General features: G+C 58.8%; 105 protein-coding genes, 1 tRNA gene and 1 pseudogene (1 of these 107 only partly in view). 41 read left to right on the top strand and 66 right to left on the bottom strand.

Annotated elements, in window-relative coordinates; all coding sequences use genetic code 11:
• The 3 genes from NH344_RS03440 to NH344_RS03430 form a co-directional block, all read left to right on the top strand.
• Window positions 1–493 (top strand): transposase (locus NH344_RS03440; protein ID WP_253027543.1); only part of this gene is annotated, 493 nt, incomplete at its 5' end.
• 492 nt (window positions 494–985) lie between these two features.
• Window positions 986–2,155, top strand: a complete 1,170-nt coding sequence (locus NH344_RS03435; protein WP_044630605.1) for an amidohydrolase — start codon at window positions 986–988, stop codon at window positions 2,153–2,155.
• 68 nt (window positions 2,156–2,223) lie between these two features.
• Entirely contained in the window at window positions 2,224–3,729 is a 1,506-nt protein-coding gene (locus NH344_RS03430; RefSeq protein ID WP_044630604.1) for an AbgT family transporter, read from the top strand.
• Between the two features lie 2 nt (window positions 3,730–3,731).
• On the opposite strand, the gene NH344_RS03425 is transcribed toward NH344_RS03430, so the two are convergent.
• From NH344_RS03425 to NH344_RS03410, 4 genes are all read right to left on the bottom strand, one after another.
• Window positions 3,732–4,628, bottom strand: a complete 897-nt coding sequence (locus NH344_RS03425) for a LysR family transcriptional regulator (RefSeq protein ID WP_044630603.1) — start codon at window positions 4,626–4,628, stop codon at window positions 3,732–3,734.
• 223 nt (window positions 4,629–4,851) lie between these two features.
• The gene (locus NH344_RS03420) at window positions 4,852–6,357 is read right to left on the bottom strand and encodes a tripartite tricarboxylate transporter permease (protein WP_044630602.1); all 1,506 of its coding nucleotides are present in this window, start codon (window positions 6,355–6,357) and stop codon (window positions 4,852–4,854) included.
• Between the two features lie 12 nt (window positions 6,358–6,369).
• Window positions 6,370–6,819 carry a tripartite tricarboxylate transporter TctB family protein gene (locus tag NH344_RS03415; RefSeq protein ID WP_044630601.1) on the bottom strand — a complete coding sequence of 150 codons (450 nt, stop codon included), beginning with the start codon at window positions 6,817–6,819 and terminating at the stop codon, window positions 6,370–6,372.
• On the bottom strand, window positions 6,816–7,808 hold the full coding sequence (locus NH344_RS03410; protein ID WP_044630600.1) for a tripartite tricarboxylate transporter substrate binding protein: 993 nt from the start codon (window positions 7,806–7,808) through the stop codon (window positions 6,816–6,818). Before NH344_RS03410 ends, NH344_RS03415 begins: the two co-directional genes overlap by 4 nt.
• 139 nt (window positions 7,809–7,947) lie before the next feature.
• Between NH344_RS03410 and NH344_RS03405 the strand changes: the two genes are divergently transcribed.
• The 3 genes from NH344_RS03405 to NH344_RS03395 are packed head-to-tail and all read left to right on the top strand — an operon-like array spanning window position 7,948 to window position 11,065.
• Entirely contained in the window at window positions 7,948–8,616 is a 669-nt protein-coding gene (locus NH344_RS03405; protein ID WP_044630599.1) for a response regulator, read from the top strand.
• Window positions 8,613–10,022 (top strand): sensor histidine kinase, encoded by a 1,410-nt coding sequence (locus NH344_RS03400; protein WP_044630598.1) that lies wholly within the window; start codon window positions 8,613–8,615, stop codon window positions 10,020–10,022. The genes NH344_RS03405 and NH344_RS03400 overlap by 4 nt, the downstream gene beginning before the upstream one ends.
• Complete coding sequence (locus NH344_RS03395; protein WP_044630597.1) at window positions 10,022–11,065, top strand: ABC transporter substrate-binding protein; 1,044 nt, start codon at window positions 10,022–10,024, stop codon at window positions 11,063–11,065. Before NH344_RS03400 ends, NH344_RS03395 begins: the two co-directional genes overlap by 1 nt.
• Window positions 11,066–11,193: 128 nt before the next feature.
• Here the strand turns inward: NH344_RS03395 and NH344_RS03390 are convergent, their stop codons facing one another.
• Window positions 11,194–11,634, bottom strand: coding sequence for a universal stress protein (locus NH344_RS03390; RefSeq protein ID WP_044630596.1), 441 nt, complete (start codon window positions 11,632–11,634; stop codon window positions 11,194–11,196).
• A 174-nt stretch (window positions 11,635–11,808) separates the two neighbouring features.
• Between NH344_RS03390 and NH344_RS03385 the strand changes: the two genes are divergently transcribed.
• Entirely contained in the window at window positions 11,809–12,711 is a 903-nt protein-coding gene (locus NH344_RS03385) for a LysR family transcriptional regulator (protein WP_044630595.1), read from the top strand.
• A gap of 20 nt (window positions 12,712–12,731) precedes the next feature.
• On the opposite strand, the gene NH344_RS03380 is transcribed toward NH344_RS03385, so the two are convergent.
• The 13 genes from NH344_RS03380 to salA all read right to left on the bottom strand — a co-directional run bounded on the left by NH344_RS03380 (window position 12,732) and on the right by salA (window position 25,704).
• Entirely contained in the window at window positions 12,732–13,538 is an 807-nt protein-coding gene (locus tag NH344_RS03380; RefSeq protein WP_253027542.1) for a universal stress protein, read from the bottom strand.
• A 34-nt stretch (window positions 13,539–13,572) separates the two neighbouring features.
• Window positions 13,573–14,760: a benzoate/H(+) symporter BenE family transporter gene (locus tag NH344_RS03375; RefSeq protein WP_253027541.1), complete on the bottom strand. Its 1,188-nt coding sequence runs from the start codon at window positions 14,758–14,760 to the stop codon at window positions 13,573–13,575.
• Window positions 14,761–14,838: 78 nt separating this feature from the next.
• Window positions 14,839–15,570, bottom strand: a complete 732-nt coding sequence (locus NH344_RS03370) for an ABC transporter ATP-binding protein (RefSeq protein WP_253027540.1) — start codon at window positions 15,568–15,570, stop codon at window positions 14,839–14,841.
• Window positions 15,567–16,334 (bottom strand): ABC transporter ATP-binding protein, encoded by a 768-nt coding sequence (locus tag NH344_RS03365; protein ID WP_044630591.1) that lies wholly within the window; start codon window positions 16,332–16,334, stop codon window positions 15,567–15,569. The genes NH344_RS03370 and NH344_RS03365 overlap by 4 nt, the downstream gene beginning before the upstream one ends.
• Window positions 16,335–16,336: 2 nt before the next feature.
• A complete protein-coding gene (locus NH344_RS03360) occupies window positions 16,337–17,392 on the bottom strand; it encodes a branched-chain amino acid ABC transporter permease (RefSeq protein WP_253027539.1) in 1,056 nt (351 codons plus the stop codon).
• Between the two features lie 12 nt (window positions 17,393–17,404).
• Window positions 17,405–18,265: a branched-chain amino acid ABC transporter permease gene (locus NH344_RS03355; protein WP_253027538.1), complete on the bottom strand. Its 861-nt coding sequence runs from the start codon at window positions 18,263–18,265 to the stop codon at window positions 17,405–17,407.
• A 64-nt stretch (window positions 18,266–18,329) separates the two neighbouring features.
• Window positions 18,330–19,502 carry an ABC transporter substrate-binding protein gene (locus NH344_RS03350; RefSeq protein WP_253027537.1) on the bottom strand — a complete coding sequence of 391 codons (1,173 nt, stop codon included), beginning with the start codon at window positions 19,500–19,502 and terminating at the stop codon, window positions 18,330–18,332.
• A gap of 101 nt (window positions 19,503–19,603) precedes the next feature.
• Window positions 19,604–20,092 carry a benzoate 1,2-dioxygenase small subunit gene (gene benB, locus NH344_RS03345; protein WP_253027536.1) on the bottom strand — a complete coding sequence of 163 codons (489 nt, stop codon included), beginning with the start codon at window positions 20,090–20,092 and terminating at the stop codon, window positions 19,604–19,606.
• 33 nt (window positions 20,093–20,125) lie between these two features.
• Entirely contained in the window at window positions 20,126–21,493 is a 1,368-nt protein-coding gene (locus NH344_RS03340; RefSeq protein WP_253027535.1) for a Rieske 2Fe-2S domain-containing protein, read from the bottom strand.
• Between the two features lie 80 nt (window positions 21,494–21,573).
• Window positions 21,574–22,548: a catechol 1,2-dioxygenase gene (catA, locus tag NH344_RS03335; protein ID WP_253027534.1), complete on the bottom strand. Its 975-nt coding sequence runs from the start codon at window positions 22,546–22,548 to the stop codon at window positions 21,574–21,576.
• Between the two features lie 63 nt (window positions 22,549–22,611).
• On the bottom strand, window positions 22,612–22,902 hold the full coding sequence (gene catC, locus NH344_RS03330; protein ID WP_044630238.1) for a muconolactone Delta-isomerase: 291 nt from the start codon (window positions 22,900–22,902) through the stop codon (window positions 22,612–22,614).
• 48 nt (window positions 22,903–22,950) lie between these two features.
• Complete coding sequence (locus tag NH344_RS03325) at window positions 22,951–24,066, bottom strand: muconate/chloromuconate family cycloisomerase (protein WP_253027533.1); 1,116 nt, start codon at window positions 24,064–24,066, stop codon at window positions 22,951–22,953.
• A 339-nt stretch (window positions 24,067–24,405) separates the two neighbouring features.
• Complete coding sequence (gene salA / locus NH344_RS03320) at window positions 24,406–25,704, bottom strand: salicylate 1-monooxygenase (protein WP_253027532.1); 1,299 nt, start codon at window positions 25,702–25,704, stop codon at window positions 24,406–24,408.
• 203 nt (window positions 25,705–25,907) lie between these two features.
• On the opposite strand from salA, the gene NH344_RS03315 reads away from it, so the two are divergent.
• Window positions 25,908–26,813, top strand: a complete 906-nt coding sequence (locus NH344_RS03315; RefSeq protein ID WP_253027531.1) for a LysR family transcriptional regulator — start codon at window positions 25,908–25,910, stop codon at window positions 26,811–26,813.
• Between the two features lie 19 nt (window positions 26,814–26,832).
• On the opposite strand, the gene NH344_RS03310 is transcribed toward NH344_RS03315, so the two are convergent.
• The 3 genes from NH344_RS03310 to NH344_RS03300 form a co-directional block, all read right to left on the bottom strand.
• Window positions 26,833–27,240, bottom strand: a complete 408-nt coding sequence (locus NH344_RS03310) for a nuclear transport factor 2 family protein (protein WP_044630234.1) — start codon at window positions 27,238–27,240, stop codon at window positions 26,833–26,835.
• A 38-nt stretch (window positions 27,241–27,278) separates the two neighbouring features.
• Window positions 27,279–28,100 (bottom strand): 3-keto-5-aminohexanoate cleavage protein, encoded by an 822-nt coding sequence (locus NH344_RS03305; RefSeq protein WP_044630242.1) that lies wholly within the window; start codon window positions 28,098–28,100, stop codon window positions 27,279–27,281.
• 111 nt (window positions 28,101–28,211) lie between these two features.
• A complete protein-coding gene (locus NH344_RS03300) occupies window positions 28,212–29,741 on the bottom strand; it encodes a DASS family sodium-coupled anion symporter (RefSeq protein WP_240312654.1) in 1,530 nt (509 codons plus the stop codon).
• Between the two features lie 660 nt (window positions 29,742–30,401).
• Between NH344_RS03300 and NH344_RS03295 the strand changes: the two genes are divergently transcribed.
• Complete coding sequence (locus tag NH344_RS03295; protein WP_044630232.1) at window positions 30,402–30,674, top strand: antitoxin; 273 nt, start codon at window positions 30,402–30,404, stop codon at window positions 30,672–30,674.
• A 158-nt stretch (window positions 30,675–30,832) separates the two neighbouring features.
• Here the strand turns inward: NH344_RS03295 and NH344_RS03290 are convergent.
• Window positions 30,833–30,909: transfer RNA gene (locus NH344_RS03290), tRNA-Arg, on the bottom strand.
• A 154-nt stretch (window positions 30,910–31,063) separates the two neighbouring features.
• Here NH344_RS03290 and NH344_RS03285 point away from each other — a divergent pair.
• From NH344_RS03285 to NH344_RS03275, 3 genes are read left to right on the top strand one after another with little or no spacing between them, the layout of a single operon-like run.
• Window positions 31,064–32,062, top strand: coding sequence for a TRAP transporter substrate-binding protein (locus NH344_RS03285; RefSeq protein WP_044630231.1), 999 nt, complete (start codon window positions 31,064–31,066; stop codon window positions 32,060–32,062).
• Window positions 32,062–32,583 (top strand): TRAP transporter small permease, encoded by a 522-nt coding sequence (locus NH344_RS03280; protein ID WP_044630230.1) that lies wholly within the window; start codon window positions 32,062–32,064, stop codon window positions 32,581–32,583. Before NH344_RS03285 ends, NH344_RS03280 begins: the two co-directional genes overlap by 1 nt.
• Window positions 32,580–33,839: a TRAP transporter large permease gene (locus NH344_RS03275; protein WP_044630229.1), complete on the top strand. Its 1,260-nt coding sequence runs from the start codon at window positions 32,580–32,582 to the stop codon at window positions 33,837–33,839. Before NH344_RS03280 ends, NH344_RS03275 begins: the two co-directional genes overlap by 4 nt.
• Before the next feature lie 35 nt (window positions 33,840–33,874).
• On the opposite strand, the gene NH344_RS03270 is transcribed toward NH344_RS03275, so the two are convergent.
• The 6 genes from NH344_RS03270 to NH344_RS03245 all read right to left on the bottom strand — a co-directional run bounded on the left by NH344_RS03270 (window position 33,875) and on the right by NH344_RS03245 (window position 39,896).
• Window positions 33,875–34,822 (bottom strand): D-2-hydroxyacid dehydrogenase family protein, encoded by a 948-nt coding sequence (locus NH344_RS03270; RefSeq protein WP_044630228.1) that lies wholly within the window; start codon window positions 34,820–34,822, stop codon window positions 33,875–33,877.
• A complete protein-coding gene (locus tag NH344_RS03265; RefSeq protein WP_044630227.1) occupies window positions 34,822–36,777 on the bottom strand; it encodes a TRAP transporter fused permease subunit in 1,956 nt (651 codons plus the stop codon). Before NH344_RS03265 ends, NH344_RS03270 begins: the two co-directional genes overlap by 1 nt.
• A 99-nt stretch (window positions 36,778–36,876) precedes the next feature.
• Entirely contained in the window at window positions 36,877–37,854 is a 978-nt protein-coding gene (locus NH344_RS03260; RefSeq protein ID WP_044630226.1) for a TAXI family TRAP transporter solute-binding subunit, read from the bottom strand.
• Between the two features lie 202 nt (window positions 37,855–38,056).
• Window positions 38,057–38,251, bottom strand: a complete 195-nt coding sequence (locus tag NH344_RS03255) for a hypothetical protein (RefSeq protein ID WP_044630225.1) — start codon at window positions 38,249–38,251, stop codon at window positions 38,057–38,059.
• The gene (locus NH344_RS03250) at window positions 38,251–38,988 is read right to left on the bottom strand and encodes a haloacid dehalogenase type II (RefSeq protein ID WP_044630224.1); all 738 of its coding nucleotides are present in this window, start codon (window positions 38,986–38,988) and stop codon (window positions 38,251–38,253) included. The genes NH344_RS03255 and NH344_RS03250 overlap by 1 nt, the downstream gene beginning before the upstream one ends.
• Entirely contained in the window at window positions 38,985–39,896 is a 912-nt protein-coding gene (locus tag NH344_RS03245; RefSeq protein ID WP_044630223.1) for a LysR family transcriptional regulator, read from the bottom strand. The genes NH344_RS03250 and NH344_RS03245 overlap by 4 nt, the downstream gene beginning before the upstream one ends.
• A 193-nt stretch (window positions 39,897–40,089) precedes the next feature.
• Here NH344_RS03245 and NH344_RS03240 point away from each other — a divergent pair, with 193 nt between their 5' ends.
• From NH344_RS03240 to NH344_RS03230, 3 genes are read left to right on the top strand one after another with little or no spacing between them, the layout of a single operon-like run.
• Window positions 40,090–41,286, top strand: a complete 1,197-nt coding sequence (locus tag NH344_RS03240) for a CoA transferase (protein ID WP_253027530.1) — start codon at window positions 40,090–40,092, stop codon at window positions 41,284–41,286.
• A gap of 12 nt (window positions 41,287–41,298) precedes the next feature.
• Window positions 41,299–42,207 carry a hydroxymethylglutaryl-CoA lyase gene (locus NH344_RS03235; protein ID WP_044630221.1) on the top strand — a complete coding sequence of 303 codons (909 nt, stop codon included), beginning with the start codon at window positions 41,299–41,301 and terminating at the stop codon, window positions 42,205–42,207.
• A gap of 59 nt (window positions 42,208–42,266) precedes the next feature.
• Entirely contained in the window at window positions 42,267–44,231 is a 1,965-nt protein-coding gene (locus NH344_RS03230; RefSeq protein WP_044630220.1) for an aconitate hydratase, read from the top strand.
• On the opposite strand, the gene NH344_RS03225 is transcribed toward NH344_RS03230, so the two are convergent.
• The 8 genes from NH344_RS03225 to NH344_RS03190 all read right to left on the bottom strand — a co-directional run bounded on the left by NH344_RS03225 (window position 44,228) and on the right by NH344_RS03190 (window position 51,964).
• The gene (locus NH344_RS03225) at window positions 44,228–46,012 is read right to left on the bottom strand and encodes a methyl-accepting chemotaxis protein (RefSeq protein WP_228168802.1); all 1,785 of its coding nucleotides are present in this window, start codon (window positions 46,010–46,012) and stop codon (window positions 44,228–44,230) included. The two genes, NH344_RS03230 and NH344_RS03225, sit on opposite strands and share 4 nt — an antisense overlap.
• Before the next feature lie 316 nt (window positions 46,013–46,328).
• A complete protein-coding gene (ureG, locus tag NH344_RS03220; RefSeq protein WP_044630219.1) occupies window positions 46,329–46,964 on the bottom strand; it encodes an urease accessory protein UreG in 636 nt (211 codons plus the stop codon).
• 26 nt (window positions 46,965–46,990) lie between these two features.
• Window positions 46,991–47,704 carry an urease accessory protein UreF gene (locus NH344_RS03215; protein WP_230834453.1) on the bottom strand — a complete coding sequence of 238 codons (714 nt, stop codon included), beginning with the start codon at window positions 47,702–47,704 and terminating at the stop codon, window positions 46,991–46,993.
• Window positions 47,694–48,221: an urease accessory protein UreE gene (gene ureE, locus NH344_RS03210; RefSeq protein ID WP_062375545.1), complete on the bottom strand. Its 528-nt coding sequence runs from the start codon at window positions 48,219–48,221 to the stop codon at window positions 47,694–47,696. The genes NH344_RS03215 and ureE overlap by 11 nt, the downstream gene beginning before the upstream one ends.
• Before the next feature lie 291 nt (window positions 48,222–48,512).
• Window positions 48,513–50,228: an urease subunit alpha gene (gene ureC, locus NH344_RS03205; protein ID WP_253027529.1), complete on the bottom strand. Its 1,716-nt coding sequence runs from the start codon at window positions 50,226–50,228 to the stop codon at window positions 48,513–48,515.
• A gap of 153 nt (window positions 50,229–50,381) precedes the next feature.
• Window positions 50,382–50,705 carry an urease subunit beta gene (locus NH344_RS03200; RefSeq protein ID WP_074211306.1) on the bottom strand — a complete coding sequence of 108 codons (324 nt, stop codon included), beginning with the start codon at window positions 50,703–50,705 and terminating at the stop codon, window positions 50,382–50,384.
• Window positions 50,706–50,743: 38 nt separating this feature from the next.
• Window positions 50,744–51,046 carry an urease subunit gamma gene (gene ureA / locus NH344_RS03195; RefSeq protein ID WP_239296813.1) on the bottom strand — a complete coding sequence of 101 codons (303 nt, stop codon included), beginning with the start codon at window positions 51,044–51,046 and terminating at the stop codon, window positions 50,744–50,746.
• A gap of 33 nt (window positions 51,047–51,079) precedes the next feature.
• Entirely contained in the window at window positions 51,080–51,964 is an 885-nt protein-coding gene (locus NH344_RS03190; RefSeq protein ID WP_253027528.1) for an urease accessory protein UreD, read from the bottom strand.
• A 144-nt stretch (window positions 51,965–52,108) separates the two neighbouring features.
• On the opposite strand from NH344_RS03190, the gene NH344_RS03185 reads away from it, so the two are divergent.
• Both NH344_RS03185 and NH344_RS03180 read left to right on the top strand, forming a co-directional pair.
• Window positions 52,109–52,378 (top strand): PepSY domain-containing protein, encoded by a 270-nt coding sequence (locus tag NH344_RS03185; protein ID WP_253027527.1) that lies wholly within the window; start codon window positions 52,109–52,111, stop codon window positions 52,376–52,378.
• A complete protein-coding gene (locus NH344_RS03180; RefSeq protein WP_253027526.1) occupies window positions 52,375–52,557 on the top strand; it encodes a PepSY domain-containing protein in 183 nt (60 codons plus the stop codon). Before NH344_RS03185 ends, NH344_RS03180 begins: the two co-directional genes overlap by 4 nt.
• A 17-nt stretch (window positions 52,558–52,574) precedes the next feature.
• On the opposite strand, the gene NH344_RS03175 is transcribed toward NH344_RS03180, so the two are convergent.
• The 12 genes from NH344_RS03175 to NH344_RS03120 form a co-directional block, all read right to left on the bottom strand.
• Window positions 52,575–53,120: a copper chaperone PCu(A)C gene (locus tag NH344_RS03175; protein ID WP_253027525.1), complete on the bottom strand. Its 546-nt coding sequence runs from the start codon at window positions 53,118–53,120 to the stop codon at window positions 52,575–52,577.
• Window positions 53,121–53,168: 48 nt separating this feature from the next.
• Complete coding sequence (locus NH344_RS03170) at window positions 53,169–54,542, bottom strand: diguanylate cyclase (RefSeq protein ID WP_253027524.1); 1,374 nt, start codon at window positions 54,540–54,542, stop codon at window positions 53,169–53,171.
• 174 nt (window positions 54,543–54,716) lie between these two features.
• Window positions 54,717–55,424 (bottom strand): urea ABC transporter ATP-binding subunit UrtE, encoded by a 708-nt coding sequence (urtE, locus tag NH344_RS03165; RefSeq protein WP_074211302.1) that lies wholly within the window; start codon window positions 55,422–55,424, stop codon window positions 54,717–54,719.
• On the bottom strand, window positions 55,424–56,260 hold the full coding sequence (gene urtD, locus NH344_RS03160) for an urea ABC transporter ATP-binding protein UrtD (RefSeq protein WP_253027523.1): 837 nt from the start codon (window positions 56,258–56,260) through the stop codon (window positions 55,424–55,426). The genes urtE and urtD overlap by 1 nt, the downstream gene beginning before the upstream one ends.
• Window positions 56,257–57,399, bottom strand: coding sequence for an urea ABC transporter permease subunit UrtC (urtC, locus tag NH344_RS03155; protein ID WP_228219184.1), 1,143 nt, complete (start codon window positions 57,397–57,399; stop codon window positions 56,257–56,259). The genes urtD and urtC overlap by 4 nt, the downstream gene beginning before the upstream one ends.
• Before the next feature lie 6 nt (window positions 57,400–57,405).
• Window positions 57,406–59,016, bottom strand: a complete 1,611-nt coding sequence (gene urtB, locus NH344_RS03150; protein ID WP_044630207.1) for an urea ABC transporter permease subunit UrtB — start codon at window positions 59,014–59,016, stop codon at window positions 57,406–57,408.
• A gap of 83 nt (window positions 59,017–59,099) precedes the next feature.
• Window positions 59,100–60,452 carry an urea ABC transporter substrate-binding protein gene (gene urtA, locus NH344_RS03145; protein WP_253027522.1) on the bottom strand — a complete coding sequence of 451 codons (1,353 nt, stop codon included), beginning with the start codon at window positions 60,450–60,452 and terminating at the stop codon, window positions 59,100–59,102.
• Between the two features lie 377 nt (window positions 60,453–60,829).
• Window positions 60,830–62,329, bottom strand: coding sequence for a tripartite tricarboxylate transporter permease (locus NH344_RS03140; protein ID WP_253027521.1), 1,500 nt, complete (start codon window positions 62,327–62,329; stop codon window positions 60,830–60,832).
• 49 nt (window positions 62,330–62,378) lie between these two features.
• Window positions 62,379–62,861, bottom strand: coding sequence for a tripartite tricarboxylate transporter TctB family protein (locus NH344_RS03135; RefSeq protein ID WP_058579795.1), 483 nt, complete (start codon window positions 62,859–62,861; stop codon window positions 62,379–62,381).
• A gap of 107 nt (window positions 62,862–62,968) precedes the next feature.
• Entirely contained in the window at window positions 62,969–63,964 is a 996-nt protein-coding gene (locus tag NH344_RS03130) for a tripartite tricarboxylate transporter substrate binding protein (protein WP_058579794.1), read from the bottom strand.
• A gap of 244 nt (window positions 63,965–64,208) precedes the next feature.
• Window positions 64,209–64,940 (bottom strand): response regulator, encoded by a 732-nt coding sequence (locus tag NH344_RS03125; protein ID WP_253027520.1) that lies wholly within the window; start codon window positions 64,938–64,940, stop codon window positions 64,209–64,211.
• Between the two features lie 45 nt (window positions 64,941–64,985).
• Window positions 64,986–66,677, bottom strand: a complete 1,692-nt coding sequence (locus NH344_RS03120; RefSeq protein WP_062359192.1) for a sensor histidine kinase — start codon at window positions 66,675–66,677, stop codon at window positions 64,986–64,988.
• Window positions 66,678–66,814: 137 nt separating this feature from the next.
• On the opposite strand from NH344_RS03120, the gene NH344_RS03115 reads away from it, so the two are divergent.
• Window positions 66,815–67,552, top strand: coding sequence for a DUF481 domain-containing protein (locus NH344_RS03115; protein WP_244891625.1), 738 nt, complete (start codon window positions 66,815–66,817; stop codon window positions 67,550–67,552).
• Window positions 67,553–67,578: 26 nt separating this feature from the next.
• On the opposite strand, the gene NH344_RS03110 is transcribed toward NH344_RS03115, so the two are convergent.
• The 4 genes from NH344_RS03110 to NH344_RS03095 all read right to left on the bottom strand — a co-directional run bounded on the left by NH344_RS03110 (window position 67,579) and on the right by NH344_RS03095 (window position 71,047).
• Window positions 67,579–68,325 carry an outer membrane protein OmpK gene (locus NH344_RS03110; protein WP_044629921.1) on the bottom strand — a complete coding sequence of 249 codons (747 nt, stop codon included), beginning with the start codon at window positions 68,323–68,325 and terminating at the stop codon, window positions 67,579–67,581.
• 85 nt (window positions 68,326–68,410) lie between these two features.
• The gene (locus NH344_RS03105; RefSeq protein ID WP_230834396.1) at window positions 68,411–69,172 is read right to left on the bottom strand and encodes an ABC transporter permease; all 762 of its coding nucleotides are present in this window, start codon (window positions 69,170–69,172) and stop codon (window positions 68,411–68,413) included.
• A gap of 40 nt (window positions 69,173–69,212) precedes the next feature.
• Window positions 69,213–69,995 (bottom strand): ABC transporter ATP-binding protein, encoded by a 783-nt coding sequence (locus NH344_RS03100; protein WP_062375517.1) that lies wholly within the window; start codon window positions 69,993–69,995, stop codon window positions 69,213–69,215.
• Window positions 69,995–71,047 carry an ABC transporter substrate-binding protein gene (locus NH344_RS03095; RefSeq protein WP_232059470.1) on the bottom strand — a complete coding sequence of 351 codons (1,053 nt, stop codon included), beginning with the start codon at window positions 71,045–71,047 and terminating at the stop codon, window positions 69,995–69,997. Before NH344_RS03095 ends, NH344_RS03100 begins: the two co-directional genes overlap by 1 nt.
• Before the next feature lie 373 nt (window positions 71,048–71,420).
• Between NH344_RS03095 and NH344_RS03090 the strand changes: the two genes are divergently transcribed.
• Window positions 71,421–72,974 (top strand): BCCT family transporter, encoded by a 1,554-nt coding sequence (locus tag NH344_RS03090; RefSeq protein ID WP_213262658.1) that lies wholly within the window; start codon window positions 71,421–71,423, stop codon window positions 72,972–72,974.
• 20 nt (window positions 72,975–72,994) lie between these two features.
• Here NH344_RS03090 and NH344_RS03085 read toward each other — a convergent pair whose 3' ends face one another.
• Complete coding sequence (locus tag NH344_RS03085; protein WP_044629916.1) at window positions 72,995–73,816, bottom strand: flagellin; 822 nt, start codon at window positions 73,814–73,816, stop codon at window positions 72,995–72,997.
• Window positions 73,817–73,928: 112 nt separating this feature from the next.
• Window positions 73,929–74,369: a 2-amino-4-hydroxy-6-hydroxymethyldihydropteridine diphosphokinase gene (folK, locus tag NH344_RS03080; RefSeq protein WP_052509952.1), complete on the bottom strand. Its 441-nt coding sequence runs from the start codon at window positions 74,367–74,369 to the stop codon at window positions 73,929–73,931.
• A gap of 232 nt (window positions 74,370–74,601) precedes the next feature.
• Between folK and NH344_RS03075 the strand changes: the two genes are divergently transcribed.
• Window positions 74,602–75,360 (top strand): SDR family oxidoreductase, encoded by a 759-nt coding sequence (locus tag NH344_RS03075; RefSeq protein ID WP_044629914.1) that lies wholly within the window; start codon window positions 74,602–74,604, stop codon window positions 75,358–75,360.
• Window positions 75,361–75,415: 55 nt separating this feature from the next.
• Here the strand turns inward: NH344_RS03075 and ybiO are convergent, their stop codons facing one another.
• The 4 genes from ybiO to NH344_RS03055 all read right to left on the bottom strand — a co-directional run bounded on the left by ybiO (window position 75,416) and on the right by NH344_RS03055 (window position 80,402).
• Complete coding sequence (ybiO, locus tag NH344_RS03070) at window positions 75,416–77,779, bottom strand: mechanosensitive channel protein (RefSeq protein ID WP_058579826.1); 2,364 nt, start codon at window positions 77,777–77,779, stop codon at window positions 75,416–75,418.
• A gap of 210 nt (window positions 77,780–77,989) precedes the next feature.
• Window positions 77,990–78,421: a YqaA family protein gene (locus NH344_RS03065; protein ID WP_058579789.1), complete on the bottom strand. Its 432-nt coding sequence runs from the start codon at window positions 78,419–78,421 to the stop codon at window positions 77,990–77,992.
• 19 nt (window positions 78,422–78,440) lie between these two features.
• A complete protein-coding gene (locus NH344_RS03060; RefSeq protein WP_058579788.1) occupies window positions 78,441–79,265 on the bottom strand; it encodes an IclR family transcriptional regulator C-terminal domain-containing protein in 825 nt (274 codons plus the stop codon).
• Between the two features lie 177 nt (window positions 79,266–79,442).
• Window positions 79,443–80,402: a rhodanese-related sulfurtransferase gene (locus NH344_RS03055; RefSeq protein WP_058579787.1), complete on the bottom strand. Its 960-nt coding sequence runs from the start codon at window positions 80,400–80,402 to the stop codon at window positions 79,443–79,445.
• A gap of 225 nt (window positions 80,403–80,627) precedes the next feature.
• On the opposite strand from NH344_RS03055, the gene NH344_RS03050 reads away from it, so the two are divergent.
• Window positions 80,628–81,317 (top strand): pirin family protein, encoded by a 690-nt coding sequence (locus tag NH344_RS03050; protein ID WP_172416662.1) that lies wholly within the window; start codon window positions 80,628–80,630, stop codon window positions 81,315–81,317.
• 53 nt (window positions 81,318–81,370) lie between these two features.
• Here the strand turns inward: NH344_RS03050 and serA are convergent, their stop codons facing one another.
• A complete protein-coding gene (gene serA / locus NH344_RS03045) occupies window positions 81,371–82,615 on the bottom strand; it encodes a phosphoglycerate dehydrogenase (RefSeq protein WP_253027519.1) in 1,245 nt (414 codons plus the stop codon).
• 277 nt (window positions 82,616–82,892) lie between these two features.
• Here serA and NH344_RS03040 point away from each other — a divergent pair, with 277 nt between their 5' ends.
• Genes NH344_RS03040 through NH344_RS03020 form a run of 5 tightly spaced genes read left to right on the top strand, consistent with a single transcriptional unit; the run spans window position 82,893 to window position 87,476 of the window.
• On the top strand, window positions 82,893–83,168 hold the full coding sequence (locus NH344_RS03040) for an exodeoxyribonuclease VII small subunit (protein WP_044629907.1): 276 nt from the start codon (window positions 82,893–82,895) through the stop codon (window positions 83,166–83,168).
• Window positions 83,162–84,055 (top strand): (2E,6E)-farnesyl diphosphate synthase, encoded by an 894-nt coding sequence (ispA, locus tag NH344_RS03035; RefSeq protein WP_253027518.1) that lies wholly within the window; start codon window positions 83,162–83,164, stop codon window positions 84,053–84,055. Before NH344_RS03040 ends, ispA begins: the two co-directional genes overlap by 7 nt.
• A 3-nt stretch (window positions 84,056–84,058) precedes the next feature.
• Entirely contained in the window at window positions 84,059–85,999 is a 1,941-nt protein-coding gene (dxs, locus tag NH344_RS03030; protein WP_230834399.1) for a 1-deoxy-D-xylulose-5-phosphate synthase, read from the top strand.
• Window positions 86,000–86,027: 28 nt separating this feature from the next.
• Window positions 86,028–86,795: a co-chaperone DjlA gene (djlA, locus tag NH344_RS03025; protein WP_058579784.1), complete on the top strand. Its 768-nt coding sequence runs from the start codon at window positions 86,028–86,030 to the stop codon at window positions 86,793–86,795.
• Between the two features lie 57 nt (window positions 86,796–86,852).
• Window positions 86,853–87,476 carry a glutathione S-transferase family protein gene (locus tag NH344_RS03020; protein ID WP_044629903.1) on the top strand — a complete coding sequence of 208 codons (624 nt, stop codon included), beginning with the start codon at window positions 86,853–86,855 and terminating at the stop codon, window positions 87,474–87,476.
• 3 nt (window positions 87,477–87,479) lie between these two features.
• Here the strand turns inward: NH344_RS03020 and ribA are convergent, their stop codons facing one another.
• Window positions 87,480–88,115, bottom strand: coding sequence for a GTP cyclohydrolase II (gene ribA, locus NH344_RS03015; RefSeq protein ID WP_062359207.1), 636 nt, complete (start codon window positions 88,113–88,115; stop codon window positions 87,480–87,482).
• A gap of 221 nt (window positions 88,116–88,336) precedes the next feature.
• Here ribA and hemE point away from each other — a divergent pair, with 221 nt between their 5' ends.
• The 7 genes from hemE (at window position 88,337) to NH344_RS02980 (ending at window position 95,890) form a co-directional block, all read left to right on the top strand.
• A complete protein-coding gene (gene hemE / locus NH344_RS03010) occupies window positions 88,337–89,452 on the top strand; it encodes a uroporphyrinogen decarboxylase (RefSeq protein ID WP_044629901.1) in 1,116 nt (371 codons plus the stop codon).
• Window positions 89,449–90,309 (top strand): polyamine aminopropyltransferase, encoded by an 861-nt coding sequence (gene speE / locus NH344_RS03005; protein WP_062359208.1) that lies wholly within the window; start codon window positions 89,449–89,451, stop codon window positions 90,307–90,309. The genes hemE and speE overlap by 4 nt, the downstream gene beginning before the upstream one ends.
• 88 nt (window positions 90,310–90,397) lie before the next feature.
• Window positions 90,398–91,423: an amino acid ABC transporter substrate-binding protein gene (locus tag NH344_RS03000; protein ID WP_253027517.1), complete on the top strand. Its 1,026-nt coding sequence runs from the start codon at window positions 90,398–90,400 to the stop codon at window positions 91,421–91,423.
• A gap of 225 nt (window positions 91,424–91,648) precedes the next feature.
• Window positions 91,649–92,674 carry an amino acid ABC transporter substrate-binding protein gene (locus NH344_RS02995; protein ID WP_044629898.1) on the top strand — a complete coding sequence of 342 codons (1,026 nt, stop codon included), beginning with the start codon at window positions 91,649–91,651 and terminating at the stop codon, window positions 92,672–92,674.
• Between the two features lie 89 nt (window positions 92,675–92,763).
• The gene (locus tag NH344_RS02990) at window positions 92,764–93,954 is read left to right on the top strand and encodes an amino acid ABC transporter permease (protein WP_062359210.1); all 1,191 of its coding nucleotides are present in this window, start codon (window positions 92,764–92,766) and stop codon (window positions 93,952–93,954) included.
• A 21-nt stretch (window positions 93,955–93,975) separates the two neighbouring features.
• The gene (locus tag NH344_RS02985; RefSeq protein ID WP_054640765.1) at window positions 93,976–95,076 is read left to right on the top strand and encodes an amino acid ABC transporter permease; all 1,101 of its coding nucleotides are present in this window, start codon (window positions 93,976–93,978) and stop codon (window positions 95,074–95,076) included.
• Window positions 95,077–95,161: 85 nt separating this feature from the next.
• Window positions 95,162–95,890, top strand: coding sequence for an amino acid ABC transporter ATP-binding protein (locus tag NH344_RS02980; RefSeq protein WP_074211655.1), 729 nt, complete (start codon window positions 95,162–95,164; stop codon window positions 95,888–95,890).
• Between the two features lie 97 nt (window positions 95,891–95,987).
• Here the strand turns inward: NH344_RS02980 and NH344_RS02975 are convergent, their stop codons facing one another.
• The gene (locus NH344_RS02975) at window positions 95,988–96,575 is read right to left on the bottom strand and encodes a histidine phosphatase family protein (protein ID WP_228219191.1); all 588 of its coding nucleotides are present in this window, start codon (window positions 96,573–96,575) and stop codon (window positions 95,988–95,990) included.
• An 89-nt stretch (window positions 96,576–96,664) separates the two neighbouring features.
• Between NH344_RS02975 and NH344_RS02970 the strand changes: the two genes are divergently transcribed.
• The 3 genes and pseudogenes from NH344_RS02970 to NH344_RS02960 all read left to right on the top strand — a co-directional run.
• Window positions 96,665–97,096 carry a host attachment protein gene (locus NH344_RS02970; protein WP_044629926.1) on the top strand — a complete coding sequence of 144 codons (432 nt, stop codon included), beginning with the start codon at window positions 96,665–96,667 and terminating at the stop codon, window positions 97,094–97,096.
• A gap of 102 nt (window positions 97,097–97,198) precedes the next feature.
• The gene (locus NH344_RS02965) at window positions 97,199–99,067 is read left to right on the top strand and encodes a methyl-accepting chemotaxis protein (protein WP_253027516.1); all 1,869 of its coding nucleotides are present in this window, start codon (window positions 97,199–97,201) and stop codon (window positions 99,065–99,067) included.
• A 125-nt stretch (window positions 99,068–99,192) separates the two neighbouring features.
• Window positions 99,193–99,702, top strand: a pseudogene (locus NH344_RS02960) (methyl-accepting chemotaxis protein); the annotation flags it as partial.
• 3 nt (window positions 99,703–99,705) lie between these two features.
• On the opposite strand, the gene NH344_RS02955 reads toward NH344_RS02960, so the two are convergent.
• Window positions 99,706–100,632, bottom strand: a complete 927-nt coding sequence (locus tag NH344_RS02955; RefSeq protein WP_044629892.1) for a LysR family transcriptional regulator — start codon at window positions 100,630–100,632, stop codon at window positions 99,706–99,708.
• A gap of 192 nt (window positions 100,633–100,824) precedes the next feature.
• Between NH344_RS02955 and NH344_RS02950 the strand changes: the two genes are divergently transcribed.
• Window positions 100,825–101,601 (top strand): ferredoxin--NADP reductase, encoded by a 777-nt coding sequence (locus tag NH344_RS02950; RefSeq protein WP_044629891.1) that lies wholly within the window; start codon window positions 100,825–100,827, stop codon window positions 101,599–101,601.
• Between the two features lie 150 nt (window positions 101,602–101,751).
• On the opposite strand, the gene glnK is transcribed toward NH344_RS02950, so the two are convergent.
• The 3 genes from glnK to NH344_RS02935 all read right to left on the bottom strand — a co-directional run bounded on the left by glnK (window position 101,752) and on the right by NH344_RS02935 (window position 104,004).
• Window positions 101,752–102,090 (bottom strand): P-II family nitrogen regulator, encoded by a 339-nt coding sequence (gene glnK, locus NH344_RS02945; RefSeq protein ID WP_009098335.1) that lies wholly within the window; start codon window positions 102,088–102,090, stop codon window positions 101,752–101,754.
• A gap of 266 nt (window positions 102,091–102,356) precedes the next feature.
• Window positions 102,357–103,604 (bottom strand): ammonium transporter, encoded by a 1,248-nt coding sequence (locus NH344_RS02940; RefSeq protein WP_228168777.1) that lies wholly within the window; start codon window positions 103,602–103,604, stop codon window positions 102,357–102,359.
• Window positions 103,605–103,665: 61 nt separating this feature from the next.
• Window positions 103,666–104,004: a P-II family nitrogen regulator gene (locus NH344_RS02935; RefSeq protein ID WP_007112359.1), complete on the bottom strand. Its 339-nt coding sequence runs from the start codon at window positions 104,002–104,004 to the stop codon at window positions 103,666–103,668.
• Window positions 104,005–104,354: 350 nt separating this feature from the next.
• On the opposite strand from NH344_RS02935, the gene NH344_RS02930 reads away from it, so the two are divergent.
• From NH344_RS02930 to NH344_RS18325, 3 genes are all read left to right on the top strand, one after another.
• Complete coding sequence (locus tag NH344_RS02930; protein WP_228168776.1) at window positions 104,355–104,696, top strand: accessory factor UbiK family protein; 342 nt, start codon at window positions 104,355–104,357, stop codon at window positions 104,694–104,696.
• A gap of 240 nt (window positions 104,697–104,936) precedes the next feature.
• Complete coding sequence (locus NH344_RS02925) at window positions 104,937–105,806, top strand: ABC transporter substrate-binding protein (protein WP_062359214.1); 870 nt, start codon at window positions 104,937–104,939, stop codon at window positions 105,804–105,806.
• A gap of 115 nt (window positions 105,807–105,921) precedes the next feature.
• Window positions 105,922–106,101, top strand: coding sequence for a hypothetical protein (locus NH344_RS18325; protein WP_062359215.1), 180 nt, complete (start codon window positions 105,922–105,924; stop codon window positions 106,099–106,101).
• An 80-nt stretch (window positions 106,102–106,181) separates the two neighbouring features.
• Here NH344_RS18325 and NH344_RS02915 read toward each other — a convergent pair whose 3' ends face one another.
• Window positions 106,182–107,150 carry a chromate resistance protein ChrB domain-containing protein gene (locus NH344_RS02915; protein WP_062359216.1) on the bottom strand — a complete coding sequence of 323 codons (969 nt, stop codon included), beginning with the start codon at window positions 107,148–107,150 and terminating at the stop codon, window positions 106,182–106,184.
• A gap of 79 nt (window positions 107,151–107,229) precedes the next feature.
• On the opposite strand from NH344_RS02915, the gene chrA reads away from it, so the two are divergent.
• Window positions 107,230–107,702: the 5' end (the start) of a chromate efflux transporter gene (gene chrA, locus NH344_RS02910; RefSeq protein WP_062359217.1), read on the top strand. It continues 904 nt past the right edge of the window; the window shows 473 of its 1,377 coding nt (coding positions 1–473); it begins with the start codon at window positions 107,230–107,232; the stop codon falls past the right edge of the window.

Genomic DNA, 107,702 nt, shown 5'->3' with positions numbered 1-107,702 from the left:
TCAAGCCGGCTCCTGGCCGGCACCGCGGCGCGTAGTGCTGGTGGTGCAGGAACGCCCCGATGACCTGCTGCTGCATGCCTTCTTCCTGGTCACCAACCTCGGCAAGTTCGACTGGCCGCCGGAGAAGATCCTGGCGCTCTATCGCAAGCGGGGCAGCGCCGAAGCCCATATGGGCGAGGTGAAGTCGGCACTCGACGTGCACCTCTCGTCGACGGATCGCGGCGCCTCCACCGTACAGGACGTGATGGCCCGCAACGAGGTGAGCCTGCTGCTCAGCCTCTACGCCTACCAGGTCCTGCATGGCCTGCGCTGCCTGCTGGAGCGGCAAACCCGGCAAGGCTGGAGCCTCAGCCGGATGCGCGAGCAGGTGCTGAAGGTCGCCGCCACGCTGAGGCTGCACGCTCGGCGAATCACCGTTCATCTGGGTGCCGCCGCCGACAAGTGGTGGCCGACCTTGCTTAAGGGGCTGCCAAAGCTGACCGCACTGAGCTGACGCTCCTGCGAGACCACCACAGCACCAGAAGTCGAGCGGCCGCGGGGGCGGTCGGCGATCACGGCTGCTTTGAAGGTCGAGATTAATTCCTGGAGGTTATAAATCGGCGAAAGAAACGTAGCGTTCGGGCATTACGAAGCAGGCGCTCACGCCGGAAATACGGGTCCTTACGAGCAATGCCGATGGCACGTAGCTTCAGACTGCCCAATCAGAGCCCTCGTGAATGAGGCGGGCTTAAGGGACCGCTGATCAATTCGTCTCTAAGCGGCTGAAACGCTCATAATGGCACTTTCACTACATCAGCGGTTCCTTAATCACACCCAATACTACGTTTTATTCGAATTCCCATCTCCGACATTCATCAGCGCCTCCCCTGCGCACATCGTTGCCTTGAAAGCAACAAACACATCTCTTTTGGCACTCGTTCCTGCCCGCCAAGTCGCTTAGCGTTACCGATGCCCACAACGACACAGACAACGGCAAGGACAGGACATGTATTCATCCCCCTTTTTCACCCAGCCACAAATTGACGACGCGGTGGCCGTGCGCCATCAGCTTCACCAGCATCCAGAGCTCAAATTCGAGGAAACTGACACGGCCAAACGGGTGGCCGAACGGCTGACGTCACTGGGCTATAAGGTCACCGAAGGCATTGCTACTACCGGCGTACTGGCCGAGCTGGACACCGGCCGAGAAGGCCCAGTGATTGCGTTCCGGGCCGATATGGATGCGCTGCCGATCAAAGAAGCCAACAGCTTTGCGCACCGCTCCCAACGAGAAGGGCTGATGCACGCCTGCGGCCACGATGGACACACAGCGACGCTGCTGCTCGCCGCTGAAGCGATTATCGCCCAGCGCGATCAGCTCTGCGGCCACATCAAACTGCTGTTTCAGCCAGGAGAAGAGGGTGGAAACGGGGCCGATAAGATGGTCAAAGCGGGCGTGCTCCAAAACCCGCAGGTAGACGCGATTTTTGGCTACCACAACCGCCCTGGCTTTCCCGAAGGGCAGCTGTTCGTCAAACCAGGCTCCGCCATGGGCGGTAACGACACCTTCAAAATCACCATTGAAGGCGTCTCCGGCCACGCAGCCATGCCGCATTTAGCAGTCGATCCGATCTATGTTGGCGCGTCTCTCGTTCAGCAGCTGCAAGGGCTGGTGGGCCGCCATAAATCACCGCTGGAAGCAGGCGTGATTACCGTCGCGGCCTTTCAAGCAGGCGACGCTGCCAACGTGATTCCAGGCCAAGCAGAGCTGCTGGTGAATATTCGCAGCGACCGGGAAAACTCCCGCGCTGCATTGGTCGGCAAGCTGGAACAGGTCGTTAATGGGGTGTGTTCCGCTCACGGCGCGCGTTTTCAGCTAGAGCATCAGCACCAAATCCCTCCGTTAGTAAACGATACCGCTTGGTCGGAGCGTGTGTTGGCGATTGCCGCCGAACAAGGCGTCAGCGCCGATATTCAGCAGCTGGACTACATGCCCACCATGGGCGCTGAGGATTTTGCGTTTTACCTGCAAGAAGTACCGGGGTGTTTCTTCTTTGTGGGGAACGGCGACAGCGCCTACCTGCATAACGAACGCTACGACTTTAACGATGCCATTCTGCCCGTCGCAGGCGGCATGTTTGTGGCGCTGGCCACATCACTACTGAAGCGCGACTAACAGCGCTAGCCGCCACGTTAAGTGGCATAACAACGTTGAATAACAAGGCTTCTTATAAGGAAACTGTCATGCAAGGTGTTCTCGCTTCCATCGAGCGGGTAGGCAATAAGCTGCCGCACCCGTTTATCCTATTCACTATTTTGGCCGCCCTGGTGGTGGTTATTTCCGCTATTTTAGCCACGCTAGGCGTCTCGGCGATCAACCCACAAACCGAGGCAGAAGTGACCGTTCGCGGCCTGCTCTCCGCGGATGGCGTCGAGTTCATGCTGACCAGCGTGGTCAGTAACTTCGTCAACTTCCCGCCGCTTGGGCTGATTCTGGTGGTGATGTTCGGCATTGGGCTGGCCGATAAAGTGGGCCTGATGTCGACGCTGATGCAGGTGAGCGTCGCCAAAGCACCGCCCTCGCTGCTAACGTTCTGCGTATTTATGGCCGGTATTTGCGGCAGTATCGCCTCCGATGCCAACTACCTCATCCTGATTCCGTTGGCCGCCATGGTGTACTACTCGGTGGGCAGGCACCCGGTGGCGGGGGCTGCCGCCGCTTACGCAGCTGCCGGGGCTGGATTTGATGCCAGCCTATTCATCACCGTGGGCGACGCGCTGTTTGCAGGCATTACGACCGATGCCGCGCGCCTAGTAGACCCAGACGCTTACATCTCGCCCGTAGATAACTACTACTTTGTGGCCTGCTCAGTCTTTGTACTGGCCGCCGTCGGCACCCTGCTGGTCGATAAAGTGGTAGAGCCACGGCTACAGCGCACGCTCCCTATGGGTAAAGATTTCAAAACCGAGATCGTCACGCCAACGCTGACGGAAGCCGAAAAGCGTGGCCTCAAGCGCGTAGGATTGGCAACGCTGGCCTATATTGCCCTGGTGCTCCTGGCAGTAGTGCCCGAAGCCTCGCCGCTGCGCAACGAAGACGGCGGTTTGATTCCTTCGCCGTTTCTGCGCTCGCTCGTGCCGCTGATGTTTATCTACTTCGTCACCATTGGGTTGGTGTACGGAATCACCACCGGCAAGATTACCAGCAGCCGCGATGTGCCCCAGCGCATGGCGGAATCGGCCAGCGACCTCGCCCCTACCCTGGTGCTGTTCTTCGCGATCTCGCAGTTTATTGCCTACTTCCGCTGGTCGGAGCTTGGCCAGTTTATCGCCATCGAAGGCTCGAACGTGCTGCAAAGCACCGGCTTTACCGGGCTTCCCCTGGTTGGGGCGTTTATTGCCATGAGCGCGGTGCTGAACGTCTTTATGACCAGTGGCTCGGCTCAGTGGGCGCTGATGGCTCCTGTGTTTGTACCCATGCTGATGATGATCGATTTCGACCCTGCCTTCGTGCTGGCGATGTTCCGTATTGGGGATTCCAGCACCAACATCATCTCGCCCATGAGCCCCTACTTCTCGGTAGCATTGGTGTATATGCAGCGCTACAAACCGGACATGGGGCTGGGCACGCTGATTGCCACTATGCTGCCCCTTGCCATGGGCTTCTTGCTGGCGTGGTCGGCGTTTCTGATGTTCTGGCTGATGATGGGTTGGCCCATCGGCCCGGGTGTTTACATGATGGCGAACTAGCGCTACTGCATCGCCATCATCAACTTCCACAAATAGTCGGCAGCGGGCGAGAGCCTTCTGCCGACACGCTTTACCAAGTTGCCCTGGCTGCTGGCCGCCATGGGGTGATCAATCGGGATTGCTTTCAGTAGCCCCGCCTCAATCTCGCTGCGTGCAGCAGCCGCAGTCATAAACGACACCCCAATGCCCGCGCTCGCCATACGCCGCGAGACAGAGTGCAAATTACAGCGATACGCCGGTGTGGCAGGCTGCCCCGCTGCGCCAAATAGCGCATTCACAAACTGCTGAGAGCCCGACACATCGGGCAGAAAAATTAGCTTATGCTGCAGCAGTTCCGACACGCTCACACGCTCATGCCCTGCCAACGCATGGGAAGGCGCCACGAGCGCACACAGCGGCCCTCGCTCGAAAGAGTGCACCACCAAACGTGGGTCAGAGATCGGCCCATAGGTAATGGCAATATCCACCTCGTCGCTGGCCACCATCTCATGGGGTTCGCGAGGATAGTAAATGCCGGTTTTGATCTCGATGAGTACGTCCGGATAGTGCTCAGAGACCCGCTTCATCACATGGTTGATAAAGCTATCCACAAAGCCATCGCCCACCGACACCACCACCTTCCCGGCCTGCAAGTTACGTAGCCGCGACAGCGTATCGCCCAGCTCAGAGTTCAGCCGCCGCTGGGCCAAAAAGCCATCCACCACCAGCTGACCCGCCTCCGTGAGCATCACATGCCGCCCCTGACGCTCCAGCAGTGCCATGCCCAGCGCCTGCTCCAACGAGCGGATCTGCCGGCTCACCACCGACGGGTTGGTATGCAAATGCTCCGCCGCCGCGCGAATACCGCCGCAGCTGCTGACCTCCAAGAGATAGAAGGCGCGTTTGTCGAGTAGGGTCATGGAGGCTTCATCCAGAGCGTGGTGCACTCAAAGCGTGCTAACGATTGACGAACATCCTAGCGGTTGCGCGCGAACGGTCAATTCGATGAAGGCCATGGGGAATAAAAACAGTTAGGCACGTCATGTAGCGTGCTTGCCGAGCCAGTCTATGCATGTGTAATAACGATCGCCCTGGCACCGCGACACGGCCCAGGGCGAGAAAGGCTGTCAAACGAGCACTGCGTTAGCGGGTGCTAGGTTGACGCGCGGCCAGCAGTTTGGGTATCCACCAGGGCAGCACCAGTAGCAGCACCGCGGCCACCCAGAGCCCTAAGGAAATGCCCGATTGCCATAGGATCCCGACGTCGCCACCGCTAATGGAGAGGGCACGGCGCAGGTTCTGCTCCATCAGTCCGCCCAGCACGTAGCCCAGGATGACGGGAGCCAACGAGAAACCCAGCTTACGCAGCAGATAGCCAAACACGCCGATCAACAGCATCAAATAGATGGCGAAGAGGTCGGAGTGAAGCTGATACACCCCAACGAACGCCAAAATGGCAATGGCGGGCACGAGCACCCAACGCGGAATGGTCAGCACCCGAGCGAAGACACCGGCCAGTGGCAGGTTGAGCATCAGCAAGACGATGTTGCCAATGTACAGAGACGCGATCAGCCCTCCGGCCACTTCAGGACGTTCGATAAACATCATCGGGCCCGGCGTGATGTTGTAGAGCATCAGCGCACCGAGCAGGACCGCCGTCGTACCCGACCCCGGGATGCCCAAGGTCAGCATGGGTACGAACGAACCTACCGCCGCAGCATTGTTGGCCGATTCCGGCGCTGCCAGCCCGCGCATGTCGCCGGTGCCGAAGGTGTTATCTTTATCGGAGAGGCGCTTTTCCGTGGTGTAGGAGACCGCCCCTGCCACCGACGCGCCGGTGCCCGGCAGTACGCCGATGATGAAGCCGATCAACCCCGAGCGGATGATGGCTCCTTTACACCACAGCACCTCTTTGAGACGGACGAAAACGCGCCCCAGGACCGGCAGCTCGCCGTCGTCGCCCTTGCGCTGCGAGTGTTCCAGCATCAGCAGAATTTCACTAATGGCGAATAAGCCGATGATCATCACGACGAAATCGATCCCGTCGTAAAGCTCGGGCATACCGAAGGTATAACGCAGTACACCGCTGCCCGAGTCAATGCCGACGGTGCCAATCAGAATGCCGAGGACGGCGCCAATCGCGGTTTTGATGGGGTCTTTGCCCATCATCACCGACATGGACGAAAACGCGAAGACCATGAGGGCAAAAAACTCTGCCGGGCCAAACAGCACTGCCACCTTGGCCAGCAGCGGCGCAAAGAGCGTCAACCCTAGAATGGCAATGGTCGCACCAATGAAGGAGCTCACGGCGGACAACCCCAGCGCTGGGCCTGCCAGCCCTCGCTGCGCCAGCGGATAGCCATCCAAGGTAGTCATGACCGCCCCAGCGTCACCCGGGACATTGAGCAAAATACTCGACATGCGGCCGCCATATTCGGCGCCGGTGTAGACCGCGGCCAGCAAGATCAATGAAGACTCAGCGGGTAACCCTAGCGTATAGGCAAGCGGCATGAGAATCGCGATGCCGTTGATGGGGCCAATGCCTGGCAAGGCGCCAAACAGCGTGCCCAGCAGCGCACCCAGCAACGCCAAGCCTAGATTGAGCGGGGTTAGCGCAACGCCAAACCCCTCGATAAGGAAATCGAACATCGTAGCAACCCGTTAAAGAAAGGAGGCGAACCAGTAGCCGGTGGGCAGGCTGATCCCGAGAGCGGTGGTGAACAAAAAATAACCGACCACCGACATGAGGACACCGGTCATCAGTGCTTTCACCCAAGAGGCGCCGAATAGCTTTGCCAACGCCGTGACCGCCAGTAGCGATGAGACGATGAATCCCAGCTGCGTGAACAGCACGGCATAGGCCAACAGCAGCGCCAGTACCAGGAGTAGCCGAAGGGCCAGCGCTTTATGGGGCCATTCCCCATCCGGGCCCGGTCTAAAGACCATGACCAAGGCGAGCAGTGCCAACACGATGGCGAGCACGATCGGAAAGGCCTTGGGACCCACGGGTTCGTAGCTAAAGGTGGTTTTTAGCTGCATGGCCTGGACGGCGATGAACGCCGCCAGACCGATGAGCGCAATACCCAGCATTCGGTCGGCGGCGGTTCTCATTGGGTCAGACCTACTTCTGCAGCTAAACCTTGGAACTCAGCGACCTGTTCTTGGACGTAGCGATCGAAGTCGTCACCGAACCGCGCCATGGGGAACAAACCTCGCGCCTCACGCAGCTCGGCGAAGACCGGGTCTTCCGCCAGTTGCTGCATGCGCTCCACCCACGCCTGGTACGCTTCGTCGCTGACCTCTGGCCCCATGTAGTAACCCCGCCAGATGGGCCACTCCACGTCATAGCCCTGTTCGGCAGCGGTCGGAATCTCTGCATAGGGGCCTTCCATACGCTCTTCGGAGAGCGCCGCCAACACGCGGATGGTGCCGCCCTCGAGCTGTGACCTCAGTTCGGACAGGTCACCGGTGAACACCTGAATATGGTTACCTAATAAGGCGGCCAGCGCCTCACCACCGCCCTCGAAGGCCACGTAGCGCAGGTCTCTGGGCGACATATCGCCGGATTTCGCAATCAGCGCTGCCTTCATCCAGTCCTGGCTACCCACGGTGCCACCGGCACCGAAAGCAATCTCGTTCGGGTTCTCTTTCAGGTCCGCCATGAGGTCGCCAAGGTTCTGCCAGGGCGCATCGGCGCTGACGACGATCGCGCCGTAATCAACGCCCAAGGCCCCTAGCCAGCGCACTTCATCGGCGTCGTACTCGCCAAACTTGCCCAGCGCCAGGTTCACCGCCGCACCGGTGCTGGCCGCCACGATAAGACCGGGGTCATCCGTGCGCACGCCGTTGACATGGTTATACGCCACCGCCCCGATACCGCCGGGCATGTAGCTCACCATCATGGGACGACTGATCAAGGCCGTCTCTTGCAGGCCGTTCGCCGCCAAGCGACACGTCAAATCGTAGCCACCGCCGGGTTTGGCAGGTGCGATACACTCGGTCGCGTCGGGGATGGCTTGAGCGTGTGCCTGGCCCATCAGCAGAGCACTACTCATCAGGGCGAGACGAGAGGCGTGGCGTAGCGTAGCGTTGAGCTTCATGACGAACTCCTATTGTTTTATGGTACGCGGGAGCAGGAAAGCCCGAACCCGTTCATACTGGAATGACCAGCGCCATGTTAGGCAGGCAACCTTTCATCAACCTGTCATTTACTTGATCACCTCCTGAGACTTTAGTCATATGCGTCTAATCATCGTCGAAGACGATCCGATGATCGCCCGCTCGCTGGATAACGCGTTATCCCCGCTGGGCAATAGCGTCGACGCCTTCTCACGGCTAAAGGATGCACGCGCGGCGCTCCGCCATGACCGCTTCGATCTCTTACTGCTCGACTTGGGCCTGCCCGATGGCAACGGGCTCGAGCTGCTGAGCGAGTTACGTGAGCGTGGCGACAAAACCCCCGTACTGATCCTGACGGCCAGAGATGGCATCGAAGATCGCGTCAAGGGACTCGATTTAGGCGCCGACGACTACTTGGCCAAGCCGTTTTCATTGGCGGAGCTCGAAGCGCGCGTACGCGCACTGCTGCGCCGCAGCCAGCAGCGCAGCGATAATCGTCTGATGCTAGGGCCGCTGTGCCTCGACCCAATGGCGGGCACGGCCACACTCGACGGGGTCACGCTTGCCCTGCCCCGCCGCGAGCGACGCCTGCTCGAAGGCCTCTTGCTGCACGCTGGCAGTATTGCCCCACGGGAGATGCTGGAAAGTCGCGTGTTCAGCTTTGGTGATGTCGGCTCTAATGCACTGGAGGTGTACGTTAGCCGGTTACGTAAGCGCCTTCAGGGCAGCGGTTTGCACATCCGTACGTTTCGTGGCCTCGGCTATCGGCTCGAGGAAGCGCCAACGTGACCCAGGTCGTAGGTTCATTGAAGACGCGTTTGGCGATTTGGCTGCTGGTCATGGTCTCAGGGCTAGGGGCACTGCTCTTGATGGAGGCCTATGGCGCCTCTCAGCGTGCCGCCGAACGCGCTTTCGATAGCCAGCTGGCCGCCGCCGCGCTGACGGTGGCCGATGCGATTCAGTGGGAAGGCCGCGACCCTGTCGTTAGCATTCCCCTCGCTGCGCTGCAGATTCTCGCCACCGCCCATCAGGAGCGGGTTTTCTACACCGTGCTCGATCACGATGGGCGACGCATTTCGGATAACCTCGACATCGTCATTCCCGAGGCCGATCAGGCCGCGGCAGCGGACGCCCCGATTTGGCGGGACACGACCCAGGCTGGCACGCGGTGGCGGCTGCATGGGCGTGAATACGACTCGGCTGGCTGGGACATTCAGGACCCGGTACAGATATGGGTCGGTCATACGACCGAAGGTCGACGCGTCTTGACCCATGAACTCTTCGAGCGCGCGATCCTCCGTTTCGTCGCCATGGTGCTGCTGGCCGCTCTCTTGATGCTGCTGGCGATGCGCGTGGCGCTAACTCCCATGCGCCAGCTACGCCATCGTCTGCGCCAACGTCAGGCCGACGACATGCGCCCCCTCGATATGCAGGTTCCGGAAGAGCTGCGCGAGATGGTCGAGGCATTGGATACTCTGTTCAGCCGACAGCGCAAGAGTCGCGACAACTTACTCCGCTTTACGGCCGACGCCAGCCATCAGCTCAAAACGCCGCTGGCCGGCCTACAAAGCACCAGCGAACTTGCGCTGCAGAGTCATGCTCCCGACGTGTGGTATCAGGCGCTTGTCGATGTCCACGAGGGTGCCCAGCGTACCAGCCGTCTAGCCGGACAGCTGCTCAGCCTGGCGCGACTTCGTCACATGGAGGAGGCAGAAGAGAGTCAGCCGCTCGACCTGGGGGCGCTGCTCCGCGACAGCGTGCTCGAGTGGGCCCAGCGCGACATGGCGGCTCAGCATGATCTTGGGCTCGCAGAGCTGCCTAGTGAGCCGATGGTCGTGCAGGGGCAAGCCTGGGCGCTGCGCGAACTGCTGGGTAATCTCATCGATAACGCGCTGCGCTATACGCCGCCGGGCAGCGAAATCACGCTAGGCCTTTACGCCAACGACGATGGGCTCGTGCTGTACATCGACGACAATGGCCCTGGGGTGGACGCCGAGGTTCGCCATCGACTGCGGCAACCCTTCGAGCGCGGCGGACGCCAGGATACTCACGGCTCGGGATTGGGCCTTGCCATTGTGGATAACATTGCACAGCGCCACGCGGCCACGCTCGAGATCAAAGAGCGCCTCCCCCAAGGGCTACGCATCGAGGTGCACTTTCAACCGTCAGTTCAACCGTTAGAGGAGCTAGCGTGATGCAGCGTGTATGGGTAGTGGCGTTACTGATAGGGGGCTCGCTCGCGTCCTTGCCCAGCCTGGCCGTCACGCCACTCGTGGTCGAAGCCGCCTTGGATCGGCAGGTGGTCGCACCGCTGCTGGCCACTTTCGAGCAGGCCCACCCGGGCATCGAGCTGAGCTACCGTGACAGGAGCACCTTGGAAGTGGACCGCTTAGTCGTGGCGGCCGACCCGCCGCCCGATGTGGTGATCAGCTCCGCCATGCCTTGGCAGATGAACCGCATCAATCAAGGCTACGCCCAACGGCTGGACTCCGAGCTGGCCAACGCGTGGCCCGAATGGGCGAAATGGCGTAATGAGGTGTTTGGGTTTACCTTCGAGCCGATCGTCATGGCCTACCGGCTCGATCTAGCGCGCCATATGCTGCCGCCGCACACCCATGCGGATTTACAGCGCCTACTGGAGACCCAGCGCGATACGTTGCAAGGCAGGGTCACCACCTATTCGCCGTCCGAGAGCGGGATCGGCTACACGCTCTTTCAGCAAGATGCGCGCTATACCGAGCGATTTTGGGACCTGGTCACCGCGCTTGGCGCAAACGATGCGCACCTCGCTCCCAATACCCGAACGATGCTCGAAGGGCTATCGGAAGGACGCTACTGGCTGGGCTATAACCTGCTGGGTTCCTACGCCATGGTGTGGGCCCAAGAGCATCCCGAAGTGATCGTTCAGGTTCCCCAGGATTACGCCTTGGTGGTAATGCGCACCGGCTTCATCCACCGTGATGCGCCCAACCCTCGCGCCGCCCAAGCCTTCATGAACTTTCTGCTCAGCCGTGATGGCCAGCGGGTGCTCGCAGCACAAACCCCGCTGTTCAGCGTCCGTCCCGACATCATAGGGCCCTATACGGCACAGCGCCTTCGCGACCAAGTCGGCGACCGCCTCTACCCCATTCCACTCAACGCCTCGGTGCTGGCTTTCGTCGACCCCCAACGCCGCCAAGCGTTCATGGCGCGCTGGGCGCGTGAGTTCGACCGCTCTTGGCGTGAGGAGGATCAGTGATGACTGCTAATGGAAGCCCAGCGTCCGCTATGGTGGTACTCAAGGCGGGTCATATTTTGAGGTAAATAAAAAAGTTCTCTGAATACCTGACATCGGCCCATGGGTTCGTTGGGCGCCAGACGGACAACTCAACTAACTGTAATAACGCCACATTGTGCCAAGTGCCCTACCTTATGCGATACGCTTCCCGCGACCATACCGCCTAAATCACTGAGTCCGCGACTACCCATCACGATCACGTCGACGCCTTCGCGCCTTGATACTTCCAATATGATATCGACAGGCCTGCCTTGTTCGATCATTGTCTCGATATTGCGGATGCCTTTCGCTTTAGCAAACGTTTCGGCTTCTTCAAGCAGTGCCTCGCCCGCTGACGCCAAGTGTTCGGACGTTGCATCACTTGCAAGCGCGCCGACACCCCAGATCAGCTTGGTAGTGTTACCAACCACCTCAGGAATATGCAGCACGTAAACCTTCGTACTGTTTTGCTCTGACAATTTGCACGCCACGGACAGCGCATGCTGTGAGTGTACAGAACCATCGATAGGCACCAAAATCTTGGTATACATAACATCTCCGACATTGACTAAAGTATGAGAAATATCCTTCAGCAAAACTGATAGCTTATACTTTTTAGGTATTTTGAGCGCTCTGCCAGAAAGATTAATTATAGCTAGAAAATGCCATTTCCATTGGCATTTCTCCAATATCTTTCGGACAGAAAGCCATACCCAGGAGGTATAATGGAGCTACGCCATCTTAGATACTTCTGCGTGGTTGCCGAAGAGCTAAACTTCACGTCTGCCGCAGAGCGGCTCCATATGTCGCAACCTCCGCTTTCTCGTCAGATCAAGCAGTTGGAGCAAGAGGTAGGCACGGAACTGTTCGAGCGCAGTTCACGAGGCCTACAGCTCACCCCATCAGGCATTTTCTTTCAACAACACGCCATACAAATATTAGAAAAAGTCGATGTTACGGTGGAGGCTACTCGCCATATGGCGCGCCATAAACGTCAGCTATTTGGGATTGGCTTTGTGCCTTCGGTTTTCTATGGGCAGTTGCCCACGCTCGTGCGTGATTTAAGACAAATGGACAATGTCGAGCTATCGTTAGCGGAGCTGACGACGGTGCAGCAAATTCAGGCTTTGAAAGCCGGGCGGATCGATATGGGGTTTGGCCGTATCAGAATCGACGACCCCGATGTGGAGCAGGACATTCTTTTCGAGGAGCCCATTATCGCGGCGTTACCCAGCGGCCACCCGCTCGAAGGAACGACCCCCAGCTGTGAAGAGCTTGCCCGCTACCCCCTCATTCTCTTTCCCGCCAAACCACGCCCGAGCTTAGCCGACATGGTACTTGGCATTTTTCGTAGGCGAGGCTTGAAGGTTCAGGTCTTTCAAGAAGCGAACGAGGTGCAAACGGCACTCAGCCTCGTCGCTTCTGGCATTGGCATCACGCTCGTACCGGAACAAGTCAAGCGTGTGCAGCGAGATGGCATCACCTATGTCTATTTAGCGGATAGCAGTATCATTTCCCCCGTTATCTGTAGCCGTCGCCGTGGTGAAAAGCCATCTCACGTCATGCAAACGGCCAATGCCATTTTGGATGTGCTGGTCGATAACCGACGCTCGGGACGGTATCCGTAGCCTCACACGCATCGATCGCACTAGGGACGGAGCACGACGACCGGGCACGGCGCTTCATGGACGACCTCGTGACTGACGCTGCCTGCCACTACCTGAGAAAGGCCGCTGCGGCCATGGGTCGTCATCGCCAGCATGGTATGGTGACTATCTGCTAGGTAGCTCACGATAGACGCCGCTGGGTCGCCATGAAGCACCTCCCAGTCAACCTCCAGTGCTTGGTCTTTTCCAACGCGGCGCGCCAACCCCGATAAATACGCCGACTCCGAGACATCGGCGGGGGCCAACGATGTCGGTTTGTTGAACGTTGGGGTATCGAGTACTTGTAGCAGCTGTAAGCGCGCGCCCAATCGTTTGGCTAGCTCGGCCGCATGGGGCAGCATTTTTTCAGAGAGTGCAGACCCATCGACACAGACCGCCAATACATCGACGTGCTGGTGAGCGCGACCACTATAACGTGGTCCGCATAAAAAAACGGGCCGTCGAGAACGCCGAACCACGCCAGCCGTCACGCTTCCGATCAGCATTTCCGGCACCGGGCGACGTCCATGAGCCATCATGCATACCCCCACCTCCTCCCGATTGGCCAGCGCTCCCAGGTAGTCCTTGACGCTGTGATGAGCAATCACTTCCAGCGCCATATCGTCGACACGTTGCGCCTTGAGGCGTGCTTTTAGCAGCGCCGAACGTGAACTGACGTCTGCTTGTTCGAGCACCACGGAGACGGCCTTCATCTCAACGCCCAGCTGCGACGCGAGGCGTCGACCAAACTCGATGGAGGTCAATGCTCCTTCACTGTCATCAATAGCCACGACGATCGTCTTCATCATTCCTCTCCAGTGACGGTGTCAGCCGCCTTTGTTGTTATTGCGTGTCATTGTTCAGTGGCGCGAAGCGCCGGTGCAGTAGGTTGTACGCCAGCCCCCCTACGACCACGCCCCAGAAAGCCGACCCAAGCCCCAAAAAGCTCACCCCGGATGCCGTGGCGACGAAGGTCAATACCGAAGCTTCCAAGTGGCTCTTTTCGGCGGCAAACGCGCTGATGTTGCTGCTAATCGCCCCCATCAACGCCAGGCCCGCCAATACCGCCACGAAGGCATTCGGCAGCGAAGTAAATAGCGCCACGATGGTGCCTGCCAACAGTCCGCCCACGAGATAGAACACACCGTTGGCGACGCCGGCAACGTAGCGCTTGTCCGGATCTTCATGCGCCTCTTTGCTGGTGCAGATCGCGGCGGTAATGGCGGCGATCACCGTCGTGATGCCGCCAAAAAAGGCCGTCAACAGCGACGTGACGCTGGCCACCGTGACAATGGGCTTGGCAGGCGTCATGTAGCCCGAGGTACGCAATATCGCCATGCCCGGTAGGAACTGGCCCGTCAGGCTGACGAGTACCAGCGGTATCGCCAAGCTCAAGGTCGCGTTCCATGTCCAATCGGGTTGGATGAACTGCGGCTGCGCCAACTGAACGCTGACACCCTCGAGGCTGGCTCCCTCCAAAAGAACCGCCAACACGACACCGACTAATAATAGGCAAATCAAGCTGTAGCGCGGCGTCAGACGTTTGAAAACCAGATAAGCGATCATCATGCCAATCGCCAACGTCGGCACATTGCGTAACGACTCGAAAATGCCGACGCCAAATTGGAACAAGATGCCAGCCATCATGGCGCTGGCAATACCGGGAGGAATCAGCTGGATGATGCGATCGAACGATCCGGTGATGCCGATCCCGAATAACAGAATGGCGGCCGTCAGGTAAGCGCCCACCGCTTCGTTGAGCGACAGCTCTGGAAAAAGCGTCACCAACAAAGCGGTTCCCGGCGCCGACCACGCGGTCACCACCGGTACCTTCAACCATACGCTCAGCAAAATCCCCGAGATGGCGGCCCCCATGGAGATGGCCCATACCCAGGAGGTCATCATCGTGCTCGAGATGTCAGCACTCTGAGCGGCCTGGAAAAAGATGGCCAGCGGTCCAGAGTACGAGACCAGCACGGCCACGAAGCCTGCGGTGATCGCAGACACCGACCAGTCTTTGTGTAATTGCATACCCACAGTATCCCAACGCGATTAAGGGTCACGGCCCTGTGTAATGGCCTGGCAAAGAGAGCTCGGCCAGGCCCTCCATTACGCAACGCCCAGGTGCGTTTCCAACAGTTCTGGGTTATTCCTGAGCCCCTTTGAGTCACCGCTGTACTTCACTTCGCCTTTCACTAACAGCAAGTGCTTCTCAGCCACTTCCAGCAGATTATCGATGTTTTTATCGACGATGATCGTCGAGATGCCCGTGGCCTTGATAGTGCGAATGATGTTCCAGATTTCATCGCGTATCAGCGGCGCCAAGCCTTCGGTGGCTTCATCGAGGATCATCAGATCGGGGTTCGTCGTCAGCGCTCGACCTATCGAGAGCATCTGCTGCTCCCCGCCCGACAGCAGCGCGCCATCATGGTTAATGCGTTGCCCCAGGCGCGGAAACGTGTCCAGTACGCGTTCCATGGTCCAGGGGGTCTCACCCCGCTCATTGGGGCGTGCCGCCATGATGAGGTGCTCACGCACGCTGATCCCGGGAAAGATTCCGCGCCCTTCGGGTACGTACCCGATTCCTTGGCGCATCAACTGCCATGGGCGTCGTTTCGCGGTCGACACGCCCTTGATATAAACGTCCCCACGGCGTGGTGGCACAAAACCGAGGATCGACTTCAACGTGGTGGTTTTTCCCATACCGTTACGCCCTAACAAACTGAGCGTCTCTCCGGGCATTAGGGTCACATCGACGCCGTGCAACACATGGCTTTCGCCATAGTAGGCGTGCAGCCCGCGGGCTTCGATCAGGGGAGTCACGGTGGCTTCTGTGGTCATGCGGTTACTCCTTCGTCGTGACGTCCCAAGTAAACATCGCGCACCTTGTCGCTGGTACGTATCTGCTCCGTCGGGCCACTTTCGAGAACACAGCCATCGACCATGACCGTGATGCGATTGGCCAAGCGGAAAACCGAGTCCATATCGTGCTCGATCAACACCAGGGTGTAGCGGTCGGTCAAACTGGCGAGCAGCTCCGTGACCTGCGCCGTCTCTTCACGCCCCATGCCGGCCATCGGTTCGTCTAGCAGCATCAAGGAGGGTGCCGTTGCCAGCACCATGGCTATCTGAAGCTGGCGCTGCTCGCCGTAACTCATGTCCGCGGCGGTCGTATGCGCCCGGTGGTTCAGCTGACAGGTTTCCAGCACCTCTTGGGCGCGCTCGCTCACCTGCTGCGCCGTGTGACGGGAACGCCAGCTACCCAACACGCCGCCCATATGGATGCGTGCCGCTAGCTCACAATTCTGCAAGCAGCTAAGGCGTGGAAAGATATTGGTTTTCTGATGGCTGCGACCAATGCCCAAGCGTGCAATTTGGCGAGCACTTTTGCCTTGAATCGCTTTTTGTCGATAGAGCACCTGACCTTCCGACGGGGGGATCTCACCGGAGAGCAAATTGATCAAGGTGCTTTTACCGGCGCCGTTGGGGCCCAAAATGGCATGTATTTCGTGGGCTTTCACATCAAAGTTCACGTCATTGACGGCAACGAGGCCACCAAAACGACGCGTCAAGCCCTGGGTGGCTAATACGATGTCATCACTCATGGCTAGTCCACCTTACTCTGTGTCACGGGCTGGGCGGAGACGATCGTCTTTTCCGGCGCTTCACTGGCTGTTGTGCGGCGTTTGCGTGCCCAGGGAGGCGCGATCATCAGGCCTGCCACACCGCGCGGCAGCACCAACACTGCCACGATGATGGTCAGCCCCATCAAAATGGGCCAATGTGTCGTGGCATGCTCATAGACGAACAGCAGTATTTCATACGCGAAGGCGCCTAGAATGGGGCCAAAGATGGTGCCCATACCGCCCAGAATCAGCATCATCAGTACCTCACCGGACGTGTGCCAGCCGAGCTGGGCCGGATTGGCGAAGCCGTACTGCATCGCCGCCAGCATGCCGGCAATCGAGGCCATCACCCCGGCAATCACGAAAGCGATCAGCTTGTAACCACTGGTGGCATAGCCCAGGGCCTGCATGCGGTGCTCGTTATCATGAATGCCGTCTAGCACCTGACCGAAGTAGGAGCGGGTCAGCCAGCGCAGAAAGAGGTATCCCGCCAACAGCGTTACCAGGCAGAAATAGAAGAAACTGTAAGGATCATCCAAATCGACTAGCAGGGTATCGCCCACGGCCAAGCTGGGGCGGAACATAATGAAGACACCATCGGTGCCCCCCGCGAACTGGGACGTGCTAATGAAGTAGTAAAGCATCTGACCGAACGCCAGCGTCGTCATGATGAAGAAGATACCTTTGGTGCGAATGACCAAGAGGCTGACGATGAGCCCAACGCAGGCCGACACGCCGATCACCAAAGGCAGCATCCACCACATGGAGGCCGGGCTAAAGTCAGGGCTGGCGAGGGCAAGCGTATAGGCGCCCAATCCGAAAAAGAGCGCGTGCCCCAGGCTGACCAGACCCACGATGCCCACGAGCAAATCGAGGCTCATGGCAAACAGCGCGAGAATCAACATCAAGGTCAGCTTCTCCAGCATGAAATTGGCCTGATTGCCGAAGACCGCCTCGCCCCACAGCGGAAAGGTTGCCACTAGCGCCGTCAGTCCCAACATGAGGTAGGCAACGCGCTTGGGATATCTATGTAACATTGCTTGTTCTCCTCACGCGAAAAGACCGCGCGGTTTCACCAAAAGAACCGCTGCCATGATCAGATAGATCACCATGCTGGCGAGACTGGGAATGAGCACAGCGCCGAAGGTCGTGGCCATGCCGATGATGATGGCTCCCCAAAAGGCACCCTTGATGGAGCCAATCCCCCCGATGACCACGACCACGAAGCAGGTGATCAAAATGCTGTCACCCATGCCGGGGGCAATCGACGTGAGCGGCGCGGCAATCATGCCGGCAAAGGCGGTGAGCGCCACACCCACGCTAAAAATCAGTGTGAAGAGCGTACGGACATTGATACCGAGCCCCTCCACCATATCGCGATTCACGGCACCGGCCCGGATGATGATGCCCAGACGGGTATGGCGAATGACGCCATAGATGACGCCGGCCAACGCCAGACAAACGCCCATGACGAAGAGCCGATAGACCGAATACTGCAGGTTGTCGGTGAGTTGGATACTGGCGTCGAACGGCGCAGGTACCGGCACGCGATGCACGTCGCCGCCCCAGATGATTCGCTGGGCTTCGTTGAGCACTAAAATCAACCCAAAGGTCAGCAGCACCTGATAGAGATGGTCGCGCTTGTAGAGCGTATCGAGAAACAGCCGCTCGATGACCAGGCCGAGTGCGATAGCGATGGGGATCGCAACCAAGATGGCCAACCAGAAGTTGCCGAAACGCATGGTCAGGTCATACACCAAATAGGCACCGATCATGTACATGGCACCATGGGCCAAATTGATGATGCCCATGATCCCAAAAATCAGCGTTAACCCACTGGCTATCAAAAACAGCAGCAACCCATACTGGAGCCCATTGAGCAGCTGGACACCAAAAAATGCGAGATCCATAAGACCCCTCCGAGCATAAAAGGGGAAGCGGGATTGCCCCGCTCCCAAGCTGTACGAAGTGTCGTTACATCTGACAGGCGTCGTCGGGCACTTCTAGATTCTCGGCAGCAATGCTGACGACCTCGTGCTTGCCGTCACGAATCTCGCGGAGGTAGACATTCTGGATGGGATGGTGAGAGTCCGAAAAGCTCAACGGACCTCGTGGACTGGCTAACTGAACATTTGCCAAGACATCGATTAGTCGCTCGCGGTCTGACGTGTCTCCACCGAGCACATTGAGCGCCTGGGCTAGCATCATGCCGGTATCGTAGCCTTGCACCGCGTACGTATCCGGCGCTTCACCGTAGGCGTCTTCATAGGCGGCGACGAACGAGCGGTTCGCGTCGTTTTCTAGCGTTTCTGCGTAATGAAGCGTGGTCATGACGCCTTCACCCGCATCGCCCAGGGCGGCTAGATTACCTTCGGTAAGGAACCCGGAGCCCAGCAGAGGGATGCTCTCGTTGAGCCCCGCCGCCGCGTAATCCCTTACGAAGCTGACACCACCGCCCCCCGCGAAGAAGGTGTACACGGCATCCGGCTGAAGGCTGGCAATCTGCGTCAGGTAACTCTGGAATTCGGTGCTCGGAAACGGCACGAGAATCTGCTGAACGATGTCACCGCCTTCCGAGGTGAAGGCCTCTTCAAAGCCCGCTAGATCCTCTTTCCCACCCGCGTAGTCCCAGGTAATGGTCACGATGTTTCTATGCCCTTGCTCGTAGGCCACTTTTCCCATGGGATAGCTGTCTTGCCACATACTAAAGGAGGTGCGAAACACGTTCGGCATGCACAGTTCGTTGGTCGCCGCCCCAAGCCCTGCATTGGGGATGATCGTAATGGCGCCGGTTTGTTTGGCCACGCGCAGCATGCCCATCGCCACGCCTGAGTGTACCGGACCTATCACGAAGTCCACGTTGTCACCGTTGACCAAACGACTCATGTTTTGCGGAGCCTTGGAGGGATCGGCTTCGGAATCCAACTCGACGTACTCGACGTCGCGACCGCCCAACTGTCCCCCCTCCTGCTCGATGGCCAGCTTCAAGCCGTTAGTGATGGCTTCGCCCAGCGCTGTATAGGTGCCTGAATAAGGCAGCATCAGCCCCAGTTTCACGGGATCTTCATTCGCCGAAAGGCCCATGGCCGACAGCGTCAGAGTGGTACCCAGAGCAGCAACGAGAGTGGTCTTTTTGACATTTTTCATTATGGATTCACCAGGATTGTGTTGTTTTAGATTGTTATGTCCATCGCGCTTCGCGTTGATGGAAGACACGATCAGCGACGTCCCTGTCTCATCGATGCGGCTTATACGTGATACACGTCGATGACTTGATGGATGTAGTCGTTGTTCAGCTGCACGACTTTTCTTGTGATGAGCGGACGCTCGCCCGAGACGTCCAGGGTGTAGAAGCTCGTGCCGAAGAAGCTGTCCGTCTTCTTGTAGCGGTGGCTCAGCGTGTGCCAGTTGAACCGCAGCTCGGCCGTCTGGTCGTCTTGCGACAGGATTTCGAGGTTGGTCACCTGGTGCGTGGTCCGCGGCTCCGGCGTGCTCGCCCCGCTGCGCTCGGTCTTGATCCGGTAGACCCGATCTTCCAGCCCTTCGCGGTTGGGGTAGTAGATCAACGAGATCTCGCTGTGCGGATCGCGGGTGAGCTGATCATCGTCGTCCCAGGCGGGCATCCAGAACTCGGCGTCCTTACGGTACAGCGTGAGCCACTCGTCCCACTCCCGGTCATCGAGTAGCCGTGCTTCGCGGTACAAAAAAGCTTGGATGTCGTGATAGCTAATGCTCATGGCACTTCTCTCCTCTCTTCTGGCGCTGGGCGCTTAGGCGGTCGCGGTGGCGATAAATTGGCTGCGCTCTTTGTCGATGGCGCGCAGCATTTCGCTGACCCAGTGCTTGTGGTGCAGCACGTAGAGCCCTTCGTCTTCTGGGGAAGCACCGCTGAGCAGGGGCTTCATGTCGATCGCTTGGGCCGTTTCATCGGCGCCTTCGATCCACTGTTGGGCCCCGCGGGAGAGGTCGTTCCATTCGGCCAGCGCGCCGTTGTAGCCTTCTTGGCAGGCGCGGAACTCTTCGAGGTCGTCGGGGGTGCCCATGCCGGAGACGTTGAAGAAGTCTTCGTACTGGCGGATGCGTACTTCTCGGTTTTCAGCCGATTCGCCTTTGGGTGCGAAGCAGTAGATGGTGACTTCGGTTTTGTCCACGGCGATGGGACGGATCACGCGGATTTGCGTGGAGAACTGGTCCATCAGGTAGACGTTGGGATAGAGGCAGAGGTTGCGCGTCTGGTTGACGATGGAGTCAGCACGGGCGTCGCCTAACTGCTCCTGGATCCAGTCCTTATGCTGATAGACCGGGCGCACTTCCGGGTTAAGCAGTCGGGTCCACAGCATCATGTGGCCGTTTTCGTAGGAGTAGAAGCCGCCTTTACTCTTCGACCAGCCGTCGGCGTCCACCGCCTTGGTACCACCGGCGTCGTAATTGCGGCGCTCCATGGTGGAGGCGTAGTTCCAGTGCACGGAGCTGACGTGATAGCCGTCGGCGCCGTTTTCGGCCTGCAGTTTCCAGTTGCCGGTGTAGGTGTAGGAGGAGGTGCCACGCAGCACTTCCAGACCCTCGGGGGCTTGGTCGACGATGTTATCGATGACCTTGGTCGTTTCGCCCAGGTGCTGCTCGAGGGGTAGCACGTCGTCGCTGAGGCTGCCGAACAAAAAGCCTTTGTAGTTCGCGAAGCGCGGTAGGCGCTTGAGGTTGTGGGAGCCGTCTTGCTTGAACTGGTCGGGGTAGGCGCCAGTCTTTTCGTTTTTGGCTTTGAGCAGCTGGCCGTCGTTTTTGAAGGTCCAGCCGTGGAACGGGCAGGTGAAGGTGCCTTTGTTGCCGCGCTTGCGGCGGCAGAGGGTGGCGCCGCGGTGGGCGCAGGCGTTGATCAGGCCGTGCAGCTCGCCCTGCTTGTCGCGGGTGATGACGATCGGCTGACGACCAACGGTGGTGGTGAAGTAGTCGCCCGGCTCGGCCACTTGGCTCTCGTGGGCCAGAAAGACCCAGTTGCCTTCGAAGATGTGCTTCATCTCCAGCTCGAAAAAGGCGGGGTCGGTGAACATGCTGCGGTGGCAGCGGAAAATGCCGTGATCCGGGTCGTCTTGTACCGCTCCGCGCACGCGGGCTTCGAGTTGATCAAGCTGTGTGGTCATGATCGCTCTCCTCGTTAGGATGTCGCGCTGTTAGGGCGTCAAGGCGGGCCAAGGGGAAGGCCCGCCTCTTAAACAGGGGGTTATACCTTGGCCGTACCGGCCAGTTGGCTGGCCAGATCCTGCTCGTCTTCCTTGGCGCGGGGGCGGGCGTGGCGTACCTGCAGCTCGGCGGCGTCGGTGGGCGCTAACTCGACATCGAACACCACATGGGCGAAGGGGCCGTCCAGATCGCGCTTGGCGATCTCGGCGGGGTCGTCGATGCGCTCGGCGGGCACCACCAGCTCTTCGCGCGTGGCAAAGGCGAAGTCGTCGAAGGTGTAGGGGTCACCGGCGAGGTTGATCTGAGTCGTCAGGTGTTGATGGCCGGGGGCCGAGACGAAGTAGTGAATGTGCGCCGGACGCTGGCCGTGGCGGCCCAGCGATTTGAGCACGACGTCCGTGGGGGCGCCTTCGGGCACGCCGTAGCCCGACGGGACGATGCTGCGGGCGGTGTAGCGGCCGTCGCGGTCGGCATAGATCGTGCGGCGCATGTTGTACTCGTCCTGGGAAGGATCGAAGAACGAGTAGCCGCCTTTGGAGTTGCAGTGCCAGATCTCGACCTTGGCGCCGGGGATCGGCTGGCCGTTCACGTCGCGCACTTGGCCGGTCAGCCACATGGTCTCGCCGTCGGGATCGCTGCCGTCGTCCATCCGGGCGAAGCCGTCAGCTTCCGGGGCGCCGGCCACGTAGAGCGGGCCTTCAATGGTGCGCGGGGTGCCGCCGGTGCGCTTGGCTTCGGCGTCGATGGCGTCGTGGCGCATGTCGAGGAAGTGGTCGAACCCCAGCCCCGGCGAGAGCAGGCCGAACTGGGTCTGGCTACCCAGCGCGTTGAGCAGGTTCACGGCGGCCCAGTACTCTTCTTCGGTGACATCGAAGTCGTCGATCAGTTTGAACAGGTCGCCTACCAACCGGTGCACGATCTGCTTGGCGCGATCATTGCCGCCTGCCTGATCCAGGCCGGCCACGGCGTTGAGAAAGTCTTGAACCTCGGGCGTGTCGAAGATTTTTACGGTCATGAGATAGCTCACTACATTATTATAGATGTTATGGGTCAGTACCTTGGCGTGCTCCGCCGAGCATTAGCTGTCGTCGTCACGCACGGACGAGGGGTGGCGGCAAAGCGGCTTGACGCTGATCTCCATGTAGGGGAACAGTGGCAGGTTGCTGACCAGCTCTTGAAGCTCGGCATTGTCCTCTACGTCAAAGATACTGACGTTCGAGTAGCTACCGGCCACCCGCCACAGGTGGCGCCATTTGCCTTGGCGCTGCAGGTCCTGGGAGTACGCTTTTTCGGTTGCCTTGATACTAGCGGCCTGCTCGGCGGGCATATCGGTCGGCAATTTGACGGTCATCTCGACTTGAAACAGCATATCGATGGCTCTCCTTTTCGTTTGCGGTCTTAGCGTGCGGCGCGTTGGCTAGCGCGCGTAGTGCGCCAACTTATCTTCATCCAAGGTGATCCCCAGGCCTGGCCCGGGCGGTAAGGCCACCCCAAATTCGCTGTAGTCGAGAGGCGACACCACGATATCGTCTTGCAGCAAGAGCGGGCCGAACATTTCCGTTCCCCAGGTCATGGTCGGTAGCGTTGCCCACGCATGCAGCGACGCGGCGGTACCGATCGTGCCTTCCAGCAAGGTACCGCCATACAGGCCGATGCCGGCCGCCTGGGCGACATGCGCGAGCTCCAGTGCGCCGTAAATCCCGCCCGACTTGGCGAGTTTCAGTGCAAAGGCTCCGCTGAAGCCGCCGCATACCAAATCAAGACCGTCGCGCGCATCCTGGACGGCCTCATCGGCGAGCATGGGCACATTGAAGCGGTTCGCCAAACGCACCAATCCCGCATGCTCACGCGCGCCGATGGGCTGCTCTATCAACTCGATACCCGCCTCTTGTAACGCCTGAATACCGAGAACGGCGGTGGATTCGTCCCACGCTTGATTGACATCGACGCGCACGCTCGCCCGGTCTCCCAAGGCCTCCTTGATGGCCGCTACGTGGCGGACGTCCTGGCCCACGGGATTGGCACCGATTTTCAATTTGAAGTCGCAGTGCCGACGCTGCTCTAAACGCAGCATGGCTTCATCGATATCTTTCGCGGTATCGCCACTCGCGAGCGTCCATAGAACGGGGATATGATCCTGACGCACGCCTCCCAGCAGCTCGGCCACGCTCAGCCCAAGGCGCTTGCCTTGGGCATCGAGCAGCGCCATTTCCAATGCGGATTTAGCGATCATGTTGCCGCGGGCGTGCCGATTGAGCAGCGCGCGGGCGTGGTGAACGTTATGGGAAGGCTGGCCAATCAGCAGAGGTGCCAAGTACGTATCGATGTTGCGCTTGATACTCTCGGGACTCTCCGGGCCATAAGCTAGGCCGCCGATGGTCGTGCCTTCGCCCAGCCCCTCGATACCGTCTGAGTGATGCATACGAATGATCACCATGGTCTGGCAGGCCATGGTGGTCATCGAGAGTTTGTGAGGACGGATGGTCGGTAAATCGACCAGCAGCGTCTCTATTCGTTGGATAACAGTTGACATGGCAGCTCCGGCATCAGGCAATCGTTTCGCTATCGAGCAGTTTGCGTGCCCGTGCAAGCCGGAACCAATATTGTTTAAGTGCGCGTCCATACCAAGGAGGTATCACAAGCGCATGACAGGCTCGGCTATTCAGCCACTTTTTCCCCATAACCCCGAGCGCGAGAGCCGCTGAACGACACGCGCCCTCGCCAGGGGCGCTTAACGCCGAATACAGCGCGTATCGATACGCAACCGCGTGTTAAAGAGCCACGCGATCACTTCGCCGTGATAGAGAGCGCCATAAGACAAAAGAATGATCCAAGCGTGTTGCTCGACGCGCACTCGCCTCAAGCGGAGTTTCTAGAGACGGTCTCGAGATACGGTTTCGAGATACTGCCGAGCCGTAATGACATCGTCGTGTGGATCGTGATTCCACAGCCAGTCGAAGCGATTTTCCAGATCGTGGATGAGCTTGCTCTCATCGCCCCCAATGCCTTTTCCCGAATATTCATAGACATCGCCGGCGTCGTGGGAAGTACGCTGCGCTCGACACGTGCGTGCATGGCGCACGTGCTCGAAAGCGGCCAACATGTCGCTCACACGGCGATGATCGCAGCGGACGTCTGTCAGTAGCGTCGCCAGCACGTAGGCATCTTCGAGCGCCTGTCCGGCCCCCGCCCCTTGGTGGGGCACGAGCGCATGGGCGGCATCGCCGACAACCATGACCCGCTCGCGCTGATAGAAGGGAAGCTCGGGCAACTCATGCAGCGCCCAGCGCGTTGGTTCGGCGATGGATGCGAGAATAGCCTGGCAAGCCGGACTCCAATCTTCGAAGACCTGTAACATTTCCTGCTGGCTGACGGCCTGAACCCACTCCTCCCCCTCGGGTAGCCGGGGGTGGGGAACCGAGCGGTCCGTGATGAAGGCAACGACGTTGACGAGCTGGGACTGCTTGACCGGAAACGTCAAAATATGGCGATCTTTACCGAGATACATTTGCGGCACCCATGCCAAACGTTTCTCGCTGCCGTTAGCCTCTAGCGCTGTCACTAACGTGTGGGTGGGAATCATGCCACGATACGCGTAAGTACCGCTCCAGAAGGGCGCAATATCGCCATACTGGTCGGGCGGTAACACATGGGAGCGGACCGCCGACTTGATGCCGTCAAAGCCAATGATGACATCCCCCGTAAAGTGCGTGCCATCATCGAAGTGGGCAGTGGCGCTAACGTCGTCTTGCGTCACTGCGACACAGCGTTTGCCGAAATGCGCAATGCCCTCCGGCAGATGGGCAACGATCGCATCGAGGAAGTCGGCACGGTGTACCGAGGATTGGCCAACGCCCGGCGCTAGGCTGGCCGTCAAGTAGGTATCATCACTGCCTCGGCGCCACTCGAACCACACATCTTCGAAGGGGGCTGGTGAGGCGTCAGCAATACGCTGATAAGCCTCTTCCAACCCCAACAGCTGAATGGCTCGTACCGCATTGGGGCCAAAGGAGACCCCAGCGCCGATTTCGGAGAACTGCGGAGCGGCTTCGAACAGCTGGACATCAAGGCCGCTATCTCGCGACAGCGCAACGGCAAAGGCGACGCCACCGATACCGCCTCCCACAATGCCAATGGAGAGACGTTTTTGCTGGGTATGTTTGATGTGCATGCTTCACTCCCTTTCACGGTGTATCGTTATCATGTCGAGCGTCACGCTCTACTGATAACGCTATTAGGAGGAGGCAACGGTCACCACACAGCCCTCTTCATGCAAACTATAAACGGCGCTAATAACGATATGAAACAAAGAGTTGAGCCACCACTCCGTGACAGAAGTAGACCATCGTCGCATGCACGTCAGAGGCCACTCTGATGATCAAGCTTGCCGATATCGATCTCAACTTGCTGGTGGTGTTCGATCTGCTCTACCAAGAGCAAAATACACAGCGTGTCGCGCTACGCCTGGGCATTACCCAGCCTGCGGTCAGCCATGCCTTGAAGCGTTTGCGTCTTCTATTGAACGACGAACTCTTTGAACGCACCTCGCAGGGATTACAGCCCACGCCCCGCGCGAGCCAGCTTCATCCCGGGCTTGCCGACGCGTTAGCGAGAGTGAATGACACACTGAACCTACACAACGATTTCAATCCCGCCCTTAGTGGCCGTACCTTTCACCTCAACATGACCGATATTGGGGAAATCGTTTTCCTACCCCGTTTACTGCAGCATTTATCACAAGTGGCTCCCGGCGTCTCGCTCCACACCGCTCGCAGCAGCCACCACGCGCTAAAGTATGAGATGGAAGAGGGGCAGATCGATCTAGCCGTTGGGCTGATACCACAGCTGGGCGCTGGCTTTTATCAACAGCGGCTATTCGAGCAGCGCTATGTTTGCCTGATGCGTGACAACCACCCACTCGCCAAGGGCGATTTTGGTCTCGAGGAGTTTCGCTCAGCCCATCATGCCGTCATCGTCGCGAGCGGTACCGGTCATGGCGTGGTAGAGGAGCAGCTCGCCAACGCGGGCATTCAGCGCCCGGTGAGATTGACGCTGCCGCATTTCGCTGCCATTCCCTACATCGTGGGCAGCAGCGATCTCGTCGTGACGGTTACGAATAAATTGGCCGAAGCGACTTGCGAACGATTTGGCCTCACCGTTCGCGAGCACCCGCTGGTCTTTCCAGACATTCCCATCAATCTTTTCTGGCATCGCCGTTTCCATCAAGACCCCGGCAACCGCTGGCTGCGGGGCTTGGTGTATTCGATGTTCTCCGAATAGCGCCCAGTGTCATCCGGCGCTAGGCGATGGGTTTGGCCCACGCCGCACGCGTACTATGAGCAGCCGTCTTGTTGGTAATTTTCCATTTACCATCGATTTTGATCAGCGCAATCACATCGACCCAAGAATCTTCCAGGTTGTCGCTATTATCGAAGCCTAGCAGCACGCTGGCGACCTCTCCGGCCTGGGTGATGGCAATGAAACGGCTCTTGACCTGCCGCTGGCTATTCGCCCATCGCTCAAAACGGTCGCTAATGAGATCGGTTGCCAAGGCACCCTCCGCGTCCAGCGCAAAAATCCACGCCTCCTGATGAAACGCCTCCTCCAGCTTTTGTCTATTGCCTCGAAAGCCATCGACATATAGCTGCACGACTCGTTTGATCTCGTCGATGTCAGGTGCATCACCGACCACCGTGGTATCCGCCATCTCGTCACTCCTGCTTATCAAGTGTTTGTTTTTTATAGTCATAATCCGAGCATCTCACGCGCTTGCTGCCAGGTGGCCACCGGGCGCTGATACTTTTCGCAAAGGGCTACGGTGCGCTCGACCAAGGCCGCGTTGGAGGGCGCCAAGGTGTCACTATCCAAGCGCACGTTATCTTCGAGCCCGGTACGCGTATGGCCGCCAGCCGCAATCGACCACTCGTTGAGTAGGTATTGGTTGGCTCCAATGCCCGCACCGCACCACTGCGCATCCGGCGCCAGCCGCTTGAGCGTCTCGATGTAGAAATCGAAGGTGGGCTTGTCCGCTGGCATCGCATTTTTCACGCCCATGACAAACTGCACATAGAGCGGCGTCTTTAGCTTGCCTTGCTGGGAAAGACTCACTGCCTGGTGGATATGCGACAGGTCGAACGCTTCGATTTCTGGCTTGACGCCGTACTTGAGCATCTCATCGGCCAGCCACTCCACCAGTTGGGGCGGATTCTCGTAGACACGGTTGGGAAAGTTATTGGAACCCACCGAGAGGCTGGCCATATCAGGCTTCAGCGGGAGCATCCCACCCCGGGCTTCTCCTGCCCCGGAACGCCCGCCGGTGGAGAGCTGAATAATCATTCCCGGGCAGTGCTTTTTGAGCCCTTCCATCAGGCGGCCAAACTTTTCTGGGTCAGATGAGGGGGTTTGGTCATCGTTGCGCACATGGCAGTGGGCAATGGTCGCCCCTGCTTCGAACGCTGCCTGGGTACTCTCAACCTGCTCCTCGACCGTAATCGGTACGGCTGGGTTGTTCTCTTTGCGTGGCAGGCTGCCGGTAATGGCGACACAGATAATACAGGGCTGGGACATGGGAGCCTCTTTGTTCTTACTGCGAACATTAATTTGCATAACGAACACCTTATGCCGTCTATCTGGAAACGTCAAATCGGCAGGGCGACCAACGACATTGAGCGTCACGGGTTAGAAAGAGACATCGAAGACCAACGGTACGATGGTGTAGAGCGCCACCATGATCACCAGCAGGCTGATGACATTGAGCCAGACACCTGCTCGAATCATGCTTTGGATAGGCAGATCTCCCGTGGCGAACGCCACGGCATTGGAAGGCGTTGCGACCGGCAGCATGAAGGCACAGCTCACGGCAAAGGTGACCACGATGGTCATCAGGAAGGGTTCGATACCCAGCCCCACGGCAATCGATCCCATGATCGGGAAGAAGGCCGCCGCCGTCGCCGTGTTACTGGTGAGTTCGGTCAATAGAATGATGACGATAGCCGTGATGGCGAGAATCAGGATCGGCGGTAACCCCGATAATCCCGAGACGCTTTCGCCCACCCAGGCACTCAAGCCAGTGGCGGTGAACTGGGCTGAGAGTGTTAGGCCACCGCCAAACAAAATCAGGACTCCCCAGGGCACGTCGCGGGTGGCCGACCAATCCAGCAATGCCCCTTTTCCCTTAGAAGCGGGAATCACGAACATTAGAATCGCCGCGAGGATCGCCACACTGGTGTCGTTGATATTGGAGAGCCAGGGTAAGACGTTCTGCACCGACGAGATTCGCGCTATCAAGGGTAAACATACCCAGCAGAACACGGCCCCGCCAAACACCATCAGTACGCGCGCCTCTTCAGGCGATAGGCGACCCATCCTTTCGAGCTCCGACGCGATCATCGCTCGACCACCCTGAATGTTCTCGACTTCCGAGCGGAACACCAGCTTGTTCAGAACGAACCAAGCCAGCACTAGCATGGTGAATGAGAATGGCACTCCCACCAGCATCCAGTGGCCAAACCCGATACTCAGCCCGTGGGTATCTGCCATGTAGGCGCGCATTAGCGCCATCGGCGGCTGGCCAATCAGAGTGGCCATGGAGCCGATGGTGATGGCGTAGGCAATCCCCAGTAAAACAGCGGCGGAGAACTTGGGCGTGTCATCACCGTTACCCAGTGACGCCACCAGCGCGATGATCGAGCCGCCGATGGGTACCATAATGACGGCGGTGGCGGTATTGCTCACCCACATGGTGATGAACCAGCTAGCGAACATCAAACCGAAGACGATTTGCGCAGGCTTGGTTCCCACGGTGAGCACCGTCAGTAGCGCAAAGCGGCGATGTAAATTCCAGCGCTGCGTTGCCAAGCCCAGCAGTACGCCACCCAAGACGAGAAAGACGATGCTGTGGGCATAGGGCGCAGCGGTCACACCGACCGACGCAATATCGAAAAAGGGGAACAGTACGAGCGGAAGCAGCGATGTCGCCGGAATGGGAATCGCCTCTGTCATCCACCAGGTGGCCATCAGCATTGCAATGCCAGCGACGAGACGCGCATTGAAGGCCAGCGTTTCGGGCAAAAGGAAGAAAACTCCCAAACTTACTAGAACGCCCAGAACAAGAGACATCGGCTTGAAAGCCGAGGCTTCAGTAGAGAGCGCTGGCTCAACGGCCCCAGTGGAGTGCGACATGGCAATGACCTGCATCGGAATAGACATAACGTGCAAATCAGTGTCACGACGGACGCGCAATGCCGCCAATACCTCTCAGGTTGATGTGCATACCCGGACAAACCGCACCGCCCAAGCACACACCCTCCCTACATAACAGAAACGATGAATTGAGCTTTCAGGGGCTATGCACTCCCCGTCTTTTTGGGAGAAGACTGCCAACGCCTCGTCTCCTTGCTCATCCGTGCGACGTATGGCTTACGACTAATGGATTTCACGATTAGTCTTTATTGCCGAGCAAGGGCCATTGACGTATCAACGCGCTCATTTTTGGTACAGGTTGAGGCAATAAAGGCCCAACTGAGTGGTAAAAAGTCCTAACGAGGCACCAGGAATTGAGTACAAAGAGCACACAACGTGCTACGCTCTACCTATGAAAACGATCACATGGAACCCAGAGAAGAACAAACTTCTCCGAGTGGAAAGAGATATCTCGTTTGAGGATGTGGTTTTTCACATCTCGATCGGAGGTATCCTAGATACGTTTGAGCATCCGAATCAGGAGCGGTATCCGGGTCAACAAATCCATGTGATTGAGATAGAGGAGTATGCATACCTCGTACCCTTCGTGGAGTCAGAGGATGAGGTTTTTCTGAAAACGATCATCCCGAGCCGGAAGGCGACCAAAACCTATTTGGGAGGTCCGAAATGAGCAGGTTGGATAAAGAAGAGCTGGAAATCCTGGATGCTTTTGAAGCAGATGAAATGCAGCGCGCACCAGATGTAAAGGATAGGAAAGCGCGGCATCAACAGTACGCCGACGCTATGTTCAAAAAAGATGCCCGTATCAACATCAGGCTTTCTTCCAAGGATCTCAGGGGGCTCCAGAAGAAGGCGCTGGCCGAAGGTATTCCCTATCAAACACTGGTTGCCAGTATCCTTCACAAGTATGTGGAAGGTCGCTTACATGAGGATCGGTAGCTAATACACTGTTGCGGCGCCTATTACGTAGCGCCTTAGGTTTCATTACATGGGGCACATGCTACAAGGGCTGCATGGGATTATCTAAATAATCGCTCATAAGCGAAGCCAGCCAAACAAAAATGGCCTGCGAGAAATCGCAGGCCATTTTTTCAATTTGGCGCGCCCGGCAGGAATTGAACCTGCGACCTTCGGCTTCGGAGGCCGACACTCTATCCAACTGAGCTACGGGCGCTTTGGGTGCGTATCGTACCCGTGTGGGCGGGCCGTGTCTAGCGGCGGGGCGGTTTTAGGCCGACTTGTGATTGACCGTTTTCCCTGCGGTGGTGCATGCTCTTGGGGCACTTTTGCACCTCTTAACCCCCTTGGTCATATTGGGAACATAATAAATGAAAACATTTGCACGTAGTACGCTGGCACTGGGCATCTCACTGGCGCTGGTCGGCGCCGCGAACGCCAACGACTTTGCGGATATGGACCCGGTCACGCTGCGCCTGGCCCACGTGGTCAACGAGCAGGATGGCTTCCATATCGCGGCCACCAAGTTCGAAGAGCTGGTGGAAGAGCGCACCGATGGCAAGGTGAATATCGAGATCTTCCCCAATGCCTCGCTGGGCGATGAGCGCACGCTGCTGGAAGGCATGCAGATCGGCACCGTGGACATGGGCGTGATCACCAACGGGCCGGTGGCCAACTTTGTCGAAGAGATGGCGGTCTTCGAACTGCCGTTCCTGTTCCCCTCCCCGGAAGCCGCCTATAGCGTGCTGGATGGTCCCATCGGCCAGGAGCTGTTGGATAAGCTGGCGGACGTGAACCTGAAAGGCTTGGCTTACGCCGAACGCGGTTTCCGTAACCTGACCAACAGCGAACGCGCCGTTAACTCGCCGGAAGACTTGGACGGACTGCGCATCCGCGTGATGGAAAACCCGGTCTACACCGACACCTTCCGCGAGCTGGGGGCCAATGCGATCCCGATGGCGTGGACCGAAGCGCTCACCGCCATGCAGCAGGGCACCATCGACGGCCAGGAGAACCCGGTGAACGTGATCCACTCGTTCAACCTGGATGAAACCCAGAACTACATGACGCTCTCGCGCCACACCTACGCACCGGCGATCTTCGTGATGGGCATGCCCGCCTGGAACCAGCTCCCCGAGGCTGCCCAAGCAGTATTGGAAGAAGCCGCCCAGGAAGCTGCCGAGCACGAGCGCCAGGTGAACGCAGAGATGGAAGCGGAGCAGTTGCAGGCGCTGCGCGACGCGGGCATGGAGATCAACGACACGCCGGACATGGAAGCCTTTCAGTCCGCCGTTGCGCCGGTATACGAGAAGTACGGCGAGCAGTTCGGTGACTACCTGCCGCGTATCCAGGAGGCGCTGCAACAGTGATGTCGTTTGCACAGCCTCTGTTGACGCTGCTGCAACGCATTGAACGCGGGCTGGATGCCATCATCCAGCCCGTGGTGTTTGCGGGCATGGCGGCGTTGATCGGTGTGATCACGCTACAGATCGTTTCGCGGGTGCTGTTCAGCGCCGTGGGTTGGACCGAAGAGGTCGCGCGGTTTCTACTGGTGTGGATCACCTTTCTCGCGGGCACGCTGGCGTTTCAGCGCGGGCGACATATCGCGGTCAGCTTCGCGGTGGATGCCTTGCCCCTCCCGATGCGCAAGCTGGCCAGGCTGGCGGCGTTGGCGATTGTGGTGGCGTTCATGATCACGCTGATCGTCATCGGCTACCGCTACATGCAGGTGCAGAGCTTCCAGAAATCCGCTTCGCTACGGCTCTCGATGACCTATGTCTACGCCGTGATGCCGGTCTGCGCGGCGATCATGGCGTGGTATGCGCTGGTCGATATGGTCGAGCTGCTGGTGAACGGCGAGCTGCCCCCGTCCCAGGAGGCGTCGTTATGACCCTGCTGCTGTTCGGGCTGTTCTTTCTGTTCATGCTGCTAGGCGTGCCGATTGCCTTTGCGATTGGCGCCAGCACGCTCTACGCGCTGTATCAATCCGGCGTGCCGCTGATGGTGGTCACTCAGCAGATGTTCCAGGGCATCAACTCGTTCGCCTTGGTGGCCATTCCGATGTTCATTCTGGCTGGGGATTTAATGGCCCAGGGCAAAGTCAGCGAGCGTCTGGTGAGCTTTGCCGATTCGCTGGTGGGCTTCATGCGCGGCGGCTTGTCGGTGGTCTCCGTCATGGCGGGCATGTTCTTCGCGGCCATTTCCGGCTCCGGCGCGGCCACCACGGCGGCGGTGGGCTCAAGCCTGGTGCCGGAGCTCAAACGCAAAGGCTACGACCCCGCCTCGGCGGCCAGCCTGATTGCCGCCAGCGGTACCATTGGCGTGGTGATACCCCCGTCGGTGCCGATGATCATCTACGCAGTCATCGCCCAGCAGTCGGTTTCCGAACTGTTCTTGAACGGCTTTTTGCCGGGGCTGGCGATGGGCGTGGCCCTCATGGCCATCGCCATTACCCAGGCGTACAAACGCCAGTACCCGAAAGGGACCCCGCTGTCGCTGGCCACCATGTGGCACACGTTCAAGGCCGCGAGTTGGGGCTTGATGACCCCGGTGATCATTCTAGGGGGCATCTTTTCGGGAATTTTCACGCCGTCGGAAGCCGCCGTGGTGGCGGTGAACTACGCCCTGCTGGTGTCGCTCTTCGTGTATCGCGACTTGACCCTGCCCCAGGTGTACAAGCTGTTGATTCGCTCGGCGATGACCACGGCGGTGATCATGCTAGTGATCGCCATGTCAGCGGTGCTGAGCTGGACGCTCTCTAGCTGGCAGGTGCCCGGCGCGATTGCCCAAGCGGTGCTGTCGCTCTCCACCAACCCTTACGTGATCATGCTACTGATCGTGGGAATCATTCTGCTCACTGGAGTGTTCATCGAAACGGCCAGTGCCTTGATCATCCTCACCCCGGTACTGCTGCCGCTGGTGCTGCAGCTGGGCATCGACCCGATCCACTTCGGGCTGATCATTGTGGTGGGGCTATCGATTGGCATGATTACCCCACCCGTGGCGATCAACTTGTACGTGGCGTCGTCCGTCACCCAACTGCCGCTAGAGCGTATTACCCGCGCTATTATCCCCTACCTGCTAGGGCTAATTGGCGTGCTGCTACTGGTAGTTTACGTGCCCATACTGCTGGGCTGGTCGGGCTGACAGTCACGCTCCCTGCCATCGCTGGCAGGGAGCGTTCATTCTGCTAAGTTGCGCCCCGGCGTGCCTGCATCAAATGCCAGCACGTTCTCAAACGCATCGCCAAAGTAGAGCTCGTAGCTGTCTTTCTCTACATAACCCAGGTGCGGCGTGGCCAGGAAGTTGGGCAGCGCCAGCAGTGTATGCTCTATCACTGGCTCTTCATCAAACACGTCCACAGCGGCCATGCCGGGGCGGCCCGCTTTCAACGCGGCTTCCAAAGCGCCCGCCTCCACTAACGGCGCGCGGCTGGTATTCACCAGCACCGCCGTGGGCTTCATGCTGGCTAAATTCGCGGCCGTCACGATGCCGCGAGTTTCCGGGTTCAAGCGCAGGTTCAGGCTCAGCACGTCGCTACGCTGGAAGAAATCCTCTTGCGAGGCCGCGACCTCAAGCCCTGCCGCAGCGGCCCGCTGGCGAGTGCCTTCGCGGCCCCATACCAGTACGTTCATTTCAAACGCTTGGCCGTAGCGGGCCACTAACTGGCCTATTTTTCCATAGCCAAATACGCCTAGCGTGCGCCCTTTCAGGCCGGTGCCCAGGGTGCGCTGCCAGCGGCCTGCCTTGAGGTTTTCCACCTCTTCAGGAATGCGCCGCATGGCAGAGAGCACCAGCCCCCAGGTGAGCTCGGCCGCCGCATAGGGCGAGCCGGTGCCTGCCAGTACCACCACGCCGTGCTCGCGGCAGGCGGCCATGTCCACATGCGCCGCGCCGCCGCCGGTTTGGCTGATCAGCTTGAGCTTGGGCAGCCGCGCCAGCAAAGACGCGGTGATCGGCGTGCGCTCCCGAATCAGCACCAGTGCATCGGCGTCTTGAAAGCGCTCAACCAACTCGTCTTCATCGCTCACGGTGTCGGTGTAAATCGTGACGTGGTGCCCCGCCAGCTTGGCGAAGGCGTCTAAGTCACGAACACAATCCTGGTAATCATCGGGGATGACAATGTGCATTAAAGCGGCTCCTTGCTCGGTGAGCGCGCTAAAGGGCGGCCCCCTTTAGCAGCGTGGCTGAAATACCGCTGCCAGACGAAGATCCCGGCGATCACGGCAATGCCCACCACGTCCGTAATGGCTTGGCCGTTAATCAGCATTAACGCGGCAAACAGCAGCAGGCCGCGCTCTACCCAGGAACAGGGGCGGGCAAAGTAGCCTATCGTAGAGGCCGCCAAGGCAATAATACCCAGCACGCCCGAGGCCACCGCCATGGCGATTTCCAACTTGGTGCCCTGCCCGAGCAGCGGCGGATGATAGACAAACATAAACGGAATCAGGAAGCCGCCCAAGGAAATTTTCGTCGCCGTCAGTGCGGTGCGGAACCAGTGGGAGCCCGCAATCGCGCCGCCAATATAGGCCGCCAGCGCCACGGGAGGCGTTACTCCCGAAAGGATCGCAAAGTAGAGAATAAACAGGTGGGCAGAAAGACTGGGCAAACCTGCCTCAACAAACGCCGCTGCCACCACCGATGCCGCCAGCATGTACGCCGCTACAGTAGGTAAGCCCATTCCCAGAATAATCGCCACCACCATCGCCAGTAGCAGCGTGACCATCACATCACCACCGCTCACCATCAGAATCAGCGAGGATACTTTTAGGCCCAGTCCCGTGATACTGATTACCGCCGCGATTATCGCCACGCTGCCGATAATCACCGCAATCATCGCAGCGGTCATTGCCCCTGCTTCAAGCGCTGCCGGTAGTGTTTTCACCCGCTCCCAGAGCGTGCCTTGACTGCGCGGCGACACCAAGTACAGCACCATCGCGGTAAAGTACGCAGCCACCGCCGCAGTGGTCGGCGTGTAACGCAGAACCAGCATGGTAATCAGCACCACCAGCGGCAGCAGCAGGGTTTCGACATTGAAGAGCCCCTCGCGCAGCGTCGGGCGCTGGTCTTTCGGGATCGGGTTTAACCCCAGGCGTTTGGCTTCAAAGTGAACGCTCATCCAAATGGCAAGGTAGAACAGCAGCGCAGGTATCAGCGCGGCGCTGATGATATCCAGGTAACTTGTGGAGATAACATCGGCCATGACAAACGCCGCGGCGCCCATAATGGGCGGCAGAATTTGCCCTCCGGTTGAGGCAGAGGCCTCGGTGGCCGCAGCAAAGCGTGCGCTGTAGCCGTTTTTCTTCATCAACGGAATGGTAAAGACGCCCGTGGTAGCAACGTTGGCGGCGGTACTGCCGCTAATGCTGCCAAACATGGCGCTACACAGCGTGGCGGCTTTAGCAGGGCCGCCCGCCATACCGCCCGTCGCGGCATTGGAGAGGCGCATAAAGGTGTCGCCACCGCCAGTGGTCACCAGCAGCGCGCCAAACATGATAAACACTACAATCACGGTAGACGAGGTACGCATTAGGCTGCCGAAAATACCGGTCGGCCCTAAATAGAAGGTAGCGACGAGATCATCCCAACGGAAACCGCCGTGCCCCCAAACGCCGGGCAGGTGCTGCCCAAAGGCCGCATACGCCAGGGCAATCAGCACCAGAATAGGAAACGCTAAGCCAATCGCTCGGCGGCAGGCTTCCAGCAGCAGTAGAATCGCGCTAACGCCAAACACTAGGTCTAGCGTGGTGGGCATTAAGTAGCCCAACTGATAAATGATGCGGTCGAAGTGATAAACGTAATAGGTGCTGATCACCACGCTTAATAGAATCGGGATGACATCGAACCACGGAATGCGCTGGGTATCCCGCACTCGGCAATGGTAAGCAAGGAAAATCAACGGCAGTGCAAACAGCAAATGCACCGCATTTTGGGTGTTCACCGGCCCAGTGACGGCGGTATAGAGGTGAAAAATGGCCATTGCCACCGCTGCCGTGCGGGCCACCATAAACCAGAAGCCGGTAAGCTGCCGCTTGCCTGCATCCTCCTGGTATTTTTCAACAACTGACTCTTTTGCGGTTTCCATGAGGGAACTCCCGCGCCGCCTATCAAGGGGAGACTAGGCAGCGCGTCAGGCTAATAGCAAACTACCCCGCCGATCACATCGGCGGGGCGCACGGGCGGGTTACTGCGCTTCAGGCGGAATAATGTCGGCGGGGATCTCCAGCCCTAATTCCTGGTAGTAGCGCAGCGCGCCGGCATGCAGCGGGAAAGTCGCAGTATCGATCACGGTTTGGGGGTCGACACTGCCCGCGGGTTTGAAGGAGGCGGCCACTTGGTCGTGGTTTTCCCAGTAGGCTTTGGTGAGTTCATACACGGTGTCGGCGTCTAGGTCGGTGGTGGCCGCAATGCCCATGTAAATGCCCAGCGACTGCGCTTCACTCATGCCGGTGTAGGTGTCGGCCGGCACGATGGTGGGCGACAGGAAGGGCAGCTCAGTGGTCACCGTCGATACTTGCTCATCGGTTAGTGACAGCAGCTGTAGCGGCCGCGAGGAGTGCACTTCGGTGAACAGCGGAATGGGCGGTACGCCGTTATAGCTAAAGCCCACTAAACGACCATCGGTGACCCCTTCCGCCGCATCGTTGACGCGCATGCGCTGGAAATCGGGCTCGATGCCTAGGATGCCGAACACCTGCTCGGTGATGTACTCGCCACCCCCGCCGATGCTGCTGGGGTTGAAGCGCTCTCCGTTGAGGTCTTCGAAGGTCTCGAGGCCACTGTCCTGACGAACGGCCCAGTGCATAGTCGAAGGCGCAATCCAGTACACCAAGCGCACATCGGGGTTGGGCGTATCGGCAAAGCGGCCTTCTCCGTTGTACTGTTCGTAGCCCACTAACGCCTCGGTGAAGGCCAGATCCAGTTCACCGTTGGTGAGGCGTATGGCGTTTTCGCGGGTGCCGCCGGTTTCCCGCACGGTAATTTCGTAGGGCGTGTTGGCGCTGATCACCCGTGCGCCTTCAGAAATACCAAAGAACCAACCCGTGCCCGTCGGCACCGAACCCATGTTCAGTGCGGTTTGCGCCTGGGCAGTGGCGGCAGTGAGAGCGCTTACAGCTAGAATTGAAGCGGGAAGCAAGTGGCGTAGTGTTAATTTAGTCATTGTTTTTCCTCAACGCGTCGGGAAGCATGTTGTGATGTTGTGTGCTGTGGGAGGCCCTAACTGCACCTCTCCCGATAACCGAGTAAGCAAGGGGAGTTCGCTTAGCGGTGTCTAAAGTGATAACGCCAAACCATAGCACTGTATATTGGTCATTGATGAACCTGCCTTCTCCAATCGCGAAAGCAGAGTCGTTTACCCCAGGCTATCGCGCTGAAGAAGCATCGCTGGCGGCCTGAATAAAATGCTCCACCAGCACCCGTGCCGCCATGGAAAGGCGGTCTAAATCTTTGACATAAATGCTCAACTTACGCCGCGCCCAGTCGTCTTGTATCGACAGCACATTCACATTGAGCCCATCCACGTACTGACGAATCGCCCCACGGGGCAGCACCAGCACTAGATCATCCACGTGGTAGAAAGCTGCCGCGCCAAGTCGAGGAAGTCTTCTGCAACGAAATCAAAGCGGGGGTCGATACTTAAATCCGGCGTGGCATCTGGCCCAAACTCCAGCGGGCGCTTCACAAAGGCGGTGCGCATGCCTTCCCGGTGAGCGGCCTGCAGATCATCTTGATGGGCGGCCACCATCAATATTTGCGACGGCTTTAGGCCGAGGAGATTGGCGGCCATGTGGTACACCTCCGGGTCGCGCTTGTAGTGTCCTGCAAGCTCTGAGGAGAGCACGCAGTCCCAGGGAAGCCCGGCGTGGCGCGCCATATTCACCAGCAGCGAGACGTTGCCATTGGAGAGTGTCGCTAAGATAAATCGCTGTTTTAACTGCAATAGGCCTTCCACGCTGTCTGACCAGGGCGTTAAGCGGTGCCACACGCGGTTCAGGTGCGCTTTTTCATCCTCATCTAGCTGGTCGGCAATACCAAAGGCAATCAGTAGCTGGTCAAGGGTCATGCGGTGCAAGTCATCCAGCTTGGTCCAGGGCAGCTCCCCCTGGCGCACACGGTTCATCGCAGGGGCATAGCCTGCCCGCCACTCGTCGGCAAACCTTGCCCAATCGACGTTCAGCCCTTTGGCCTGGTTCAGCTGTTCGCCTTCGCGAATAACGCTGCTGCGCCAGTCTACTACCGTGCCAAACACATCAAAGGTGAGCGCTTTTATTTCGTGGGCGATGCCTGTTGTCATGGGGTCTCTCCTGTTGGGCCTGAGGGGGTTAGCAAGTGGTCGACCAAGTGGCGGGATACCACGGGCAGCGCCGCGTAGTGGCGCATACCAATCACCAGTTCGCGGGTGGCCCACTCGTCAGCGAGCGGAATCATGCGTAGTTTGAGGTCGTTAAGGTCACGGTACAGCGTGCGCTGGGGCAGCACACCGATGCCCATACCGTAATGAATCATGCGACAAATAGCGTCGAAACTGCGCACTTGAATGCGCATGCGCAGGGTTCGGCCCGCCTGGCTTGCCTGCTCGTGAAGCAGGGATTGCAGCGAGGCATCCTGCTGTAAACCGACAAAGTCGTACTCGGCTGCCTGATGCAGATAGAGCTTGTCATGCACTGCCAGCGGGTGATCTTGCGGCGTGACCAATACCAACTGGTCGCGCCGGTAGGGGCGTACTTCTAAATCATCGGCGGCAACGTGGCTGGCAAAGATGCCGATATCTGCCACGCCATCGCGCACAGCGGTGATCGCTTCGCTGCTGGTGCGCTCCTGCAAATCGATTTTGATTTGCGGGTACTCGATGGCAAAGGCGCTTAAATCTTGCGGCAAAAACGCAATAATGGCCGAGGTATTGGAGTGAATGCGCACATGCCCTCGAACCCCTTCGCCATACTCACTGAGCTCCGCCTGTAGCCGCGCCACATCTTCCAGAATGCGCCGGGCATGGTGCAAAAAAGCGCGGCCCGCTGGGGTTAGCTCTACGCCGCGCGGCCGCCGATACAAAAGCTCGGTGCCCACCAGTGTTTCTAAATCGCTCACCCGCTTGCTCACCGCTGCCAGCGCCAAATGCTCACGCTCGGCAGCGGCAGTTAAACGCCCTTCATCGGCAATCGCCACAAACAGTTTCAGCGTTACAAAATCAAATCGCAGCATCACGTTTACCACGTTGTTATTAAATGGGCCGCATTGGTCGCCGGTTGTAGGGTTCGTCGCTGGCGAACGCCTGGTTCCTGATTGCCTAATTGTGATGCTCAGCAGGCTCACAGATGCTTAACCGACAACAAGACATTAAGACTCGCTACTTCAGCACGCGCTTGGCTGCTAAGCGTTACCAGGAGCTTTTATTATGACCACCCGCCAGCTTCCCCTCGATGGCCTTAAAGTCGTAGAGCTTGGCCAGCTCATCGCCGGGCCGTTCGCCACCAAACTGTTGGGCGAATTTGGCGCCGACGTGATCAAAATCGAGCCGCCCGGCACCGGCGACCCCCTTCGCAAATGGCGTATTCTCGAAGAGGGCACATCGCTGTGGTGGCATGTGCAAAGCCGTACCAAGCGCTCGGTCACGCTGGATCTGCGCAGCGAAGAGGGGCAAGAGATGGTGCGCCGCTTGGCCGCCGAGGCCGATGTCATCGTCGAAAACTTTCGCCCGGGCACGCTAGAAGGTTGGGGGCTGGGGTATGAGACCCTCTCCACGATCAATCCTAAACTGATTATGGTGCGCGTATCCGGTTTTGGCCAAACCGGCCCCTACCGCAACAAGCCAGGCTTTGGGGTCATTGGTGAAGCCATGGGCGGGCTACGCTACTTGACCGGCCACCCCGGTGAGCCTTCGGTGCGGGTGGGGGTCAGCATCGGCGACTCGCTCTCGGCGCTCTACGCGGTGATCGGCACCCTGTTGGCCCTGCAGGAGCGTCAGCGCAGCGGCCTGGGGCAAGAGATCGATGTCGCCCTGTATGAATCCGTATTCGCCATGATGGAGAGCCTACTGCCGGAGTTTGATGCCACCGGCCACGTGCGCGAGCCAAGCGGCAGCGCGCTGCCGGGCATCACGCCCTCAAACGCTTACCGCACCCGCGAAGGCGAGTACGTGTTGATTGCCGGTAACGGCGATAGCATCTTCAAGCGCTTAATGGGCGTGATTGGCCGGGAGGATTTAGCCAACCACCCCGCCATGGCCCACAACGATGGCCGCAGCCAACACGCCAGTGAGATCGACGCGGCCATCGAAGCCTGGACCCAAACCCGCCACCGGGACGATATTCTTAGCGCTTTAGATGATGCCCGCGTACCGGCAGGTTACCCCTACACCGCCGCCGATATTGCCAACGACCCCCACTACCTCGCCCGCGAGATGATTCAAACCGTTACCCGCCCCGATGGCCGCCCGCTCAAAGTGCCGGGCGTGCTGCCTAAACTGAGCGCCACCCCCGGCAGGCTGGGGCAAGGCGGGCCAAAGCTGGGCACGCACACCGATGACGTGCTCGAGGAGCTGGGCATTGATGCCGCCACGCGGGACAAGCTGCGTCAGGCAGGCATTATTTAAGTGGAGAACCCCATGACGACGTTACAAATTAACGAAGTAGCACCACGCGATGGCTTTCAGAGCGAGGAGCGCTTTATCCCCACCGAGCAGAAAATCGCGCTGATTGATGCGTTAACCGCCACCGGCATTGCCCGTATCGAAGCGACCTCGTTTGTCTCTCCCAAAGCCATTCCCAACCTGCGCGACGCCGCCGATGTGGTGAATGCTATTCAGCGCCGCGAAGGTGTGGACGTCACGGTGCTGGTACCCAACCTAAAAGGTGCCGAGCGGGCGCTGGCCTGCGGCGTGGATGAGATCAATCTGGTGATGTCGGCCAGCAACGCCCACGGCCGCGCAAACCTTCGCATGACGCCGGAGGAGTCGCTGACACAGTTTGCCGCCATTATTCAGGCGGTGCGCGGTAGCGGTGTCTTCATCAATGCCTCGCTCTCCACCGCCTTTGGCTGCCCGTTTGAAGGGCAGGTACCGGAGGCGCGCGTGTTCACTCTTATTGAGCAGCAACTGGCGCTGGGGGTGGAAGGCATCACGCTGTGCGATACCACCGGCGTGGCGAACCCCGCCCAGGTAGCGGCACTGTGCCGCCAAGTGCTGGAACGCTTTCCCGGCGTGCCGTTTACGCTTCACTTCCACAATACCCGAGGCATGGGCTTGGCAAATGCCCTAGCGGCTTGGCAAGCGGGCATTACTCGGTTTGATGCTTCGCTAGGTGGCTTAGGCGGCTGCCCGTTTGCCCCCGGTGCCACGGGAAATGTATGCACCGAAGACTTAGTGCATATGTTCGAGCAGATGGGCGTTGCCACCGGCGTGAACTTGCCCGCTCTACTGGATATTTCCGCCACTCTGCCCGAGCTGATCGGCCATGAGACGCCGGGGCAAGTGGTGAAAGCGGGCAGTGCTGATCGCTGTTACCCCATTCCCTGACCGCGTTTCTTCCTTGCATCCCTGCATAATTGATAACAACGACAATTTGGTGAAAAACAATGTCCGACTCCTCCTCTGTTCAGCCGTTAAACCTTGCCCAGCAGTTGATTCAGCGCCATTTAATTAGCGGTGAGCTAACCCCCGGCAGTGAAATCGCCCTGCACATTAACCAAGCCCTGCTGCAAGATGTGTTAGGCACTCTCGTGATGCTAGAGCTAGAAGCCATGGGGCTTGACCGGGTACATACTGAGCCCAGCGTGCAGTACATCGACCACGGCCTGGTGCAGGCCGATAACCTAAATGCCGAAACCTACCTGTTTTTAAAGAGCGCCTGCGAGCGCTTTGGGGTGTGGTACTCCGGCCCCGGCAACGGCATCAGCCACCCGGTGCACATGGAAAGCTTCGGTGTGCCCGGCGAGTCCATCGTCGGTTGCGACAGCCACACCACGGCGGCGGGTGCACTCGGGATGCTGGCGATTGGCGCGGGCGGCATCGAAGTAGCCATGGCCATGGCAGGCGAACCGCTGTATGTCACGATGCCGAAAATTTGGGGCATCAAACTGGAAGGCCAATTGCCCGATTGGGTCTCGGCGAAAGACATCGTGCTGGAGCTTTTGCGACGCCACGGCGTGGCGGGTGGCAAAAACACCATCATCGAGTATTACGGGCCGGGGCTAAAGCACCTGTCCGCCATGGACCGCCATGTGCTCGCCAACATGGGCACCGAAATGGGGGCCACGGCCACGGTCTTCCCCAGTGACGAAGAGACCCGGCGCTTTTTAGCCTCCCGAGGCCGGGAAGCCGACTGGGTGGCGCTGGCCGCCGAACCCGGCTGCCACTACGACCTGAACGAAACGCTAGATCTCAGCAAGCTGGAGCCCATGATTGCGCTACCTTCCAGCCCCGATAACGTCGTCACCGTGCGGGAAGCAGCGGGCAAACCGCTGCATCAGGCTTACATCGGCTCGTCAGGCAACCCAGGCTTTCGTGACTTTGCCGTGGTGGCAGAAATCGTGCGGGGCAAGCAGGTGGCCGATGGGGTCTCACTGGACATCAACCCATCTTCCCGCCAAGTACTGACCACGCTGATTGAGCAGGGTTATTTAGCCGACTTAGTCGCCAGCGGTGCCCGCCTGCACCAAGCAGGCTGCAATGGCTGTATTGGTATGGGCCAGGCCCCGGCGGTGGGGCTTAATAGCCTGCGCACCGTGCCGCGCAACTTCCCAGGGCGCTCCGGCACGCGGGAAGACAGCGTGTTTTTGTGCAGCCCAGAAACCGCGGCGGCTTCAGCGCTGGCGGGGGTGATTACCGACCCGCGCACTCTCGATATGCCCTACCCGCGCCCCAAAGAGCCCGCCCAAATCGAAGTAAACCGCGCACTGTTTAATGCGCCGCTGCCACCCCATGAGGCAAAGCTTAAAGCACTGCAAAAAACCGAGAACACCCCGGCCCTGCCAGAGCTTAGCCCTCTGCCTAATCGTTTGGATGTACCCGTGCTGCTGGTGGCGGGCGACAACATCTCCACCGATGACATTATGCCTGCCGGGCAGCGGGTGCTGCCGTATTGGAGCAGCGTGTATGCTTCGGCACCGTTCACGTTTGAAGCGGTCGACCCAGATTATGCCGAGCGCGCAGAAAGCACCCGTACTCAGGGCGGGCACGTGATTATTGGGGGTGCCAACTATGGGCAAGGCTCCAGCCGAGAAAATGCCGCGCTGGTGCCGCGTTACTTAGGGCTGCAGGTGGTGGTGGCGAAGAGTTTTGCGCGTATTCACTGGCAAAATTTGATCTGCTTTGGTGCGCTGCCGCTAACCTTTACCCGCGAGGAAGACATCGCTCAGCTAGCGCAAGGTGACCGCATAGTGATCGAGGATGTCTACGCGCAGTTGGGAAGCGGGGAGACGCTAACGGCGCATATCCCCGGTAAAGGTGAGATGACGCTGCATCATGGGCTCAGCCCCCGCCAGCGAGAACTGATTACCCAGGGGGGCGTCATCAACCACCTTCGCAAACGTAACGCTTAAAACTCTTCCCAGTCGTCTCCACCAGCTTTAGTGGGTGCAGGCTTAGAGGAGAGTGCCGGGCGCTTGAGCTCTTGGCTGGTCCCGGACCGGCTGGCAGGCAGCGCTTGGCGCGTCTGGTCATTCAACTGGGGTGTTGTCTGGCTTTGTGAGTCGTCTTCCCCTAATACGAAGGAGTTGACTAGCTCATTAAGGTGCTCAGCGTGGCGGCGCATATCCGCAGCGGCCGTGGTGGACTCTTGCACCATGGCCGCGTTCTGCTGGGTCATGGTATCCATTTCGGCTACGGCGGTGTTGATCTGGCCAATACCACTGCTCTGCTCTTTGGCGCCGGCGCTGATTTCACCGATCACATCGGTAACTTTTGATACGCTCTCAACGATCTCGCGCATGGTGGCACCCGCGTTACGCACCAGCTCGGCGCCAGTGTGGGTGTGCTGAACGGAGGTATCGATCAGCGCGCGGATCTCTTTAGAGGCATTACTGGAGCGGCTGGCCAGGGTGCGTACTTCTTGAGCAACCACCGCAAAACCACGGCCATGCTCACCCGCACGGGCAGCTTCCACCGAGGCGTTTAGCGCCAGAATGTTGGTCTGGAAGGCAATCGCATCAATCATGGTGATGATTTCACTGATGCGCGTAGCCGAGTCGTTGATATCGCGCATCGTGTTTTCTACCTGCCCCATGGCCTCTTCACCCTGGTGGGCCACTTCCGCAGTGGACTGCACCAGCTTGTTGGCCTGTTGGGCATTGTCAGCACTGTGGTTCACGGTGGAGGTAATCTCCTCCATGGAGGCCGATGTCTCTTGAAGATTGGCCGCCGCCTGCTCGGTGCGAGTAGACAGCTCCTCGGAGCTACGCGAGATTTCGCCAGCAGAGTGATAAACGCTGACCGTGCTGCGGCGTACGTCGCGCAGGGTATCCTGCATGCGGCCAGCAAAGGCGTTGAACTGGACAGCGAGGTTCCCCACTTCATCGTTGCTCTCTATGGTAAGACGACGGGTTAGGTCACCACGACCTTGCGCAATATCCCCCATCGCATCAGCGGTGCGCTTTATCGGCCCGACGATACGACGCACAAAGCCAAAGGCCAGCAGAGCAATAGCTGCAAATAGTGCAGCGCCTAGCAGCGTCGCAGATATAATCGCATTTCGTAGGTCGGCAGCGGCAGCAGCCTCTAACTCGGCCATTGCTTCATCAACATCTGTTACATACACACCAGCGCCTACAATCCAGCCCCATTTTTCTAAACGATCAATGTAGGAGTGCTTGGGCTTAGACTCATTGGTGCCGGGGTATTCCCACGGGTATTCGTAAAAACCACCGCCATCTTGGCCAACTCGAATGAAATCCCGCACGATATAGGTGCCATCAGGTGCTTGCAGGTCTCTCAGGTTTTGACCTTCACGCTCCGGAGAGTGAGGCAGTACGATGTTAGTACCATCGTACTCATATACGAAAATATAGTTTTCGCCTTCAAAGCGCATGGAGCGCAGCATTTCAGCAGCGCGCTCCTTAGCTTCACGGTCATTGGCACCGGCGTTTTCATAAATCGGGGCGATAGCCGTTGTTGCCATCTGCACGATATCGCGCACTGCGGCACGACGCCCTTCAATCAACAACTCACGCTGTTCCGCTAATGCTTCGCGGGTGTCCTTGGCGTTGCTATAGGCTTCAAAGCAGACCAAGACAACGGTGACCAACAGTAAGGGGAGTAATACCAGCATCAGCACCTTGGTCTGCAAACCCAAGGCCCAACGACTTCTCTTCTCAGAAGTAGCCATCATGTTCGAGTTCTATCCTCATCAAGTGGGGGATATGCGTTGTAATCGGTGCTTTGTTATCGGCAAAAAGTGTGTCAGCTTTAGTCACTTCTCATGATTTTTTGCTTTATGAACAATAAATTCAAGCTACAAAACACCTTTACATAACATGAGTTAAGGATATCAACAGCCTATCAGTTCATTGTAGAAATGTGGTGGCCAGGGATGGCCCGTTTTGGCAGGATCTCACCTAAACAACTGCAACTGCCCAGCCTTTCATACCATCAAAGCTGGGCAGTTTTTTATATCTGCTAATTATACCTATACCCACTTCCGTTTAATGTGTTACAGCGGCCCTTGGGCGACGCTCGTCCAGCATGCCTTTATCGAGAATGAAGCGGATGATCTCTTCAAGCCCCACGCCATCGTAGAGGTTGGTGAACACGAACGGGCGCTCGCCGCGCATCTTTTTCGAGTCGCGCTCCATCACCTCCAGTGAGGCGTGAACCTGCTCGGCAATGTCGATTTTGTTGATAATCAGCAGGTCGGATTTGGTGATGCCGGGGCCGCCTTTGCGGGGAATTTTGTCGCCTGCCGACACGTCGATCACGTAGAGCGTCAGATCAGAAAGCTCGGGGCTAAAGGTGGCGGAAAGGTTATCGCCACCAGACTCGACCAGTACCAGTTCCAGCTTGGGATGACGGGCGTGTAGCTCGTCAATCGCCGCTAGGTTCATCGAAGCATCTTCACGAATCGCCGTGTGCGGGCAGCCGCCGGTTTCTACGCCGAGAATACGGTCGGCGGGCAGCGCATCGTGCTTGAGCAGGAAATCGGCGTCTTCGCGGGTATAGATATCGTTGGTGACAACGGCAATGTCATAGTGGTCGCGCAGCGCGGTACAGAGCTGCTTGAGCAGGGCGGTTTTACCTGAACCAACCGGGCCACCCACGCCAACGCGTAAACAGTGAGTCATGGTTTTCTCCTAAATAACAACGCTCGTTAGCTTCTAAACAAACGGGAATATTGGGTTTCGTGTAGGGCGCTGGCCAGCGCCACACCGGGCAGCGCAGGGCCAAGCTCGTCATCGTCTAGCCGCTGGGCCTTCTCAACGGCACTCACCAGCTCGCCACGTAACTGCTCGATAATGCGCTGGGCAGCAGTGTGGCCCAACGGCAGCGCTTTACAGGCCACAGCGAGTTGATTTTCCAGCCACGCCCAGCCAAAGCCGAGCTGCGCTTGACGCACAGGGATGCCGCGCTGGTAGGCCGCCCAGGCAAATAGGGTCACATAGCCTGCCTGCACCGGTAGCAAGGGCGTGAGTGAGTCTTCACTAGGCAGCCCTTCATGTTTGGGTAATAGGTCGAGACTGCCCAGTAGCCGCTTCAGCGATGCACCTAGGCGGCTGTCTTCAGCGGCGAGTTCAGCGGTTTCACGGGTGGCGGCCAGCCAGTCGTCCCACTCGGCCACCGCAGTGCCATCCTGCTCCTCGAAAGCGCGATACAGCCGCTCGATCACGGGCAGCTCACAGCAGCTTATGCCATCTTCCAGCACGCCGGATAGCCAATGAGATAGGCTTGGCTCATCACTCACCCAGCCCAACTCAAAAGCGCTCTCCAGCCCTTGGGAAAAGGCGAAGGCCCCAATGGGCAGTGCGGGGCTGACGAGCTGCATCAGCCCTAGCAGGGCGAGGTCGGAGGGCTGTTCAGTGGGCATGGTGGTGCTCATGCGCGTGATCGTGATCGTGATCGTGGGAATGACTATGCGAATGGCTGTGCGAATGCCCACCGCCCACTTGGTTGTAAGCGCCCGGTTCGGGGTCGAAGGTGGCGTTGTGGTGCTCAAGCGTGGCACCCAGCAGCTCGGCCAGCTCCTCGAGGACGTGGTCGGGCGGGAAGCGTACCCAGCCGCCTTTCGCGTCTTCACCCAGTGCGAGCTGCACATGGCGGTTGCCGAGGTGGTAAGCCAGCCGGGCCAGCGGTAAGCCAGTACTCACTCGCGCGGTCACCACGGGTTCAATGGCGGCGCAAATGCGCACGATCTCGCCATTTTCGGCTTTTAGGCCTTCGCCATCGCGCAGTACGGGGCCGCGATCCAGAAACAGCCCAAGAGGCTGGCCGCTGTCGCTCTCAGCTTTTAAGCGGCCGCGAATGCGTAGCTCAAAGGGCAGTGTCAGCGTGTCGCTGGCGGTGCCCTCATCTATGGGGCCGAGGCGTTCAATCAGTTTCAACATTACTACCGTCCCGTTGAAAGAGTTGTTCGTCATATTCTGTGTCTCACTCTCCAGCTTGAAGCCATGGAGCCAGCAACCTCTGTGGGAGGCCGCTTCAGCGGGCGAAGGGTACCGAAGGCACGCTCAATTAATTTCAGCATGATGCTCTCATCCTTTCTCGATCCATGAAGGCTGAGCCGGGGGTAGGCCGTAGAGAGGGTCTTTTGCCATGGATGGCAAAAGTAGCGTACAGGGAGGTATTTACAGCGCCCTCTCGTAGGCCTACCCTCGGCGCCCCGGGCAACAACTCAATCAAAACAAGTGATACAGCTGCGCCAGCGGAAGTTCAGTTGCGGGTTCGCAGGTGAGCAGTTCGCCGTCGCAGCGCACTTCGTAGGTTTGCGGGTCGACGGTGAGTTCTGGGCAAGCGTCGTTGAGCTTCATATCCTTTTTGCGCACGCCGCGCACGTTCTTGCAGGCCGACAGCGTACTTTGCAGGCCCAGCCGCTCCTTGATGCCCGCATCGATGGCCGCCTGGCTGACGAAGTTGAGCCTTACCTGGCTGGCCGCCCGGCCAAAGGTGCCGAACATGGGGCGATAATGCACCGGCTGCGGCGTGGGGATGGAGGCGTTGGGGTCGCCCATGGGCGCACCGGCAATCATGCCGCCCTTCAGAATCAGCGCGGGTTTGACGCCAAAGAAAGCAGGCTTCCACAGCACCAAATCCGCCAGCTTACCGACTTCGATCGAGCCAACTTCGTGGGCAATGCCGTGGGTAATGGCGGGGTTGATGGTGTACTTGGCGATATAGCGTTTAGCACGCAGGTTATCGGCCCCCAGCGCTTCATCTTCCGGCAACAGGCCGCGCTGCACCTTCATTTTGTGCCCCGTTTGCCAGGTGCGGCAGACGACTTCACCTACGCGACCCATGGCCTGGGAGTCGGAGGCGATCATCGAGATCACGCCCAGGTCGTGCAAAATATCCTCGGCGGCGATGGTTTCGCGACGAATACGCGAATCGGCAAAGGCCACGTCTTCGGGAATATTGGGATCCAGGTGGTGGCAGACCATGAGCATGTCGAGATGCTCGTCGATGGTGTTCACCGTGTAGGGCCGCGTGGGGTTGGTGGAGGACGGCAGCACGTACTCTTTGGAGCAGGCGGTGAGGATATCCGGGGCGTGGCCGCCGCCTGCGCCTTCGGTGTGGTAGGTGTGAATGCCGCGCTCTTTAAACGCCGCCAGGGTGTCTTCCACGAAGCCGGATTCGTTGAGCGTATCGGTGTGGATGGCGATCTGCACATCGTACTTTTCCGCCACGCTCAGGCAGGTATCAATCGAGGCGGGGGTAGTGCCCCAGTCTTCATGCAGCTTGAGACCCATCGCGCCCGCTTCCAGCTGTGCTTCGAGCCCTTCTGGCAGGCTGGCGTTGCCTTTGCCGAGCAGACCGATGTTCATGGGCAGGTCGTCCACCGCTTGAAGCATCTTGCCAATGTGCCACTCGCCGGGGGTGCAGGTGGTGGCGTTGGAGCCCGTGGCGGGGCCGGTGCCGCCGCCCAGCATGGTGGTAACACCGCTCATCAGCGCTTCTTCCACCTGCTGGGGGCAGATGAAGTGAATGTGGGCGTCGATGCCGCCTGCGGTGAGGATTTTGCCTTCACCCGCGATCACTTCGGTGCCGGGGCCAATGACGATCTCGACATCGGGCTGGGTGTCGGGGTTACCGGCTTTGCCGATGGCGGCGATGCGGCCGTTTTGCAGCCCTACATCGGCTTTGACGATGCCCCACCAGTCTAAAATCAGCGCGTTGGTGATCACAGTGTCCATCACCGAGGCATCCTGGCGCTGGCTTTGGCCCATGCCATCGCGGATAACTTTGCCGCCGCCGAACTTCACTTCTTCACCGTAGTGGGTGGCGTCTTTTTCGACTTGAATCCAAAGCTCGGTGTCGCCCAGGCGCACGCGGTCGCCTACCGTGGGGCCGTACATATCGGCGTAGGCGCGCCGACTGATTCTGTTTACCGGTTTCATGTATTGCCTCTCCTAAAAGATGAAGCTTGGCACTGGGGAGGCCATCACTCATGGGACACGCTGTGAATACGTCCTTGTACGCTTGGCTGCGGCATCCATGCCGCAGACAGTCCCATGAGCGATGGCCTGCCGATGCCTAATCGCCTTACGCCATTAGTTTTTTAGAGGACGATCCAGCGGCCCCATCACATCGCCACGGAAGCCGTAGATTTCCCGCTTGCCGACGAACGGAATCAGCGTGACTTCGCGGGTTTGGCCAGGCTCGAAGCGAATGGCGGTGCCTGCGGCGACGTCCAGCCGATAGCCACGGGTTTTATCGCGGTCAAACACCAGCGCGGGGTTGGCTTCAGCAAAGTGGTAGTGGGAGCCAAGCTGAATGGGGCGGTCGCCGGTGTTGGCCACCTCCACGGTGATACGCTCGCGACCCGCGCACAGCTCGATATCACCCTCTTGTAACTGATACTGTCCTGGAATCATTGGGCCGGACATCATGGCGCTCTCCTAGCAGGGGACGGTTAGTTAATCGGAGTGTGGACGGTGACCAACTTGGTGCCATCGGGAAAAGTGGCTTCCACCTGCACTTCATCGACCATCTCCGCCACGCCCTCCATCACGTCGTCGCGGGTCAGGATCTCGCGGCCGTAGCTCATCAAATCGGCCACGCTCTTGCCATCCCGTGCACCTTCCATAATCTCAAAGCTGATCAGCGCTACCGCTTCGGGGTAGTTCAGTTTTAAACCACGCGCTTTGCGGCGCTCGGCAAGCTGGGCGGCGGTAAACAGCATCAGCTTGTCTTTGTCTCGTGGGGTCAGTTCCATGGAGTGTCTCCAGCGTTATCAGCGTGTTGCCAATCAGGTTAGCCAAATGCGCGGCGTATGCGCTTCGCGTTCGATCCAGCGCGGGCGCAGTAGCTGCCAGGCGTGTTCACACAGGGCCCAGGCTTCGTTTCGGGATGCACCTAAATAGCGCATCAGCAGTACGCCATGGCGTTCCGTCACTGCCCAGCGGGGGTTATCCGGCAGCGCCTCGCGCAGTGCTTCGATGGCCGCCGGGGCATCGTCAATGCCCACCGCCCAGAGCGTGGCCTGCACCGTGGCGCCGCCCTGCCCCCAGCGGCCCGCAAAGCGTGGGTGCGCGGGGTCCAGCGGCTGGCGCTCAAGCCACAGCGGCTTGCCATCCAGGGTTAAGCGAAAGTGCTGTTCGATGCGCCCCGTGACATAGGGCAGATCGCTGGCCGGGCGGCCGAGCGCCATCACTTCCCAGCCCAGGCAGCGGGCGTCAGCGTGCAGCGCGATATGGGTGCGCTGGTGGCCCTTTGAGCCGTTAAACGCGATGGTTTCCTGGGGCAGCCACTCTAAGGTGCCGCCCTCTTCTACCGTCAGCTCGGTGTGCTGTGTCCAGGCCACGCCTTGGCTGTCGGCTTTGTAGAGCTTATTGGCAGCGGGGGTGGTGAGCAGCGCATGAGCTTCGCGCTCGATATGAGCACGGATGGTCAGCGCATCACCGCTCACCAGCCCGCCGGGCGGGTGCAATACGTAAACGTGGCACGCTTCCTGGCTGCCTTCTGGGTAGAAGGGGCGCTGTACCCGTAACGGACCTTGGTGGCGCGCTTGCACTAACCGGGTCACGCCATCGCGGTTGGCAAAGCGCAGGGCCAGCGAGGCGGCCCAGCGGCGCTCGGCGTCAAAGCGGTGGCCGGAACCAGCAGCGGGTGGGGCAAGTTCGCTCAACATCATGGGGCGCTGTCGCTTCCTTGTGGATTCATCATTGCCTTATAAATGCAAAGAATGCGCCAAAATGGTGAAGGCGCTTTTTTACCGTCATAAAGATCTTTTTTTGAGCCTCAACCCTCTTGCCCAGCCCTCCAATGCACCAAATATGTGCATATAGCCATCACATTGCACCTAACCGGCGAACGGCTGGCCGTGTACGTCAATCCCTATACGGCTGAGGTGCTTGGTTCGCTGGATGACCGGGGAACGGTGATGTGGACCGTTCGCTACCTGCATAGCTTCAAGTTCTTCGGGCAAACCCCGCGCAAGCTGATTGAGATTGCCGCGGGCTGGCCGATTTTGTTAGTCGCCACCGGCATTTATCTCTGGTGGCCGCGCAACGGTAGGGGCGGCGTGGTGAGCCGCTGCTCGATATGAGCTACGCCGACTATGGCCCGCTAGGCCGCTGGCTGGAATTTGGGGTTAACGTTCACTTGGGGCAGGAGTTTGGGCTTATCAATCAGCTTTTCCTGCTGACGGTATGCATCGCCATCATCGTGATGTGCGTGGCCGCAGGCGTGATGTGGTGGAAGCGTCGCCCCGCTCGCCAAAGCTAACAGGGCGGTAGGCCGACTTAGTGCGTCGCGTGCCCATGATCATGGGCACCTTTAGGGTGACTACCTTCATGGTGGCTCCCTTCCGGAGAGGCACCCACTGGCAGCACCTGAAGCTCGATCTCCATCGGCTCGGCGTGCTGGAACTCCAACGTTACGGGGACGGGTTCACCTTCAACAATGGGTGAGCCCAGTTCCATCAACATCAAGTGTAAACCGCCCGGCGCTAGCGTCACGCTCTCGCCCGCCGGTAGCTCGATGCCACCGGGCAGGGGTACCATGCGCATCACATCGCCGTCCATCTCCATAATATGGATCTCGACACGCTCGGTGATCGGGCTGGTCGCCCCCAGCAGCATATCATCGCCATCTCCGTGATTGGTGAGAGTGACAAAGCCACCGCCCGCCCCGGCCCCCGGCGGCGTTGCACGGGTCCAGGGTTGCACCACTTCAATAGAGGAGTGGCCTTCCATGGCATTAGAGTGGTCGATGCCATGATGAGCCGCCATCAGCGGCGTGCTCATGAACAACAGTGCGGTTAACAGCATAAAACGGCGCATCAACATAGTGTTCTCCGTGGGTAACATCGCCAAAACCTAGCGCTTACCGCGATATTACTCAGTGGCAGCGGCAACCACCACCCGGTCACGCCCGCTGCGCTTCGCTTGGTACAGCGCTTGGTCGGCGCGCTGCATCGAGCGTTGGTAGTCTGGGTGGCCATCATGAAGCGTAACCCCGACGCTCACCGTGACGTTCAGTAGCGTATCGGCAGCGGCTAACATCGGCTCTTTGGCCACCGCGTGGCGCAGCCGTTCGGCAAACAGTCGACTGCCGTCTTGATCCGTATCCACCAGCACAATCAGAAACTCTTCACCGCCCATGCGGAACACGTAGTCGCCGCCTCGGGTAGAGCGATCCAGTATGCTGGCGACCTGTTGCAGCACGTTATCGCCCGCATCATGGCCATGGGTATCGTTGATCGACTTGAAGTGATCAACATCCACCATGAGCAAGGCAAAACACTTTTCCGAGTGGCGCGCGATCTCTATTTCACGGTTCAGCACCACCGAGAGGAACTTGCGATTGAGCAAACGCGTCAGGCTATCGCGGCCTGCTTCGAGCCCCGAGGCGCGATCCAGAATATCGTCTAGCAGCATCAAAATTGTGCGCGCCGCATCACGAATATTACTCAACGCGGCCAAACGAAGCTGGCTGTCTGGGTCGCCTAGCTGAGCGAGCCACTGCTCATCCACAAGTCGAATATGCCGGGAAATGGTGGTGATTTCCGGCGCGCCCTCAAAGGCGTGGCACGCTTTATGGTGATACCAAAGCCCAAACTCGGAGCTGGCTAATCGGGGTAAAGCCGTCGTTGCCTGCTGCGCAGCCACGGCAAACATGAGCGCGTTCTCCCAATTAAGCAGCGCGGAGCGCTGGCGCTCGCGCTCATCACCAATACTCTGGGTTAAAGAGAACAGCTTATAGGCTTCTTCCATACGGGTATTACGATTATTCGCCACTGAATAGGCATGGCTCATTATTTCCATGGCCATATCAATATGATCAGACACGTAAACCGCTGCATCACCGGAAGAGAGTTCAGCGCTAAAGGTGCTGTTAATGTGCTCATAAAGCGCCTGCTTTAACTGCCGTGCACCATTAAGTACCAAGTTCACCGGGATATCGATACGCGCATGCACCTGGCCGACCTTTTCCTGCTGCTCGACCAGCGATTCGAAATCCGCATGCTCGACGGCAAACATAGCGCTGAGCCAGCGCTGCATGGAGGGGTGAAGCCGGTTTTTCACCTGCTCATTGGAGAGAAACAGCGACGCGTGGGGGTCTTCCAGCATCACTTGATAGAAATGATCGGCAAAGATATCGCGGCGGGACTCCACCAGTGTCTCCACCGCCTGGCGTAGCGCCAAAGGCGTGCGCTCCAGGAGTGACTGCCACTCGGCAGCGAGCTGATGTTTGTCTTTATAGCGCATACCCCACCCGATAGTTATTTTGAAACCCGCCATGTTACACATAAAACGCAGCGCCAAAACCTACTCAGCGCAGGGTTTTAAGCAAAAAACCCCCTCTTTTCTACATGAAACGAGAGGGCTATTAGAGTGTGCTCTGTCAACAGGAAAAGAAAGGTTAAAAGGGTTGTGGATAACTCAAACCGTCAAATGCTGCTTAATCAGCTCGTTAGAGAGTTCGCTGATCTCGCCTTTAGCCACCGGGCGGCCGCGATCCATAATCACGAAGCGGTCGGCGTATTTGCGGGCGAAGGGTAGCTTCTGCTCGACCAGCAGCACCGTTAAACCATCCTCTTTGATCAGTTGGCGAATCACCTGGCCGATTTGGGCGACGATATTGGGCTGAATGCCCTCGCCGGGCTCATCGAGAATCAGCAGTTTCGGTTCGATCACCAGCGCGCGGCCAATGGCGAGCTGCTGCTGTTGCCCACCGGACAAATCGCCGCCACGGCGGTGCTTCATCTCCTTGAGCACCGGAAACAGCTCGTAGATACGCTCGGGGATTTTTTTCAGCCCGTCGCCTCGCGCAGCAAGCCCGGTACGCAGGTTCTCCTCCACCGTCAGCAGCGGGAAGATCTGCCGCCCCTGGGGCACAAAACCGATGCCCAGGCGCGAGCGCGCTTCCACGGCTTTTTTGGTGAGCTCGACCTCACTGCCATCGCCCTGGTAGCGCAACTGACCGCTTTTCACTGCGACTTCGCCCATGATGGCTTTCATCAGGGTGGTTTTACCCACCCCGTTGCGGCCCATCACGCAGGTGCACTGCCCGGCGGGCACGTCTAGGTCTAAGTCCCACAGCGTATGGCTCTCGCCGTAGAACTGGTTGAGCTTTTCAATCGCCAGCATCAGGCGCTCTCCTCTTCATCCGACCCTAGATACACCTCGACCACTTTGGGGTCGTTGGAGACCTGATCCATGCTGCCTTCGGCCAGCACGCTGCCCTGGTGCAGCACGGTTACTTTGCGCGCAATCGAGCGCACAAAGCCCATGTCGTGCTCTACCACCACCACCGACTGCTTGCCAGCAAGGCCGGTGAGCAGCTCGGCGGTGCGCTCCATCTCCTGCTCGGTCATCCCGGCCACCGGCTCATCCACCAGCAGCAGGCGCGGGCGCTGCATCAGCAGCATGCCAATCTCCAGCCACTGTTTTTGGCCGTGGGAGAGAATACCGGCGGGCTGAAAGCGCAGCTCGGTCAGGCCGATGGTTTCCAGCACGTCGTCGATGCGGTCTTTAATCTCCCCGGTCATGCGGGCGGTCAGCGTGGGGAAGATGCGCTTATCGGCGGCCATTGCCAGCTCCAGGTTCTCGAACACGCTGAGCGCTTCGAACACCGTGGGCTTCTGGAACTTACGGCCAATGCCGAGGCTAGCAATGTCTGGCTCGTTCATTTGTAGCAGGTTGTGGCGGCTGCCGAACCACACGCTGCCCTCGGTAGGCCGCGTCTTGCCAGTGATGATATCCATCATGGTGGTTTTACCGGCCCCGTTAGGGCCGATAATGCAGCGCAGCTCGCCGTCGTCGATGGTCAGGTTCAGGTTATTGATGGCTTTAAAACCGTCGAAGCTGACGGTGACATCTTCCATATACAGAATCGGGCCGTGGCGCACGTCCACCGGCGAGGCCTCTGGCGCCATAAAATCAAACACCCGATCCCGCGCTTTTAGCGATTGTAATAGGCTCATGCAGCGGCCTCCTTGGATGGGTGGCTATCCTCTTTACGGCGCTTTAGGTGGCCTAACAGCCCCGCTACGCCTTTAGGCAGTAGCACCGTGACCAGTACGAACAGCGCACCCAGAGCGAACAACCAAGCATCGGGCATAATGCCGGTGAAGATGGTTTTGGCGTAGTTGACCAAAATCGCGCCAATTACCGCACCGTACAGCGTGGCCCGGCCACCCAGTGCTACCCAGAGCACGATTTCGATGGAGAACAGCGGCGAGAATTCGCTGGGGTTGATGATGCCTACCTGAGGCACATAAAGCGCCCCCGCCAGGCCCGCCAGCATGGCCGAGACCACGAACACGAACAGCTGGAAGCGTTCGACCCGGTAGCCGATGAAACGCGTACGCGCTTCGGCATCGCGGGTGGCCACGCACACGCGGCCCAGCTTGCTGGTGACAATGGCACGGCACAGGATGTAGCCCAGCGCCAGCGCCACCCCAGTGGCAATGAACAGCCCCAGCCGCGTGTCGTTGCTGCGCAGGTTGAAGCCCAGCAGCTCACGGAAATCGGTGAGGCCATTGTTGCCGCCGAAGCCCATCTCGTTGCGGAAGAAAGCCAGCATCAGGGCAAACGTCAGCGCCTGGGTAATAATCGACAGATACACCCCGGTTACCCGCGAGCGGAAGGCCAGGAAGCCGAACACCAGCGCCAGCAGGCCAGGGGCCAGCAGCACCATGGCAAAGGCAAACCAGGCCATATCGAAGCCGTGCCAGTACCAGGGCAGGCTGTCCCAGTTCAGGAACACCATAAAGTCCGGCAGTACCGGGTGGCCGTAGGTGCCACGGTCACCGATTTGGCGCATCAGGTACATGCCCATGGCGTAGCCGCCAATGGCGAAAAACGCCCCGTGGCCCAGGCTCAGAATGCCCAGATAGCCCCACACCAGGTCCACCGCCACGGCCAGCAGCGCATAGCTTAGGTACTTGCCGAACAGGTTCACGGTGTAGGCGTTGACATGCAGCGGATGCCCTTGCGGCACTGCCACGTGCAGCACGGTGACCAGCAGCAGCGCGGCAAACAGCACGCCGAGAAAGAGCTGGGTGGCCCGTTCGCCGAACGGGCGTAGCAGCCAGAACCGTTGAGAAGATGATGTCATCATGATGGGTTAGCCCTCCGCAGCCCGGCCCTTCTGCGGGAAGAGTCCACGCGGGCGTTTTTGAATAAACAGAATAATGAAGACCAGCACGATAATCTTGGCCAGCACCGCGCCCGCCCAGGGCTCCAGTACCTGGTTGATCACCCCCAGCGAGAGCCCCGCCACTAGCGTGCCCCACAGGTTACCCACGCCGCCGAACACCACCACCATGAACGAGTCGATGATGTAGTTCTGGCCCAGGTTGGGGCCGACGTTGGTGAGCTGGGAGAGCGCCACGCCCGCCAAGCCCGCCACGCCGGAGCCCAGCGCAAACGTCATGATATCCACGCGGGTGGCGCGGATGCCCATGGAGCGCGCCATGGCGCGGTTTTGGGTCACGGCACGCACTTCTAGCCCTAAGCGGGTGCGGCGCATAATCAGCATCAGCGCGGCAAACACCACCAGCGCAAAGCCAAGCACGTACATACGGTTGAGGGTCAGCGAGAGCGCGTCGTTGATCACCAGCGAGCCGCTCATCCACTCTGGCGTCACCACGGTGCGGTTGAGCGGTGAAATCACCGTGCGCACCAGCTGCTGCAGAATCAGGCTGATACCGAAGGTTGCCAGCAGGGTTTCCAGCGGGCGGCCTTTGAGGAACTGGATCACACCCCGCTCAATGGCAATGCCCACCAGGGCGGCCACCATAAAGCCTGCGGGGATAGACAGAATCAGCGCCAGCCCGGGCTGGCCCGGCAGCAGCTGCTGCATCATCCAGGTGGTGTAGGCGCCCAGCATCATCAGCTCGCCATGGGCCATGTTGATCACGCCCATCACGCCAAAGGTAATCGCCAGGCCAATCGCTGCCAGCACCAGCACCGAGCCCAAGCTCAAGCCGAAGTAGAGCGTTTCCAGGCCCCGGTTAATCTTGAGCTGCTGTTCAATACCGGCCAGCGCCGTGGCTGCTGCCTCGGCAACAACAGGGTCGTCGCTATTAGCCGCACGGCCTAACGCCACGCGAGCACGCGGGTGAAGGCTGCCGGTGAGCGCCTCGACACCCGCCATCTCGCCCTGCTCGGCGCGATAAATCGCCACCGCTTGGGCCAAGCGCGTGCGAACGTACTCATCTTCCGCGTCAGCAATCACCGGTTCCAGCGTTTCGGCCAGCTCGCCGTCCACTTCGCCCAGCAAACGGTCGGCGGAGGTACGGCGGCGCTCTACGTTAGGCGAGTAGAGGTCCACCACGGCAATGGCGCTGCGTAGCTGGTTACGCAGCGCGTTGTTGATGCCGATACGGTCCAGGTCGCGGCGGGACATTTCGCCCAGCGGCTCGTTAGTCAGCGCATCGGCCACCGGCCAGTCACGGCCGCGATTATCCAGCACCAGCACGAAGCGGCCATCGTCAGTGCGCTGCAGGCGGCCATCGAGCAGTGCCTGCAGCCAGTCGCGGGCGCGCTCATCGTCGCTTTGTAGAATAGCGGTAATGGCTTCGCCTTTATCGCGGTAGGAGTCCACATCCAGCGCGGTCAACAGCGCGAGTGCGGCTTGGTCATCGGGAGTCGAGGAGCTGCTTTGTGCCTGCGCCGACACGGCGGTGCCGAGCAGCATCAGGCACAGTAGCCCCAAGGAAAGAAAACGCCTCATGGGGTTCTTCCTTTGGTGATCAAATGGGAGAGGTAGCGTGCTCCCCTACTGCGCCATTGCGCTGGCACAGTAGGGGACGAAAGTTACTCGGCGAGCGCTGCTTCGGCTTCTTCTGCTGCGGTGCTGCCCCCACAGGAACCGTTCACAACGTTAAAGTTGCCGCACTCCATGGGCTTGCGCCAATCAGAGATCAGGTCACGGGAGCCCGGCAGGTAATCCGACCACGCATCACCGGCCACGGTAGAGGGCGTTTGCCAGACGATATCGAACTGGCCGTTATCCTGAACTTCACCGATCAACACCGGCTTGGTGATGTGGTGGTTAGGCATCATCGCCGAGTAACCGCCGGAGAGGTTCGGCACGGTCACGCCGATAATCGCGTCTTTCACCGTATCCACGTCGGTGGTACCCGCTTTACGCACCGCTTCGGCCCACATGTTGAAGCCGATGTAGTGCGCTTCCATGGGGTCGTTGGTGACCGCTTCTTCATCGCCCGTCCAGTCGATCCAGGCGTCGATAAAGTCGTAGTTGGCGTCGGTGTCCACGCTCATGAAGTAGTTCCAGGCGGCCAGGTGGCCCACTAGCGGCGCGGTGTCGATACCGGACAGCTCCTGCTCACCCACCGAGAAGGCAATGACGGGAATATCCGCGGCATCGATCCCCTGGTTGGCCAGCTCACGGTAGAACGGCACGTTGGCATCGCCATTGATGGTGGAGACCACCGCCGTGGGCTTGCCCTCTTCGCCAAAGCGGCGGATTTCGGAGACGATGTTCTGCCAGTCCGAGTGACCAAACGGCGTGTAGTTGACCATGATGTCTTCTTCGGCCACCCCGTGCTCATCTTTCAGGAACGCTTCCAAGATGCGGTTGGTGGTGCGCGGGTAGACGTAGTCGGTGCCGATCAGCGCGAAGCGTTCGATACCGACTTCGTTGATCAAATACTCAACGGCAGGAATGGCCTGCTGGTTGGGGGCGGCACCGGTGTAGAAGACGTTTTCAGACGACTCTTCGCCTTCGTACTGCACCGGGTAGAAAAGCAGGCCATTCAGCTCTTCCACCACCGGCAGCACCGCTTTACGGGAGACGGAGGTCCAGTTGCCGAAGATCACATCCACTTCTTCCTGGGCCAGCAGCTCGCGGGCGCGCTCGGCAAACAGCGGCCAGTTAGACGCGGGGTCAACCACCACGGCTTCTAGCTGACGGCCAAGCAGGCCTCCGGCTTCGTTCTGCTGCTCGATGAGCATTTCCACGGTGTCTTTCAGGGTCGATTCACTGATGGCCATGGTGCCGGAGAGCGAGTGCAGAATACCGACTTTGATGGGGTCGTCGTCTTGGGCAACCGCTTGCACGCTGGCGCCCATCACAGCGGCGGTGACCAGGGCAGTGGCGAAACGGCTAAGGGTACGTGGGTATGTCTTGCGCTGCAGTGTGGTCACTTGAACCTCCTTGCGCCCCTTATGGTTGGGGCTCGTGTTTGGGGTACCGCGACCAAGCGTTGTCGTTATTGAGGCGACGGGGCACTTGGTGCGTCCACTCGTGGGTCGCGAGTTACAACTCGTATTCACACGTCGCTATACACACTGCAAGGGGTGCGCCAATGTGGAACAAAGGCCACTATTAAAAATACAATCAATCACTTAGCCGTGTACAAAAAACACAACTCAGGCGGCTTAGCACCAAGATGGCGCAACGCGGCGGCGCGCATGCACGATATTCATGCACCAACACGGCGCTTTGCACCACCGGCGGGGATGCACCATAAAAAAAGCGCCCTAGCAGACGCTAGGGCGCTTTGGGGGTACCGCACTGAGCGTTAGTTAGCGGCAGTGGCCGCTTTATTACGACGCTTCTTGAGCAACGGCAGGCCCAGCGACAGCATCGCAATCACCAACAGAGAGAGCGAAATCGGCTTATCGATAAAGGTGGTCCAGTCGCCACCAGAGATCTGCAGCGCCCGGCGCATGGACTCTTCCATAATGTTACCCAGGATCAGCGCCAGAATCAGCGGCGCCGTGGGGAAGCCAAACAGGCGCATGCCCAAGCCCAACAGGCCAAAGCCCAACAGCAGCAGCAGGTCGAAGACGCTAAAGCTCATGCCGTAAACGCCGATCATGCAGAAGATCAGAATCATCGACAGCAGCAGCGGGCGCGGCAGGTCGAGGATTTTAGCGATCAGCGGGATCAGCGGCAGGTTTAGCACCAGCAGGAAGATGTTGCCGATATACATACTGGCAATCACGCCCCAAAACACGTCCGGGCGCTGCTCCAGCATCATCGGGCCAGGGGTGACGCCCATTACCAGCAGCGCGCCCAGCAGTACCGCCGTGGTGCCGGAACCCGGCACACCTAGGGTTAAAAGCGGAACGAAAGAGCCGGTACACGCGGCATTGTTGGCCGCTTCCGGCGCGGCCACACCTTTGATGTTGCCTTGGCCAAAGGTGTCGCCATCTTTCGCTAGGCGCTTCTCCATGCTATAGCCCAGGAAAGAGCCAATGGTGGCGCCCGCCCCCGGCAATACGCCGGTAAAGAAGCCCAGTACCGAGCTACGGCTGATGGGGCCTGCAATTTGCTTCACTTCACTACCGCTCAGCTTGAGCGAGCCGATGGCATTGCGCGGAGCTTCCTTGCCACCGCCCCCACGCAGCAGCATGTAGAACACTTCCGCCAGGGCGAAGATACCCAGCGCCACTACCAGAAAGTCGATACCGTCGAGCAGTTGAATCGAGTTGAAGGTAAAGCGTTCAGTACCGGTTTGCGTGTCGATCCCCACAATCGAGATCATCACACCCACTACCGCCGCAATCAGGCCTTTTACCAAGGATTTATCCGACAGTGACACCACCGCCGTTAAGCCCAGCACCATTAGTGCAAAGTACTCAGCAGGGCCAAAGCTTACCGCCACTTTGGAGAGCAGCGGTGCCACCAGCATCAAAAAGATCACCGATACCGTACCGCCGATAAACGAGGCATACGCCGCAATGGCCAGTGCCTTACCCGCCATGCCCTGCTTGGCCATCGGGTAGCCGTCAAAGGAGGTTGCCACCGTGCCCGCCACGCCGGGGGCGTTGAGCAGAATGGATGAGGTCGAGCCGCCGAAAATAGCGCCGTAATAGACCCCTGCCATCAGAATCAAACCAGAGGAGGGCTCCATGGCAAAGGTAATCGGAATCATCAGCGCCAGCGCGCTGATCGGCCCTAGGCCTGGCAGCATACCGATAATGGTACCGGCAAACACACCGGCGAAAACGTAAGCGATATTGATTGGCTCAAGCGCGATGCCAAAGCCATACATCAGATTGTTTAAGGCATCCATGGGAGTGTCTCGCGTTAAAACCCGCTAAGCGTGCGTCAGCACGCCCTGCTTAGAACGGCAGTACGCCGGTGGGTAGGTAAACATCCATTACCCGTGTCATGGTCAGGTAAAGGGCCAGCACCACACCCAGCGATGCCGCCAGGTTGATGCCGTGGCGGCGATAGCCGTAGTAGGCGGTTAAACCAACGCTTAAGAGCGTGGAAGCCAAGACAAAGCCCAGCGGCACCAGCAAAAACGCATAGGCGGCGATGGCTAACGAGGTCACAATGACACGCGCCCAGGGGGTGAACAGCAGCGGGCCGTTGGTGGCCTCATGGTCGATCTCATCGGCCCCGGCAATAGCGCTCGGCTTTTCAAAAAACAGCAGCGCCGCCAGCAGCAGCAGAGACACACCCAATACTTTGGGGAACAGGTCGGAATCCACCGGACGCGGTAAGGGGAACGTCGGGATTTGCCAAGCCATGGCTAAATAAGCAGCCGCCACCAGCGCCAGTACAAGCGCTAGCCACTGGTTAGTATTCAATCGGGTCATTGGGATTTCTCCGAAGGAGCCAACGCGGATGCGCTGGCCCTCGCGGTAACAGACAGAAGATCCCAGCGGCGTGGCGCCACCGGGGAATCTCTAACGGGCGCTGGCGCTTACTGGCGCAGCAGGCCCAGATCGGTCAGCACGCTGCTGAACTGCGCTTGCTGCTCATCCAGGAAGGCACCAAACGTTTCGCTATCCTGGTAGGCATCGATCCAGCCCAGCTGGTCGCTGGCTTCGCGCCATGCGTCGGTTTCGAGCATTTCAGCGAATAGCGTTTCGTAGTACTCCACCGCTTCTTCCGGCATTTCCGGCGCGCCCATCACGCCACGCCAGATATCGAAGGTGTAGTCGTAGCCCTGCTCTTGGTAGGTGGGCACGTCGGCCAAACCGCCGCCCAGACGCTCTTCAGAAGAGACGCCCAGCGCGCGCAGCTGGCTGCCTTCGCCAAGCTGGCCCACGGCTTCACCAGCACCGCCGATCACCGCTTCGATGTGGCCGCCCATCAGGTTGGTCATGGCATCGCCACCGCCGGAGAACGGAATGTAGTTCACTGCAGACGCTTCCATTCCCGCTGCCGAGGCCAAGCCCGCTATTGAAATGTGATCCATGGAGCCAGGCGCACTGCCGCCACCTACGCTCAGGCCGGGGTTGGCTTTGAGTGCTTCGAACAGGTCATCGAGGGTTTGGTACTCGGAGTCCGCCGCGACCAGGATGATGGAGTAGTCGGTGTTGATACGCGCAATCGGCGTGAAGTCGGTGTGGTCGTAGCGGGAAGCGCCTGCCAGCGGCACCAGAATCATCGGCGGGCTGGTGGCAAACAGTTTGTGGGGGTTGCCGCTATCGCGGGCGACCTGGGCCCACGCCACGGCACCGCCGCCGCCAGGTACGTTGATGGCCGCGAAGCTTTCGTCTGCCAGAGACTCCTGCTGAATCACGCGGGACATGGTGCGTACCAGCGTATCCCAACCGCCGCCGGGGTTGGCGGGGGCGATGAATTCGATGGACTTGCTCGGCGTCCACTCCTGCGCTTGGGCAGATGTCGTCATGGCCAGGGCCGCCATCGGCAGGGCCAGCACGGCGATGCGCTTCAAGGAAAGCGTAGTCATTGGCGTTCTCCACGTTTTTGTTCAGGCGTTATTGTTCAAACGGTGTTTTGGTGGGCGCGGTTTGTTGTGTGCGCCGAACAAACCAAAAGCACGGCTAACCAGCAGCGCTTAGCACTCGATGATTAGCTTTGTGTGGTTACGCCGTGAACGTTAGAAGAGTGCTACCCCCGACGACAAGCTTATGACCATAAACGACAAACTGTTCTTTTTGTGCGTTTTGTTCATTTTGTTCACGCCGAGGCACTTAGAGACTGTCCAACCACCCCTTAGCGGCGCCTAGCAGCCGATAGCGCCGTTCGGGGCGGCCAACATCGCCATACCCTAGCTCGGCGCTCACCGCCTGTTCAGCGACTAAAAACTCCAAATAGCGCCGCGCGGTTGAGCGGCTGGCGCCCATAGTGCGTGCTACCTGCATCGCGGTGAGCGAGTCGGGCGCGGCAGCCAGCGCATCCACCACCCGGCGCAGCGTTAAGCGGTCGATGCCCTTGGGTAGCGCTCGGCTGTCGGAGCGTGTGGGTTCGCTCGGGGTAACCCGGGCCAACACGTGATCCAACTCGTCCTGGCTCATCTCGGCACGGTTCGCCAGCACTTCACGCTCGCGGCGGAAGCGAGTCAACATCTGGTTCATGCGGGTCGCTTCGATGGGTTTGATCAGGTAGTCGAACACGCCGCCACGCAGCGCTTCGCTGATGGTTTCCACCTCTTTGGCGGCGGTGACCATGACGATGTCCACATGAACATGATCCCGTCGGATGGCCCAGAGTAGTTCGAGCCCCTCCACGTCGGGCAAGTAGGCATCGAGCAAAATGAGCTGAATATCGGCGGCGTGCTGTGCCATTAGCGCCTTGGCTTCGCTGCCGTTGCGCGCCATGCCGACCACGTAAAACCCTTCGCTCTGCTCGATGAAGGCGCGATGGATATCGGCAATGCGAAAATCGTCTTCGACGACCAAAATGCCGTATTGCGTCGCAGACATGGCGTTTCCTCTTATTCATTAGCGTCGTCATTATTCGTGTCGTTATCAGGGCGCAGGCTCGGTGGCGGCCTCGGCGCATAGCGAGCGGTCCAGCACGGCAATAAAGCATGCGCCGCCCAGTTCGCTCTCTTCCAGCGTCACTGCGCCCCCGTGCTGGCGGCACAGCCGCGCCACCAGGGCCAGCCCTATGCCCCGATGCTTGCCGGTTTTGGTGGAAAATCCTTCGGCAAAAATCGACTCCGCATGCTCGGCGAGCACCCCGGCACCGTTATCTTCCACTTCAATAAGTAGCTGCTCGCCCAGGTCGGTGAAAAACAGCCGCACAGTGGGCTGGTCGCCGTGAGGGCCGTTGAGCGCAGCGTGGCAGGCGTTATCCAGTAAGTTACCCACCACGCTCATCATAACCTCCTGCCCGGTGGGCGTCAGCGGGCAGGAGAGCGAGCTCTGCTCGTCGATTTCTAACGTAACGCCCAGCTCGCGGGCGCGGGTGAGTTTGCCCAGCAGCGTGCCGCTCAATACCGCATCCGCCACGTGGCGCATTAAAAAGCTCATTTGCGCCTGGGCGCGCTCGGTTTCCTGGTGAATCAGCGCCAATGCTTCGTCGATACGCTGCAACTGCAACAGGCCGGAGATGGTGTAGAGCTTGTTGGAGAACTCGTGGGCCTGGGCGCGCAGCATATCCACATCGCGACTGGCTTGGGTGAGTGCTTGGGAGAGGTCGATAATTTCTCGGCGGCTACGAAAAGTGGCCACAGCCCCTTCTATTTCCCCTTCATGCAGAATCGGCACGCGATTGACCACCACCGGGTGATCCCCCAGCCACATCTCCTGGTCAAACTCCTGCTCGCCATGCTTCAAGACTTCCAACAGCCGCGAATTGGGCACCACCTCACGGATCGGCTGACCCAGCAGCACATGCTCGTCGGGCAGCTCTAAAAAGCGCCGCGCCTGCTGGTTCACCAGGGTGATATGGCCATCCCGGTTCACCGCGAGAATGCCTTCGTGAATCGATTGCAGGATGGCCTCTTTCTCCATCGCCAAGCGGGCGATTTCGTAAGGCTCCAGCCCTAAAATGATCTTTTTCAAGTGCTGCGACAGCCAGTAAGCACCGGCGAACCCCAGCATAATCATCAGCGCCACCAGCGCCCAGCCGAGGCTGGTGTAGCGGGCCACGTCCATATCGACGCGATCGAGCATAAAGCCCACCGAGACCACCCCGATGATATTGCCCTCCTCATCCCACACCGGAGTTTTGCCGCGCATGGCCGTACCCAGCGTGCCGGTGGCTTCGGAAACATACGACTGGCCATAGATAAGCGCCTGGTCGTTATCGCCGCCCACCATGGGCTGGCCGATACGCTCGGGCACAGGGTGGGAGTAGCGGATCGATTGGGCATTACCCACCACCACGTAGCGCGCGCCAGTCTCCTGGCGGACTCGTTCGGCAAGGGGCTGAATAATGGCGGAGGGGTCAGGAGAGGAAAAAGCGTTTACAATCTGCGGCATCCCGGCCACGGTTTTGGCCACAGCCAGTGCCCGCTCGCCCATTTGGTGGGTGATGATCTCGGCTTTGCGGTGGTTCAAATAGGTGCCCTGGGCCAGCAACATACCCGCCAGCAGCAGCCCCACCAGCATCATGACTTGCAGGCGAAAACTGCGTTTGTACCAGCGGCGCTTGGCGCGGGTACGGCGCCAGCGCTGTAATTCGGCTAGTGTTCGGGGGCGAGGAGCAGTCATAACGGAACTCATGGTGCGCGACCGCGTCATTATGGCACGCAGCGCCAAGCGGCGTTAGTCGTTGCGCTTTCACCTCACTTTGCTTATATAGCAGCCACTTACTGAACCCAAGCTCAAGGAGGAGTGTTGTGCGACATTTGCTACGCTCACTGGTATTCACTAGCAGCGCACTTTGGGCGACCGGCGTTGCTGCCTCGCCGTTCTATGCGCCGCCGCCTCCGAAAGAGGACACCCCCGAATTTAGCGGCGATGCGGAGCTTGGTTTTACCCATCTTTCTGGCAACACCGACAGCCAAACCCTGATCGGCAAGACCCGCCTGACCTGGCTAACGGGGCAGTTGACCCATTCGCTACGCGGCGAAGTGCGTAACGTCAGCAAGGATGGCGAAACCAGCGCGGAGCAATATCTGCTCGCAGGGCGTGAACGCTACGACTTTAGCGGGCCGCACTACCTGTTTGGCTTTGCCCGCTGGGAGAAGGACCGTTTTGCCGGGTACGACCAACAGCTTTCGGTAATTGGTGGCTATGGACGGCAGTTGTTAGAGAATAAGCAGCACACGCTCTCGCTGGAAGCAGGCCCGGGTTACCGCAATGATCGCCCGCGAAAAGAAGATAACCAGCAGTTGGCCGTGGCCTATACCGCGCTGGACTACCGCTACCGACTCTCTGATTACGCTGATATTGCCCAGGAGATGTCGGTAGAGTACACCGATGCAAACACCACCGGCCGTTCGCTAACGGCGCTTACCGCCCGTCTTAACGCTAGGCTGTCGCTGCGCCTCTCTTATGAAGTGAAGCACAACTCACAACCCCCGGAGGATGCCAGCGAGCGCACTGATACCACGACCAGCGCCTCGCTGCTGTATAGCTGGTAGCACCATCATGGTGCTACCCACGCCGATTAGAAGTGAAATTTAACCAGTGCACTCACCGCGCTTTCCGTATCCATAACGCTGTCGGAAAGGCCATATTTATTGTGCCAGTAGGAGTACTCAATCCCTGCGTAGAGCACCCCTGGACGGCCACGGTAGTGCCCTAAGTCTAATTTTAGCTGTGGGTTGAAATGAAACTCTGCGTCATGGTCCGATGCCGACGTTGAGTAGTCGATATAGCCATCAAACAGAAAACGCGATGCTCCCACCTCAAACGGCGCACCCCAGGTGAGCGTCATTTGCAGATCATCGGCGATTTCACTGTTATTGACGTAGTAGAACGTGCTGTTGAAGTACGTTGTGCCTGGCACGTCCCAGGCGAAACTCACGCCTGTCAGAATGTTGGTAGCATTGGTGCCGCCGCCAAATTCATAGGTTCCTGCTAGCGACACATCTTTCAGCGCGCCCCGCTGCAAATCGACGCCACTTAGCCAGCCAAGGCTGAGCGTTGGGGAGAATTCGCCATACAGATCGTCGTCACCATCGGCTTTACCTCGCCCTTGGTTACGATCCACAAACAAAAAAGTGCCGCCCCAGTCGTGTGCCGTCACGTTTTCAAAGGTGACATAGGTATCGGTGCGCTCATTACGCCCAAACGCTTGGTACTGATCGCTATATAGCAGCGAGATACTTGAGTCTGAAAATAGTTTTTCAGCCGAGGCAAGCGGTGATATCAACATGGCAGCGGCTAAACTAGCGATGGGTAAATATTTCATTGGGTCCCCTTATTGTTCAACACTGGCTATGCCAGCAAATTCAGTTAAACCGCAGCGGTACTTCGCCGCTACGGCGTTTCTTTTCTCAACTACGGTGTGCCCAGGCAGTCATACGCTTTTCTAATTGGGCAAACAGTTCGTACATCACCATGGCCATCGCGCTGATCACCAGCAGCCCGGCGAATACCAGCCCCATACGCATTTGCGAACCAGCGCTCATCATCAGGTAGCCGATGCCCTGGTTAGAGGCGACGGTTTCCGATACGACGGTGCCCACAAACGCTAGGGTGATGGCGATTTTCAACGAGGCAAAAAAGTACGGCAGCGAACGCGGCAGCCCTACTTTCAAAAGCACATCCATGCGCCGCGCACCCAGTACTCGCAGCACGTCTTCCATTTCTGGCTCCAGGGTTGCCAGCCCTGTGGCCACATTCACGACAATGGGAAAAAAGCAGATTAAAAAGGCAGTGAGAATCGCAGGTACCGAACCGATACCAAACCAGACCACCAGAATTGGCACAAAGGCCACTTTAGGAATGGCATTAAACCCCACCAGCAGCGGGTAGCAGGCGTTATACAAAAAGCGCGACGAGCCGATGATAAAGCCCAGCACTAACCCGACCGCCACTCCCAACCCAAAACCGATCAGCGTGGTCCAGAAGGTTTGCCAAGAGTGCTGACCAATGGGGCCTGCATAGGTAATCAACGCCTGCGCGGTTTCCAAGGCGCTGGGGAAGATAAAGCTCGGTACGTTAAATAGCCGCACTGTGACTTCCCAGATCATCACCAGCACCACCACCGCGATCCAGGGCGCCAGACGTTCAATCAGTTTGCTATTTACGGTCATAAAAAAATGCCTTAATGGTGCCGACGCAGAGAGTCATCGATCAGGTGCTACGCACTTCGCCAATCTGGGCGCGTAGTTCCTGCACCAGATCAATGAAGGGTTTTTCGTAGGTGGTCTCCAACGCTCGGGGGCGAGGCAGCTCAATGGAGCGACGCTCAATAACGCGACCTGGGCGGCGGCTCATCACATACACCGTATCGGCTAAGAAGGCCGCTTCACGAAGGTCGTGGGTTACCAGCACCACGGTAAACCGTTGGGCTTCCCATAAATCCCGCAGTACGCACCACAGCTCTTCGCGAGTAAAAGCGTCTAGCGCGCCAAAGGGCTCGTCCAACATCAGCAGGCGCGGCTGGTGGATCAGCGCCCGGCAAATGGACGCCCGCTGCTGCATGCCGCCGGAGAGCTGCCAAGGGTATTTATTCTCATGCTCGGCGAGCCCGACGGTTTTCAGCAGTGAGCGCGCCCAGCCCACAAACTCCTCGCGACGCTTACGAAACTGCCGACGGTAGGGCTCAACAATTTCCAGCGGCAGCAGCACGTTATCCAGCGTGGTACGCCAGGGCAGCAGGTTGGCATTCTGAAACGCCATACCGGAGATTTTCAGTGGTCCGGTGACCGGCGCGCCATCCACGCTGACACTCCCTTGGGTAGGTGCGTGCAGGCCCGTGCATAACTTCATAAAGGTGGATTTGCCACACCCTGACGGCCCCACGAAGGCGACGAACTCGCCTTCGTGGATCGACAGGTCGATATCTTCGATGGCGTTGCCCGCGCCGTCGTACGCCAGGCTGACGTCATCGAAGCGGACGAACGCTGCCGACATCACTCCGCCTCCGGCAGCAGCATGCGCTCTTCTACCGGCGGCAGGTAGCGGGAGTCAAAGACCTGATCGGGGGATGGCAACGTGGGCAGATCGTAAGCATCCGCCACCAGTTGAATCGCCTGGCTCAGCCGCTCGTCATCCACACCGCCCACACCATATTCACGGGCATCGGGGGTATCCACCACGCTCTCCAACGCCAGCTTCAGGCGACGCGTTTCCATCTCGACATCGATCAGGCCGTCGCGGTTACGCACGTACTCGATGGCTGCTTCGGGGTCTGCCAGGGTCTCTCCCAGCGCACGGTTGAAGGCGCGCAGGAAGCCCTTCACGGCCTCGGGGTTGGCATCGGCAAAGGCATCACTGACCAGAATCGCGTTGCCGTACAGCGGGACGCCGTAGTCGGGGAACGGCATGATGGTCAGCTCGTCTTCGCTCATGCCGCGCTCTTCCAGGTTGAGCAGGCTGGTGAAGTAGAAGCCGGTGATGGCATCGACATCGCCCCGGGTCAGCAGGGTTTCGCGTAGCGCAGGGTCGACGTTTTGCCACGCCACCGCGTCGGCCTCCAGCCCATTGGCAGCGGCAAAGATGCCCCAGGCGCGATAGCCGGTGTCGAAGGCCGGGGCGGCGATGGTCTTGCCTGCCAGGTCAGCGGGGCTCTCGATGCCGCTCTCCTTGCGCGCAAACACCGCCGCGGGCGTGCCGTCATAAACGATATAGACGCCCTTGATGCCGGGGCCTTCCGGGTTTTCCGCAAGGAATTCGACCAGCGCGTTGAGATCGCCAAAGCCCATCTCATAGGCGCCCGAGGCCACCCGGTTCACCGCCCCTGCAGAGCCGCTTCCCGAATCGATCTGAACCTGCAGACCTTCTTCGGCGAAGTAGCCTTTTTCGGCTGCCATCAGAAACGGCGCTGCCGGGCCTTCGAAGCGCCAGTCCAGCTGGAAGCGAATCGAGGTCGTCTCGGCAGCAGCGCCGAGCGGCATCATCAGCACCGCGCCAAATAGCGCTAGCGGAAACAAAGGGGAACGGGCAGTACGGGAGCGAGTCGGCATGGCAGTGAACACCTTGTATACAAAATTGCAGAGGCTATGCAGAAACACCGCCATCTTTTGCTTTTTACTTTTTATTCATGAACTTAGGCCCGAAAATGGATCATTCCCCGCCCTCGAAAGCGCCAAAATGGTGCGCCACGCACTGGCCGCGCACCATTAGAAAACATTTTTGACCAAGCCGTTAGACTTTGGTCTAGTTCGGCGGTATACTGTGCTCAGTTTCCTGTCCTCGCGCCATTCATTGAATGGCGCTTTTTTTTGCTTTGAAAACCTGTGGCCAGCGGCGTTAAGTCGGCTCCCTCTTGGGTTTATTAAGCTAAAGGTTCTGCTCCCGCTCTTTCCTGCAACCTCCCATTCCAAATAGGTGCTCTTCATGAACCAACCTGCCCAACGCGCCGAGGGGCCTTCGCGGTTTTCCCTCGGCGATCCTATCGTGCTGGTGCTTAGCATCGGCTTCATCGTGGCGTTTCTGGCGCTTTCGTTTTACGACATTGATCTAGTCGCCAACTCTATCAGCGCAGGCTTTGCCTGGACCGCGCTGGTGCTGGGCAGCTATTTCCAGCTGCTGCTTCTGCTGACGTTTTTTATCGCCATCGGCGTTGCTTTAACGCCTGCGGCAAAAGCTAAGATCGGCAATCTCGATGCACCAGAAATAAGCACCTTTAAGTGGCTCTCCATCATTCTATGTACGCTGTTAGCCGGTGGTGGGGTGTTTTTTGCCGCGGGCGAGCCGGTGTACCACTTTGTGGTCACCCCACCCGCCTTTGATACCGAAGCGGGCACCGCTGAAGCGGTATCCGGCGCGCTGGCGCAGTCGTTTATGCACTGGGGCTTTATGGCCTGGGCGGTGCTGGGCTCGCTCACCGCCGTGGTGCTGGCCCATGCGCACTACGTGAAAGGCCAACCGCTGCAGCCGCGCACATTGCTCTACCCGATTTTTGGTGAACGCTTGATGCGTGGCCCGCTGGGCGGTTTAGTGGATGCCTGCTGCGTGATTGCCTTAGTGGCAGGCACGGTAGGCCCCATCGGCTTTTTGGCAACTCAGGTGAGCTTTGGCCTGCATGAGCTGTTTGGCCTGCCGGAAGGCTACACCGGGCAACTGATAATTCTGGCCGTACTGGGCACTATTTATGTGCTCTCCTCCATGAGCGGGGTACATAAAGGCATCCAACTGCTGAGCCGCTTCAACGTACTGCTGGCGTTGGCAATCGGCGCCGTGATTATCATGTTCGGCCCCACGCTGTTTTTGGTGAACACCTACGTTTCCAGCATGGGCGCGTATGTCAGCGAGTTTTTCACCATGGCCACGATGACCTCTGAAACCGCCCCGGCGTGGTGGATGCAGTGGTGGACGGTGTTCTTCTTTGCTTGGTTTATCGGCTATGCACCGCTGATGGCGATTTTCGTGGCGCGCATTTCACGGGGCCGCAGCATTCGTGAAATGATTCTGGCGGTTGCCGTACTCGCCCCGATTGCCACCACCGTATGGTTTACGCTACTGGGCGGCTCCGGCATTTACTATCAGTTGACCGGGGTAATTGACCTGACCGAAGCGCTCAACAATTTCCAGTTTGACGTGGCGACTCTCACGGTGGCTCAAGCGCTGCCCGGCGGCACCTGGATGGCACTGGCGATTCTGCTGCTGACCACGATTTTTGTGGCCACCACCGGCGACTCCATGAGCTACGCGATTGCCGTTGTCGGTGCGGGACACGATGCCCCCAGCCCCTGCATGCGCGCTTTCTGGGGCATTGCGATGGCCCTGATGGCGGCCGTGCTGCTGTATATGGGTGCAGGTCAAATTGGCGCGCTGCAGCAGTTTATCGTGATTACCGCGATCCCGGTGTCGCTGATTCTGCTGCCCTCGCTGTGGAACGGCCCGCAGGCGGCTTACGCCATGGCGCGTGAACAGGGCATCATCGAGTGACGATGATCGGCCAATTCTAACTACAGCCCTTCCAACAGCCGCAGAATCATCTGCGGCTGTTGGTTCACCTGGGTCAGCATCGCGATACCCACCTGCTGAAGCAGTTGGGCGCGAATAAGATTGGAGACTTCTTGCGCGTAGTCGGCGTCTTGAATACGCGACTGGGCAGCGGAGGTGTTAATGATGCTGGTGTTAAGCCCGTCAATGACGCTCTCGAAGCGGTTCTGCACCGCGCCTAAATAGCTGCGCTGGCGGTCGACCTGCTTAATGGCTTCATCGACGACATCCATTGGTTTGGGCGTGGCCGAGACATCATCTAATACGCTGAAATTATCCAACCCCAGCGCCTGACGCCCCATCGCCGAAAAGCTCACGCCAATCACATCCCCAGCGTTGGCCCCTACTTGAATATTAAGCGCTTTATCGCTCTCGATCAGCCTAATACCGTTAAAGTTGCTCTGCTCGGCGACGCGATCAATCTCTTCCAACCGTTGGTCGATCTCTAACTGAATAGACGCCCGATCTTCTGAGGAATTGGTGCCGTTGAGCGCCTGAACGCTGAGTTCGCGGATGCGCTGAAGGCTGTCGTTGATCAGGTCCAACGAACCTTCTGCGGTTTGCACCATAGAGATACCGTCGTTGGTATTGCGGATCGCCTGGTTCATACCGCGAATTTGTGCGCCCATGCGATTAGCAATCGCCTGGCCTGCCGGATCATCCTTGGCGCTATTAATACGCAGCCCAGACGACAGACGCTCCATGGAGGTCTGCATTGCTTGCTGGCTACTGCGTAGATTATTCATCACCAGTAGCGACATGATATTAGTCGCAAGGCTGATCACGGGCTTGACCTCGGAAGTGAACGCAAACAGTGCGGAAGTAGCGTGAATATCGGCCTATCTTTAGAAAACGTGAGCCCTGCCCCGTAAAACTTTCCCAGTCGCTACTATTTTTTCAGTTCGGCCTCTTCAGTACGGCTAGCACTTCGTCCACCGGCCCCCGAACATAGTCGTGATGAAAGTAGCCATCGTCGACCACTTCGCCATCCCAGACCACAATGTCTAAGTCCATGGTCCGGGGGCCAGATTTGATCGGCCCGCGAACACGGCCTAAGCGATGCTCAACCTCTTTTAGGTAGGCTTTAAAGTCGCCCAGCTCAAGCGTAGTGCGCACCACCAGGGCGGCATTTAAGAAGTCTGGCTGCTGCTGAAAGCCTACCGGGGCAGTGCGCACCGCTTCGGAGCGGGCCAGCAGTTCGCACTCACTGCTCAAAATCTCAAGGGCTTTGGCAAAGTGATACTCTGGCTCAATATTGGTTCCTAGCGAGATAACGCACTCGTGTTGAGCCGACACGGGCGAGGGAGTTGACGTTACGGGTGACGACCTTAATGACATAACTATATCCCAATATAAGAGGCTGGATGACTAACGGCTGGTGAGCCTATGACCTAGCCCACACCGTTTTAGCGTATAGGCATCAATCGGCGCCCCAACAGAGTAGACGGTTAATCATCCCGTTCAATCTCTGTACAAGTTATTGACAAACGCTACCGCTCACGCAGAGAGTCTTTTTGATTACCATGACAACGTTAGTTAACAAACACTACCTGCTGCGAGGGATAAAGCAATGGAGACACCTGCTGCACTTGTAACCGGCGGCGCCACGCGCCTGGGCCGCTATTTTGCTGAAGCGCTAGCCGATAAGGGCTTTGATATCGCGTTACACGTGAATAGCTCCCGGGGGGAAGCAGAGGAAGTGGCAGACGCAATTCGCGGCAAGGGTCGTGAGTGCGAGATTCTGCCCTGCAACTTTTTAGAGGATTCGCTAGAAGGATTAATCACCCAAGCTAAAACGCGTTTTCCTGGGTTGAACGTGCTGCTCAATAGCGCCTCAGCTTATGAACCAGCGCCGATTGCCCGTACCGATATGGCCATGCTGGAGACCCAGTTTCGGGTCAATATGTTTACCCCGCTGCTACTCACACGCCATTTTGCCGAGGCGGTAGAGCACGGTCAGGTGATCAACATCATCGACAACAAAGTGGCCTATCACCAATATCCGTATGCGGCGTACCTGCTCTCCAAGAAAAGCCTAGCTGAGATGACCCGTATGGCAGCGCTGGAGTTTGCTCCGCGCCTACGGATTAACGGTATCGCCCCCGGGGTAGTGCTGCCTGCCTCCCAGCGTACCAGCGACTATATCCAATGGCGCATCGAAGGCATTCCGGTCAATCACCAAGGCAACCCAGCACACCTTGTACAAGCCTTGCACTATTTGCTGGATAATGCCTTTGTGGCCGGGCAAGTGCTATTTGTAGACGGCGGCGAATCGATCAACCTAGAGGGTCGCCACTCCGAAAACTACCCTGGCGAGCGGCGCGACTGACCCAACGCAATGAGGCCGCCCGAAGGCGGCCTCATTGGCTTACCTAAGCGTACGCTTAGGTTTCATCCACATCATCATGGTCCGGCTTATGGTGATCCGGTTCATGCTCAAGCGAGGCTTCGCTACGCTCTGCAAGCGGTGCCGTCTCGGTGCGCTTTCTTTCCGCTTTCGCATCCAGAATGCGCACGTTGGCGGGCGGAGTCTTGCCGCCTTTGGTTTCGCCAAAGTAGAGCGTGGTATGCGGGAACGGAATCTCGATACCCGCCGCATCAAAGCGCAGTTTCACTAGGCGGTTGTAGGCACGGCCTACAGCCCACTGATCGCCTGGCGTGGTCTTGATCACGACACGGATATTAACCGAGCTGTCGGCCAGCGCGGTGACACCCGCCACGGTCATATCTGCCAATAGTTTATGACCATGCTCTTCGCTGGCTTTAAGATCTTCGAAGGCCAGCTGTAGCTGCTCGATCGCCTCGTCGATACTTTCGTTGTAACCAATACCGTACTCGCCCACATGGTTGCCGTACTCACGCATGTAGTTGGAGACGGTATCCACACTGGAGAACGGCACGATATGGTAGGTACCGGACAGGTCACGAATGCCCACCGAGCGGATACTCAAACGCTCGGCCGTGCCGGTCACGCCGCCCACGGTCACCACGTCGCCGGTGTTCATGGCGTTCTCTACCTGAATGAACACCCCGGTGATCACATCCTGCACCAGCTTCTGGGCACCAAAACCAATCGCCAGACCCAGCACACCGGCACCAGCAATTAGCGGCCCAATATTGATGCCGATTTCCGAGAGCACGATCATGCCGGTGATGGTCACCATGGCAATGGCCAGCGCATTACGGAACAGACTCAGCAGCGTTTTGGCACGGGCAGAGGGTTCGCCGTGACCGGTTTCCGGATTGAGCTTGTGCTCGATCAGGCTTGCCAAGCCCAGCCATATGCCCAGCGACACAATCAGGATCACTGCTACGCTGATCAGGTTACCCACCAGATTGGCACCGCGCTCGGAGGCGTACCAGCCGGCCAGGTCAAAGGCGCCCCAAGCATCCAGCACCACCATGATCACCGCAACGACGATCACCGTGCGCAGCACGCGCAGCGCGTTGGGTACGTAGCTGTTCAACCGGACTTCCAGCAGCGGCAGCTTACGGCGCAGGTCATCGGAGAGTTGAATACGACGACCAATGGTCTGTGTCAGGAACGCAGACAGCAGCAGGCCCACGACCACGGCGCCGAGCGTCTTCAACGTCGCAAAGAGGACAAAGGGCAGCGCATCACCCGGACGGGTAAGCGTCAGTACAAACACCATTAAGAAATAGATCAGCGCGAACAGGTGCCACGTGCGGGCAAACAGCTGCAGCGATACACGGCTCGCCGTCAGCGTCGAGCGCGCGCTCATTTGATTTAGATTATCGCGCAGCCGCACGCGGTTTTTGAGCACCACGCCCACCGCATAAATAAACGCCAGCAGCATAATCAGCGTGCCGACCGCTTGTCCCAGGGTGGCGGCCACATAGAAGTTGACCAGCGGTACGACGACCATCAGGCCGTATCCCACCATGCCAATCAGGCGCGCCAGCCAGCGGTTCCAATACGAGGCTTCTTGAGCTGAAATCGGTAATAAGCGAAGACCCTCGTAACGCGAGGAGAACAGCATTCGCACACCGGCTTTGAGCAGCTCGATGATCAAGAAGGCATTTAAAAACAGCGACGCGCGGGTAGAGAGTTCACCGGTCTCCCCCACGGCAAAGGTGGCCACCAAGTTACCGCCAACGTACGCCAGGGCGATCAAAAGAATATCGACGACCGCGGCGATCGCGACACACAGCACTAAACGTAGCACCGGCGTCAGTCCCGTGCCCTGCTGTGACCAGCCGCTGATTTTGGTGAACAATGATTTTGCCAACCGGCGGAACACCATAAAAATGGCGAAGGTCGCCACGATCACGATGCCCAGATTGATGGCTGCGTTCATGAAGGCCGCCATATCGAAGCTGCTGCCCGCGCCTTGGCCGGTGAATATATTGCCGACGATCGCCACAGCCTGCTCGATCTGACCGCCCACATCACCTACTACACGGCTGGTTAACTCTGCCAACTGGCGGGGTAGTGAGACGTCCTCGGGCGCTACGTTGCCCCCCGCGGCAGCGGCTTCCGGCGACAGCTCGGCCGCAACGCCAGCAGGCAACTCAGACGCTTGATTACGCAGCAGTTCAATGAGCTCCTGGCGGGCCTGCTCGTCTTCCAGCAGATCCGCCAGCGCCGCATAAGAGGGCTGCTCTTCAGCGACGGACGCATCGCTCTCGGCGCTTAACGTGGTTTGCGCCATGGCTGGCCCGGCCAGCATGGCGAACAGCGCCAGCATCCAGACGCTGAGCCAGGGGAGTAAACGTAGTGACGTCACACCATAACCTCCTTTTGGGTGAGTATTTGCCATCCTGCCCTCGTTAAAATTCAACCTAAGAATGTTAAACACAGGATAGTGCATCCAATGGAAATGCAAGCTTTGTATAACGCTCGATCCAAAGTAACTAGCGTAACATGACTCAATGTAAGAGACGTTAACGCGCCTGCTTTTGGAGCACCAATGAAACCGAGTGAAGGTAATTGCCGTTTATTGGCAGTAAGGCGCCAACCATTGATGGGCCAGCGCAATCAGCAGCCCATAGCGGGCACCTTTTGCTAGCACAATCCAGAGCAGCGCCCGCCACCAGGCAAGGCGCATCACCCCAGCCAGCACGGTGAGCGGGTCGCCAATCACAGGTAACCAGGAGAGTAATAGGCTCGCCTCGCCAAAGCGGTGATACCAGCGCTCGGCACGGGCAAGTCCTTGGGGAGATGCAGGAAACCAGCGGCGATGTTGAAATTGGCGAGCGTAGCGACCAAGAGCCACGTTGATCAAACTGCCCAGCGTGTTGCCAGCCGTCGCCACAACCCACAGCACCAGCGCTGGCTCACCAACACACCATAGCCGCGCCAGCCACACTTCCGAGCCACCAGGCAGCAGGGTGGCGCTGGCTAGCGCCACCCAAAACAGGCTGAACACGATACGCGCCCTCTAACGTTTAACGGGGCAACTGGCCACCGAGCTGCTGGGTAATTTCGTCGGCTATTTGACGCACCAGCGCCCCCAGTACCAGCAGGCGCTCTTCGGGAATACGCGCCATGGGGCCCGAGACGGAAATAGCCGCCAACGGCGTGGCGTGCTCATCGAAAATGCAGGCCGCCACGCAGTGCAGGCCAATCGCATGCTCTTCCCGGTCGCAGGCAAAGCCTTGGGCGCGAATGGCGGCCATTTCCGCCTGCAGTGAATCCGTTTGATACAGGGTATTTTCAGTCACACGGGCCAGCTCGTAGCCGCCTTCTAACAGCGCGCTGCGCTCCTCCTCGCTCATCCACGCCAGCAGCGCCTTGCCCACGCCGGAGGCGTGCAGCGGCGCACGGGACCCCAGCCGCGTGATCATGCGCATCATCTGCGGGGATTCGTTTTGAGCCAAGAAGACCGCCGTGGCGCCATCACGGATACCCAGATTCGCCGTTTCGCCGGTTTCTGCGGTTAAGCGGCGCAAAAACGGGCGGCTTTTGGCCACCACGTCGCGTGCTTCTAAAAAGCTGTTACCAATTCGGAAGGTTTTGACGTCGATGCGCCACAGGCCCTGCTCGCTCTCTTGGGTGACAAAGCCCTGGCTTTGCAGCGCCTGAAGCAGGCGATGAGTGGTGGAAGGGGCAAGGTCAGCCATTTCCGCCAGCTCTGAAAGCGCAAGGCCCAGCGGGCTAGCGGATAGGTATTCGAGCAGCGTGAGGCCACGCACCAACGATTGGCTATGCCCTCCGCTCGCTTTCGTGGCTCCCGCCGGACGTCCGACTGATCTGCGCTTGGCTTCACTCACCTACTACTCTCCTGACGGCACTCAATACGTAAAAAGCCAGCAGGATAACGCGCCGCAGGGGGCGCTGTCGCGTTTACGGAAACAAATTCCACCATTGGCTAGCAGCGTGTACTAGCGATGCGCGCGCTTTTCGATAAACGCATCGATGCCTTCTGCCACATCGTCGGCCACTGATGATTACGCTTTCTCGCGAGTGCCTTGGCGATGGTTATAGCCCAGCGGATGAGGCTCACCACGGGCTTTGGCCAGCTCAATCTGGCGCTGACGCTCGCGGGCGGCGGCGCGGGTTTTCTCAGGCAGTGAGTCGATACAGTGCGGGCAGCTGATGCCGGGCTCGTAGGCCGACGACTGCATGTCTTCCTGAGAGATCGGCATGCGGCAGGCGTGGCACTGCTCGTACTCGCCCTCGGTGAGATCATGGCGCACAGTGACCCGGTTATCGAACACGAAGCACTCGCCGCGCCACAGCGACTGCTCTTCCGGCACCTTTTCCAGGTAATTGAGCACGCCGCCTTTCAGGTGGTAGACCTCTTCGAAGCCCTCTTTCAGCATAAAGCTGGAGGCTTTCTCGCAGCGGATACCGCCTGTGCAGAACATGGCGACCTTTTTATGCTGCTCCGGGTTGTAGTGCTGGCGCACGTACTCGGGAAACTCGCGAAACGTGGTGGTCTTGGGGTCGACCGCGCCTTCGAAGCTGCCAATCGCGACTTCGTAGTCGTTACGGGTATCGATCACCAGCACTTCCGGGTCGGAGATCACGTCGTTCCAGTTTTCCGGCTCAACGTAAGTGCCCACGGTGTCGTTGGGGTCGATGCCCGGCACGCCCAGCGTGACGATCTCCTTTTTCAGTTTGACCTTGGTGCGGTAGAACGGCGGCTCGTCGCAGAACGACTCTTTATGGTCGATATCACTTAAACGTGGGTCGGCGGTGAGCCATGCTAGCAACGCATCGATGCCTTCGCGGCTACCGGCCACGGTGCCGTTGATGCCCTCTTTGGCGAGCAACAGCGTGCCTTTCACGCCGTTATCGACCATGGTTTGGCGCAGCGGCTCGCGCAGTGCTTCAAAGTCGTTCAGGGTGACAAATTTATACAGCGCTGCCACCACAACGGGCGGTGTTGGGGTCGGGGTCGTCATGGAGTGCTCCTGGTAGTCGCCCTCGCAAAGGGCGGACCGGGTCAATAAAGGCGCGCATGATAACAAAAAGCCCGCCGTGGGTGCATCTCGGCGTGTTTGACTCAGATCAACGACACCGCCAATCGTCGATTATTTCGACAACATCATTGAGAAAGCTTCACCCCACGTCACACGCACTCGGTCGTATAGTAGGCGCCAACATAACTCAGTGATGGGGTGCTTTTCATGCAGATTCGTCGTTCCAACGAGCGGGGCTACGCAGACCACGGCTGGCTGCGCTCTTACCACACCTTTTCGTTCGCCAATTACATGGACCCCAACCACATGGGCTTCCGCGCGCTGCGGGTGATCAACGAAGACCGTGTGGCCCCCGGCCACGGCTTTGGCGCCCACCCCCACCGGGATATGGAAATTATCTCCTACGTGCTTGATGGCGAGATGGAGCACAAGGACAACATGGGCAATGGCGAAGTGATGCGCCCTGGCGACGTACAGCGCATGTCCGCAGGCACGGGCGTACTGCACAGCGAGTTCAACCACTCTCAAGAAAACGGGCTGCACTTTCTGCAGATCTGGATCGAAACCGCCCAGCGTGGCATCCAGCCCAGCTACGAGCAGAAGCACTTCCCCACTGCCGAGCGGCAGGGCCAGTGGCGCTTGGTGCTCTCCTCAGATGGTCGCGATGGCTCAGTGAGCGTGAATCAGGATGTCAACCTGTACGCCAGCCTGCTAAGCGCCGGGGACCACCTCACGACACCGCCCTCACGCTACGCATGGCTGCATGTGGTGAAGGGGGCCGTTGAAGTGAACGGAGAAACTCTGCGCACCGGTGACGCGGCGGCCTTCACCCCCAGCGAGGACGTTGCGCTGGCGTGCACCGAGGCCAGCGAAGTACTGCTGTTCGACCTGGCCTGATAGGCAAAACGGCCCTTTCGGGCCGTTTTGTGACGCTGCGCGGGTCGGTAATATCAGCTATTCTGCGCCGAATAGAGCACGCGAATCTTCAGCGTGTGCTCTACTTGCTTCAGCGCTTCCAGCGCCTGCGGGCCGTAGGCTTTATCGACATCAATCACCACGTAACCGACCTTATCGTTGGTCTGCAGATACTGGCCAGAAATGTTGATGCCGTTTTCTGACAGCACGCGGTTGATCTGCGACAGCACGCCGGGCACGTTGTCGTGAATGTGCAGCAAACGGTGCTTGTCCGGGTGCGCGGGCAGTGCCACTTCAGGGAAGTTGACCGAGGTGACCGTGGTGCCGTTGTCCGAGTAGGTGATCAGTTTTTCGGAGACCTCGATACCAATGTTCTCCTGGGCTTCCAGGGTAGAACCACCGATATGCGGCGTCAGAATCACGTTATCCAGGCCGCGCAGCGGGCTTTGGAACTCTTCATCGTTGCCTTTCGGCTCGACCGGGAAGACATCAATAGCAGCGCCGTTCAGCTTGCCCGCTTTAATGGCATCCGCTAGCGGCTCGATTTCCACCACGCTGCCACGGGCGGCGTTGATCAGAATCGCGCCATCCTTCATGGCGGCGATCTCTTTCGCGCCAATCATCCAGCGGGTAGAGGCAAGGTCCGGCACGTGCAGGCTGACCACGTCCGAACGATCCAGCAACTCCTCCAGGCTGGCGACCTGGCTGGCATTACCCATACCCAGCTTAGTGATCACATCGTAGTAAATCACGTTGAAGCCGAGCGACTCTGCCAATACAGAGAGCTGTGCGCCGATACTGCCGTAACCCACGATACCGAGGGTTTTACCGCGCGCTTCGTGGGAGTTTTTCGCCGACTTCAGCCAGCCGCCCTGGTGCGCGCGAGCATTCTTCTCGGGAATACCGCGCAGCAGCATAATGGCTTCTGCCAGTACCAGCTCCGCCACTGAGCGGGTGTTGGAGTAAGGCGCATTAAATACCGCGATACCGCGCTTGAGCGCCGCATCCAGGTCAACTTGGTTGGTACCGATACAGAAACAGCCAACGCTTACTAACTTCTCGGCCGCCTCAAACACGCGCTCGGTTAGCTGAGTGCGGGAACGGATGCCGATAAAGTGAACATCACGAATCTTCTCGATCAGCGACTCTTCATCCAGCGAAGTCGGCAGATGCTCGATGTTCTCGTAACCTGCGTTGTGAAAATTGTCCACCGCGCTTTGGTGGACGCCCTCGAGTAGCAGGATCTTGATCTTGCTCTTTTCCAGGGACGTTTTGGCCATGGCTGAATCAACCTCTATGGTCGGCGGCATGCGCCGTGTATCGGTTCACGGGAGGCCCGTATAGTAGCACAGCCGCTTGCGCTCCCGGTGTCTTGGCGTGATGAAAAGTGTGCGCTTTCAAGATGAACAGAGTACAAGTCGAACAATCAACCCATAGGGAGGGCAGACGCCACCCCCTCGCCTCGGTGTATACTGTGCGTTTATTTAACAGCATCCGCAGCCACACTCGTCGCCCTTGCTGATACCAGGGCGCCCGGAAAACGGTAGGCATTGCCCAATGAGCGACACCACACCCCCACAAGATTTTGCCGCAACGGTTGCCCAGCTAGAGACCATTGTGGAACGCCTGGAGTCCGGCGAACTCTCATTGGAAGATGCGCTGACCGCTTTTGAGCAGGGCGTTCGCCTGACCCGTGATGCCCAGCAGCGCCTCGATAGCGCTGAGCTAAAAGTACGGGCCCTGAGCGAAGATACCGACGGCAAACTGGCAGTTGCCCCGTTCGCAGGAGCCCAGGATGCTGGCAACGACAGCGAGGAGACGCCGCCATGGTGACCGCCCACGCCTCCCGACTAGCCACGCTGCGCCATGCCAGCAGCACCCGAGTGGATGCCACGCTGGCCGCGCTATTCGATGCACGCCCAGCGGTAGATGAGCGTTTAGAGGCGGCCATGCGCCACGGGCTTTTGGTCGGCGGCAAACGTTTGCGCCCACTGCTGGTCTATTTAGCAGGTCAAGCCCTTGGGGCAAGTGACGACGCCCTGGATGCTCCCGCGGCGGCCATCGAGCTGATTCACGCCTACTCGCTGATTCACGACGACCTGCCCGCCATGGATGATGACGACCTGCGCCGCGGCCAGCCCACGGTGCATAAAGCCTTTGATGAGGCGACGGCTATTTTAGCGGGCGATGCCTTGCAAGCCCTGGCGTTTGAAGTGCTGGCCAGCCGCCCGCACCCGCGCCTGGGCCAGCTAGTCACCACGCTGGCGGTCGCCTCTGGCCGCGATGGCATGGTGGCTGGCCAAGCGCTGGATTTAGCCGCCGTGGGAGGCCACCCAGACGCCGAAGCAATGGCACATATGCACGCCCATAAAACCGGCGCGCTGATCGTGGCGGCCGTACGTTTGGGCGGCCTGGTCGCGGTGGAAGAGGACGACCCGCGCCTAGCAGCGCTAATTCGCTACGCCCGCGCCATTGGCCTAGCCTTCCAGATTCATGACGACATCCTGGATGTGACGGGTGACACCGCCACGCTGGGCAAAATTTCCGGCGCTGACGCCGCCCGTGCCAAGCCTACCTACCCAAGCTTACTGGGGCTGGAGGGGGCGCAGCGCAAAGCGAACACGCTTATTGACGAGGCCATTGCCGCCCTCGCCCCGTTAGGCGAGCAGGCCGCACCCCTGGCCGATCTTGCCCACTATATGATCGAGCGCGACCACTAACACATGCCTATGAAGCTGTTCGACGAGATACCCCGCGAGCGCCCGGCGACGCCACTGCTCGACTCTTTTGATCATCCCGCCGCGCTGCGGGCCATGAATGCTAAACAGCTCGCCCAGTTAGCGGATGAGCTACGCGCCTACTTGCTCTACAGCGTTGGCGTGACGGGCGGCCACTTTGGCGCAGGCCTGGGCGTTATTGAGCTCAGTGTCGCGCTGCACCACGCCTTTCACACGCCGAAAGACCGCTTGGTGTGGGACGTGGGTCATCAAGCCTACCCGCATAAAATCCTCACCGGGCGGCGCGATGCCATGCTCAGCATTCGCCAGCACGGCGGCTTGGCGGCGTTTCCCCGCCGGGCAGAGTCCGAGTACGACACCTTTGGCGTTGGCCACTCCAGCACTTCCATCTCTGCGGCGCTAGGCATGGCCCTGGCTGCGCAAGCACAAAACGACCCACGCAAGGTCTGCGCCATTATTGGCGACGGCGCGCTCACCGCAGGGATGGCGTTTGAAGCGCTGGCCCACGCGGGCCACGTGAATGCCAATATGCTGGTAGTGCTGAACGATAACGAGATGTCAATCTCCGAAAACGTCGGCGGAATTGCCACGTATTTAGCACGTGTGCTCTCCAGCAAGCCCTACCTCAAAATGCGCGAAGAGGGAAAAAAGGTGCTATCCCACCTGCCCGGCGCCCTGGAGCTAGCCAAGCGTACCGAAGAGCATATGAAGGGCATGGTCAGCCCCGCCACGCTGTTTGAGGAGATGGGTTTTCACTACGTGGGCCCCATCGACGGCCACGACTTAGAGGCGCTGACTCAAACGCTGCGTAACCTGCGCGACCAGAAAGGCCCACAGTTCCTGCATATCAAAACGGTCAAAGGGAAAGGCTTCCTGCCCGCCGAAGCCGACCAGATTGGCTATCACGCGATTACTAAGCTGGAAAAAACCACCACGACCGTGAGCACCTCGCTGGTGAGCAAACCGGACAGCCCCAGCGCGCCGAAGAACGCCCCCAAGAAAAAGTATTGCAATGTGTTTGGGGACTGGCTGTGCGATATGGCCGCCGCCGATCCACGCCTAATGGGCATTACCCCCGCCATGGGCGAAGGCTCGGATCTGATTCGCTTCTCGCAAATCTATCCCGAGCGTTACTTCGACGTGGCCATCGCCGAGCAGCACGCGGTCACGCTAGCCGCCGGTATGGCCTGCGAAGGCATGAAGCCAGTGGTGGCGATCTACTCCACCTTCTTGCAGCGCGGCTATGACCAGTTGATCCACGACGTGGCCGTGCAGGACCTGGATGTCACCTTCGCCATCGACCGAGCAGGCCTAGTGGGCGAAGACGGCCCGACGCACCACGGCAGCATGGATCTTTCATTTCTGCGCTGCGTGCCGGGCATGGTGATTCTGGCGCCTGCCGATGAAGCCGAATGCCGCGCCATGCTCAGCGCTGCCTACTACCATCCTGGCCCGGCTGCCGTACGCTACCCCCGTGGCACCGGCCCTGGGGCCGTCATTCCAGAGCACCTAGAGCCGCTGGCGATTGGCGAGGCCCAAGTGCGTCGCGAGAGCACCAGCGACGGCGTACGCATCGCGCTGCTGGCGTTTGGCAGCGTCAATAGCGCCGCCGCCGAAGTGGCGGAGAAGCTCAACGCCACCCATATCAACATGCGCTCGGTGAAACCACTGGACCGCGATGCGGTGCTCCACGTGGCGGACGAGCATGAACTGCTGGTCACCCTGGAAGAGAACGTCATTGCGGGCGGCGCGGGTAGCGCAGTGAACGAGCTGCTCAACGCGGAAGGCGTTCAGGTGGAAGTGCTGAACTTAGGCCTGCCGGACGCCTTTGTGGAACACGGCACCCCCGCCGAGCTATTGCGCGACTGCGGACTGGATGCTGCCGGCATCGAAGCAGCCATTCGTTCGCGCCTGCCGTCGCCTTGAGCTTACTGACTAACTTGTTGAGACCGTTATGCTTTTTTTGATGATTCTGTTTGGTTTGATTGGCCTTGCCAGTGGCGGCCCCGTGGGCCTGCTGGTGGGAGCGGGTCTGGGCTGGTGGTTGGCACGCCAGCTTGGGCGCCGCTTGAATGCCGCCCGCACGCGTTTGCAGGAAGGTTTCCTGGAGTCGATCTTTTCGGTGATGGGCTGTCTCTGTCAGGCCGATGGCAAAGTCACCGAGGGCGAGCTAGACGTTGCCGAAAAGCTGTTCGATCAGATGCGTTTGCAGGGCGAGCACCGCGCCAAAGCTCGCGCCGCCTTTGACCGGGGCCGCGCGGCTGACTTCAACCTGGATGCCGAGCTGGCCAAGGTCAACCGCCTCACCCAGCGCCAGCCGGTACTGCGCCAAGTGTTTTTACAGGTTCAGTTGAGCGCGATTGCCGCCGATGGCGTGCTGCACCCCGCCGAGCACGAGATGATTCTGCGCGTTGCCCGCGGCGTTGGCTGTAACGACGCCGAAGTTCAGCAAATCGAAGCGATGCTGCACGGCGCCGCCGCCAACTCCCAAGGTGCCAGCGAAGAAGCCTTAAAAGATGCTTACCGCGTTCTTGGGGTATCAGAAGACGCCAGCGACGCCGAGATCAAGAAAGCGTATCGTCGCCTGATGAGCCAAAACCATCCGGACAAGCTGGCGGGCAAGGGGCTTCCGGAGAGCATGCGCGAGGTGGCGCAGGCCCGCACCAGCGAGATTGGCAATGCCTACGAGCGCATCCGCGCGGCGCGGGCCAGTAGCTCGTGACAGGGTTCCAGGGAGTCGCTACAGTGAAAACTTCACGGTACTGCCTGGAGCCGCCAAATGATCACGCTATACAGCTTTCCCAATTCCCGCTCGCTACGCGCTGCTTGGACGCTTGAAGAGCTGGGCCTAGAGTACCAGTGCCACCACGTAGCGCTGGATAAAGGCGAGGGGCAAAGTACCGAGCATCTTGCTCGCCACCCGGATGGCAAGGTGCCGGTGCTGGAAGATGGCGAGCTAATGCTGTTTGAGTCTGCGCCTATCTGCCGTTATCTCGCCGAGCAGTATGGCGCTGGGCAACTGCTGCCTCAAAGCGTTGCCGAGCGCGCCCAGGTCGACCAGTGGCTCAGCTTTATCGTTACCGAGATCGAGCAGCCGCTGTGGTTACAGGCCAAGCACAAGTTCGCCCTGCCTCAAGATAAGCGAGTCCCCTCAGTGCTACCCACCGCCGCTTGGGAATTCCAGCGAGCCCTGCTCGCGCTCGAGCGCCGCTATCGTGGCCAGGAAAATCTAGTGGGTGATACCTTCACGTTGGCGGATCTGTTCTTAACGCACACGCTCACTTGGGCCACAAGCATGAAACATCGCTTGCCGGAGCCGCTGGTGGCCTATCGCGCCCGCCACGCCAATCGCCCAGCGCTTGCCCGCGCCGCCGAAAAAGAGCAGGCGGCAGCGCAAGATTGAACGCTACCCCTTACGCTCGATATCCACATCGCTGGCTTGGGTAAAGTCATCCAGCGCCATCATATGGCCAAGCTTGCCCGCTTTGGTGGAGAGGTACTGTTCGTTATGCGGGTTCAAACCGGTGGTGATGGGCTGACGCTCCACCACGTTGACCCCATCGCGGGTTAGCGCATCCACCTTGCGGGGGTTGTTGGTCATCAGCTTGAGCGCGGTAATGCCCAAGTGGTTGAGCATGGGCACGCAGAGGTCGTAGCGGCGCATGTCGGCGCCAAAGCCGAGCTGCTCGTTGGCTTCTACGGTATCGGCGCCCTGGTCCTGCAGATGATAGGCGCGAATTTTATTGAGCAGGCCAATGCCACGCCCTTCCTGGCGTAAATAGAGCAGCACGCCGCACCCCTCTTCGGCAATACGCTTTAGCGCTTCTTGCAGCTGGTAGCCGCAGTCGCAGCGCATCGAGAATAGCGCATCGCCGGTTAAGCACTCAGAGTGCACGCGCCCTAACACCGGCTCGCCGCCGCTCACATCGCCCAACGTTAGGGCGATATGGTCTTTACCCGTGGCGTCGTCTTCGAAGCCATGCATGGTGAATGTGGCCCAGGGAGTGGGCAGCCGAGAGGCAGCAATGAAGCGAATGGTCACAGGGTTCCTCGCTGATTAACCAAACCAGTTAACCACACCAGTGTTGGCGAAGTGGACGAACAGTTTACCAGGAAGCCACGCTGGCCTCACGGTCTTAGCGGGGTGCGACGATTTTTGCCACGGCTTACGCCGCCACCCCCGGCGATCTTCACGTACAATTCCTATCTTCAGGTACGATGACTCCCTTACAATGCGGGCAAATTTCTCAAGAGCAAGTGTTTATGACCACCACACCTTTGCAAAACGACCGTTTTCTTCGCGCGCTGGCTCGCCAGCCCGTTGACCGCACTCCGGTGTGGATGATGCGCCAAGCCGGCCGCTACCTGCCGGAGTACCGCGCCAGCCGCGCCGACGCAGGCAGCTTTATGGACCTGTGCCGCAATCATGACCTGGCTTGTGAAGTGACCCTCCAGCCGCTAGAGCGCTACCCGCTCGACGCTGCAATTCTGTTTTCGGATATTTTGACCATCCCCGATGCCATGGGGCTGGGCCTCTACTTCGAAACCGGTGAAGGCCCCAAATTCAGAAAAACCGTCCGCACACCGGAAGAAGTCGCTGCGCTGACGGTGCCAAACGCCGAGCGCGACCTGGACTACGTGATGCGGGCGGTATCCACGATTCGCCGCGAGCTGAACGGCCGCATGCCGCTGATCGGTTTCTCCGGCAGCCCCTGGACGCTGGCGACGTATATGGTGGAAGGCGGCTCCAGCAAAGACTTCCGTCACTTAAAAACCATGCTGTATGACACGCCGGACACCATGCACCAGCTGCTGGACACCCTGGCACAAGCGGTCACCGACTACCTGAATGCGCAGATCCGCGCCGGTGCCCAGGCGGTACAGATTTTTGATACCTGGGGCGGCGCGCTCTCCACGCCTGCTTATTTAGAGTTCTCGCTGCGCTATATGGAGCAGATCGTTTCCGGGCTGATCCGTGAACACGATGGCCGCCGCGTGCCGGTGATCCTGTTCACCAAAAACGGCGGCCAGTGGCTTGAACACATTGCTTGCGCCGGTGCCGACGCGCTGGGTATCGACTGGTCGACCGAGCTTTCCGACGCCCGCGCCCGCGTAGGCCATAAAGTCGCCCTGCAGGGTAATTTAGACCCCAACGTGCTGTTTGCTCGCCCTTCGGCCATTCGCGCCGAAGTGGCCCGCGTGTTGGAGAGCTACGGCCACGGCCCGGGCCACGTGTTCAATTTGGGCCACGGCATCAGCCAGTTTACCAATCCCGATCACGTCACCGCCTTTATGGAGGCGCTGCACGACTTAAGCCCGCAGTACCATCAGGGCATTCCGACTCAAACGAACGACCAGTGCCCAGGAGCCAAGCAATGAGCGACTTACGCGACGACCAGTGGTTTACCGAAGTTTTTGATAGCCACGGCAGCGCTTTCTCGCTGAAAGTGACCGAAAAGCTGCTGGATGTGCAGAGCCCTTACCAGCACCTGGAAGTGTACGCCACAGAGACCTACGGCAACCTGATGGTGCTGGATGGCTGCGTGATGCTGACCGATCGCGACAACTTCCTCTACCACGAGATGATTGCCCACCCGGCGCTGTTCACCCATCAAGACCCCAAGCGGGTGGTGATTATTGGCGGCGGCGACTGCGGCACGCTGAAAGAAGTGCTGCGCCATCCGGGCGTTGAAAAAGTCACTCAGATCGATATCGATGAAGAAGTGACCAAGGCCTCCGAGCGCTTTTTCCCGTCATTAGTAGAAGCCAACGGCGACCCCCGCGCCGAGCTGCTGTTTGCCGACGGCGTGAAATGGGTCGACGACGCCGCCGACGAGAGCATCGACGTGCTGATCATCGACTCCACCGACCCGGTTGGCCCTGCAGAAGGCTTGTTCAAAACCGACTTTTTGAAGCGCTGCCACCGCATTCTGAAAAGCGGCGGTGTGATGGTTCAGCAGAGCGAGTCGCCGCTGTATCACAGCGGCTCGATTATCCGCGAGCTGCGTAACGACATGCGCGAAGCAGGCTTTGATAGCGTCGCCACCCTGCCCTTCCCCCAGCCGGTGTACCCTTCCGGCTGGTGGAGCGTGACGCTGGCAGGCAAAAGCACCAACGTTGAAAGCTTCCGTGAAGAGGCTGCCGCCAGCCACGAAATGCCGCTACAGTACTACACAGTAGATGCCCACCGTGGTGCCCTGGCGCTGCCGCCCTTTATGCGTAAAGCGTTCGCATAACCTCGCGGTTCCGCTATGTATCAGGCCGGGCTCTGCTCGGCCTTTTTTATGCGCAAGTATTGCTGCGCTCAACGTTAAGGAATAACAAATGAACACCACGCGTTGGTTAGGATTGGGAATCACTCTATTAGCCCCGACCCTCTGGGTACCTGCCACGGCCATGGCCGATACCCTTGAGGCTGTTCAAGAGCGCGACAGCGTGCGCTGCGGCGTTAACGCCGCCCAGCCCGGCTTCTCATCGCTGGACGATAACGACCAATACCGCGGCCTGGACACCGATGTGTGCCGCGCCATTGCCGCTGCCGCGCTAGGTGATGCCAGCAAAGTCAATTTCGTACCGTTAGACTCGGTGGAGCGTTTTGCCGCGCTGCAGTCTGGCGAGGTGGACGTGCTCTCCCGCACCACCACCTGGACCTCTAGCCGCGACACCACGCTAGGGATGAACTTCACTGGCGTCAGCTACTACGACGGCCAGGCGTTTATGGTGGCCAGCGACCTCGGCGTACAGAGCGCAAAAGAACTGGATGGGGCGGCTGTTTGCACTCAGTCAGGCACCACCAGCGAACTGAACCTTTCCGACTACTTCCGCATTAACAACATGACCTATGATGCGGCGGTGTTTGATTCACCTGAACAGTCGATTGCGGGCTTCGAAGCAGGCCGCTGCGATGTATTGAGCTCGGATGCCTCGCAGCTCTACGCCCAGCGCATTCAACTGGCCGACCCCAATATGGCCGTGGTGCTGCCGGAGATCATCTCCAAAGAGCCGCTGGGCCCCGCCGTGCGCCAAGGGGATGACCAGTGGTTCAACATCGTGAAGTGGTCGCTGTTTGCCATGCTGAATGCCGAAGAGCTGGACGTCAGTCAAGCCAACGTGGATGAGCAGCTAAGCTCAGACAATCCAGATGTGATGCGTTTGCTCGGCCAAGATGGTGATTTTGGCGAAGCCATGGGCCTACAGCCGGACTGGGCTTACCAAATCGTCAAACAGGTAGGCAACTATGCCGATATTTATGACCGTAACGTAGGAACCGAGTCAGATTTCAACATAGCCCGCGGCTTAAACGCTCTATGGAATGATGGCGGTATTCAGTACGCGCCACCTATTCGCTGACACGCTAGGCGACTAGCCACCGACCTCCGCCAGCGGCTGCGCACCAAAAAAGCGCAACGCGTAGCTGCTGACCTACTTTTTTGCACCACTACCTTCGTCAAATCCGCTGATTTTACGTTGAAAAGCGCTGAATTTGACGGCATATCTTTCTTGGCACCTTCCTTGCTAGCTTTTAATGATGCATCACCATGCATAATGACATTAAATCGAGGAAGGGGAACAAACATGATTAATAAGAAACACCTGGTACTGCTCGCCTCAGCGGGTGCCATCTCCCTCGCCGGTATCGCCACCGCACAAGCCAATACGTTAGAAGATACCCGCGCGCGCGGTGCTGTACAGTGTGGCGTTAGCGACGGCCTACCAGGTTTTTCCGCCCCAGATGATAGCGGTAACTGGCAGGGCCTCGACGTTGACGTATGTCGCGCCGTTGCTGCAGCGGTACTGGGCGACGCGGATGCCGTCAACTACATCTCCCTGAATGCTGTTGAGCGTTTCACCGCGCTGCAGTCTGGCGAAGTGGATGTACTGTCCCGTAACACCACTTGGACCACTACCCGTGACACCACCTTGGGCCTGAACTTCACCGGCGTTACCTTCTACGACGGTATCGGCTTCATGGTGAACAAGGATTTGGGTATTAGCAGCGCAGACGAACTCGATGGCGCCGCGATCTGTATCCAGTCTGGTACTACCACCGAGCTTAACGTCGCCGACTACTTCCGTGCCAATGGCATGGAGTTTGACCCCATCGTATTCGACACGTCTGAGCAAACCGTGGGCGGCTTCCAAGCTGGCCGCTGTGACGTGCTGACCTCCGACACTTCTCAGCTAGCGGCCTTACGCATCCAACTGGACGACCCCGCTTCTGCAATGATTCTGCCTGACATCATCTCCAAAGAGCCGCTGGGCCCAGTGGTACGTCAAGGCGACGATGAGTGGTTCAACATCGTAAAATGGTCGCTGTTCGCCATGATCAACGGTGAAGAGTATGGCATTACCAGCGAAAACGTTGACGAGATGCTCAACTCAGACAACCCGGATATTGCTCGCCTGCTGGGTCAGGACGGCAACTACGGTGAAGGTATGGGCTTAGAAGCCGACTGGGCTTACAACATTCTGAGCCAGGTAGGTAACTACGGCGAAAGCTTTGATCGCAACGTAGGCATGGGCTCACCGCTGGAAATTGAGCGTGGTATTAACGCTCTGTGGACCCAAGGCGGCATTCAGTACGCACCGCCGATTCGCTAAGCGTCTCGCTTGACCCCGGCCCGCCGCTCCCTCTTAACAGGGAATGGCGGGCCATCTGATTGACCTGCCGTATCGCGGAGACGCCATCCATGTCTGTAAGACCTAATGCTCGCCCGGCTGGCCACAAGCCACCGTTTTGGCGAGACCGCGCCAAGCGTGCGCTCATTTTCCAGTGTCTATTGATTGCCGCTGTCATTGTGTTTCTGTTCTATATTGTCGGCAATGTTCAAGACAACTTATCCTCACGGGGTATCACCACCGGCTTTGGTTTCCTAAACAATACCGCCGGTTTTGGGATCGTGCAGAGTCTGATCGACTACTCCTCCCAAAGCACCTATGGCCGCACCTTCTTCGTGGGCCTGCTGAATACGCTGCTGGTGGGTGGGTTAGGCGTGATCGCCGCCACCATCATTGGTTTTATTGTCGGTATCGCTCGTCTATCGCCCAACTGGCTGATCGCCAAGCTAGCCGCCGCGTATATCGAAACCTTTCGTAACATTCCGCTGCTGCTGCAGATTTTCTTTTGGTACTTTGCCGTGCTGCGCACCCTGCCAAGCGCCAGGGACAGCCTTGCCTTTGGGGAAGCGTTTTTCCTCAACGTGCGCGGACTGTATCTACCAGAACCGCTGTTTGAGTCCGGTTTTGGGCTAATTCCCGTGACCTTTGTGATCGCCATTGTGGCCAGCATTGCGCTGGTGATTTGGGCGAAGCGCCGCCAGGAAGCCACGGGGAAACGTATTCCTGCCTACTGGATCTCCTTTGCGCTGATTTTTGGCTTGCCGCTGTTGGTTATGTTGGTGACTGGCGTGCCTATCACTTGGGAAATGCCCGAACTGCGTGGCTTTAACTTCCGCGGCGGTATTACGGTGATTCCCGAGTTCCTGGCGCTATGGTTTGCGCTATCGATCTACACGGCGTCGTTCATTGCCGAGATCGTGCGCTCCGGCATTCAGGCCATTTCCCATGGCCAAACCGAGGCCGCACAAGCGCTGAGCCTGCCGCGTAACCTGGTGCTGCGTCTGGTGGTCATTCCGCAGGCGCTGCGGGTCATCATCCCCCCGCTCACCAGCCAGTACCTCAACCTGATCAAGAACTCGTCGCTGGCCACGGCCATTGGCTACCCGGACCTCGTTTCGGTCTTTGCAGGCACCACGCTGAACCAGACAGGCCAAGCCATCGAGGTCATTGCCATGACCATGGCGGTTTATCTGACCATCAGTCTGCTGGTCTCCATGTTCATGAACTGGTTCAACGCCCGTGTGGCGCTGGTTGAACGCTAGGCCGTTGTCGAGGGCATTCCCATGATTCACAACCGAACGATGATCGAGCCAAAGCCGGCGCCCAGCAGTTCTGTGGGCCCTGTGGCATGGCTACGCAGCAACCTGTTCAACGGCCCGATCAACACGATCTTTACTCTGATCGGCCTGTATATTCTCTACCTGCTCGTGGTTCCCACGGTGCAATGGGCGTTTATCAACGCCGACTGGGTAGGCACTACCCGCGACGACTGCTCTCGCGAAGGCGCCTGCTGGGTGTTCATCAACGCACGCTTCACCCAGTTCATCTACGGCCTGTACCCGCGCTCGGAAATCTGGCGTGCCAATATCGTCTTTGCCGGGTTCTTCACCCTGATTGCCTGGCTGGCGATTCCACGCCTGCCCTTCAAGCACTGGGTGGCCGTGTTTGCGCTGGTCGGCTTCCCCGTGATCGCCTACGTGCTGCTGCACGGCGGCTATTTCGACCTGCCGCGTGTGCCGACCCATCGCTGGGGCGGCCTGATGCTGACCCTGCTGCTGGCCACGGTGGGCATGGTAGGCGCGCTGCCGATCGGTATCGTGCTGGCCCTGGGGCGGCGTTCGAACATGCCCATCGTCAAGAGCTTCTGCGTCATCTTTATCGAGTTCTGGCGTGGCGTGCCGCTGATCACCGTGCTGTTTATGGCCTCGGTCATGCTGCCGCTGTTCCTGCCCTCCGATATGAGCGTTGACCGCCTAGTGCGTGCCCTGATCGGCTTAACGCTGTTCCAGAGCGCCTATATGGCAGAGGTCATTCGTGGCGGCTTGCAGGCGATTCCAAAAGGCCAGGAAGAGGCCGCGGCAGCGCTCGGCATGACTTACTGGAAGCGCATGGGGCTGATCATTCTTCCCCAAGCGCTGAAGATGATGATTCCCGGCATCGTGAATACGTTTATCTCGCTGTTTAAAGACACCACCCTGGTCATGATTATCGGGCTCTTTGACCTTTTGGGGATCGTGCAAGCGGCACTGGCCGACTCACGCTGGTTAGGCTTCTCGTTGGAAGGTTACGTGTTTGCCGCCTTCATGTTCTGGATCTTCTGTTTCAGCATGTCGCGCTACAGTCAGTACCTAGAACGCAAGCTGCATACCGGCCACAAGCGCTAACGCCGCTTTCATTAACGATTTTTAGCAGGATGGTGACATGACTCAAGCAGCCACCAACACCCCTGGTACCAGTACTTCTGACCTGATGGTTGAAATGCGCGGCGTGAACAAGTGGTACGGCGATTTCCACGTGCTGCGCGATATCTACCTGGAAGTAAAACGCGGCGAACGGATTGTTATTTGCGGGCCTTCAGGCTCCGGCAAATCCACCATGATCCGCTGCATTAATCATCTTGAAGAGCATCAGAAAGGCGAGATCGTGGTAGGCGGTGTACCGCTCACTCAGGACGTCAAACGCATTGAGCAGATTCGCCGCAGCGTCGGCATGGTGTTCCAGCACTTCAACCTGTTCCCTCACCTCACCGTGCTGGAGAACTGCTGTATCGCCCCTATGTGGGTACAGAAAAAGCCGCGCAAAGAAGCCGAAGAGCAGGCCATGCGCTACCTGCAGCGGGTACGCATCGCCGAACAAGCGAAGAAGTATCCCGGCCAGCTCTCCGGCGGCCAGCAGCAGCGGGTCGCCATTGCCCGCTCGCTGTGCATGCACCCGGACGTCATGCTGTTCGACGAGCCGACCTCGGCCCTTGACCCGGAGATGATCAAGGAAGTACTGGACGTGATGATCGAACTGGCCGAAGAGGGCATGACCATGCTCTGCGTGACCCATGAAATGGGCTTCGCCAAGACCGTGGCCGACCGCGTGATCTTCATGGACCAGGGGCAGGTCATCGAAGAGAACGCGCCGGAGCCGTTCTTCAACAACCCGCAGTCTGAGCGCACCCAGCTCTTCTTGAGCCAGATTCTGGGGCATTAACGCTGCCCACCCGCACCTGCATCGGCGTGACCGGGCTTGCGGGCAGTGCGGATGTGGAGGTAGATATGATCGCCTGGATTCCTCCTAAAGAGGGCGCTTAACCGCCCACAAGCGTAATGCTGGCAGGCAGTAGCGCAGGCTGCTCCCGATGCTTCGTCAGCGGCTTGCCCGCCAGCGCCGTGAGCAGAATTTGCAGGGGGTCGCCGTGGCTGACCACCAGCACCGTTTCACCCTCAAAGCGTTGCTCCAACGCTTCCAGCGCAGCGACCATGCGCGCCGCGACACGCTTGACCGGCTCCACCTGCCACTGGGTGTGGTCGGCGTTCTGGGCATCGAAGGCCCACACCTCCGGGTAGTGGCTATCCGCCTTGCCCTCCAATTCACCAAAGTGGCGCTCCCTCAAGCGCTCCTCTTTTTGCATCTCCAACCCAAACGCGGCGGCCACTCGGGCGGCGGTGTGCGTGGTGCGTAAAAAGTCCGAATGCACGACCTGTGTGGGTACCGGCCAGTGCCACCGTGCGACGGTATCTGCCAGCTGCTGCTCGCCCTGCGGCGACAGCCCATACGCCAACAGCCCTCGCTCGGGGGAGCTGATGATGGTGCCTTGTGCGTTAGCCTGGCTATGGCCGTGGCGCATCAGCAGATAGCGGTTTCGCCAATGATGACGTGAGTCGTCTATATCCATGCTCTTTTCTCTATGAAAACCGTGTTTGACCAAACACGGAACGGTTGCCATGGTTAAAGGGTAATCAATGACATGGAGGACGTATGACAATGACCACCTATATCGTGGTAGCCGACGCCGCTCGGGCACGTATCTTCACCCGTGATGCACTTCACCTCGCCGAGCAGGAGAGCTTGGTACACGCTGCAGGCAGGCTGCATGAAGGCGACTTGATCACGGACCGCCGCGGTGCCGATGTTCATGAGTCTACGTCAACGTCATCGCGCTCATCCGGCGAGGAAGGCGCGGCCTCCCAACATGAAAACGAGCTGTTTGCCAAAGAAGTCGCCCAGCGACTCTACACTGCGCGGGTGGACAACAGCATGGACAAGCTGATCATGGTCGCGCCTCCCAAGTTCTTGGGGCTGCTCAAAGAGAAGCTCGATAACCCCACGCAGAAGCTGGTCACCCACACGCTCTCGAAAGACCTCAGCAAAGCGTCCATGGCTGATATTCAGAACGCGGTCAGCGATCTTCGTTAACACTACAGTTAGCGCTTACTAACTTTTTTTCCTGCTTTTTACTAAAGGCGTAGTCGCTCTCGCCGATACCCATCATGAACCCTGATGATCCCGAGAGCGACTATGTTTTCTTCCCTACGTTTACGTATCTTGCTAGCGGCCCTTATCGCTATTGTGTTGGCTTTAACGGTGAATGGCATTGCTAGTTACACGACTGTAAAGCATCACAATAGTGAGCAGGTTAATCGCAACCTAAGCGCTGTTGTGAATGGAAACACACAGGCCATCGATGAGTGGTTCAATGCGCGCTACACGATGTTAGCCAGCATGGAACACACTGCAGTTAGCGAAGAGCCGCTACAAGCCTTGCGACAATTAGCCGATTCTGGCGACTTTATGACCGCTTACATTGCTTACCCGTCCACATCAGAGGGAATTTTCTCAGACGGCTGGCAACCCCCTAGCGATTATGACCCACGCCAGCGTCCCTGGTATCAAGGCGCGGTGAACGCGCAAGACACTATCATCACCGCCCCGTATGTCGATGCTCAAACGGGCGGCCTGATCATTACCTTCGCTCGCCCCTTCTATCAAAACGGCGAACTAGCCGCTGTGGTTGGGGCCGATATTACGATTGCTGACGTTATCGATATTGTTGCCAGCATTTCCCCCACACCGTCTAGCTTTGGCTTTCTAACCACCAACGATGGCACGCTGGTTGCCCATCCGGATGAGTCGCTGACGCTGGAGCCTTCAAGTGTATTAAGCGATGCGCTCACGCCTTCGGACCTCACTCGCATCGTGCAGGCAGACTCCCCACAGCCGCTAGCTCTGCAAGGCAGCGATAAACTGCTAATGGGCAGTGCTGTAGGCGGCAACAGCGGTTGGCAGTTGGTCGTCGCGTTAGACGAAGCAGAGGCCACCGCAGACCTGCGCGCCATTGCCACCACGTCCATCGTTACCCTGCTGATCGTCGCGGCCATTACCGCTGTGGTATTTGGGCTGCTGCTGTCGCTACTGTTGCGCCGCCTGCTGGGGGTGCGCAACGCGATGGATAACATCGCCTCCGGCGAGGGCGACCTCACCCAGCGCCTGCCAGAAGAAGGCAACGACGAAGTCACTCAAATCGCTAGCGCCTTTAACCGCTTTGTTAACAAAATGGAGCACGTCTTAATCGATGTGCGCACCAGCAGCGAATCGGTGCACCATGCCGCTAACGAGATTGCCATGGGCGGCCAGGACCTCTCCCGCCGTACCGACAACGCGGCGTCTAGCCTGCAGCAAACCTCCGCATCGGTAGAGCAAATCACCAGCACCGTGCAGCACACGGCGGCCTCAGCACAGGAAGCCAACAAGCTCTCCCACGCGGCCACCGAAGTCGCGAAAGAGGGCGGTCAGGTGGTGTCGAACGTGGTCACCACCATGGAAGATATTTCCGACGCCTCCAACAAGATTGGCGAGATCGTCACGCTGATGAACAGCATTGCCTTCCAGACCAACCTGCTGGCGCTCAACGCCTCGGTAGAAGCAGCGCGGGCTGGCGAGCATGGCCGTGGCTTTGCCGTCGTGGCAGAGGAAGTGCGCAAACTGGCTGGCCGCAGCAGCGACGCGGCCAACGATATCCAGAAACTGATCGAAGACTCGCAAGCCAAGGTGAATAACGGCACCTCGTTGGTACGCAATGCGGGTAGCACGATGAAGGATATCGTAGACCACATCACCCGCGTAACCGACGTACTGGAAGAGATCAACGCTGCAACCAGCGAGCAAAGCGATGGCATCAAACAGGTCAACATCGCCGTGGCCGAGCTTGACCGGATGACCCAGGAAAACGCCGCCATGGTGGAAGAGTCCACCACCGCCGCCGAGCAGTTGAAAGAGCAGGCGGATCGCCTGACCGGCACGATCAGCAGTTTCAAACTCTCTAACGCGGCATCACCCGCGCTGCAAGCGCCGCAGGATCGCTTACCGCGCACGTCAGAGACCTTCTAAACGTCTCGTCTGCCACTCCTCCATGGCCGCCGCAGCGCTCGCGGTGGCGGCCATGTCATGCGTTAACCATGAATCTTTGTTCTACTGGTTCAAGGATGGCACTCGATACGCTCTTTCGCCTCTTGCTGATGAACAGCATTGCCTTCCAAACCAATCTGCTGGCACTCAACGCCTCAGTAGAAGCAGCGCGGGCTGGCGAACACGGGCGCGGCTTTGCCGTGGTGGCCGATGAAGTGCGCAAGCTCGCCTCGCGCCGCAGCGACGCCGCCAAGGACATTCGCCAGCGCATCGATGCGTCTGCCGATAAGGTCGAAAGCGGCACGCAAATGGTACGCGACGCCGAAGCCGCCATGCACGAGCTGGCCGATAGCGTGACGCGCGTCACCCAAATGCTGGGCGATATCAGTACGGCAGCCGGTGAGCAGAACGACGGGATCAACCAAGTCAGCATCGCGGTGACCGACCTGGATCAGATGACCCAGCAAAACGCCGCCCTGGTGCAAGAGTCCACCACCGCGGCCGAGCAGCTTAAAGACCAAGCGGACAGGCTGGCCGCGCTAGTGGGTGGCTTTACGCTAGAGGCGTCGCAGCACCTGGCTCAGGCGCTGCCAAGCCCTGAAAAGGCCAAGGTGTAACCGCTAGGGAATCGGTGGCAGCGGAATATCGTCACTGCGCTTGGCCCCGGCGGTCATTTCGCGGCAGAGGCGTAAAAACTCCCGCACGCCGGTGGTGAGGTACTTGTGGCGATGCCAAATGAACGTGAACTGGCGCTTGAGATCCAACTCCGGCGTGGGCAGCGGCACCAAGCTGCCGCGCCGGAAGGCATCACGCAGTGCCAGCCGCGACACGCAGCCAATCCCTAATCCCGACTCCACCGCGCGTTTAATGCCCTCGGTATGCTCCAGCTCCAACAGCGTATTGAACCGGCTGCGACGGTGGCGGGCCGCATGCTCCAGCGTCATGCGCGTGCCTGAGCCCTCCTCACGCATGATCCAATCCTCCCGCAGCAGCTGATCCAGCTCCAGGTGCTCCCGCCCTGCCAGCGGGTGGCGCGGCGAGCAGAACACGCACAGCTCATCCTCGACCCAGGGCTGGCTGATGATCATATCGTCATCGCACTGCCCCTCAATCAGCCCTAAATCCAGCGAGTGCTGACGCACGCCCTCGATAATATGCCGTGTATTGCGCACCGCCAGACGCACACGGCTGCCAGGGTAGCGCTGCATGAAATCGCTGATCAGCAGCGTGGCGAGATAGTTACCAATGGTGAGCGTCGCGCCGACGTCTAACGCCCCCACACCCTGTTGGCCCCGCAGCAGCTCTTCGACCTCCTCGGCGCGGTCCAGCAGGGCCACCGCCTTGGGCAGTAGCTGGAAGCCGAGCGCGTTGAGCTTTAGCCGTTTCCCGATGCGGTCGAGCAGCTGGCAATCGAACTGGCGCTCCAGCTCCGCCAGCGCCGTGCTGGTGGCCGATTGCGACATGGCCAGCGCGCGCGCCGCGTGGGAAACGCTCTCGTGCTGGGCAACGGCCACGAAAACTTCTAACTGTCGCAGGGTGTAGTGCATGGCCAAAACCTATCTGTAGAGTGGTCCGCGAAAGGGCTATATCGATTTTAAAGATAAGCGTTATCAAGATAATTTGCTTAACAGATATACCACCCTTATTTAGAATTGAGAGCAACCTATAGAGCTGTTTTTTATTCTTTTTTGGAATATGGTGAGCAAGGCTTAGGCCTCGCTGCCCCTGGAGGAGTTAGCATGAGCAAGTTTGCCCTGGAAGAAGTGTTAAGCGTTCACCACTGGAACGATACCCTATTCAGCTTCCGCACCACTCGCGAGCGCAGCCTGCGCTTCAAGAACGGCCAGTTCGTTATGATCGGCCTGGAAGTGGACGGCAAACCGCTGATGCGCGCTTACTCCATCGCCAGCCCCAACTACGAAGATCACCTGGAATTCTTCAGCATCAAGGTGCCGGATGGCCCGCTCACCTCGCGCCTGCAACACCTGAAAGTGGGCGACCAGATCATGGTCAGCCGCAAGCCGACCGGCACACTGGTGTGCGACGACCTGCTGCCGGGCCGCAACCTGTATATGCTCTCGACCGGCACTGGCTTGGCGCCGTTTATGAGCCTAATCCAAGACCCGGAAGTCTACGAGCGCTTTGAAAAAGTGGTGCTGGTACATGGCGTGCGTGAAGTCTCCGAACTGGCCTACGCCGACTTCATCACCAAAGAGCTGCCCGCCCACGAGTACCTGGGCGAAGAGATCGCCGAGAAGCTGGTGTACTACCCCACGGTGACCCGTGAAGAGTTTCACACCATGGGTCGCCTGACCGACCATATTCGCACCGGCAAGCTGTTCGAGGACACCGGCCTACCGCCCATCGACCCGCGCCAAGACCGCGCGATGATTTGCGGCAGCCCGGCGATGCTGGACGACACCAGCGCCCTGCTCGATGAGCTGGGTCTGAACATCTCCCCGCGTATGGGCGAGCCGGGCGACTACGTCATCGAACGCGCCTTCGTTGAGAAGTGAGCCTCGTTCGAAGGGTGAAAGGTGAAGGATGAATAGAAAATCGTAGCCCGTGTCATCGTCGCCTTCTGCACAAAGCCCCTGTGGGTATTATCCACAGGGGCTTTGTCGATTCAGCGCGACTCACTGTTCACGCCTTACCATTCACCGTGGTTAGACAGCGTCTTTACCTGTTTCGCCGGTACGAATACGGATGACCTGCTCAAGGGGCATCACAAAGATTTTACCGTCACCGATTTTGCCGGTATTGGCGACCTGGGTAATCGCGTCGATCACCTGCTCGGCCATATCATCGTCGACGGCGACTTCCAGCTTCACCTTAGGCAGGAAATCCACCACGTACTCCGCGCCACGGTAGAGTTCCGTGTGGCCCTTCTGACGGCCAAACCCTTTTACTTCCGTTACCGTAATGCCCTGCACGCCGATATCCGAGAGCGATTCGCGTACGTCATCAAGCTTGAAGGGCTTGATAATGGCTGAGATCAATTTCATTGCGACATCCTCTAGCTTGGTGGCCTGCTGTCATGCAGACAGCGTTATTAACCGATTGTCATAACCATCGAGGTTAGCGGGGGCGCTCGCATAGCCAAGCCCGTTACCCAGTCGATTAAGCATACACCGCCAAGGGCGGAGAATAAAAAAACCAGTACGTACCTAGCTAATAACAACCAGCATGCAACCTACCTGGGAAGGACAAAAAGGCCTCCCACGGTGGGGAGGCCAAAAGGAGCACGCCAGCTCACATGATTAGCGCAAGCTTATTTCTTAACGCTAAACTCGGGATAGGCTTCCAGACCGCACTCAGCGATATCGACGCCTTCATACTCTTCTTCTTCGCTAACGCGGATACCCATGACCGCTTTCAGCACCAGCCATACCACTAAGCTTGCGATGAAGACCCAGCCAAAGATGCCCACGATACCGATCAACTGTGCACCGAAGGACGCATCGCCATTATTCAGCGGTACTGCCAACACACCCCAGATACCGACCACACCGTGAACCGAGATAGCACCCACAGGGTCATCCAGCTTCAGCTTGTCCAGCGTGATGATGGCAGCGACCACGATCAGGCCACCGATGGCACCAATCAAGGCGGCACCCAGCGCAGAAGGCGACAGCGGGTCTGCGGTAATGGCGACCAGGCCAGCCAGCGCGCCGTTCAGCGCCATGGTGAGGTCCGCCTTGCGGAACCACAGCTTGGCTAGAATAAGCGCGGCGATGACACCACCGGCAGCCGCTGCGTTGGTGTTCACGAACACTTGCGCAACGTTGTTAGCTGAACCGATATCGGACATTTTCAGCTCAGAGCCACCGTTGAAGCCGAACCAGCCCATCCACAGGATGAAGGTACCCAGCGTGGCCAGTGGCATGTTGGCGCCCGGAATCGCGTGGATAGAACCGTCCTTGCCATACTTGCCCTTACGGGGGCCCAGTACCAGCACACCCGCCAACGCTGCTGCTGCACCGGCCATGTGGACGATACCCGAGCCCGCATAGTCAGAGTAGCCAACGCCATCCAGCCAGCCGCCGCCCCAGGTCCAGTAGCCAGACACCGGGTAGATGAAGGCGGTCATGACCACCGCGAAGGCCAGGAAGGCCCACAGCTTCATACGCTCGGCCACGGCACCCGACACGATCGACATCGCCGTTGCGACGAACACGACCTGGAAGAAGAAGTCCGAACGCATGGAGTAGTAAGGTGCATCTTCACCACCGGCCAGCACCGCATCGACGCTGTTCTCGGTACCGATCAGGAACCCAAGGCTAGGCAGGAAACCGCCTTCGCCGCTGGAGTACATGATGTAGTAGCCCACCAGCAGGTACATGGTGCAGGCAATGGCAAACAGCGCAATGTTCTTGGTCAGAATTTCAGCGGTGTTCTTGGAACGTACCATACCGGCCTCGAGCATCGAGAAGCCGGCGGCCATCCACATGACCAGTACGCCGCAAATCAGGAAGTAAAACGTATCGAGCGCATAGCTCAATTCTGTAAGCTCGTTCATCAGGTGTTCCCCGTGATCCAAGAGAAGTTATACGTAGTGGGTCGTCGTTGTGTGGGCAGGCCTATACCGCGTCGGCGCCACGCTCTCCGGTACGAATACGAATGACATCTTCCAGCGGCGTCACGAACACTTTGCCGTCACCGATCTTGCCGCTGTTGGCAGCGCTGCAGATGGCATCCAGCACGCTCTCCAGACGCGCATCGTCCACGGCCACTTCCACTTTCACCTTGGGCAGAAAGTCCACTACGTACTCGGCACCGCGATACAGCTCGGTGTGGCCTTTCTGCCGACCAAATCCCTTGACCTCAGTAACCGTAATCCCCTGCACGCCGTTGTCGGCGAGTGCTTCACGAACGTCGTCAAGCTTGAAAGGCTTGATGATAGCGGTGATGAGTTTCATCCCGGATCTCCCCTGCTGGTTCAGTCCCACTCGGTGGAGAGCGGCGTGGCCGCCCGAATTTAGTGCTTGCCCTGCTAATGCTCATACCGTGCCACTGTATTTTTTATCATTGAAATTCATACCCTTAAGGTTTCAAAAGTGCGCTTTACAGCCACTGGCAAGGCGACTACGCATCCATTCACACCCACCCATGCACTAAAAACGATCACCAATAAAAGCGGCACGCTCTTTTTTGATGCATGCGCACACTGCAGGAGAAAACGCACGCGGGGCATGCGGTTTGGCAAAGGGTTGCGTATCCTTACAGGTAAGCTATCCACATTTATGCGCCACCGTTTGAGGAGAGAGCCATGACGCCCCAGGATCGCATCAGCCGTTTAGCCCAGCAGATAGGCGACCGTTTACAGAATGCTTCCCAGGCCCCGGAAGACATTCAGAAAGGCGTGCAGCAAGTGGTACGAGGCGCCTTCGACCGCCTGGAGCTGGTATCACGAGAAGACTTTGATATCTTGATGGATGTGCTTCAGCGCACGCGCGCGCGTGTCGAAGCGCTGGAGCGTCAGGTGGCCAGCCTGGAAGCCACGGTGGAAGCGGCCAGCGCCGCGCAGCCCCCCCCCATGGAAGCCGAAGTACCGCCAGCCCCCGTTGAGCCTGCCGAGCAAGGCAAGCCCACCCCCGGCAACCCAAGCTGAGGCAACGCTGGGTGGCCTTGGATAGGCACCCAGCGCGCTTATCCGCCTGACCCCTTACGGCTCACTTTGTGACGCATCAAACGCGCGAAGGCATGGCGAAAGCCACCTCATGCACCATGTTGGAGCAGTTACGCCCCTGAGGCGTCTCGCGCTGACGACTTGTGCGACCTCCGCTGTTTCCATTTGCAATTGATAAACAGAATCGTTTAAATAAAGCGCTTATTGTCAGGTGCCCACTTCATGCGCTGCATCCCCCGACTCCCGACCCTGGCCCGCAGCTGCTTGCTCGCGGCAGCCCTGCTGTTCAGCACCGCCAGCCACGCCCAGTGGGCCACTATCGACTGGACCATCGCCGAAACGCTGCTGGCGATTGGCGCTCCGGTCAGCGGTATCGCGCAACAGCCGGGATATCACGATTGGGTAGGCGAGCCGCGTATCCCGGAGCACGTCAGCGACCTTGGCCTACGCACCCAGCCCAACTTCGAGCAGTTGGCCCAATCGCCCCCTGAGCAAACCCTGCTCTCGCCCATGTTTACCGGGCTGATTCCTCGGTTGGAGCGCATCGCGCCGGTGGGCACTTTCGCCCTTTACTCGCCAGGCACCGATACGTGGCAGGAAATGCAGACCCTCACCCGCCAGTTGGGCGAGTTGACCGAACGCAACGCAGAAGCCGACGCGCTGATCGAGAACACCCAGCAGCTGATGCGCGAGCTGCGCTACCCGCCCGGCAACGCATCTCCATTGCTGATGGTGCAGTTCATGGATGCTCGGCATGTGCGGGTATTTGGCGAGAACAGCCTCTACAACGCCGTATTGGAACAGCTGGCGCTGCCCAACGCCTGGGATGAGCCCACCAACGCCTGGGGCTTCGCCTTGGTCGGTATCGAGGCGCTGGCACGCTACCCCGACGCCACCCTGGTCATCGTTGACCCGCTCCCCGCAGGGGTGGAAGCGCAGTTGGAAAAGAGCGGCCTGTGGCAACAATTGCCGAGCGTTCAACATGGCCATCTGCTGCGCCTGCCGCCAGTCTGGAGCTTTGGCGCCCTGCCCTCCGCCCAGCGCTTTGCCCGCGAACTGAGCAGCGCATTGAACGCCCAGGGGGCACATTAACGCTTTACTCGCTGGCCGCTCAGTAGCGCTCAACGCTTGAAATAAAGTAGGCTTAGCCAACGAGCAGACTCATTAAACTGAGTGAGCCAATTGAGAGACGTTGCGAGGGAGCGCCATGACATTAGCGATTGTGGCCACGCGGGCGGGCGTGGGGTTGGAAGCACCGGCGGTGCATGTCGAAGTACATCTGGCGAATGGCTTGCCGGGCCTGACACTGGTAGGCCTACAGCGATTCATAGCGTTAGCTGGTTTACCTTTGAAGACGGCTTCAGCACGTCCCCTGATCCGCGATTAATTAGCCTGGAACCCTTCGAGCCATAAGGGTCGCTAGCAAAAGGCTGGGGTAAACCCGGCCTTTTCACTATTAGCGCATACTCACTCCCGGCCTGGGTCTCCCGCCAAATATGCTTGGTAAAGGTCATCAAACAACATATCGGTATGTTGCAGCAGGGCATCATCGTCGTCACAGCGCTCTTTAGCCCCGGCCAGCATAAGTTTTAACCCCACGGCCTCTGGTACAGGGGTGCCCCCCACGTCCAAGTAGTGTACTAGCTCCGCAATTCTGCTCAAGCCTGCCTGCGTCTCAAGGCTAAAACTCGCGAGCAGCACTTCAAACGTCACCTTGTCATCAATATGGGTGAAATAGGCTCCATCATAATCAAACCCCAGCGCGTCTGGCGGGCACTGGCTTGGATGTTCTAGCCACACGAAGCGAGCCTCAGGATCAATAAAGCGCTTGATCAACCAAGCCGATGCTAGCCTATCCACCCAAGGGCGACGGCGCGTGGCCCACCGTTTTCCACGAAATGCAGAGTGATCAAGCCGTGGGATCTCGGCCTGGATCGGCTGGGGCTCATCTGGCACAAAGCAACGATTGAAGACGGTCTCCGCTTCTGCCAAGGCCATGATAGCGCGCTCGCTTTCTGATCCTGGAAAAAAATCAATCTCCACAATGCTTTGTAAACGTCGCTGCAACTGGGTCAATTGACGCTGCGCGTCTCGCTCCTCCAACTGAGGGCATGCCTGTTTCCAGTCAGCCACTGCCGCCCGTAAGGCCTGAAAATCTGGCGTTCGATCAAAGAGCGAAGGCAATACCTCGACGCTATCTATGGCTGAATCGTCTACCTCGATCAGCAGCGCGTTACCTCCCAGCTCCCGAATAGCGCCGACTTGCAGCTCCAGCGCTTCCCTTCGCGTGGGGCTAGCAGGCAGTAAGTAGACGCCGTCTCTGAGTACCGCAGCACCTAAACCACGAAGTGCCCGCCAGATCCTCATACGGGGTGTGCCCGACCGCCCACTGAGGCGCATGATCAGGATTAACCAGTGTTGTTCGTTATCTGCCATACCGCCTCTTACGTTGCATATATAACCTTACTGTTATACATTCTACAAAATAATACCCTGACTCGTTAGAGAGTGTGCCATGCCGTCCAACATTGAGTCGACCCATCAAGTCCCGTTCCGTGAGGCCGTTAGGGTCTGGTTAAGAATCGCACTATTGAGCTTCGGCGGCCCAGCGGGTCAGATAGCGGTGATGCATCGCATCCTTGTCGAAGAAAAAAAATGGATTGGCGAGCGCCGTTTTCTGCACGCGCTTAACTATTGCATGATGCTGCCGGGGCCAGAAGCGCAGCAGTTGGCTATCTATATCGGTTGGCTGATGCATCGTACCAAAGGTGGTTTAGTCGCGGGCAGCCTCTTTGTGCTACCTGGCTTCATCGCCATTCTAGCCCTGAGCTACCTGTATGCCGCCTTAGGCAATGTGGGAGCCGTTGAGGGACTCTTCTTTGGCCTAAAAGCGGCGGTTCTGGCCGTGGTACTTAACGCTGTCGTCCGTATCGGCAAGCGGGCGCTGAAAAATCAGATAATGCTTGGCATCGCCGCTGCCGCGTTTGT

The organism is Halomonas sp. Ps84H-12 (assembly GCF_024124725.1).
In the GTDB taxonomy this organism is placed as follows: domain Bacteria; phylum Pseudomonadota; class Gammaproteobacteria; order Pseudomonadales; family Halomonadaceae; genus Vreelandella; species Vreelandella aquamarina.
This window is presented reverse-complemented; position numbering and strand designations above follow the sequence as displayed.

Excerpts from the sequence above, each read along its gene's own strand:
- NH344_RS03435 (WP_044630605.1), top strand. The coding sequence starts at position 986 with ATGTATTCATCCCCCTTTTTCACCCAGCCACAAATTGACGACGCGGTG.
- NH344_RS03430 (WP_044630604.1), top strand. The coding sequence starts at position 2,224 with ATGCAAGGTGTTCTCGCTTCCATCGAGCGGGTAGGCAATAAGCTGCCG.
- NH344_RS03425 (WP_044630603.1), bottom strand. The coding sequence starts at position 4,628 with ATGACCCTACTCGACAAACGCGCCTTCTATCTCTTGGAGGTCAGCAGC.
- NH344_RS03420 (WP_044630602.1), bottom strand. The coding sequence starts at position 6,357 with ATGTTCGATTTCCTTATCGAGGGGTTTGGCGTTGCGCTAACCCCGCTC.
- NH344_RS03415 (WP_044630601.1), bottom strand. The coding sequence starts at position 6,819 with ATGAGAACCGCCGCCGACCGAATGCTGGGTATTGCGCTCATCGGTCTG.
- NH344_RS03410 (WP_044630600.1), bottom strand. The coding sequence starts at position 7,808 with ATGAAGCTCAACGCTACGCTACGCCACGCCTCTCGTCTCGCCCTGATG.
- NH344_RS03405 (WP_044630599.1), top strand. The coding sequence starts at position 7,948 with ATGCGTCTAATCATCGTCGAAGACGATCCGATGATCGCCCGCTCGCTG.
- NH344_RS03395 (WP_044630597.1), top strand. The coding sequence starts at position 10,022 with ATGCAGCGTGTATGGGTAGTGGCGTTACTGATAGGGGGCTCGCTCGCG.
- NH344_RS03390 (WP_044630596.1), bottom strand. The coding sequence starts at position 11,634 with ATGTATACCAAGATTTTGGTGCCTATCGATGGTTCTGTACACTCACAG.
- NH344_RS03385 (WP_044630595.1), top strand. The coding sequence starts at position 11,809 with ATGGAGCTACGCCATCTTAGATACTTCTGCGTGGTTGCCGAAGAGCTA.
- NH344_RS03380 (WP_253027542.1), bottom strand. The coding sequence starts at position 13,538 with ATGATGAAGACGATCGTCGTGGCTATTGATGACAGTGAAGGAGCATTG.
- NH344_RS03375 (WP_253027541.1), bottom strand. The coding sequence starts at position 14,760 with ATGCAATTACACAAAGACTGGTCGGTGTCTGCGATCACCGCAGGCTTC.
- NH344_RS03370 (WP_253027540.1), bottom strand. The coding sequence starts at position 15,570 with ATGACCACAGAAGCCACCGTGACTCCCCTGATCGAAGCCCGCGGGCTG.
- NH344_RS03365 (WP_044630591.1), bottom strand. The coding sequence starts at position 16,334 with ATGAGTGATGACATCGTATTAGCCACCCAGGGCTTGACGCGTCGTTTT.
- NH344_RS03360 (WP_253027539.1), bottom strand. The coding sequence starts at position 17,392 with ATGTTACATAGATATCCCAAGCGCGTTGCCTACCTCATGTTGGGACTG.
- NH344_RS03355 (WP_253027538.1), bottom strand. The coding sequence starts at position 18,265 with ATGGATCTCGCATTTTTTGGTGTCCAGCTGCTCAATGGGCTCCAGTAT.
- NH344_RS03350 (WP_253027537.1), bottom strand. The coding sequence starts at position 19,502 with ATGAAAAATGTCAAAAAGACCACTCTCGTTGCTGCTCTGGGTACCACT.
- benB (WP_253027536.1), bottom strand. The coding sequence starts at position 20,092 with ATGAGCATTAGCTATCACGACATCCAAGCTTTTTTGTACCGCGAAGCA.
- NH344_RS03340 (WP_253027535.1), bottom strand. The coding sequence starts at position 21,493 with ATGACCACACAGCTTGATCAACTCGAAGCCCGCGTGCGCGGAGCGGTA.
- catA (WP_253027534.1), bottom strand. The coding sequence starts at position 22,548 with ATGACCGTAAAAATCTTCGACACGCCCGAGGTTCAAGACTTTCTCAAC.
- catC (WP_044630238.1), bottom strand. The coding sequence starts at position 22,902 with ATGCTGTTTCAAGTCGAGATGACCGTCAAATTGCCGACCGATATGCCC.
- NH344_RS03325 (WP_253027533.1), bottom strand. The coding sequence starts at position 24,066 with ATGTCAACTGTTATCCAACGAATAGAGACGCTGCTGGTCGATTTACCG.
- salA (WP_253027532.1), bottom strand. The coding sequence starts at position 25,704 with ATGCACATCAAACATACCCAGCAAAAACGTCTCTCCATTGGCATTGTG.
- NH344_RS03315 (WP_253027531.1), top strand. The coding sequence starts at position 25,908 with ATGATCAAGCTTGCCGATATCGATCTCAACTTGCTGGTGGTGTTCGAT.
- NH344_RS03310 (WP_044630234.1), bottom strand. The coding sequence starts at position 27,240 with ATGGCGGATACCACGGTGGTCGGTGATGCACCTGACATCGACGAGATC.
- NH344_RS03305 (WP_044630242.1), bottom strand. The coding sequence starts at position 28,100 with ATGTCCCAGCCCTGTATTATCTGTGTCGCCATTACCGGCAGCCTGCCA.
- NH344_RS03300 (WP_240312654.1), bottom strand. The coding sequence starts at position 29,741 with ATGTCTATTCCGATGCAGGTCATTGCCATGTCGCACTCCACTGGGGCC.
- NH344_RS03295 (WP_044630232.1), top strand. The coding sequence starts at position 30,402 with ATGAGCAGGTTGGATAAAGAAGAGCTGGAAATCCTGGATGCTTTTGAA.
- NH344_RS03285 (WP_044630231.1), top strand. The coding sequence starts at position 31,064 with ATGAAAACATTTGCACGTAGTACGCTGGCACTGGGCATCTCACTGGCG.
- NH344_RS03280 (WP_044630230.1), top strand. The coding sequence starts at position 32,062 with ATGTCGTTTGCACAGCCTCTGTTGACGCTGCTGCAACGCATTGAACGC.
- NH344_RS03275 (WP_044630229.1), top strand. The coding sequence starts at position 32,580 with ATGACCCTGCTGCTGTTCGGGCTGTTCTTTCTGTTCATGCTGCTAGGC.
- NH344_RS03270 (WP_044630228.1), bottom strand. The coding sequence starts at position 34,822 with ATGCACATTGTCATCCCCGATGATTACCAGGATTGTGTTCGTGACTTA.
- NH344_RS03265 (WP_044630227.1), bottom strand. The coding sequence starts at position 36,777 with ATGGAAACCGCAAAAGAGTCAGTTGTTGAAAAATACCAGGAGGATGCA.
- NH344_RS03260 (WP_044630226.1), bottom strand. The coding sequence starts at position 37,854 with ATGACTAAATTAACACTACGCCACTTGCTTCCCGCTTCAATTCTAGCT.
- NH344_RS03250 (WP_044630224.1), bottom strand. The coding sequence starts at position 38,988 with ATGACAACAGGCATCGCCCACGAAATAAAAGCGCTCACCTTTGATGTG.
- NH344_RS03245 (WP_044630223.1), bottom strand. The coding sequence starts at position 39,896 with ATGCTGCGATTTGATTTTGTAACGCTGAAACTGTTTGTGGCGATTGCC.
- NH344_RS03240 (WP_253027530.1), top strand. The coding sequence starts at position 40,090 with ATGACCACCCGCCAGCTTCCCCTCGATGGCCTTAAAGTCGTAGAGCTT.
- NH344_RS03235 (WP_044630221.1), top strand. The coding sequence starts at position 41,299 with ATGACGACGTTACAAATTAACGAAGTAGCACCACGCGATGGCTTTCAG.
- NH344_RS03230 (WP_044630220.1), top strand. The coding sequence starts at position 42,267 with ATGTCCGACTCCTCCTCTGTTCAGCCGTTAAACCTTGCCCAGCAGTTG.
- NH344_RS03225 (WP_228168802.1), bottom strand. The coding sequence starts at position 46,012 with ATGGCTACTTCTGAGAAGAGAAGTCGTTGGGCCTTGGGTTTGCAGACC.
- ureG (WP_044630219.1), bottom strand. The coding sequence starts at position 46,964 with ATGACTCACTGTTTACGCGTTGGCGTGGGTGGCCCGGTTGGTTCAGGT.
- NH344_RS03215 (WP_230834453.1), bottom strand. The coding sequence starts at position 47,704 with ATGCCCACTGAACAGCCCTCCGACCTCGCCCTGCTAGGGCTGATGCAG.
- ureE (WP_062375545.1), bottom strand. The coding sequence starts at position 48,221 with ATGTTGAAACTGATTGAACGCCTCGGCCCCATAGATGAGGGCACCGCC.
- ureC (WP_253027529.1), bottom strand. The coding sequence starts at position 50,228 with ATGAAACCGGTAAACAGAATCAGTCGGCGCGCCTACGCCGATATGTAC.
- NH344_RS03200 (WP_074211306.1), bottom strand. The coding sequence starts at position 50,705 with ATGATTCCAGGACAGTATCAGTTACAAGAGGGTGATATCGAGCTGTGC.
- ureA (WP_239296813.1), bottom strand. The coding sequence starts at position 51,046 with ATGGAACTGACCCCACGAGACAAAGACAAGCTGATGCTGTTTACCGCC.
- NH344_RS03190 (WP_253027528.1), bottom strand. The coding sequence starts at position 51,964 with ATGATGTTGAGCGAACTTGCCCCACCCGCTGCTGGTTCCGGCCACCGC.
- NH344_RS03180 (WP_253027526.1), top strand. The coding sequence starts at position 52,375 with ATGAGCTACGCCGACTATGGCCCGCTAGGCCGCTGGCTGGAATTTGGG.
- NH344_RS03175 (WP_253027525.1), bottom strand. The coding sequence starts at position 53,120 with ATGTTGATGCGCCGTTTTATGCTGTTAACCGCACTGTTGTTCATGAGC.
- NH344_RS03170 (WP_253027524.1), bottom strand. The coding sequence starts at position 54,542 with ATGCGCTATAAAGACAAACATCAGCTCGCTGCCGAGTGGCAGTCACTC.
- urtE (WP_074211302.1), bottom strand. The coding sequence starts at position 55,424 with ATGCTGGCGATTGAAAAGCTCAACCAGTTCTACGGCGAGAGCCATACG.
- urtD (WP_253027523.1), bottom strand. The coding sequence starts at position 56,260 with ATGAGCCTATTACAATCGCTAAAAGCGCGGGATCGGGTGTTTGATTTT.
- urtC (WP_228219184.1), bottom strand. The coding sequence starts at position 57,399 with ATGATGACATCATCTTCTCAACGGTTCTGGCTGCTACGCCCGTTCGGC.
- urtB (WP_044630207.1), bottom strand. The coding sequence starts at position 59,016 with ATGAGGCGTTTTCTTTCCTTGGGGCTACTGTGCCTGATGCTGCTCGGC.
- NH344_RS03140 (WP_253027521.1), bottom strand. The coding sequence starts at position 62,329 with ATGGATGCCTTAAACAATCTGATGTATGGCTTTGGCATCGCGCTTGAG.
- NH344_RS03135 (WP_058579795.1), bottom strand. The coding sequence starts at position 62,861 with ATGACCCGATTGAATACTAACCAGTGGCTAGCGCTTGTACTGGCGCTG.
- NH344_RS03130 (WP_058579794.1), bottom strand. The coding sequence starts at position 63,964 with ATGACTACGCTTTCCTTGAAGCGCATCGCCGTGCTGGCCCTGCCGATG.
- NH344_RS03125 (WP_253027520.1), bottom strand. The coding sequence starts at position 64,940 with ATGTCTGCGACGCAATACGGCATTTTGGTCGTCGAAGACGATTTTCGC.
- NH344_RS03120 (WP_062359192.1), bottom strand. The coding sequence starts at position 66,677 with ATGACTGCTCCTCGCCCCCGAACACTAGCCGAATTACAGCGCTGGCGC.
- NH344_RS03110 (WP_044629921.1), bottom strand. The coding sequence starts at position 68,325 with ATGAAATATTTACCCATCGCTAGTTTAGCCGCTGCCATGTTGATATCA.
- NH344_RS03105 (WP_230834396.1), bottom strand. The coding sequence starts at position 69,172 with ATGACCGTAAATAGCAAACTGATTGAACGTCTGGCGCCCTGGATCGCG.
- NH344_RS03100 (WP_062375517.1), bottom strand. The coding sequence starts at position 69,995 with ATGTCGGCAGCGTTCGTCCGCTTCGATGACGTCAGCCTGGCGTACGAC.
- NH344_RS03095 (WP_232059470.1), bottom strand. The coding sequence starts at position 71,047 with ATGCCGACTCGCTCCCGTACTGCCCGTTCCCCTTTGTTTCCGCTAGCG.
- NH344_RS03090 (WP_213262658.1), top strand. The coding sequence starts at position 71,421 with ATGAACCAACCTGCCCAACGCGCCGAGGGGCCTTCGCGGTTTTCCCTC.
- folK (WP_052509952.1), bottom strand. The coding sequence starts at position 74,369 with ATGTCATTAAGGTCGTCACCCGTAACGTCAACTCCCTCGCCCGTGTCG.
- NH344_RS03075 (WP_044629914.1), top strand. The coding sequence starts at position 74,602 with ATGGAGACACCTGCTGCACTTGTAACCGGCGGCGCCACGCGCCTGGGC.
- NH344_RS03055 (WP_058579787.1), bottom strand. The coding sequence starts at position 80,402 with ATGACGACCCCGACCCCAACACCGCCCGTTGTGGTGGCAGCGCTGTAT.
- NH344_RS03050 (WP_172416662.1), top strand. The coding sequence starts at position 80,628 with ATGCAGATTCGTCGTTCCAACGAGCGGGGCTACGCAGACCACGGCTGG.
- serA (WP_253027519.1), bottom strand. The coding sequence starts at position 82,615 with ATGGCCAAAACGTCCCTGGAAAAGAGCAAGATCAAGATCCTGCTACTC.
- NH344_RS03040 (WP_044629907.1), top strand. The coding sequence starts at position 82,893 with ATGAGCGACACCACACCCCCACAAGATTTTGCCGCAACGGTTGCCCAG.
- ispA (WP_253027518.1), top strand. The coding sequence starts at position 83,162 with ATGGTGACCGCCCACGCCTCCCGACTAGCCACGCTGCGCCATGCCAGC.
- dxs (WP_230834399.1), top strand. The coding sequence starts at position 84,059 with ATGCCTATGAAGCTGTTCGACGAGATACCCCGCGAGCGCCCGGCGACG.
- djlA (WP_058579784.1), top strand. The coding sequence starts at position 86,028 with ATGCTTTTTTTGATGATTCTGTTTGGTTTGATTGGCCTTGCCAGTGGC.
- NH344_RS03020 (WP_044629903.1), top strand. The coding sequence starts at position 86,853 with ATGATCACGCTATACAGCTTTCCCAATTCCCGCTCGCTACGCGCTGCT.
- hemE (WP_044629901.1), top strand. The coding sequence starts at position 88,337 with ATGACCACCACACCTTTGCAAAACGACCGTTTTCTTCGCGCGCTGGCT.
- speE (WP_062359208.1), top strand. The coding sequence starts at position 89,449 with ATGAGCGACTTACGCGACGACCAGTGGTTTACCGAAGTTTTTGATAGC.
- NH344_RS03000 (WP_253027517.1), top strand. The coding sequence starts at position 90,398 with ATGAACACCACGCGTTGGTTAGGATTGGGAATCACTCTATTAGCCCCG.
- NH344_RS02995 (WP_044629898.1), top strand. The coding sequence starts at position 91,649 with ATGATTAATAAGAAACACCTGGTACTGCTCGCCTCAGCGGGTGCCATC.
- NH344_RS02990 (WP_062359210.1), top strand. The coding sequence starts at position 92,764 with ATGTCTGTAAGACCTAATGCTCGCCCGGCTGGCCACAAGCCACCGTTT.
- NH344_RS02985 (WP_054640765.1), top strand. The coding sequence starts at position 93,976 with ATGATTCACAACCGAACGATGATCGAGCCAAAGCCGGCGCCCAGCAGT.
- NH344_RS02980 (WP_074211655.1), top strand. The coding sequence starts at position 95,162 with ATGGTTGAAATGCGCGGCGTGAACAAGTGGTACGGCGATTTCCACGTG.
- NH344_RS02975 (WP_228219191.1), bottom strand. The coding sequence starts at position 96,575 with ATGGATATAGACGACTCACGTCATCATTGGCGAAACCGCTATCTGCTG.
- NH344_RS02970 (WP_044629926.1), top strand. The coding sequence starts at position 96,665 with ATGACCACCTATATCGTGGTAGCCGACGCCGCTCGGGCACGTATCTTC.
- NH344_RS02965 (WP_253027516.1), top strand. The coding sequence starts at position 97,199 with ATGTTTTCTTCCCTACGTTTACGTATCTTGCTAGCGGCCCTTATCGCT.
- NH344_RS02955 (WP_044629892.1), bottom strand. The coding sequence starts at position 100,632 with ATGCACTACACCCTGCGACAGTTAGAAGTTTTCGTGGCCGTTGCCCAG.
- NH344_RS02950 (WP_044629891.1), top strand. The coding sequence starts at position 100,825 with ATGAGCAAGTTTGCCCTGGAAGAAGTGTTAAGCGTTCACCACTGGAAC.
- glnK (WP_009098335.1), bottom strand. The coding sequence starts at position 102,090 with ATGAAATTGATCTCAGCCATTATCAAGCCCTTCAAGCTTGATGACGTA.
- NH344_RS02940 (WP_228168777.1), bottom strand. The coding sequence starts at position 103,604 with ATGAACGAGCTTACAGAATTGAGCTATGCGCTCGATACGTTTTACTTC.
- NH344_RS02935 (WP_007112359.1), bottom strand. The coding sequence starts at position 104,004 with ATGAAACTCATCACCGCTATCATCAAGCCTTTCAAGCTTGACGACGTT.
- NH344_RS02930 (WP_228168776.1), top strand. The coding sequence starts at position 104,355 with ATGACGCCCCAGGATCGCATCAGCCGTTTAGCCCAGCAGATAGGCGAC.
- NH344_RS02925 (WP_062359214.1), top strand. The coding sequence starts at position 104,937 with ATGCGCTGCATCCCCCGACTCCCGACCCTGGCCCGCAGCTGCTTGCTC.
- NH344_RS18325 (WP_062359215.1), top strand. The coding sequence starts at position 105,922 with ATGACATTAGCGATTGTGGCCACGCGGGCGGGCGTGGGGTTGGAAGCA.
- NH344_RS02915 (WP_062359216.1), bottom strand. The coding sequence starts at position 107,150 with ATGGCAGATAACGAACAACACTGGTTAATCCTGATCATGCGCCTCAGT.